Source organism: Streptomyces yaizuensis, from assembly GCF_034961445.1.
Lineage (GTDB): Bacteria > Actinomycetota > Actinomycetes > Streptomycetales > Streptomycetaceae > Streptomyces > Streptomyces yaizuensis.
Window position 1 is genome coordinate 55,204 of sequence record NZ_BSBI01000010.1, and the last position, 110,885, is coordinate 166,088.

107 protein-coding genes, 1 pseudogene and 1 CRISPR repeat array (2 of these 109 only partly in view) are annotated in these 110,885 nt (G+C 71.8%); of the genes and pseudogenes, 54 read left to right on the top strand and 54 right to left on the bottom strand.

Annotation, left to right across the window (positions count from 1 at the left end):
* Positions 1 to 1,811, bottom strand: partial view of a heavy metal translocating P-type ATPase gene (locus SYYSPA8_RS22980; protein WP_323449173.1) — the 5' portion only. It extends 457 nt beyond the left edge of the window; 1,811 of the gene's 2,268 nt are visible here — the first part of the coding sequence; it begins with the start codon at positions 1,809 to 1,811; its stop codon lies off the left edge, out of view.
* Positions 1,812 to 2,078: 267 nt separating this feature from the next.
* Here SYYSPA8_RS22980 and SYYSPA8_RS22985 point away from each other — a divergent pair, with 267 nt between their 5' ends.
* The gene (locus SYYSPA8_RS22985; protein ID WP_323449174.1) at positions 2,079 to 2,777 is read left to right on the top strand and encodes a copper homeostasis protein CutC; all 699 of its coding nucleotides are present in this window, start codon (positions 2,079 to 2,081) and stop codon (positions 2,775 to 2,777) included.
* A 144-nt stretch (positions 2,778 to 2,921) separates the two neighbouring features.
* On the opposite strand, the gene SYYSPA8_RS22990 is transcribed toward SYYSPA8_RS22985, so the two are convergent.
* The 3 genes from SYYSPA8_RS22990 to SYYSPA8_RS23000 are packed head-to-tail and all read right to left on the bottom strand — an operon-like array spanning position 2,922 to position 4,792.
* Complete coding sequence (locus SYYSPA8_RS22990; protein WP_323449175.1) at positions 2,922 to 3,779, bottom strand: hypothetical protein; 858 nt, start codon at positions 3,777 to 3,779, stop codon at positions 2,922 to 2,924.
* 45 nt (positions 3,780 to 3,824) lie between these two features.
* Entirely contained in the window at positions 3,825 to 4,421 is a 597-nt protein-coding gene (locus SYYSPA8_RS22995) for an HAAS signaling domain-containing protein (RefSeq protein ID WP_323449176.1), read from the bottom strand.
* Complete coding sequence (locus tag SYYSPA8_RS23000) at positions 4,418 to 4,792, bottom strand: PadR family transcriptional regulator (protein ID WP_323449177.1); 375 nt, start codon at positions 4,790 to 4,792, stop codon at positions 4,418 to 4,420. Before SYYSPA8_RS23000 ends, SYYSPA8_RS22995 begins: the two co-directional genes overlap by 4 nt.
* A gap of 143 nt (positions 4,793 to 4,935) precedes the next feature.
* Here SYYSPA8_RS23000 and SYYSPA8_RS23005 point away from each other — a divergent pair, with 143 nt between their 5' ends.
* Together SYYSPA8_RS23005 and SYYSPA8_RS23010 are read left to right on the top strand one after the other, a co-directional pair.
* Positions 4,936 to 5,334 carry an AraC family transcriptional regulator gene (locus SYYSPA8_RS23005; RefSeq protein ID WP_323449178.1) on the top strand — a complete coding sequence of 133 codons (399 nt, stop codon included), beginning with the start codon at positions 4,936 to 4,938 and terminating at the stop codon, positions 5,332 to 5,334.
* 48 nt (positions 5,335 to 5,382) lie between these two features.
* The gene (locus SYYSPA8_RS23010; protein ID WP_323449179.1) at positions 5,383 to 5,793 is read left to right on the top strand and encodes a VOC family protein; all 411 of its coding nucleotides are present in this window, start codon (positions 5,383 to 5,385) and stop codon (positions 5,791 to 5,793) included.
* 105 nt (positions 5,794 to 5,898) lie between these two features.
* On the opposite strand, the gene SYYSPA8_RS23015 is transcribed toward SYYSPA8_RS23010, so the two are convergent.
* Together SYYSPA8_RS23015 and SYYSPA8_RS23020 are read right to left on the bottom strand one after the other, a co-directional pair.
* On the bottom strand, positions 5,899 to 8,034 hold the full coding sequence (locus SYYSPA8_RS23015) for a tetratricopeptide repeat protein (RefSeq protein ID WP_323449180.1): 2,136 nt from the start codon (positions 8,032 to 8,034) through the stop codon (positions 5,899 to 5,901).
* Between the two features lie 8 nt (positions 8,035 to 8,042).
* On the bottom strand, positions 8,043 to 8,465 hold the full coding sequence (locus SYYSPA8_RS23020) for a hypothetical protein (protein WP_323449181.1): 423 nt from the start codon (positions 8,463 to 8,465) through the stop codon (positions 8,043 to 8,045).
* Between the two features lie 275 nt (positions 8,466 to 8,740).
* Between SYYSPA8_RS23020 and SYYSPA8_RS23025 the strand changes: the two genes are divergently transcribed.
* The 7 genes and pseudogenes from SYYSPA8_RS23025 to SYYSPA8_RS23055 all read left to right on the top strand — a co-directional run bounded on the left by SYYSPA8_RS23025 (position 8,741) and on the right by SYYSPA8_RS23055 (position 13,332).
* On the top strand, positions 8,741 to 9,010 hold the full coding sequence (locus SYYSPA8_RS23025; RefSeq protein ID WP_323449182.1) for a hypothetical protein: 270 nt from the start codon (positions 8,741 to 8,743) through the stop codon (positions 9,008 to 9,010).
* Complete coding sequence (locus tag SYYSPA8_RS23030; protein WP_323449183.1) at positions 9,003 to 9,614, top strand: DUF6879 family protein; 612 nt, start codon at positions 9,003 to 9,005, stop codon at positions 9,612 to 9,614. The genes SYYSPA8_RS23025 and SYYSPA8_RS23030 overlap by 8 nt, the downstream gene beginning before the upstream one ends.
* Positions 9,615 to 9,919: 305 nt before the next feature.
* Positions 9,920 to 10,099: pseudogene (locus tag SYYSPA8_RS23035) on the top strand (DUF397 domain-containing protein); the annotation flags it as partial.
* A 340-nt stretch (positions 10,100 to 10,439) separates the two neighbouring features.
* Entirely contained in the window at positions 10,440 to 11,111 is a 672-nt protein-coding gene (locus tag SYYSPA8_RS23040) for a hypothetical protein (RefSeq protein ID WP_323449184.1), read from the top strand.
* 13 nt (positions 11,112 to 11,124) lie between these two features.
* Complete coding sequence (locus SYYSPA8_RS23045) at positions 11,125 to 11,904, top strand: hypothetical protein (protein ID WP_323449185.1); 780 nt, start codon at positions 11,125 to 11,127, stop codon at positions 11,902 to 11,904.
* Positions 11,905 to 12,031: 127 nt separating this feature from the next.
* Positions 12,032 to 12,580 (top strand): RNA polymerase sigma factor, encoded by a 549-nt coding sequence (locus SYYSPA8_RS23050; protein WP_323449186.1) that lies wholly within the window; start codon positions 12,032 to 12,034, stop codon positions 12,578 to 12,580.
* Complete coding sequence (locus tag SYYSPA8_RS23055) at positions 12,577 to 13,332, top strand: hypothetical protein (RefSeq protein ID WP_323449187.1); 756 nt, start codon at positions 12,577 to 12,579, stop codon at positions 13,330 to 13,332. Before SYYSPA8_RS23050 ends, SYYSPA8_RS23055 begins: the two co-directional genes overlap by 4 nt.
* A gap of 10 nt (positions 13,333 to 13,342) precedes the next feature.
* On the opposite strand, the gene SYYSPA8_RS23060 is transcribed toward SYYSPA8_RS23055, so the two are convergent.
* On the bottom strand, positions 13,343 to 15,382 hold the full coding sequence (locus tag SYYSPA8_RS23060) for a HelD family protein (protein ID WP_407706071.1): 2,040 nt from the start codon (positions 15,380 to 15,382) through the stop codon (positions 13,343 to 13,345).
* A 371-nt stretch (positions 15,383 to 15,753) separates the two neighbouring features.
* On the opposite strand from SYYSPA8_RS23060, the gene SYYSPA8_RS23065 reads away from it, so the two are divergent.
* Positions 15,754 to 15,930, top strand: coding sequence for a hypothetical protein (locus tag SYYSPA8_RS23065; protein ID WP_323449189.1), 177 nt, complete (start codon positions 15,754 to 15,756; stop codon positions 15,928 to 15,930).
* 29 nt (positions 15,931 to 15,959) lie between these two features.
* On the opposite strand, the gene SYYSPA8_RS23070 is transcribed toward SYYSPA8_RS23065, so the two are convergent.
* Genes SYYSPA8_RS23070 through SYYSPA8_RS23080 form a run of 3 tightly spaced genes read right to left on the bottom strand, consistent with a single transcriptional unit; the run spans position 15,960 to position 21,732 of the window.
* Positions 15,960 to 17,597: a DNA repair helicase XPB gene (locus SYYSPA8_RS23070; RefSeq protein ID WP_323449190.1), complete on the bottom strand. Its 1,638-nt coding sequence runs from the start codon at positions 17,595 to 17,597 to the stop codon at positions 15,960 to 15,962.
* A gap of 53 nt (positions 17,598 to 17,650) precedes the next feature.
* A complete protein-coding gene (locus SYYSPA8_RS23075; protein WP_323449191.1) occupies positions 17,651 to 20,038 on the bottom strand; it encodes a tetratricopeptide repeat protein in 2,388 nt (795 codons plus the stop codon).
* On the bottom strand, positions 20,035 to 21,732 hold the full coding sequence (locus SYYSPA8_RS23080; RefSeq protein ID WP_323449192.1) for a hypothetical protein: 1,698 nt from the start codon (positions 21,730 to 21,732) through the stop codon (positions 20,035 to 20,037). The genes SYYSPA8_RS23075 and SYYSPA8_RS23080 overlap by 4 nt, the downstream gene beginning before the upstream one ends.
* 330 nt (positions 21,733 to 22,062) lie before the next feature.
* Between SYYSPA8_RS23080 and SYYSPA8_RS23085 the strand changes: the two genes are divergently transcribed.
* The 3 genes from SYYSPA8_RS23085 (at position 22,063) to SYYSPA8_RS23095 (ending at position 24,570) form a co-directional block, all read left to right on the top strand.
* Positions 22,063 to 23,361: an AAA family ATPase gene (locus SYYSPA8_RS23085; RefSeq protein WP_323449193.1), complete on the top strand. Its 1,299-nt coding sequence runs from the start codon at positions 22,063 to 22,065 to the stop codon at positions 23,359 to 23,361.
* A complete protein-coding gene (locus tag SYYSPA8_RS23090; protein WP_323449194.1) occupies positions 23,362 to 24,006 on the top strand; it encodes an RloB family protein in 645 nt (214 codons plus the stop codon).
* A gap of 288 nt (positions 24,007 to 24,294) precedes the next feature.
* A complete protein-coding gene (locus SYYSPA8_RS23095; RefSeq protein WP_323449195.1) occupies positions 24,295 to 24,570 on the top strand; it encodes a hypothetical protein in 276 nt (91 codons plus the stop codon).
* Positions 24,571 to 24,585: 15 nt separating this feature from the next.
* Here SYYSPA8_RS23095 and SYYSPA8_RS23100 read toward each other — a convergent pair whose 3' ends face one another.
* Together SYYSPA8_RS23100 and SYYSPA8_RS23105 are read right to left on the bottom strand one after the other, a co-directional pair.
* Positions 24,586 to 25,134: a hypothetical protein gene (locus SYYSPA8_RS23100; protein ID WP_323449196.1), complete on the bottom strand. Its 549-nt coding sequence runs from the start codon at positions 25,132 to 25,134 to the stop codon at positions 24,586 to 24,588.
* 63 nt (positions 25,135 to 25,197) lie between these two features.
* Positions 25,198 to 27,729, bottom strand: a complete 2,532-nt coding sequence (locus SYYSPA8_RS23105; RefSeq protein WP_323449197.1) for a helicase C-terminal domain-containing protein — start codon at positions 27,727 to 27,729, stop codon at positions 25,198 to 25,200.
* Between the two features lie 112 nt (positions 27,730 to 27,841).
* Here SYYSPA8_RS23105 and SYYSPA8_RS23110 point away from each other — a divergent pair, with 112 nt between their 5' ends.
* Both SYYSPA8_RS23110 and SYYSPA8_RS23115 read left to right on the top strand, forming a co-directional pair.
* Positions 27,842 to 29,104, top strand: a complete 1,263-nt coding sequence (locus SYYSPA8_RS23110; RefSeq protein WP_323449198.1) for a hypothetical protein — start codon at positions 27,842 to 27,844, stop codon at positions 29,102 to 29,104.
* Positions 29,105 to 29,941: 837 nt separating this feature from the next.
* Positions 29,942 to 30,262 carry a hydrophobin family protein gene (locus SYYSPA8_RS23115; RefSeq protein ID WP_323449199.1) on the top strand — a complete coding sequence of 107 codons (321 nt, stop codon included), beginning with the start codon at positions 29,942 to 29,944 and terminating at the stop codon, positions 30,260 to 30,262.
* Between the two features lie 54 nt (positions 30,263 to 30,316).
* Here SYYSPA8_RS23115 and SYYSPA8_RS23120 read toward each other — a convergent pair whose 3' ends face one another.
* Genes SYYSPA8_RS23120 through SYYSPA8_RS23130 form a run of 3 tightly spaced genes read right to left on the bottom strand, consistent with a single transcriptional unit; the run spans position 30,317 to position 33,242 of the window.
* Positions 30,317 to 31,141: an ABC transporter ATP-binding protein gene (locus SYYSPA8_RS23120; protein WP_323449200.1), complete on the bottom strand. Its 825-nt coding sequence runs from the start codon at positions 31,139 to 31,141 to the stop codon at positions 30,317 to 30,319.
* Positions 31,138 to 32,226 (bottom strand): FecCD family ABC transporter permease, encoded by a 1,089-nt coding sequence (locus SYYSPA8_RS23125; protein WP_407706072.1) that lies wholly within the window; start codon positions 32,224 to 32,226, stop codon positions 31,138 to 31,140. The genes SYYSPA8_RS23120 and SYYSPA8_RS23125 overlap by 4 nt, the downstream gene beginning before the upstream one ends.
* A gap of 5 nt (positions 32,227 to 32,231) precedes the next feature.
* A complete protein-coding gene (locus SYYSPA8_RS23130; protein ID WP_323449202.1) occupies positions 32,232 to 33,242 on the bottom strand; it encodes a FecCD family ABC transporter permease in 1,011 nt (336 codons plus the stop codon).
* Positions 33,243 to 33,403: 161 nt separating this feature from the next.
* On the opposite strand from SYYSPA8_RS23130, the gene SYYSPA8_RS23135 reads away from it, so the two are divergent.
* Positions 33,404 to 34,078 carry an HAD family hydrolase gene (locus SYYSPA8_RS23135; RefSeq protein WP_323449203.1) on the top strand — a complete coding sequence of 225 codons (675 nt, stop codon included), beginning with the start codon at positions 33,404 to 33,406 and terminating at the stop codon, positions 34,076 to 34,078.
* Between the two features lie 3 nt (positions 34,079 to 34,081).
* On the opposite strand, the gene SYYSPA8_RS23140 is transcribed toward SYYSPA8_RS23135, so the two are convergent.
* Positions 34,082 to 34,318 carry a hypothetical protein gene (locus SYYSPA8_RS23140; RefSeq protein WP_323449204.1) on the bottom strand — a complete coding sequence of 79 codons (237 nt, stop codon included), beginning with the start codon at positions 34,316 to 34,318 and terminating at the stop codon, positions 34,082 to 34,084.
* Positions 34,319 to 34,517: 199 nt separating this feature from the next.
* Here SYYSPA8_RS23140 and SYYSPA8_RS23145 point away from each other — a divergent pair, with 199 nt between their 5' ends.
* A complete protein-coding gene (locus SYYSPA8_RS23145; protein WP_323449412.1) occupies positions 34,518 to 34,901 on the top strand; it encodes a cold-shock protein in 384 nt (127 codons plus the stop codon).
* A gap of 140 nt (positions 34,902 to 35,041) precedes the next feature.
* Here the strand turns inward: SYYSPA8_RS23145 and SYYSPA8_RS23150 are convergent, their stop codons facing one another.
* From SYYSPA8_RS23150 to SYYSPA8_RS23165, 4 genes are all read right to left on the bottom strand, one after another.
* Entirely contained in the window at positions 35,042 to 35,881 is an 840-nt protein-coding gene (locus tag SYYSPA8_RS23150; protein WP_323449205.1) for a 1,4-dihydroxy-6-naphthoate synthase, read from the bottom strand.
* Positions 35,878 to 36,609 (bottom strand): futalosine hydrolase, encoded by a 732-nt coding sequence (locus tag SYYSPA8_RS23155; RefSeq protein WP_323449206.1) that lies wholly within the window; start codon positions 36,607 to 36,609, stop codon positions 35,878 to 35,880. The genes SYYSPA8_RS23150 and SYYSPA8_RS23155 overlap by 4 nt, the downstream gene beginning before the upstream one ends.
* A 23-nt stretch (positions 36,610 to 36,632) precedes the next feature.
* Entirely contained in the window at positions 36,633 to 37,109 is a 477-nt protein-coding gene (locus tag SYYSPA8_RS23160) for a DUF2771 domain-containing protein (RefSeq protein ID WP_323449207.1), read from the bottom strand.
* A gap of 158 nt (positions 37,110 to 37,267) precedes the next feature.
* Positions 37,268 to 38,617 carry an MFS transporter gene (locus SYYSPA8_RS23165; protein WP_323449208.1) on the bottom strand — a complete coding sequence of 450 codons (1,350 nt, stop codon included), beginning with the start codon at positions 38,615 to 38,617 and terminating at the stop codon, positions 37,268 to 37,270.
* Between the two features lie 315 nt (positions 38,618 to 38,932).
* On the opposite strand from SYYSPA8_RS23165, the gene SYYSPA8_RS23170 reads away from it, so the two are divergent.
* Positions 38,933 to 39,826, top strand: a complete 894-nt coding sequence (locus tag SYYSPA8_RS23170) for a DUF3027 domain-containing protein (protein ID WP_323449209.1) — start codon at positions 38,933 to 38,935, stop codon at positions 39,824 to 39,826.
* A gap of 1,196 nt (positions 39,827 to 41,022) precedes the next feature.
* Entirely contained in the window at positions 41,023 to 44,181 is a 3,159-nt protein-coding gene (locus tag SYYSPA8_RS23175; RefSeq protein ID WP_323449210.1) for a sacsin N-terminal ATP-binding-like domain-containing protein, read from the top strand.
* 105 nt (positions 44,182 to 44,286) lie between these two features.
* Here SYYSPA8_RS23175 and SYYSPA8_RS23180 read toward each other — a convergent pair whose 3' ends face one another.
* The 3 genes from SYYSPA8_RS23180 to SYYSPA8_RS23190 form a co-directional block, all read right to left on the bottom strand.
* Positions 44,287 to 46,848: a hypothetical protein gene (locus tag SYYSPA8_RS23180; protein WP_323449211.1), complete on the bottom strand. Its 2,562-nt coding sequence runs from the start codon at positions 46,846 to 46,848 to the stop codon at positions 44,287 to 44,289.
* A gap of 131 nt (positions 46,849 to 46,979) precedes the next feature.
* Entirely contained in the window at positions 46,980 to 49,652 is a 2,673-nt protein-coding gene (locus SYYSPA8_RS23185; RefSeq protein ID WP_407706064.1) for an HAD-IC family P-type ATPase, read from the bottom strand.
* 100 nt (positions 49,653 to 49,752) lie between these two features.
* On the bottom strand, positions 49,753 to 50,034 hold the full coding sequence (locus SYYSPA8_RS23190; RefSeq protein ID WP_323449212.1) for a DUF2530 domain-containing protein: 282 nt from the start codon (positions 50,032 to 50,034) through the stop codon (positions 49,753 to 49,755).
* A gap of 261 nt (positions 50,035 to 50,295) precedes the next feature.
* Here SYYSPA8_RS23190 and SYYSPA8_RS23195 point away from each other — a divergent pair, with 261 nt between their 5' ends.
* Positions 50,296 to 51,744: an NCS2 family permease gene (locus SYYSPA8_RS23195; protein ID WP_323449213.1), complete on the top strand. Its 1,449-nt coding sequence runs from the start codon at positions 50,296 to 50,298 to the stop codon at positions 51,742 to 51,744.
* A 166-nt stretch (positions 51,745 to 51,910) separates the two neighbouring features.
* Here SYYSPA8_RS23195 and SYYSPA8_RS23200 read toward each other — a convergent pair whose 3' ends face one another.
* Positions 51,911 to 52,102 (bottom strand): ribbon-helix-helix protein, CopG family, encoded by a 192-nt coding sequence (locus SYYSPA8_RS23200; RefSeq protein WP_323449214.1) that lies wholly within the window; start codon positions 52,100 to 52,102, stop codon positions 51,911 to 51,913.
* Between the two features lie 148 nt (positions 52,103 to 52,250).
* On the opposite strand from SYYSPA8_RS23200, the gene SYYSPA8_RS23205 reads away from it, so the two are divergent.
* The 4 genes from SYYSPA8_RS23205 to thpR all read left to right on the top strand — a co-directional run bounded on the left by SYYSPA8_RS23205 (position 52,251) and on the right by thpR (position 55,339).
* Positions 52,251 to 52,718 (top strand): MarR family winged helix-turn-helix transcriptional regulator, encoded by a 468-nt coding sequence (locus tag SYYSPA8_RS23205; RefSeq protein WP_323449215.1) that lies wholly within the window; start codon positions 52,251 to 52,253, stop codon positions 52,716 to 52,718.
* Positions 52,719 to 52,745: 27 nt separating this feature from the next.
* Positions 52,746 to 54,071, top strand: a complete 1,326-nt coding sequence (locus SYYSPA8_RS23210; RefSeq protein ID WP_323449216.1) for an MFS transporter — start codon at positions 52,746 to 52,748, stop codon at positions 54,069 to 54,071.
* Positions 54,072 to 54,341: 270 nt separating this feature from the next.
* Positions 54,342 to 54,632 (top strand): hypothetical protein, encoded by a 291-nt coding sequence (locus tag SYYSPA8_RS23215; RefSeq protein WP_323449217.1) that lies wholly within the window; start codon positions 54,342 to 54,344, stop codon positions 54,630 to 54,632.
* Between the two features lie 122 nt (positions 54,633 to 54,754).
* Entirely contained in the window at positions 54,755 to 55,339 is a 585-nt protein-coding gene (gene thpR / locus SYYSPA8_RS23220) for an RNA 2',3'-cyclic phosphodiesterase (protein WP_323449218.1), read from the top strand.
* Between the two features lie 229 nt (positions 55,340 to 55,568).
* Here the strand turns inward: thpR and SYYSPA8_RS23225 are convergent, their stop codons facing one another.
* Positions 55,569 to 56,558, bottom strand: a complete 990-nt coding sequence (locus SYYSPA8_RS23225) for an aldo/keto reductase (RefSeq protein WP_323449414.1) — start codon at positions 56,556 to 56,558, stop codon at positions 55,569 to 55,571.
* A 130-nt stretch (positions 56,559 to 56,688) separates the two neighbouring features.
* Between SYYSPA8_RS23225 and SYYSPA8_RS23230 the strand changes: the two genes are divergently transcribed.
* From SYYSPA8_RS23230 to SYYSPA8_RS23250, 5 genes are all read left to right on the top strand, one after another.
* Complete coding sequence (locus SYYSPA8_RS23230; protein ID WP_323449415.1) at positions 56,689 to 56,958, top strand: hypothetical protein; 270 nt, start codon at positions 56,689 to 56,691, stop codon at positions 56,956 to 56,958.
* A 115-nt stretch (positions 56,959 to 57,073) separates the two neighbouring features.
* The gene (locus SYYSPA8_RS23235) at positions 57,074 to 58,249 is read left to right on the top strand and encodes a cyanobactin maturation protease PatG family protein (protein ID WP_323449219.1); all 1,176 of its coding nucleotides are present in this window, start codon (positions 57,074 to 57,076) and stop codon (positions 58,247 to 58,249) included.
* Between the two features lie 39 nt (positions 58,250 to 58,288).
* Complete coding sequence (locus SYYSPA8_RS23240; RefSeq protein WP_323449220.1) at positions 58,289 to 58,522, top strand: hypothetical protein; 234 nt, start codon at positions 58,289 to 58,291, stop codon at positions 58,520 to 58,522.
* Positions 58,523 to 58,606: 84 nt separating this feature from the next.
* Positions 58,607 to 59,467 (top strand): S8 family serine peptidase, encoded by an 861-nt coding sequence (locus SYYSPA8_RS23245; RefSeq protein ID WP_323449221.1) that lies wholly within the window; start codon positions 58,607 to 58,609, stop codon positions 59,465 to 59,467.
* Positions 59,468 to 59,608: 141 nt separating this feature from the next.
* Positions 59,609 to 60,475, top strand: a complete 867-nt coding sequence (locus tag SYYSPA8_RS23250; protein ID WP_323449222.1) for a hypothetical protein — start codon at positions 59,609 to 59,611, stop codon at positions 60,473 to 60,475.
* Positions 60,476 to 60,534: 59 nt separating this feature from the next.
* Here SYYSPA8_RS23250 and SYYSPA8_RS23255 read toward each other — a convergent pair whose 3' ends face one another.
* The 3 genes from SYYSPA8_RS23255 to SYYSPA8_RS23265 are packed head-to-tail and all read right to left on the bottom strand — an operon-like array spanning position 60,535 to position 61,744.
* Positions 60,535 to 60,717: a DUF397 domain-containing protein gene (locus tag SYYSPA8_RS23255; RefSeq protein WP_323449223.1), complete on the bottom strand. Its 183-nt coding sequence runs from the start codon at positions 60,715 to 60,717 to the stop codon at positions 60,535 to 60,537.
* Positions 60,718 to 60,729: 12 nt separating this feature from the next.
* A complete protein-coding gene (locus SYYSPA8_RS23260) occupies positions 60,730 to 60,927 on the bottom strand; it encodes a DUF397 domain-containing protein (protein WP_323449224.1) in 198 nt (65 codons plus the stop codon).
* Positions 60,917 to 61,744, bottom strand: coding sequence for a helix-turn-helix domain-containing protein (locus tag SYYSPA8_RS23265; protein WP_323449225.1), 828 nt, complete (start codon positions 61,742 to 61,744; stop codon positions 60,917 to 60,919). The genes SYYSPA8_RS23260 and SYYSPA8_RS23265 overlap by 11 nt, the downstream gene beginning before the upstream one ends.
* A 123-nt stretch (positions 61,745 to 61,867) precedes the next feature.
* Between SYYSPA8_RS23265 and SYYSPA8_RS23270 the strand changes: the two genes are divergently transcribed.
* Positions 61,868 to 62,188 (top strand): hypothetical protein, encoded by a 321-nt coding sequence (locus SYYSPA8_RS23270; protein ID WP_323449226.1) that lies wholly within the window; start codon positions 61,868 to 61,870, stop codon positions 62,186 to 62,188.
* Positions 62,185 to 62,328 (top strand): hypothetical protein, encoded by a 144-nt coding sequence (locus SYYSPA8_RS23275; RefSeq protein WP_323449227.1) that lies wholly within the window; start codon positions 62,185 to 62,187, stop codon positions 62,326 to 62,328. The genes SYYSPA8_RS23270 and SYYSPA8_RS23275 overlap by 4 nt, the downstream gene beginning before the upstream one ends.
* A 94-nt stretch (positions 62,329 to 62,422) precedes the next feature.
* Here SYYSPA8_RS23275 and SYYSPA8_RS23280 read toward each other — a convergent pair whose 3' ends face one another.
* Entirely contained in the window at positions 62,423 to 63,961 is a 1,539-nt protein-coding gene (locus SYYSPA8_RS23280) for a serine/threonine protein kinase (protein ID WP_323449228.1), read from the bottom strand.
* 754 nt (positions 63,962 to 64,715) lie between these two features.
* Positions 64,716 to 65,366: a hypothetical protein gene (locus tag SYYSPA8_RS23285; protein ID WP_323449229.1), complete on the bottom strand. Its 651-nt coding sequence runs from the start codon at positions 65,364 to 65,366 to the stop codon at positions 64,716 to 64,718.
* A gap of 414 nt (positions 65,367 to 65,780) precedes the next feature.
* On the opposite strand from SYYSPA8_RS23285, the gene SYYSPA8_RS23290 reads away from it, so the two are divergent.
* The 3 genes from SYYSPA8_RS23290 (at position 65,781) to SYYSPA8_RS23300 (ending at position 68,793) form a co-directional block, all read left to right on the top strand.
* The gene (locus SYYSPA8_RS23290) at positions 65,781 to 66,182 is read left to right on the top strand and encodes a hypothetical protein (protein WP_323449230.1); all 402 of its coding nucleotides are present in this window, start codon (positions 65,781 to 65,783) and stop codon (positions 66,180 to 66,182) included.
* A gap of 6 nt (positions 66,183 to 66,188) precedes the next feature.
* Positions 66,189 to 66,836: a hypothetical protein gene (locus SYYSPA8_RS23295; RefSeq protein ID WP_323449231.1), complete on the top strand. Its 648-nt coding sequence runs from the start codon at positions 66,189 to 66,191 to the stop codon at positions 66,834 to 66,836.
* A gap of 261 nt (positions 66,837 to 67,097) precedes the next feature.
* Positions 67,098 to 67,798: a CRISPR direct-repeat array (repeat unit 29 nt; unit sequence CTGCTCCCCGCCCGCGCGGGGATGGTCCC).
* A gap of 173 nt (positions 67,799 to 67,971) precedes the next feature.
* Positions 67,972 to 68,793: an APH(3'') family aminoglycoside O-phosphotransferase gene (locus SYYSPA8_RS23300; RefSeq protein ID WP_323449232.1), complete on the top strand. Its 822-nt coding sequence runs from the start codon at positions 67,972 to 67,974 to the stop codon at positions 68,791 to 68,793.
* 15 nt (positions 68,794 to 68,808) lie between these two features.
* Here the strand turns inward: SYYSPA8_RS23300 and SYYSPA8_RS23305 are convergent, their stop codons facing one another.
* Positions 68,809 to 69,393 carry a Uma2 family endonuclease gene (locus SYYSPA8_RS23305; RefSeq protein WP_323449233.1) on the bottom strand — a complete coding sequence of 195 codons (585 nt, stop codon included), beginning with the start codon at positions 69,391 to 69,393 and terminating at the stop codon, positions 68,809 to 68,811.
* 144 nt (positions 69,394 to 69,537) lie between these two features.
* On the opposite strand from SYYSPA8_RS23305, the gene SYYSPA8_RS23310 reads away from it, so the two are divergent.
* The 4 genes from SYYSPA8_RS23310 (at position 69,538) to SYYSPA8_RS23325 (ending at position 74,034) form a co-directional block, all read left to right on the top strand.
* Positions 69,538 to 70,185, top strand: a complete 648-nt coding sequence (locus SYYSPA8_RS23310) for an RNA polymerase sigma factor (protein ID WP_407706065.1) — start codon at positions 69,538 to 69,540, stop codon at positions 70,183 to 70,185.
* On the top strand, positions 70,173 to 71,258 hold the full coding sequence (locus SYYSPA8_RS23315) for a CU044_5270 family protein (RefSeq protein ID WP_323449235.1): 1,086 nt from the start codon (positions 70,173 to 70,175) through the stop codon (positions 71,256 to 71,258). The genes SYYSPA8_RS23310 and SYYSPA8_RS23315 overlap by 13 nt, the downstream gene beginning before the upstream one ends.
* Before the next feature lie 144 nt (positions 71,259 to 71,402).
* Entirely contained in the window at positions 71,403 to 72,533 is a 1,131-nt protein-coding gene (locus SYYSPA8_RS23320; RefSeq protein ID WP_323449236.1) for a glycosyltransferase family 2 protein, read from the top strand.
* A gap of 4 nt (positions 72,534 to 72,537) precedes the next feature.
* Positions 72,538 to 74,034, top strand: coding sequence for a DUF6056 family protein (locus SYYSPA8_RS23325; RefSeq protein WP_323449237.1), 1,497 nt, complete (start codon positions 72,538 to 72,540; stop codon positions 74,032 to 74,034).
* 140 nt (positions 74,035 to 74,174) lie between these two features.
* On the opposite strand, the gene SYYSPA8_RS23330 is transcribed toward SYYSPA8_RS23325, so the two are convergent.
* Both SYYSPA8_RS23330 and SYYSPA8_RS23335 read right to left on the bottom strand, forming a co-directional pair.
* Entirely contained in the window at positions 74,175 to 75,233 is a 1,059-nt protein-coding gene (locus SYYSPA8_RS23330) for an alpha/beta fold hydrolase (protein ID WP_323449238.1), read from the bottom strand.
* Positions 75,234 to 75,371: 138 nt separating this feature from the next.
* Entirely contained in the window at positions 75,372 to 76,064 is a 693-nt protein-coding gene (locus SYYSPA8_RS23335) for a GDSL-type esterase/lipase family protein (RefSeq protein WP_323449239.1), read from the bottom strand.
* Positions 76,065 to 76,070: 6 nt separating this feature from the next.
* On the opposite strand from SYYSPA8_RS23335, the gene SYYSPA8_RS23340 reads away from it, so the two are divergent.
* Entirely contained in the window at positions 76,071 to 76,919 is an 849-nt protein-coding gene (locus SYYSPA8_RS23340; protein WP_323449240.1) for an N-acyl homoserine lactonase family protein, read from the top strand.
* Positions 76,920 to 76,989: 70 nt separating this feature from the next.
* Entirely contained in the window at positions 76,990 to 77,967 is a 978-nt protein-coding gene (locus tag SYYSPA8_RS23345; protein WP_323449241.1) for a TolB-like translocation protein, read from the top strand.
* A gap of 65 nt (positions 77,968 to 78,032) precedes the next feature.
* Here the strand turns inward: SYYSPA8_RS23345 and SYYSPA8_RS23350 are convergent, their stop codons facing one another.
* On the bottom strand, positions 78,033 to 78,851 hold the full coding sequence (locus SYYSPA8_RS23350; protein ID WP_323449242.1) for a TetR/AcrR family transcriptional regulator: 819 nt from the start codon (positions 78,849 to 78,851) through the stop codon (positions 78,033 to 78,035).
* 172 nt (positions 78,852 to 79,023) lie between these two features.
* Between SYYSPA8_RS23350 and SYYSPA8_RS23355 the strand changes: the two genes are divergently transcribed.
* On the top strand, positions 79,024 to 80,001 hold the full coding sequence (locus tag SYYSPA8_RS23355; protein WP_323449243.1) for an ATP-binding cassette domain-containing protein: 978 nt from the start codon (positions 79,024 to 79,026) through the stop codon (positions 79,999 to 80,001).
* Entirely contained in the window at positions 79,998 to 80,885 is an 888-nt protein-coding gene (locus tag SYYSPA8_RS23360) for an ABC transporter permease (RefSeq protein ID WP_323449244.1), read from the top strand. The genes SYYSPA8_RS23355 and SYYSPA8_RS23360 overlap by 4 nt, the downstream gene beginning before the upstream one ends.
* A 53-nt stretch (positions 80,886 to 80,938) precedes the next feature.
* Here the strand turns inward: SYYSPA8_RS23360 and SYYSPA8_RS23365 are convergent, their stop codons facing one another.
* The 3 genes from SYYSPA8_RS23365 to SYYSPA8_RS23375 all read right to left on the bottom strand — a co-directional run bounded on the left by SYYSPA8_RS23365 (position 80,939) and on the right by SYYSPA8_RS23375 (position 83,539).
* Complete coding sequence (locus SYYSPA8_RS23365) at positions 80,939 to 81,556, bottom strand: Uma2 family endonuclease (protein ID WP_323449245.1); 618 nt, start codon at positions 81,554 to 81,556, stop codon at positions 80,939 to 80,941.
* Positions 81,557 to 81,701: 145 nt separating this feature from the next.
* The gene (serC, locus tag SYYSPA8_RS23370) at positions 81,702 to 82,820 is read right to left on the bottom strand and encodes a phosphoserine transaminase (RefSeq protein WP_323449246.1); all 1,119 of its coding nucleotides are present in this window, start codon (positions 82,818 to 82,820) and stop codon (positions 81,702 to 81,704) included.
* A 104-nt stretch (positions 82,821 to 82,924) separates the two neighbouring features.
* The gene (locus SYYSPA8_RS23375) at positions 82,925 to 83,539 is read right to left on the bottom strand and encodes a GTP-binding protein (RefSeq protein ID WP_323449247.1); all 615 of its coding nucleotides are present in this window, start codon (positions 83,537 to 83,539) and stop codon (positions 82,925 to 82,927) included.
* A 219-nt stretch (positions 83,540 to 83,758) separates the two neighbouring features.
* On the opposite strand from SYYSPA8_RS23375, the gene SYYSPA8_RS23380 reads away from it, so the two are divergent.
* From SYYSPA8_RS23380 to SYYSPA8_RS23395, 4 genes are all read left to right on the top strand, one after another.
* Positions 83,759 to 86,656 (top strand): FAD-binding and (Fe-S)-binding domain-containing protein, encoded by a 2,898-nt coding sequence (locus SYYSPA8_RS23380; protein WP_323449248.1) that lies wholly within the window; start codon positions 83,759 to 83,761, stop codon positions 86,654 to 86,656.
* Between the two features lie 467 nt (positions 86,657 to 87,123).
* Positions 87,124 to 87,495 (top strand): SH3 domain-containing protein, encoded by a 372-nt coding sequence (locus tag SYYSPA8_RS23385; protein WP_323449249.1) that lies wholly within the window; start codon positions 87,124 to 87,126, stop codon positions 87,493 to 87,495.
* Between the two features lie 152 nt (positions 87,496 to 87,647).
* Positions 87,648 to 88,349: a response regulator transcription factor gene (locus SYYSPA8_RS23390; RefSeq protein ID WP_323449250.1), complete on the top strand. Its 702-nt coding sequence runs from the start codon at positions 87,648 to 87,650 to the stop codon at positions 88,347 to 88,349.
* Positions 88,346 to 89,962 (top strand): sensor histidine kinase, encoded by a 1,617-nt coding sequence (locus SYYSPA8_RS23395; RefSeq protein ID WP_323449251.1) that lies wholly within the window; start codon positions 88,346 to 88,348, stop codon positions 89,960 to 89,962. The genes SYYSPA8_RS23390 and SYYSPA8_RS23395 overlap by 4 nt, the downstream gene beginning before the upstream one ends.
* A gap of 115 nt (positions 89,963 to 90,077) precedes the next feature.
* Here SYYSPA8_RS23395 and SYYSPA8_RS23400 read toward each other — a convergent pair whose 3' ends face one another.
* From SYYSPA8_RS23400 to SYYSPA8_RS23425, 6 genes are all read right to left on the bottom strand, one after another.
* Positions 90,078 to 91,289, bottom strand: coding sequence for an ABC transporter permease (locus tag SYYSPA8_RS23400; RefSeq protein WP_323449252.1), 1,212 nt, complete (start codon positions 91,287 to 91,289; stop codon positions 90,078 to 90,080).
* Complete coding sequence (locus SYYSPA8_RS23405; RefSeq protein WP_323449253.1) at positions 91,286 to 92,008, bottom strand: ABC transporter ATP-binding protein; 723 nt, start codon at positions 92,006 to 92,008, stop codon at positions 91,286 to 91,288. The genes SYYSPA8_RS23400 and SYYSPA8_RS23405 overlap by 4 nt, the downstream gene beginning before the upstream one ends.
* Entirely contained in the window at positions 92,005 to 93,510 is a 1,506-nt protein-coding gene (locus tag SYYSPA8_RS23410; protein ID WP_323449254.1) for a peptidoglycan-binding domain-containing protein, read from the bottom strand. The genes SYYSPA8_RS23405 and SYYSPA8_RS23410 overlap by 4 nt, the downstream gene beginning before the upstream one ends.
* Before the next feature lie 27 nt (positions 93,511 to 93,537).
* On the bottom strand, positions 93,538 to 94,143 hold the full coding sequence (locus tag SYYSPA8_RS23415; protein WP_323449255.1) for a hypothetical protein: 606 nt from the start codon (positions 94,141 to 94,143) through the stop codon (positions 93,538 to 93,540).
* Positions 94,144 to 94,298: 155 nt separating this feature from the next.
* Entirely contained in the window at positions 94,299 to 95,132 is an 834-nt protein-coding gene (locus SYYSPA8_RS23420; protein WP_323449256.1) for an NAD(P)-dependent oxidoreductase, read from the bottom strand.
* Between the two features lie 107 nt (positions 95,133 to 95,239).
* Entirely contained in the window at positions 95,240 to 96,616 is a 1,377-nt protein-coding gene (locus SYYSPA8_RS23425; RefSeq protein WP_323449257.1) for a hypothetical protein, read from the bottom strand.
* 609 nt (positions 96,617 to 97,225) lie between these two features.
* On the opposite strand from SYYSPA8_RS23425, the gene SYYSPA8_RS23430 reads away from it, so the two are divergent.
* The gene (locus tag SYYSPA8_RS23430) at positions 97,226 to 97,879 is read left to right on the top strand and encodes a hypothetical protein (protein ID WP_323449258.1); all 654 of its coding nucleotides are present in this window, start codon (positions 97,226 to 97,228) and stop codon (positions 97,877 to 97,879) included.
* Positions 97,864 to 98,346, top strand: coding sequence for a hypothetical protein (locus tag SYYSPA8_RS23435; RefSeq protein ID WP_323449259.1), 483 nt, complete (start codon positions 97,864 to 97,866; stop codon positions 98,344 to 98,346). The genes SYYSPA8_RS23430 and SYYSPA8_RS23435 overlap by 16 nt, the downstream gene beginning before the upstream one ends.
* A 16-nt stretch (positions 98,347 to 98,362) precedes the next feature.
* On the opposite strand, the gene SYYSPA8_RS23440 is transcribed toward SYYSPA8_RS23435, so the two are convergent.
* Entirely contained in the window at positions 98,363 to 99,229 is an 867-nt protein-coding gene (locus SYYSPA8_RS23440; RefSeq protein WP_323449260.1) for a LysR family transcriptional regulator, read from the bottom strand.
* A gap of 186 nt (positions 99,230 to 99,415) precedes the next feature.
* Here SYYSPA8_RS23440 and SYYSPA8_RS23445 point away from each other — a divergent pair, with 186 nt between their 5' ends.
* Positions 99,416 to 100,357, top strand: coding sequence for an EamA family transporter (locus tag SYYSPA8_RS23445; RefSeq protein ID WP_323449261.1), 942 nt, complete (start codon positions 99,416 to 99,418; stop codon positions 100,355 to 100,357).
* Between the two features lie 857 nt (positions 100,358 to 101,214).
* Here SYYSPA8_RS23445 and SYYSPA8_RS23450 read toward each other — a convergent pair.
* From SYYSPA8_RS23450 to SYYSPA8_RS23460, 3 genes are all read right to left on the bottom strand, one after another.
* On the bottom strand, positions 101,215 to 101,712 hold the full coding sequence (locus tag SYYSPA8_RS23450) for an NUDIX domain-containing protein (RefSeq protein WP_323449262.1): 498 nt from the start codon (positions 101,710 to 101,712) through the stop codon (positions 101,215 to 101,217).
* A gap of 78 nt (positions 101,713 to 101,790) precedes the next feature.
* Positions 101,791 to 102,030: a hypothetical protein gene (locus tag SYYSPA8_RS23455; protein ID WP_323449263.1), complete on the bottom strand. Its 240-nt coding sequence runs from the start codon at positions 102,028 to 102,030 to the stop codon at positions 101,791 to 101,793.
* Between the two features lie 325 nt (positions 102,031 to 102,355).
* Positions 102,356 to 102,580, bottom strand: coding sequence for a hypothetical protein (locus SYYSPA8_RS23460; protein ID WP_323449264.1), 225 nt, complete (start codon positions 102,578 to 102,580; stop codon positions 102,356 to 102,358).
* A gap of 282 nt (positions 102,581 to 102,862) precedes the next feature.
* Here SYYSPA8_RS23460 and SYYSPA8_RS23465 point away from each other — a divergent pair, with 282 nt between their 5' ends.
* The 3 genes from SYYSPA8_RS23465 (at position 102,863) to SYYSPA8_RS23475 (ending at position 104,710) form a co-directional block, all read left to right on the top strand.
* A complete protein-coding gene (locus SYYSPA8_RS23465) occupies positions 102,863 to 103,687 on the top strand; it encodes a helix-turn-helix domain-containing protein (protein ID WP_323449265.1) in 825 nt (274 codons plus the stop codon).
* Positions 103,684 to 103,893 carry a DUF397 domain-containing protein gene (locus SYYSPA8_RS23470; RefSeq protein ID WP_323449266.1) on the top strand — a complete coding sequence of 70 codons (210 nt, stop codon included), beginning with the start codon at positions 103,684 to 103,686 and terminating at the stop codon, positions 103,891 to 103,893. Before SYYSPA8_RS23465 ends, SYYSPA8_RS23470 begins: the two co-directional genes overlap by 4 nt.
* 151 nt (positions 103,894 to 104,044) lie before the next feature.
* On the top strand, positions 104,045 to 104,710 hold the full coding sequence (locus SYYSPA8_RS23475; RefSeq protein WP_323449267.1) for a flavin reductase family protein: 666 nt from the start codon (positions 104,045 to 104,047) through the stop codon (positions 104,708 to 104,710).
* 107 nt (positions 104,711 to 104,817) lie between these two features.
* Here SYYSPA8_RS23475 and SYYSPA8_RS23480 read toward each other — a convergent pair whose 3' ends face one another.
* From SYYSPA8_RS23480 to SYYSPA8_RS23505, 6 genes are all read right to left on the bottom strand, one after another.
* The gene (locus tag SYYSPA8_RS23480) at positions 104,818 to 105,300 is read right to left on the bottom strand and encodes a hypothetical protein (RefSeq protein ID WP_323449268.1); all 483 of its coding nucleotides are present in this window, start codon (positions 105,298 to 105,300) and stop codon (positions 104,818 to 104,820) included.
* A 93-nt stretch (positions 105,301 to 105,393) separates the two neighbouring features.
* Complete coding sequence (locus tag SYYSPA8_RS23485; protein ID WP_323449416.1) at positions 105,394 to 105,624, bottom strand: DUF397 domain-containing protein; 231 nt, start codon at positions 105,622 to 105,624, stop codon at positions 105,394 to 105,396.
* A gap of 221 nt (positions 105,625 to 105,845) precedes the next feature.
* Complete coding sequence (locus SYYSPA8_RS23490; RefSeq protein ID WP_323449269.1) at positions 105,846 to 106,694, bottom strand: helix-turn-helix domain-containing protein; 849 nt, start codon at positions 106,692 to 106,694, stop codon at positions 105,846 to 105,848.
* Entirely contained in the window at positions 106,684 to 107,208 is a 525-nt protein-coding gene (locus SYYSPA8_RS23495; RefSeq protein ID WP_323449270.1) for a DUF6879 family protein, read from the bottom strand. The genes SYYSPA8_RS23490 and SYYSPA8_RS23495 overlap by 11 nt, the downstream gene beginning before the upstream one ends.
* Positions 107,192 to 107,398: a hypothetical protein gene (locus SYYSPA8_RS23500; protein ID WP_323449271.1), complete on the bottom strand. Its 207-nt coding sequence runs from the start codon at positions 107,396 to 107,398 to the stop codon at positions 107,192 to 107,194. The genes SYYSPA8_RS23495 and SYYSPA8_RS23500 overlap by 17 nt, the downstream gene beginning before the upstream one ends.
* 162 nt (positions 107,399 to 107,560) lie before the next feature.
* Entirely contained in the window at positions 107,561 to 108,895 is a 1,335-nt protein-coding gene (locus tag SYYSPA8_RS23505; RefSeq protein ID WP_323449272.1) for an NHL repeat-containing protein, read from the bottom strand.
* 173 nt (positions 108,896 to 109,068) lie between these two features.
* Here SYYSPA8_RS23505 and SYYSPA8_RS23510 point away from each other — a divergent pair, with 173 nt between their 5' ends.
* Complete coding sequence (locus tag SYYSPA8_RS23510; protein ID WP_323449273.1) at positions 109,069 to 110,586, top strand: RICIN domain-containing protein; 1,518 nt, start codon at positions 109,069 to 109,071, stop codon at positions 110,584 to 110,586.
* Positions 110,587 to 110,650: 64 nt separating this feature from the next.
* Here the strand turns inward: SYYSPA8_RS23510 and SYYSPA8_RS23515 are convergent, their stop codons facing one another.
* A protein-coding gene (locus SYYSPA8_RS23515) for an MFS transporter (protein ID WP_323449417.1) crosses the window boundary here: on the bottom strand, positions 110,651 to 110,885 show its end. Its footprint extends 1,094 nt past the window's final position; only the last 235 of its 1,329 coding nucleotides appear in the window; the start codon falls outside the window, past its right edge; its stop codon occupies positions 110,651 to 110,653.

Below are 110,885 nucleotides of genomic sequence, written 5' to 3' on the forward strand. Positions count from 1 at the left end.
TTGTCGCCGGTCAGCAGGATGGGGGTGAGCCCGAGGGCCCGCAGCCGCTTGATCGCCTCGGCGCTGGTGTCCTTGACCGCGTCGGCGACCTCCAGGACCGCGCGGGCCTCGCCGTCCCAGGCCACCGCGATGGCGGTGCGCCCGCCGGCCTCGGCCTCCCGCTTCGCCGTGAGCAGCGACTCGGGCAGGTGGATCTCCCACTCCGCGAGCAGCTTCTCGCGGCCGACGAGCACGGCGTGTCCTTCGACGATGCCCTGGACGCCGAGTCCGGGGACGTTCGCGAAGTCCTCGGGGGTGGGCAGCGCCGAACCGGTGCGCTCCCGGGCTCCGGCGGCGACGGCCTGGGCGATGGGGTGCTCGGAGGCGTTCTCCAGGGCGCCGGCGATGCGCAGCACCTCGTTCTCGGTGGTGCCGGTGACGGTGTGCACGCCGAGCAGGGTCATCTTTCCGGTGGTGACGGTGCCGGTCTTGTCCAGGACGACGGTGTCGACCCTGCGGGTGGACTCCAGGACCTCGGGGCCCTTGATCAGGATGCCGAGCTGGGCGCCGCGGCCGGTGCCGACCATGAGAGCGGTGGGCGTGGCCAGGCCGAGGGCGCAGGGGCAGGCGATGATCAGTACGGCGACCGCCGCGGTGAAGGCGGCGGCCCAGCCCTCGCCGGTGGCGAGCCAGACGCCCAGGGTGCCGAGGGCGAGCAGGATCACGATCGGGACGAAGATGCCGGAGATCTTGTCGGCGAGCCGCTGGGCGGCGGCCTTGCCGTTCTGGGCGTCCTCGACCAGCTTGGCCATGCGGGAGAGCTGGGTGTCGGCGCCGACGCGGGTGGCTTCGACCACCAGGCGGCCGCCGGCGTTCAGGGTGGCGCCGGTGACGGCGTCGCCGGGGGCGACCTCGACGGGCACGGACTCGCCGGTGAGCATGGAGGCGTCCACGGCGGAGGAGCCCTCGACCACGACACCGTCGGTGGCGATCTTCTCGCCGGGGCGGACCAGGAAGTGGTCGCCGACCTTCAGTTCGGCGGTCGGGATCCGGACCTCCTGGCCGTCGCGCAGGACGGTGACCTCCTTGGCGCCCAGCTCCATCAGGGCGCGGAGCGCGGCCCCGGCCTTCCGCTTGGAGCGGGCCTCGAAGTACCGGCCGGCGAGGATGAACGCGGTGACTCCGGCCGCGGCCTCCAGATAGATGTTGGACGCGCCGTCGGAGCGGGAGATCGTCAGCTCGAAGGGGTGGGTCATGCCGGGCATTCCGGCGTGGCCCCAGAAGAGCGCGTACAGGGACCAGGCGAACGCCGCCGACGTGCCCACCGACACCAGGGTGTCCATGGTGGCCGCGCCGTGCTTGAGGTTGGTCCACGCGGCCTTGTGGAAGGGCCAGCCCGCGTAGACGACGACCGGGGCGGCGAGGGTCAGGGAGAGCCACTGCCAGTACTGGAACTGGAGCGCCGGGATCATCGCCATCGCAATGACCGGGACGGAGAGGACCACGGCGGTGATCATGCGCTCGCGCAGGGTCCGCAGCTCGTGGTCGTCCTCCTCCGGCTCCCCGTCCGCCGCCTCGCCGGGCGCGGCGGGGGCGGGCGTCCTCGGCTTGGGCGGGGCGGCGCTGTAGCCGGTCTTCTCGACGGTCCCTATGAGGTCCTGGACGGAGACGCCCTCGGCGAAGCTGACCTTGGCCTTCTCGGTGGCGTAGTTGACCGTGGCCTCCACGCCCTCCATGCGGTTGAGCTTCTTCTCGATGCGCGCCGCGCAGGAGGCGCACGTCATCCCGCCGATGGCGAGTTCTACTTCCTGGTGGGTGGCTGCGTGCGCCACGGTTCCTCCCCGGTCCGGCCTTCATACCCCTAGGGGGTATCCCTGTCTGAACTCATGTATACCCCCTCTAGGTATGGAACGCAAGTGTCGCACCCCATTCCCCCGGCCCGGGCGCCCGTGCGCGGGGAACCCGTCCGGATCATCCCGCTTCTTCCCCGGCGCGGTGATGCGCTCGCCGTGCGTGCGCACTAGGGTTGGCATTGGACTAGACCTGTACGTCGACCTGTGCATCGCAGCACTTCGTTTTCCAGGAGGAATGGGGTTCCCATGAGCAATCGTGCGGTCCTGGAGGTGATCGCCCTGGATGCGGCGGACGCCATCGCGGCGCAGTCCGGCGGAGCGGACCGGCTGGAGCTGGTCACGGACATGGCGGCCGACGGCCTGACGCCCTCCCGCGAGACCTTCGGGCGCATCCGCGCGGCCGTGGACATCCCGCTGCGGGTCATGCTGCGACTCACCGACGGCTTCTCCGCCGGGTCGCACGACGACGTGGAGAAGCTGGTGCGCGCGGCACGCGAGCTGCGCGCGGAGGGCGCGGACGCGTTCGTGCTCGGCTTCCTGGACCGGGACGGCAACCCCGACCTGGTCACCGTGGAGCGGCTGATCGCCGAGATCAACGGCTGCTCCTGGACCTTCCACCGGGCGATCGACCGCGCGGCGGACCGGGACGGGCTCCGCAAGCTCCTCGCCGACCTGCCCGGCCTGGACACCTATCTGACCGCCGGCGCGGCGGCCGGGGTGGACGCGGGCCTGCCCACGCTCCTCGCCGAGGCCGCCCGCCAGGGCGAGCCGGGCTACCGCGCCCACATCCTCGTCGGCGGCGGCCTCCGGCTCGACCACCTCCCCGAACTCCTGGCGGCCGGCATCGACGGCTTCCACATCGGCGGCGCGGCCCGCCCGCAGGGCTGGTCGGGCCCGGTGGACGCGGCGGCGGTCCGCGAGTGGCGCGAGACGCTGGACGCCTGAGGGTCCGAGCGGCGCCGAAAGGTTCCTGCGCCGGGCGGGCCGAGACCCCCGGGGGGGTATCGGCCCGACCGTTTCCCGTTCAGGAGTCGCGGCGTCCCGGCATCCCAACGTCCCAACGTCCCGGCGTCCCGGCGTCCCGAAGTATCAGAGTTCGTACGGTGTGAAGTAGTGGCCGGCGAGGCGGCTCGTGGGAAAACCGAAGGTCTCATCCGTGAGCATGCGCACCAGGAACTCGCCCGTGCCGCAGTCGAACCGCTGCCACTCGTCGTAGGAGTGCACGTACACCGGCCAGTCGTCGGGGTCCTCCGCTCCCGTCCGCCACACGAAGTCGATCTCCTGCTCGGACGCCCCCCAGGGCAGCAGCCCGCCCGGCGCCGGGTGGACGCTGTACGGCTGCCACAGATCCGGGTGCCTCGCGTAGCTCCTGACCCAGCCCACCAGCCCCAGATGCGGATCGCCGGGAACGATCAGATCGACGTACTCGTCGAAGGAGCCCTCCCCGAAGAGGTCGGCGATCTCCTTGTAGTCGCCCGGCAGCGCGGTGCCCAGCTCGGCCTCGACGGCGTCCCAGTCGACCGTCGGCGGCCCCATCGGCTCCCAGCCGGTGACGGCACGCAGCTTCCCCGCCCACGAGGCGTCCGCCGGGACCCCGGCCGCCGCGGGATCCTCCCGCCGGGCGACCACGAGGACCACCCGCGCCCCCGGGGGCCGGGCCACCAGACCGCACCCGAACCAGTGCGCCCTGCGGGCCCACCCCCGCAGCTCCAGCAGCTCGTCCCCGAACGCCTCGGTGAGCGGCAGCCCGGTGCGCCCGGTGAGCGACGGATCGGTGAATCCGTCCCTGGCGATGTCCCGCGGCCGCCCCGCCAGCCGGCCGACCTCGGCGACCAGCTCCGCCAGGCTCGTACCCTCCGGAGCCTCGTACACCTTCGGCGCTCCCCGGGCGGGCGGGTCCTGGGCGAGCGACTTCCATAAGCGGTCGGCGAATGCGGAGATCTCCATGTCACCAGTCAACCGCCCGCCACTGACAGTCCCCGGCGGCCCGGCTCAGGCGCGGCGGACCCGCCAGAGCCACACCGCCGTGCCGGCGATCAGGACGAGCGATCCCAGGTTGCCCAGGAGGGCCGGGACCGGTTCCGCCTGGTGGCCCGAGATCAGGTTCCAGGTGACGAAGACGGTGGTCGGCAGGATGAGGGTGAGCAGCACGCCGACGGTCTTCTGAAGGGCGGTCCAGTACACCGAGGTGCACAGAAGCACCGCGCCGGTGAGGCGGACCAGGACCGCGAGCAGGGAGCTGGGGTGCTCGGACAGGAGCATGATCGCGGGCGGCGAGAGCGTGGTCATCAGGATCGGGACCAGGGGGTGCACCTTGCCGCGCCGCGCGGGCGCGCCCATGCCGCCCCGCCCCGGGTCCCCGGCGGGCCCGTTCTCCATCTCGGCCAGGGCCGTCGCCGCGATCGTACGGGGGTCTCCCAGCGCCGTCAGGACCTCGTTGACCGCGGTGCCGGGGCGTTCGGCGCGCGTCACCTCTATGTGTTCGGCGAGGTCGGCCAGGAGTTCCTGGCGGCGGTCGGCGGGGAGCGCGGAGGCCTCGCGCTCGACGGCGGAGAGGTAGTCGTGTACGGCGTCGGCAGAGGTCTTCATGCGGGGTCTCCGGTGGCGGGGTGCGGGGTGGTCAGGAAGGCGTCGACGGCGTCGCGGAAGCCGGGCCAGACGCGGGTGAACTCGTCGAGCGCGGCCCGGCCGCTGTCGGTGAGCGCGTAGTAGCGGCGGGGCGGGCCGGAGACGGACTCCTGCCAGGTGGTGGTGACCAGGTCGTCGCGGCGGAGCCGGGACAGCAGGGGGTAGACCGTGCCCTGGCTGGTGGCCAGCGCGCCGGATTCCTCCAGGGCGTGGAGGAGTTCCACGCCGTAGCGGGGCCGGTCCCGCATCAGGGCGAGTACGCAGTACTCCAGGACCCCTTTGCGCAGCTGGGCGGCGGCCCGGGCCTGCTTGGTCGAATCACCTGGTTCCATGCAATGCAAGATACCTGGTGGGGCAAGTACATGGAAAGGGGGGACCGCCGCAGGACGAACGGGCTATGACGAGCGGGGCAGGACGAGCGGGCCATGACGAACGGGGCACCGCGTCACACGGCGATCCGTGGTGGGATGACGGCGTGAGCCGCGCCACCGAGGACAGCAACCGCCGGATGCTCCGGGCCCGGGACGCCATGGACCGGGCCTACGCCGACCCGCTGGACATCCCCGCCCTGGCCCGGATCGCCCATGTCTCCGAGGCCCACTTCAACCGCACCTTCCGGGCCACCTTCGGCGAGACCCCCCACCGCTATCTCCAGCGCCGCCGCGTCGAGCGCGCGATGTCCCTGCTCCGCGACAGCGACCGCAGTATCACGGACATCTGCTTCGCGGTCGGCTTCGGCAGTACGGGCACTTTCAGCCGCACCTTTCGCGACATCGTCGGCCACTCGCCCCGCGAGTACCGCAAGCGGACGGCAGCGGCACGCGCGGCCGTGCCGACCTGCTTCACGATGGCGTGGACCCGGCCCGCCAACTGATCAGTTCTGGATAAGTTTTCGCCCGTCGCGCTCACTACCGTAAGAGTCATGTTCAACGCGATCACACACTCCGCCGTCTACGTCCTGGACCAGGACGAAGCCCTCGACTTCTACGTCGGCAAGCTGGGCCTTGAGGTCAACACCGACCTCGACATGGGCTTCATGCGCTGGCTGACCGTCCACGTCCCCGGCCACCCCGAGCGCCAGATCCTGCTGGAGAAGCCCGGCGCCCCGGCCATGTCCGACGAGACGGCGGAGCAGGTCCGCGACCTCGTCACCAAGGGAGCGATGGGCGGCTGGCTCATCCTCGCCACGGATGACTGCCGGAAGACGTACGAGACGCTGCTCGCCCAGGGTGTCGAGTTCACCGAGCCCCCCACGGAGCGCCCCTACGGCATCGACTGCGGACTCCGCGACCCGTTCGGCAACCGGATCCGTTTCACCCAGCCGAAGGGGTGACCGCCGGCCGGAACCGCCCGTACCCACCGCGCACCGGGGGTCGGGCGGTTCCGCGTCCCCCGTTCGCTCGGAGGGCCGCCCGCCCCAGGTCCCCGGGCCGAGGCCCTACCCGGCGGTACGCGGCCCGCCCGCCCCGAACTCCGCCAGCTGCCTCCTGCCCGCCACCGTGAACGGATGATCCGGCCCCAGCCCGGCCTCCCGCCGCGCCACGACGTCCCGCATCAGCTCGACAGCCGCGTCCGTCCGCCCCCGCTGGTGCTCGATACGGGCGAGGAGCTGCCGCGCCGCCAGAGCAATCGGGTAGTCGGGGCCGAAGCGGCGGTCGTACTCCGTGATCACCGACCGGATCCCGGCGTCCGCCTCGTCGTGCCGCCCGAGGACGGTCAGGGCCCGCGCGTGGTTGTGCCGCGCGCCCAGGGTGACGGTGTGCTCGGGACCGAGCCGCCGCGCGCACTCCGACGGCAGGTCGAGCAGGGCTCCGCCCTCCTCGTCGGCCAACTCGTCGGCGCCCAGCGCCGCGAGCATGCTGGACCGGGACCGGAGCGTCAGCGGATGCCCGGCCCCCAGCGCCGCCCGCCGCCCCTCGACCGTGTCCCGCAGGAGCGCGAGACTCTCCTCCCGCCTGCCGAGATTCCCGGTGACGAGCTGGAGCCCGTGCCCACTGTCCAGGGTGTCCGGATCCCCGCCCCCGAACAGCCGCTCCTGTACGGCCCGCACCCGCCGCAACACCGCCTCGGCCTCCTCGTACCGCCCCAGCCGGAACAGCGCCCGCCCGGCCCGCGAGTGCGCGGCCAGCACGAGCCGGTGCTCGCTGCCGAGAGTCCGCTCGGCGAGAGCCGCTGCCGTACGGGAGGTCTCCCACGCGGCGGGATAGTCCCCGGTCCGGTGCAGCGCGACGGCCAGCCGGGTCGCCACGGCCAGGACATCGCCCGTGGTCCCGGGCTCCCGGGACTGCCGCAGCAGCGCGAGCGCGTGGGGCGCGTACAGCCGAAGCCGGGGGTCGTACGGCCCGGCGTCGGGCACCGCCGGGACCGCCGCGTCGAGCAGCCGGGCTGCTGTCGTGTCGAGGACGGCGACCTTCTCCGGCGGCGTCGCGGCGGCGACACTGTCGAGCAGCACCCCATGGCTCTGGACGCACCGCGTGCCCGCGTCGATCAGCTCGGTCAGCGACTGGTCGAGCAGCGCGCGCAGCGCGGTCTCGGTGCGTGTCTGCGGCAGGACGGCACTGATCTCGGGACGGTTCAACAGGGAAAGCGGCAGTGGCTCGGGTGCGAGCCGCGCCAGCAGCCTCAGCAACGCGACCGCCTCGGGCAGTCCACGTGCCTCGAACGCGTCAAGGGTCAGCTGCCAGGTCCGGCCGACCAAGTGGCGCGGGTTCTCCTCGGACAAGACATCAGCTCCCTGGTCGATGAGTCGAACGCGCTCCCCCTCTTCGAGGTGGCGTCCGTAGGCGTCCATCGTCCAGGGATCGAGCACCTGGTGGGAGAGGAAGCCGCCCGCGAGAGTGAGGGCGAGGGGCAGCCGGCCGAGCCGGTCCGCGACCTCGGCCGCCTGTTCCCTCGTGCCGCTCTCCGGCGCCAGATCGCAGAGAACCTGGGCGGCGTCCTCGCGCGGCAGGACTCCGATGTGCGCCAGCTCGGCCCCCGGCCACCAGCGGGCCGCCGCCCGGCGTGTGGTGACCACGACCACTCCGCGCGGGCTGCTGCGGAGCCAGCTGCCGTCCCGGAGGATCTGCGGATCGTCCGCGTTGTCGAGGACGAGCAGCCAGGGCTCGGCGGACCGGTCGAGCCGTTCCCAGACGAGGTCGGCGGCCGGCCGTAAACCGTTCCGCGCGGCCAGCAGTTCAGCGTCATGGGCGCCGCGATCGGCGGCGACGGCGAGCATGCCGGCACGGAGGCTCGCCCGGTCGGAGGCGGTGACCCAGAGACCGATCCGGCCCTGTGCCCCGGTCACGGACTGGAAGAACGCGTGGGCGACGGCTGTCTTGCCGCAGCCGCCCATGCCATGGAGGACAAGGACCTCACCACCTCCGGCCGTGACACTCGCCGTCAGGCGTTCCAGCACTTCGGAGCGGTCGCGCAGCACCACGGGCGTTCGGCCGATCGCCGGACGGCGCACAGAGTCGGGGCCCGCCGGCGCGGGGGCCGCCTCACCGGCGCCGTAGTGATGGTGGTGTTCGCTGATGTGCTGGTCGCCCTGGGCCTGGTAGACTCGGCCGTCGCCCTCGGCACGGCCGTCCATCGGCCCTCTCATCGCTCGTGGATGTGCTGGTCGCCCCCGGCCTGGTAGATCCGGGCGCTGCCGGACGCGGTGGCGCGCTGGGTGATCGCCGACGGGGCTCCGGCCTCCTCGGCGCCCTCGGGGCGCAGCTCGTCCAGCAGATCGCGGAGGGCCTCGACCGCCTCGGGCTGATCGGCGAGCAGCCGTCGCAGCCGCCCCTGCCATTGCAGGCGGAGTTCGTTCAGCGTCTCCTCGTCGTCGGCCGTGTCGGCCCGTACGACGTCCTCCTGGCTCGCGTCCAATTCGGCCGCGACGAGTTCGGCCCGGTGGGGCTGCACTCGCCGCCACAACCGGACGATTCCCTCACGTGACCGCTCCCAGGCGTCCGTTGTCATCAACGTGATCACCGTGGCCCCAGCTGTCTGGGCGAGCAAGGTTAACTCCGGATCCACGCGTTCCCCCAACCGAATTTTCCCGCCATTTTCACGTGCAGATGCATCGGATAATGCTCCCACATCGGGAGTTGATGTGATCACTCCATTGTGACCGGACGAGTATAGTCGCATCGTCGGGTCGAGCGGGCAACAAAACGATTCAGCGGTCTTCAACGTCTGGCATATGCCAGAAGCATGTCGATTTTCTGCCGTGATTTGATGTCCGGCCTGGTCACGCCCACTGTCGGCTTGCTAGCGTTGCTGACGTTCTATGCCGCAAGGGAGGGAGCGCTATGGCCAGGCCGTGGGAAGCGGATCCGACGACAGGATTCAAGAAGCGTCTTGGTAAATCACCCCAGGAATTGGGAGCCACCACCGATGGGCCCGACTGCCCCGATATCTGGGAGCTGGAGAACGGGGACGTCGCCGTCATCGGCCGGGATCTGACGGAATCCCTCGGGAAGTCCCTGCCGCCGGGTGTCTCGGTGGGTTCGGACGAGCGTCTCGTCGTCATTCCGCGCCGCATGATGGTCGCCGCGAAGCCGGACATCCCCAGTGTTTGATTCGTTCCATCGGAGTGAATCCGAACGACTGGCCCGTCCCGACTACCATGCGGACTTCTACCGGGTCCACGGCAGCGGTATCACCGACATGCGCAAGCTGGAGCGCGGACAGCATTTTCAGGAGCGGGGATTCGCGAGCTGGGAAGCCTTCGCCGAAGGAAGGTGGGACGAGGCCCTCTCGCTGATCGAGGAGAAGCGCCCCGTCTACACCGAGCAGTTCCGGAAGACCGGCGAACTCGGTGTCCTGACCCGGCGGCTGCGCGTCGTGGAGTTCCCCGTCACTCCCTATGTCCAGTGGGAACTGCACGTGCTCCGGCTCCAGGTGGAGCTGGGGAACGAGATCCGGGTGATGGACGCCCGGAACATCGCGGACCTTGAGAAGGAACATCCCGTACCCGAGGTCGTGATCCTCGGCGACGAAGTCATGTTCGGGGTCGTCTACGACGACGAGGGCAACGCCGCCGGAGCGAATCGGTACACGGACCGGACGGCTATCGAGGAGACCGCCACCGGATTCGACGTCCTCTACGAGCGTGGCGAGGACTTCATGACATTCTTCGACCGCGAGATCGCGCCGCTCCCCGCGCCGGCCGTCGTTTCCTGAGCGGCCACCGGGTGTGAAGGCCACCCTGTGCGTGCAGAGAAATCATGCGCGCACAGGGTGGCCTTCGAGTTTTTCGCGGAGAATTCGGCGTAACCGTGGCCGGGGCGACCTCAGTTCGCCCCGGCCACAAATACACCGTACCCCTGCCTTTCGGACTCGGCCATTGTTGTGCCCTCCGGCCGAAGAGAGGCAGGTCGGGCCCCGGCCGCAGGTGCGGGGATAGGCGGCCGGGGCCCGGGATCCCCGGCCCTGGGCAGGAAGGGCGGGCCGGGGGAGCCGCCCGCCGCGCTGCACCCGGGTGCGGGGTCAAGTCCTCGTACAGCACCAATGGCGGCGGCAACTGTGTGGAGTGGGCCCCGGCTCACGCTCACTCCCAGGGTGTCGTCCCGGTTCGGGACAGCAAGTGCCCCACCGGCCCGGTCCTGATGCTCTCCGCCACTGCCTTCACCGGCCTCGTGACCCTCGCCCGCGAGGCCGCCCTGTAGCCCGCCGGCGCCGCCAGATACCCACAGCCCCGCCAGGACAATCATCCCGGCGGGGCTGTTCTGTGACCACATGTAATCACCGTGTCATCACTGCGTGATCACATCACGGGTAACTTCTGGCCCTCGCGCACGCTCCGTCGCGAAGCGCCCCCGCCAACTGGGCGCGATCATGACAAAGAGTCGATCGCCTCCCGTGATTGCCTCCGGGCAGTGAGCAAAAGGGAGTTGACCCGTTCCGCTTCCCAGGAAGTCACAGGAGACTCACAGACTCGGACCTGCCTACGATCCCGCTCGACCTTGGGGCCGTAGCCACTGCCCCGTGGAGAACTGGAGGAGTCCGTTGCTTGAGGCGAAGACGGAAAAGCGGGCCAGCAGGCGCCGCCGGGTCCTGGCTCCGGTGGCTCTCGCCGCGTCGGTGCTGACGCTGGGGATCGGTTCGGGAGTGGCCTACGCGGCCGTGACCGACAACATCGTCCCGACCGCCAACTACAGCCCGCGCTGTATAGACGAGGGCAGCGAGCCCGACGCGAACGGCGGGCTCTGTCTGACCGACAACACCGATGTGACCTACTACGGTGACAGCTCCGGCGACAACATGCTGGAGGCCGGCGACAAGGCCACGGTCAACAGTGTGATGGCGAACGAGTACAACCCGACGCAGCTGAACACGAGTTACGACTCGTCGCCCAGCTTCTCCGGCAGCGCTGAGACGGACATCATCTACCAGGAGGGCACGCGCAACCTCGGGTCGAACGTGCTGGGCATGGCCTGGTGCAACGACGCGGTGACCTCGTCCAAGTGCGACCAGGCGTACATCCGGATCCGTCCCGGCAACTACAGCTACGGGATCTCCTGCCACGAGACGGGCCACGCGGTGGGCTTGACCCACGGCGCGCAGGCCGCTCCCCGGCTGCGGCAGAACGACAGCCGGCTCGGCTGCATGCAGACTCCGGTTCCGTCCGGTGCCGGCCTCGGGGCCAACAACCGCGACAACATCAACGCCGCATACTGATCGAGGGGGACCCATGCAACGCCGTACCTACCTGGCAGCCGGCGGCGCGACGATCGCCGTGGCCGCGCTGACCGCGACTCTGCTCACGGGCACGAACGCCCTGTCCAGCTCCGAGGACCGCACCATCGACGCGAGCGGGCCCATCGAGGTCCACGGCATCGACCGTCTGCCCAGTGAGACCGCCGAGGAGTGGGTGGCGTACGCGGACCACGTCGTCTCGGTCACCGCCACGTCCGCGACGGAGGTCCCCGCGACCCCCGAGGAGATCGCCCGTGGTGAGGGCGTCATCGGCCGGAACGTGAACCTGTCCGTGAACAACGTGCTGTGGTCCCGGACCGGGGTCGCCCAGCCCGCCCCCACATCCTGGCAGTACTCGGCCGCCGGCTGGCAGTTCAAGAACGGTGACCTGGTGAACCGCCGGGAGATGGCGATCCACGGCCAGCCGCGCGTCGAGCCCGGACACACCTACATCATGGCCATCGCCTGGCAGGCAGCGCAGTGCGGGGAGGACGGCACCACCCCCGCCGGCTGGATCGGGCTCGGCGGCGGCTCCGAGGTCGCGTTCGAAGGCGGCATCATCGGCAACGGTGAGAATGAGGGCACCGTCACGCCCGCGCAGCCGGTCACCGGAGCGGCCGCCAAGGCGCTGCCCATCGTTCCGCCCATCCAGGAACGGCCGCTGAAGGACTTCATGAAGGGCAAGAGTTCGACCGCCCTGGTGACCGTGCTGAACAGCGTCACGCCCGGTCCGGTGGCCCGCAAGTTCACCCAGCAGAACACGAACTGCCCCTGAGCCTGAGCCCCCTGAGGCCACCCCATGGGCCTGAGGTCCGTCCAGCGATGAACGAAGCCGCCCCCGAAAACGTCAGTGAACGTTTTCGGGGGCGGCTCCGTCGTAGGGGAAACGGGAAGGGCGAAGGATGCGCGGACTACGCGGCACCCGGTCGAGGGCGGCCGGACCGACGGCTCCGGAGGAGACCGAGGACACCGGCCGGCTTCGTGCCGTGCTGCTGATGAGCGGGCTCCCCTGGAATGAGCTGGACGACGGCGTACAGCAGGTACGGCTCAAGCTCCTGGAGGAGCGCGCCCGCAAGGGTGGCGACGGCGGGATCAGGGATGAACGTGCCTGGTCGGCCGTGGTCGCCTCGCGGGTGGCGATGGACTGGCACCGGGAGCGCCGCCGGGAGTCCGGGCTGCGGGAGCGGCTCGCGGCCCGGTGGTCCGTGCGGCCGCCGGTCGAGCACCCGCAGGAGCACCGGACACTGGCGCTCTCGGTCGCCGACGCCCTGGCGCGGCTGACCGCGAACCAGCGGCAGGCGCTCGTTCTGCGCTACTACGCGGACCTGCCCGTACGGGAGATCGCACGGCTGCTGGCCCTCCCCGAGGGCACGGTGAAGAGCCGGTTGCACAAGGCGTGCGCCGCGCTCCGTACCGTACTGACGGCCGGGATGGAGGAGGAGACGGCATGAGCGGACATTCGGGATCGGACGAACTCTCTGAGCAGCAGCTGGAACGGCTGCGGCTGGCGCTCGGGATGATCGGGGACGAGGCGGCGCGCAAGGACCTGGGGTCGGTCTTCGAACTGACCCCGGTGGTACCGCCGGCGCCGGTGGTGTCGCTGGACGCGCGCAGGCGGTCGCGGCGGCGCGGGATGTTCTTCGGCGGCGGCGTGGTCGCGGCGGCCGCCGCGCTGGTGATCGGTCTGGTGGCCTACAACGGATCCGGACCGGGAGACGGGGCCGGTGGCCAGGCGAAGGCCGCCGGGGACTCCTCGGCGGCGCGTGAGGACAAAGGGGCGGCCGGCAGCATGAGCCAGAGCGACGCGGAGGGCGTCGCCTGTGCCCGTCTCATCGCCGAGGGCGACATCGTCTCCGTGCGCGACGCCCCCGAGAAGGGGCGGATCCTGCTCACCCTGGACATCACCAAGTGGATCAAGCCGGACGGGGGGAAGCAGCGGGTCGAGCTGGATCTGGTCGACCCCGCGATCACCGAGGGGCGCCAGGACTACGGTGCCGGGGACAACGTCCTGATCACCGTGCCGACCCGGCGCGACCTGGCGCCGGGCATCTACGCCGAGGGCGGCAAGGAGCGGAAGTTCTTCCAGGACGTCATCTACGGGGTGCTCATGCAGTCGAAGACCACCACCTGCCGGCCGTACTGGAAGAACCCCCCGGGCCCGGATGCCGGTGAGCCGGGGGCGGAGACCGACCCCCGGCACTGACCGGCCCGCGCTAACCCAGCTGCTCCGGCAGCGGCTCCGCGTGCACCACCGTAAGACCGGAAACGGCCCTGGTCAGGGCCACGTACAAGCGTCGCAGCCCCGTCCGCTCGTCCGGTTCGCCCGCGACCACGGCGGCGGGTTCGGCAAGGACCACGTAGTCGTACTCCAGACCCTTCGCCAGGGACACCGGCACCAGGGTCAGCCGGGAGTCGGCGGTGGTCTCCTCGCCGGGGGCGATCGGGGAGTGACCGGCGGCGGCCAGGGCCTTCGCCAGCTCCGGGATGCGGTCGTCGGCGGCGATCAGGCCGATCGAGCCCTCGTGCCGCAGGGACTCCTCGCAGGCGGCGACGACCGCCGTGACCTGGGCGTCCGCGTCGGCGATGTGCTGGATCTCCAGGGAACCGGGGGACTCCCGGACCGAGCTGACCTCGGTCAGCCCGGGGGACATGTGCGGCAGCAGCCGGGAGGCGTACGCGATCACTTCGCGCGGTACGCGGAAGCCGGCCGTCAACTCTTCCACCAGCGCTTCCGGCTTGCCGAGATGGCTCAGGGCCTCGGCCCAGCTGCCGGTGGCCCACGGCGTGGTGCCCTGGGCCAGGTCGCCGAGGACGGTGGCGGAGCCGGTGGAGCAGCGGCGGCCGACAGCCCGGTACTGCATGGGGGAGAGGTCCTGGGCCTCGTCCAGGACGACATGGCCCAGTGAGTGCGTACGTTCCACCAGGTCACGGGCCTCGTCGATGAGGACGGCGTCGGCCCGTGACCACTTCGCGGAACGAGGGCTCCGGGCGGGCTTCGCCCACAGGACGGAGCGCTGTTCGTCTGCCGTGAGCACGCCGTCGGCGTGTTCGGCGAGGAAGTCGGCGTCGGAGAGGAGGCGGAGCACCAGTTTGGCGGGGTCGACGGGCGGCCAGATCGTCTTGACGGCGGCCTTCACGGCGGGGTTGCGGGCGACGGCGTCCTGGACGCGGTCGTCGGGGGCCTCGCCGGACTCCTCCATGCGGACGAGGACGGCGTGCGCGATCCGCTGCGGCAGGGCCTCGCGGGCGGCCCCGTACCGCATGTCCCGGCCCTGCAACTCTTCCACGATCTCGGCGAGTTCGTACGCGGGGATCCGCCACCGCCGGGAGCCCCGGACCACGACGACGGGCTCGGTGGGGGCGGTGACATGGGAGCGGAGGGCGCGGCGGAGCACGGTCGCCATGCGGGCGTCGCCCTTGACGACGGCGGCGGTCGCGTCGTCGGTGCCGCGTACGTCGACGTGGGCGACGAGATCGTCCACGGTGGCCTGCTGGACGGCGAGTTCGCCCAGCGCGGGCAGAACCTGCTCGATGTAGTGGAGGAAGGAGCGGTTGGGGCCGATGACGAGGGTGCCGGTGCGGGCGAGGCGCTCGCGGTGGGCGTAGAGGAGGTAGGCGACCCGGTGCAGGCCGACGGCGGTCTTCCCGGTGCCGGGGCCGCCCTGGACGCAGACCGTCCCGGCGAGTCCCGACCGTACGATCTCGTCCTGCTCGGGCTGGATCGTGGCGACGATGTCGCGCATGGGGCCCACGCGGGGGCGTTCGATCTCGGCCTGGAGCAGCCGGCTGGTGCGGTCGTGCTCCATGGGGTCGGTGAGGTTCTCGTCCTCGTACGCGGTCAACTCGCCGCCGGTGTAGCCGAACCGGCGGCGCAGATCGACGCCCTGCGGGTCCTTGCGGGAGGCGCGGTAGAAGGGCTGGGAGACGGGGGCACGCCAGTCGATCACCATGGGGTCGCCGTCGGCGTCGTGGACATGGCGGCGGCCGATGTAGAAGCGATGGCCCTCGTCGTCCCCGTCCCCGTCCCCGCCGGCGTCCGTGGCCGTGGCGGTGTCCGCGTCCGGGCCCAGGGGGTCCTGGTCGCCGTCGCGGCGGGCGCCGGGCAGGTAGTCCAGGCGGCCGAAGAAGAGGGGCGTGTGGGTGAGGTCCGCCAGCTCCTTGATGCGGTTCTCGATCTGCGACTCAAGTACCGCCGCGTTGACCCAGTTGGCGGTGACGTCGGCGAGGTTGAGGGCGGCGACCTGTTCCCGCATGGTGCGCAGCGCGGAACGGGACGCGGCCAGATGGCCACGCTCCCGGCTCAGCGGATCGTTTGTGCTGGTCAGAGGGGTGGGATCGAGCGCGGACACGGATCGGCCTCCAAGCTGGTGCACGGGCGTGGGGGGCCGGCCGGTTTCCGTCCGGGCGGCGGCGCTCCTCGAACAGGAGGCGGGCAAGACCGGCGATTCTAGCCAGGGGACGGGATCTCGTGCCACGCGGTTGTCGGCGGGAGGGAGGATGCGGGCCTCATCCTCAGGTGCCGCCCCCCGGGAGGAACCCCTATGCCTGTGGTCGTAGAGGCAGGGAGAGCCGTTTCCGTCCGTGGGCCGATGTTTCCCGGGGGCCGGAAAACGACGATGGATACATGACCACAGCGACCTTCAGCCCCAGCGTCCACACCACCCAGCGCACCGACGCGGACAACCACACGCCCAACCGGGCGAGCGGCCCGTTCCAGGCGGTCAAGGTGTTCATGGGCACCCTGTTCAGCGTGGCCGTCCTCGGTGAGTACGCGGAGGACGCGGGCGTCCGGCGCCGCTGACGACGCCCCGGACGCCCCTGCCCGTATCCCTACGTCAACAGCTCGTCCGCGTCCATGATCCGGTACGCGTATCCCTGCTCCGCCAGGAACCGCTGGCGGTGCGCCGCGAAGTCCTGGTCGATCGTGTCCCGCGCGACGACCGAGTAGAAGCGGGCCTCGTGCCCGTCGGCCTTGGGGCGGAGCACCCGCCCGAGCCGCTGCGCCTCCTCCTGCCGGGAGCCGAAGGTGCCCGAGACCTGGATGGCGACCGTCGCCTCCGGAAGGTCGATGGAGAAGTTCGCGACCTTCGAGACCACGAGTACCGAGATCTCCCCCTGCCGGAACGCCTCGAACAGCTTCTCCCGCTGGGCGTTGGACGTCTCACCCTTGATCACGGGCGCGTCCAGATGCTCACCCAGCTCGTCCAGCTGGTCGATGTACTGCCCGATGACCAGCGTCTGCTCGCCCCGATGCTTGGCGACCAGCGCCTCCGTGACCTTCCGCTTGCTCGCCGTGGTGGCGCAGAAGCGGTACTTCTCCTCGCTCTCGGCGGTCGCGTACGCGAGCCGCTCCGACTCGGTGAGATTGACGCGTACCTCGACACAGTCCGCCGGCGCGATATAGCCCTGCGCCTCGATCTCCTTCCAGGGCGCGTCGAAGCGCTTCGGCCCGATCAGCGAGAAGACGTCGGACTCCCGGCCGTCCTCCCGCACCAGGGTGGCGGTCAGACCGAGCCGCCGCCGCGCCTGGAGATCGGCGGTGAACTTGAACACCGGCGCGGGCAGCAGATGCACCTCGTCGTAGACGACCAGGCCCCAGTCGCGGGAGTCGAACAGCTCCAGATGGGGGTAGATCCCCTTCCGCCGGGTCGTCAGCACCTGGTAGGTGGCGATGGTGACCGGGCGGATCTCCTTCTTCGTACCGCTGTACTCGCCGATCTCGTCCTCGGTGAGCGAGGTCCGCTTCACCAGCTCGTGCTTCCACTGGCGGGCGGAGACGGTGTTGGTGACGAGGATCAGGGTCGTGGCCTTGGCCTCGGCCATCGCACCGGCTCCGACCAGCGTCTTTCCGGCGCCACAGGGGAGGACGACCACCCCGGAGCCACCATGCCAGAAGCCCTCGACGGCCTGCCGCTGATAGGGGCGGAGCGCCCAGCCGTCCTCGGCCAGCTCGATGGGGTGGGCCTCGCCGTCGACATACCCGGCGTGGTCCTCGGCGGGCCACCCCAGCTTGAGCAGCGCCTGCTTGATCTGGCCGCGCTCGGAGGGGTGCACGGCCACGGTGTCGTCGTCGATCCGGGTGCCCACCAGGGGCTGGATCTTCTTGGACCGGAGGATCTCCTCCAGTACAGGGCGGTCGGTCGACGTCAGCACGAGCCCGTGGACGGGGTGCTTGCTGAGCGTGAGCCGGCCGTAGCGGGCCATGGTCTCCGCGACGTCGACCAGCAGCGCGTGCGGCACGGGGTAGCGGCTGTACTCCACGAGCGCGTCCACGACCTGCTCGGCGTCGTGCCCGGCGGCCCGCGCGTTCCACAGGCCGAGGGGGGTCACCCGGTAGGTGTGGATGTGCTCGGGGGCGCGCTCCAGCTCGGCGAAGGGCGCGATGGCCCGACGGCAGGCGTCGGCCTGCTCGTGGTCGACCTCCAGGAGGAGGGTTTTGTCGCTTTGAACGATGAGCGGTCCGGTCACGCCTGCGCCCTTTCCGATAAGCCAAACCTCCAGTGTGCCTCATCCGCGAGCGATCACCTCGGGCTCTCGGCGGGTCGCCTGCCTGCTCCTATCCGCCTTCGTAGCCGGTTGGCGTAGTCGATCGTGTCGGCGGCGCTCTTCGTGTCACCCGTCTGCTGGTAGAGGCCGGCGGCGAGCTCCAGGTTTTCCAGGGCCTCGGTGTTGTGGCCCTGCTGGAGAAGGGTGGCCGCGAGGCTCCTGAGTTCGTGGGCCAGGTTGTGATCGTCCTTGCTTTCGAGAAACGCCTCCAGGGCGAGGGTGTGCAGCGCGACGGCCTTCTTCGGCTTGCCCTGCCGCTGGCGTACGAGAGCCATGTTGCCCAAGGTCATGGCTTCACCGCGGCGGTCTCCCAGGCGCCGGAAGACGTCCAGGGCCTCCTGCTGCGCGGTGAGTGCCGCTTCGAACTCTCCGGTAGTGGTCAGCGTGTCGGCAAAGTTGGACAGTCCGATCGCTCTCTCGTGGGGGATGAGCAGGCCGTCGGTTATGTCGAGCGCGCGTTTGTGCAGTTCCAAGGCCTGCTCTGCCTTCCCCTCGTTGCGCGTCGCCTTGGCGAGGCCGCCCAGGGCCTGGGCGTAGCAACGGAGGTCGCCCTGATTTCGGAAGACCTTCATCGCCTTACGGAAGGTTCGGGAAGCCTCCTGCACACGGCCCAGCTCGATCAGTGTCTCGCCGGTGTTGCTCAGGGCACGCGCCACTCCGAGCCGGTCGTCGACGCGCTTGAACAGGTGTGCGGCTTCGGTGTGGGCGGCCACGGCCTCCTCGAACTTGCGCTGCTCGTGGAGCGAGAGACCTAGATTGTTCAGCGCACCGGCCAGGGCGCGGCGTTTTTTGAGCCGTCGGCAGATCCTGATGGCTCTGTGGTGCGTACGGACGGATTTACGCAGCTTGCGCATGTCCCGGAGCACCAGGCCGAGGGAGCTGAGCAGAGCAGCCTGGCGAGAACTGTCCTGCCGCTTTCGGCTCGACCGGATACCTGCGGTCAGCACCCACCTGGCGTCGCCCAGGTAATGCGTCTCCATCAGGAAATTCGCGGTGGGAACCGCAAGAGCCACACACATCAGATGGTCACCGACCCGGTGTGCCCAGAAAACAGCGGCGACCAGAGTGTGCCGTTCGCTCTCCAGCCACTTCAGCGCCGCTGCCCGATCGGCGAAGTGGGGGTCCGGTACAGATCGCGGATGTGTGGGGTGGAAGAGTGTCTCACAGGCGAGCGTGGTCATTTCGTGGAGATAGGCGAGCAGACGCATGAGGCCCTCGCCCCAGGAATCGTCGCCGGACATGAGCTGATTTCGTGAGTAGAGGCGTACGAGACTGTGCTGCTGCCAGCGACCGAACGGCTCTCGTGACTCGACCAGGTGCCGACGGTCCAGGTCCAGCAGAAGCCGTTCGGTTTCCTCGATGCTTCCGCCGTACAACTGGGCCGTAGCCTCGGTGGAGAAGTTCGCTCCGGGGTGCAGGGATATCAGCCGGAAAAGCCTGGCCTGATCTTCGGTGAGTCTGGGATAGGACAGTTCGAAGGCCGCGGTCACGGCACGTTCTTCCCGGCTCAGCAAGGAGAGTCTGGAGTGCGCGTTCTCGAGACTTCGGCGGAGGTGGGACAGCGGCCGGGGCGGCACGTCCACCAGCAGGGACGCCAGGATACGCAGGGCCAGCGGCAGGCCACCGCACAGCGCGACGAGCCGCTCGGCCTCGCCTGCCTCGTCCGCCACCCGCGTGTCCTCGGGCAGAGCTGTACGGACGGCATCGCTCAGCAGCTCCCGCCCCTCGTCGGCGGGCAGTTCCCGCAAGGTCAGCGTCAGCGCGTCCAGTTCCGCGAGGGAGTGCCGCGAGGACACGAGCGTCGCCGTGCTCCCGTCGCTCGGCAGAAGGTGGTGGACCTTGTCGCTGGCGGGTACGTCGTCCAGGACGACCAGAACCCGTCGTCCGGCAGCGGCGAGCGCGGCGAGCGCGGAACGGTACACGGACGTGCGCTCATCGATCCCGGGGGGAATGTGTTCCGGGGGTATTCCGAGTGCTCTCAGCAGGGTGCCGAGTGCCCGCTTCGGCGACACGGTGCGCTCGGCGTCGTAGCCGTGCAGATCGGCGAAGAGGACTCCACCGGGGAACCAGTCCTCTTCCCGGAGCGCCCTATGGGCGGCCTGGAGCACGAGCTCGGTCTTGCCCGTACCCGCCAGTCCGGCCACCATGACCGTGCCGGCCGTCCCGCCCGGCGCCGGCGGCGCCAGGGCTGAGAGAGTCTGTTCCAGCTGGGCGTGGCGCCCCGCGAAGGTCGGCGACCGCCGGGGAAGTCCGGCGAGCGCGGGATCCGGGCGGTCCGGCAGCGTGAGGTTGACAGTCCGTCCCTGGACGACGAAACCGAAGAAGACACCTCCGCTGATGTGGTTCTCGGTTCTGTCCGTCATTTCCCCGCCTGCCAGTGTCGGGCGACGGCTCTGCTGAAAGCGAGCACCTCAGCGGTGGTGAAGGTGCTCCGGTTCTGCTCGGTGACCACATAGCCCAGCTCGCGCCAGGCGTGGAGAAACGCGGGTTCGATACCCATCTCGGCCGCGCGTTCCGTCATGTCCAGCAGCATGTTGTCGATGTACTCCCAGGTAAGACGGGTGGGCTCGTCGGCGTCGGGGTCAAAGAACAACGGGTCGCCCGGCCCTGGGTCGCGTCCGAATTTCTCCCGGAAGGCAACCCGCTGGCCTGCCAGGGCTTCCTTCAGTTCTTGTCCATGTGGGGAATCCGTCGATATCCGCACCACGGAACTGCCATCTGCGTTCCAGATGCGCTCGACGGGACGGTCGAATCGGCGGAGCGAGGGTGTGGCCCCGCCGGACTTCTTGCGGATCTTCTCCCGCACTGTGTCGCGCACGGCTTCGCGCCGCTTCGCCCAGCGGTCGTCCGACTCCTGCGGTGTGCTGTCCGAGCCGTCGGCGCTTTCGGTGTCCTCAAGATCGTCGGACTGTCCGCGAGCGACGGCGCTCAGATGCATCCGGGTTCGCATCCCCACCCAGTCCAGCAGGTCCGGAGTGATCACGCCGTCCAGGGCGGACACCTGAGGAATGCCCAGCTCGAAGGCGAGTCGCGGCAGGGCGAGACCGGGCGAACTGGTCCAGAGCAGGGCTTCCGACGGGATCGGCTCGGTGAAGGCGGGTACGGCGAAGAGGCGCCCGAGGGTCTCGGAGACGGACATCTCCAGCTCGGGAGCGACAATAAGGATGTCGAGGACCGGCACCAGCGGCGATGCCTCGTCCAGGGAGGAAGCCCACGCCGAGGCATGTTCGCCCATGTCCTCCAGAAGCTCGCCGGGCTTCGTCAGGAGTGCCGCGTACAAGGCCGCCAGCAGTAGTCCGGATTCCTCCCTCACCGGCAGCTCGTCGTCATGGAACCGGTGCAGCCCGTCGCGGAGAACGGCCTGCGGTGTGTCATCGGCCCACCGTTTGTCGTCCCGGCCCTTCCAGAAGCGCTTGACCCGCTGCTTCGCATCAACCGGCGGGTCGGGGAGCGGCAGATCCGGTGACGGCCCGAAGACCGCACGGCAGTCCTGGAGGGCCGGACCGGGCAGCAGTCGGCGAGGCAGGCGGCGCTGGTCGAGTCCGGCCGTTTCCAGCCGGCCGATGAGCGCCAGCATCAGCCTCCCGTCGTCCACCGGGAGCCCCAGATCCTCGCTCGCCGCGACGGCCTCGCGGAAGAAGCGCAGGATGCCCTTCCCGTGCACGGTGCCGCGCAGCAGGCGAAGCCAGGCGTCACGCGCGTTGGCGAACTCGAACTCGTCACTGAACGATTTGGGCCAGACCGTTCCCAGGAACAGCGTGTCCAACGGGTCCATCTCCTGGTACCAGTACGGAGTGGTCCCCTCCTGTTGGGCGATACCCAGCGCTCCGTAGCCGAAAGCGTAGGCGCCGGCCAGGCTGAGCTTCCCTGGTTCGTTCGAGCGCAGCAGCCGTCCGAGTGCCGCGTCGCCAAGGGCCTGTGGGCCATCGCCGGCCGCCGCTTCGGCTGAGACGGCTCTCGCCGCTCCCTGCGCCCGCTGTTTCCGCTTCTTCCTCGATGCCTTCCCCATATCGCCCTCCCAGGCGCGAGGAGGACGCGCCGAACCGGGTCCGGTCACGTTGTCCAGGAAACCTCGACACATGGAACAACGAATCCGTTGTGTGGGAGCGGGGGTGTGTCGGGCGGGTCTCATCGGAGGGCGTCCCGCGCTCGGGCGGGTGCATTCCGGCTTGACCGCAGGAACGATGAGCGGTCCGGTCGCGGCTGCGCCCTTTCCGGTAAGACGATCAGTGTGCCGCACGGGTGTCCGTCTCCGCAGGCGATCCCTGGCGACCAGTACTCGTGAGGGTGAACGCCACTGGTTGTTGCGCCAAAGGGGCGGTACCGTCAAAGTCTGACGGAAAACACCGCTCAACGACAGCTTGCAGCGCTTGAGGAGGAGGTTGCCGTGCTCTTGCGGTTCCAGGTGACCAATCACGCGTCGTTGCGGGACGAGCAGGAGTTGTCGCTGATCGCCTCCGACCGCCATCCGGGACGCGCCGAACGCGAGCTGGCCAATGGCGAGCACAGCGTCGTCCCCGTCGTGGCGGTCTACGGTCAGAACGCCTCCGGGAAGTCCAATGTCATCGACGCGATCGAGTGGATGCGCGGGGCCGTGCTCTCGTCCTTCCGGAGCTGGGATCCGACGGTCGGTGTCCCCCGGCGGCCCTTCGCGCTGCGCCAGGACGCCGGCGCGTGGCCGAGCACGTTCAGTATGGATTTCGCCCTGGACGGGGTGCACTACGAATTCGGGTTCACCGTCGACGACGACCGTGTGACCGAGGAATGGCTGTACTTCCATCCGGACCGCAAGGCCAATCGCCTGTACGAGCGCACGGGCGACTCCGTGGTCTTCGGACGTTCCCTGACCGGGCGGAAGAAGGCCATCGCCGAACTGCTCCGGCCGAACAGCCTGTATCTCTCGGTCGCCGCCGCACATGGTCACCCCCGGCTCAGCGAGGTCTACCGGTGGTTCCAGCACGGGCTGCGGCTGGCGACCGACCGGAACTTCCGGGGGCGGCTGGACCACACCGTACGACTGCTGCTCGACACGCGGGACAAGAACGACTCCGCAGTGGTCGATCTGCTGCGCTTCGCGGATCTTGGGGTCTCCGGTCTGGAGATCGAGGAACCGGACGAGAGCGTGCTGGACGAGTACCGCCGCATCACGCAGGCGATGCGGGATGTCCTCGGCGACAAGGTGCGGGTCGAGATGCCGGGCCCGCGTTCGGTGCGGGTGAATCACCGTACGGGTGAGGGGGTCTTTCCCCTGGATCTCGCGGACGAGTCGAGCGGAACCCGGACCTGGATCGGGATTCTGGGACCGGTGGTGAGTGCCCTGGCCGAGGGAACCGTCCTGTGCGTGGACGAACTCGACGCCCGGTTGCACCCCCATCTGGTGGACGCGCTCGTCGGCATCTTCCAGTCGCCCCATCTAAACCCGTCCGGAGCGCAGCTGCTGTTCAGCACTCATGAGGCGGCGCTGCTGGGGAAGAACGTCCGGACCGAGCTGTACCGGGACCAGGTCTGGTTCACCGAGAAGGATCCCGAATCCCTCGCGACCCGGCTCTTCCCGATGACGGAATTCCATGTGCGCGATTCGGTCGAGAACCTGGAGAAGCGTTATCTCGCGGGCCGTTACGGTGCGGTTCCGCATCTGGACGACGATGTGCTGAGGGGTATTTCCCTGGCGGTCGGAGGGGCTTGAGTGGGACGTCGGGGGAAGCCGCTGAAGCGGCCAGGCAGTTTACGGCCGGAGCAGCTGAGGTTTCTGATCTACTGCGAGGGCGAGTGCACGGAGGACCAGTACTTCAAGGGGCTGCGCAGCGAACTCCGGTCCCTGCCGGTGACGATCTGCCTCGGCGGGACCCACGGAGAACCGAAGTCGCTGGTCCGGGCCGCGATCAAACACAAGGAGCGGGCGTCGGCGTCGGCCGATGACCGCTTCACGGCGTACGACGAGGTGTGGTGCGTCGTGGATGTCGAGGCGCCGAAGCAGCACGCGTCGCTCACGGAGGCCCTGGCCCTGGCGGAGAAGGCGGATGTCAGGGTCGCGCTGACCAACCCCTGCTTCGAGTTGTGGATCCTGCTGCATTTCCGGGACGTCGCCGGCTTCCACACGTCCGACGACATGCAGCGGGCCCTGGAGCGGGCGGCCGACTGCGGATACCGGGTCGGCCGGAAGCATCTCGACTACCGCGAGGTGGCCGGGCCGGAAGGCCGGAACCACCTGGTCGCCGGGGAACGGGCGCGAGGGCTGCGGTCGCGCAGCGCGGACGGCTACCGGGCGAACCCCTGGACGGACGTGGACCGGCTGGTGGATCTGCTGCGTCAGGCGCGGGCGCGGGGCTGAGTATCCCGGCAGGTGCGGATGAGTACGCGTACGGTGCCCGCGCGGCGGGTCGGCAGGTTGGCTGGGGGCATGACGTACGGATACGGGCCGCAGGGTCCCCAAGGACCGCAGCAGGGACCTCAGGGACCTCAGGGGCCGCATGGGTACGGACCCCAGGGGCCGCAGGGGCCCCACGGGTACGGGCCCCAGGGCTTCGGAGCGCCGTCCGCGCCCGGGTTCGGGCCCGGGCCCGGGGCGGTTCCCGGGCCCGTGCCGGGGGCGGGAAACCCGGCGGATCGGCGGTGGTGGGTGGCGCCCGCCGCCGGGTCGGTCGCCGCGCCCCTGCTCGCGTACGCCGACTACACCGGTTTCGGCGAGCGGATCCCCCTCGCCCTGGCGCTCGCCTATCTGGTGCCCCTGTTCTTCGTGGCGCTGAGCTGGTTCGGCGAGCGGACCCTGCGGACGCGGACGCGGCGGATCGCCCTCGCGATCGGGGGGAGCGGGCTCGCGTTCGTGCTCATGGACGCCGTGATGGGGCTGCTGGCGGTGGGGTGGCTGGTGTCGAACGTCGTCAAGGCGTTCTAGGGACGTCCATGCAGGTCAGGCCAGTGTGATCGTCCAGTCGACCAGGCAGTCGATCATGATCAGGCCCGGGCCCGGCAGCGAGACCGGGCCCCGGAACGGGCCGGGGCCGAAGCGGACCCTCCTGGCGTTTCCGCCGTCGAACGCGAGATGGTCGACGTTCGCGTAGCCCTCGCCCGTCTCCAGCCGGATCCGGGTCTCCGGGCCGGTGTGGCGGAGTACGGCGGGCCGCTTGCCCGAGGCCGTGCGCAGTTCGGGCAGGGTGGCGGAGTTCCCGAACCCCAGCCGCCAGCGCGGGAGCACCGAACCCCCCGATACCGGCTTCACGATCCTGACGTGCGTGTACTTCCTCGGCACCACGGTCCGGCCGGGCGTCCCGCCGTACGTCTGGGTGAACAGCAGGGCGCCCCGCTCCAGCCGGTCCGGGGTGTCGATCACTCCGTAGACGTAGAAGGACGACAGCGGGCCGCCCTTGACCTCCATCAGCGTGGCCAGGCCCGTCCGGGCGTGCCGCACCGGAACCGTGGAGCCGCCCCAGCCCCGGTGGGACAGGTCTATGAGATCCATGGGGCGAGTGTGGCATTCACCCGCCCCCCGGGTCATCCGACGTGTCCTCAAGGTGCCGGCGGGTCAGGACAGTTCGTCCGCCAGGTCCGCGACACCCGTGATCCGGTGCAGCGGATACGTGCGCACCTCGTCCGCCGTGTGGTCGTACGCCGTCACGAAGCCGCCCTCGACCCGCACCGGGGCGATCACGCGCTGGCTCGCCGCCCCCTCCGCGTTGACGTAGCCGATCCACAGGGCCGAGCCCGTCATCACCGCCGCCTGCACGGTGGCCAGGGTCTCCGCCGCCGACGAACGCGGGAGGGCGCCCGGCCGGCGCGCGGTGGCCGGGCCCGGCTCGGTGCGCGGGGCCACCGTCGCCGCCAGGTCGCCCGCCCGGATGGCGCGGACCGCCATGCGCAGCAGTGGGGCATCCGGGACCGGGGGACCCTCGGGGACCGGGGCCGGAGGGGTACGCGGCGGAGTGCGCCGGGCGTGGGCGCGGGCGATCACCACATCGCCGTCCGCCGACTCGGCCGCCGGGGCGTACCCCATCGACCGCAGCCCTCCGATCACCGTGCCCGGGTCGGCCTGCGCCGCCACCACCGTCGGCGCGAGTCGGCGCAGCCCCAGGCCCAGGGAGCGCTTGTCGGCCAGGATCTCGTCCAGCATGGCGTCGTCGTCGCAGCGCAGATACGCCGACGCCGCGCCGATCCGCAGCCGGCCGTGGCGGCGGGCCACGTCGTCGATGAGATAGCTGAGCGGCTGCGGTACCGGTGTACGCGAATGGGCCGCCAGGAAGGTGTGCAGGTCGACCGCCGTGCGGCCCGCGTCCAGCGCCCTGCGGACCGAGCCGGGCGTGAAGCGGTACACCGTCGCCCCGCCCTTGGACTCGACGTCCGCGAGCACCGCCAGCGTCTCCGCCAGCGGCCGTTCCAGCGGGCCGGGCGCGACGGCCGTCAGGTCCGCCTGGAGCAGGATGTGATCGAGCGGCACGATCAGCAGCGGCGCCAGGGCGAGCGCGGCGGCGGCCTGGGCCGCGCCCCGCTCGACCGTGGTCAGCGGAACGGCCTCCGGCGCGGGCCCCGGCGCCTGGTCCGGCGGACCGAGCAGAGCGCGGCCGTGGACGGAGAGCGCACCGCGCCCGGTGACACCCAGCGCCTCCGCCTCGCTCAGCGTCCACGCGGCCATCCGGGCCCGCGGGTCCACCAGCGGATCCCCGGCGGCACCGGCCCGTACCGGGCGTTCCCAGCGCAGCCGGGCGAGCACGCTCTCCGCCTCGGCGGCCGTCCCCGGGGGCAGCTCCGCGAGCAGCGCCAGCACCCGCTGCCGTACCTCGGGGGCCGCCGAGCGGTCCAGGCCGGGGCCGAGCGCCGACAGCGGGCGGCCCTTGGCGTCCTGGCCGCCCACCAGGCCCGGGACCCGGGTGGCGGTCAGCCAGGCGTCCGCGAGCAGGGCCCACCGCTCCCCGGCGGGCCGGTCCAGCCACTCGTCGTACACCGGCGTCGGCGCGTACCGCTCGTCCGCCTCGCCGTCCGCCGCGAGCAGCCCCGCCGCGTAGGCCACTTCCAGCCAGAACGCGGCCATCGGCTCGCCGACGTCCAGCGCGGCGGCGGTCCGCTTGAGGTCCCGGACCGCGAGACCGCCCGCGCGGAGCACCGGTGGCCCGCCCTCGTGCCAGTCGCGCAGCAGTTCCTCGACCATCCCCAGCGCGGCGAACGCCTGGCCCGCCGCCGCACTGTCCACAACCTGTGGACGGCCGGTGCCGACCGTCGCCGCCGGCACCAGGGCCGGCGGCACCGGCTCCGGCGTCCGGTGCGCGCGGCCCGCCCGCAGATGCAGCGCCGCCTCACGCGGCAGCACCAGCGTCCGCGGCGACGTGGGCAACAGCAGCCCCCGGTCCCGCAGCCAGCGCACCGGCGGTGTCGGTTCGGCCGTGACCTCCCCGTACGGCGGGCCCCACACCAGCCGGTCCAGGACCGCCAGCGCGCCGGATGGGGCGGTGTCCAGAAGGTCCGCCATCCGGGTCCGGTCGGTGAACAGGGCCGTCAACGCGACGACCGCCGACACCGGATCGTGGGTGCTGGGCAGCCCGGCGGCATGGAGGATCTCCTGGATCCGGCCCGGGGACATGCCCGACGTGGCCTCGGCCACCGTCGGCCCCAGACCGGTCGGCGAGGGCCGGCCCGGCGCCGGGGCCAGCAGCTCCCGCGCGGTGCGGACCAGCCGCAGCCGGCCGTCACCGCCCCACACGAGCGCCCGGTCGCGCAGCGCCGCCACCGCGCCCGGCAGCGCGGCTTCGACCTCCGGATCGCCGTCGTCGCCGGTCAGAAGGGTGAGAAGAGCCGGATAAGGGGCCGCGTCGGGCGCGATGGCCAGCGCCTCCGCGACCTGGAGGGTGAACCGGTCGAGCCGTTCCAAGGCCCGCAGGACGGAGGCACGGGTGCCCGCCCGGGTGGCCAGCTGGGTCAGATCGGCGGGTACGGGGTTGAGCAGATCGGGCCGGGCGCGCAGCAGCGCGGCCAGCTCCTCGTCGCCTCGGCCGCGCAGGGCTTCGGCGAGGGTGCGCGGGCCGCTGCCTGCGTCGGTGTCCACGGGTGCTTCGGGCGTTGTCCCCATCCGCCCCACGGTAGTCGCTGGCGAGCGCCGCGACAGTCCCCCGAGCCCGTGGGGCGCGCTACGGTCGGCGGGAGGCAGTGGGCAATGTCGGGCAGCGTCAAGGGGAACGGCCGTGGGGATCGAGAGCGACCAGCTCGTCTACGACTATCTGAGCCGGGTCGGGGATCTGGCCCATCAGCGCCAGTTGCCGTCGGGCGCGCGCAGGGAACTGGTCGCGGGACTGCGGGGGGAGATCGACCGGCAGCGGGCGGCGGCGGGGCCCGACAGCCCGGCGGCGGTACGCAGGATCCTGGGGCGGCTCGGTACGCCGGACGAGGTGGTGACGGCGGCCGGCGACGGCTCGGGGTCCGTTCCCCGTCCCGGCCCCACCGTCCCGGATGCCGCTTCCGCTTCCGGTTCCGGTTCCGGCGGGCGGGGGTTGCGGCGCTGGATCCCCGGCCCGCGCCCGGAGACGGCCGCCACCGAGCCGTCCGCTTCGGGGCCGGTACCGGGCTCCGATACGGGTACGGGGTCGGGTACGGGATCTGGGCCGGGTACGGGTACGAGGCCGGGCACGCGCGGCGTTCGGCGCTGGATCCCCGGCCCGCGCACCTCCGCCAACGGCGCCCCCGCCCCTGAGGCGCCCGCCCCCGCCACGCCCGGGCCCGCCCTCGGCGGCACGCCGCCCCACCTCGCGGGCCTGGACGAACGCGGCAGCGGCGGCCAGGACACCGACTGGTGGGACATCGCCCCCCGCCCGTTCGGACCGGGGGAGCACGTCGCCGGATTCACCGGCGGGGTCGAGATCCCCGAGATACTGGCGCCGCCGCGCCGGGACGACGAGGAGGCCCCCGACGCTCCCGCCCCCGGCCTCCCGGACGCCCCGGCGACCGGCGGCCCGGTCGACCTCACCAAGGAAGCGGCCCCGGCCTCCGACGAGGAGGGCGACGCACCGCCCCGCCGGCCCGTGCGCCGGCTGCTCGCCCGGCTGCGGCGGCGTCCCGTGGCCCCGGCGGACGACGACGGCGCGGCCCCCGACACCACCGCCGCCGCGCCCGGATTCCACCCCGGCGGCGTGGTCCCGGTGCTCGCCGCCGCCCTGCTGGTCGCGGGCGCGGTCCTCGCCTCCTGGGTCGCGCTCGGCATCGGCTGGCTGCTGGCCTGGGGCTTCTGCCGGCTCTCCGACCGGGAGCGGAAGTTCGCCGTCCTGGGGATCCCGGGAGTGGCGGCCGCCGTCGGACTTCTGTGGATCTGGGGCCGGGAGGACGGCCGCTGGGGCGAGCCCGTCCCGGCGGACGGGATGGGGGACGCGCTCTCCGCCGCCGCGCCCTGGCTCATCAAGGGCGCCGCCGTGGCCTCCGCGCTCTTCGTCCTCTGGCGCGCCCGCCGCCGCTGACGGCCGGTCCCGGAGGGCCCCGGGGCGAACTGTGTTCCAGCTTCTCGCCTTTTTGCGAACGGCTGCGGGGTCGCGGAAGCGCTGGGTACGGTGTCGTACTGTGCCTCGAACTGACGGAAAGTCTGCAATGTCGGAATCTGCGGAAGTGGGTAAAAACGCTGCCCTGCCGCGATAGAGCCCCAGGTCGCGAAGGGCGCTCCCCGCGTGTGCGGGGATGGTCCCCGGCGACTTGGCCACATGGACGGGGGGATTGGGCGCTCCCCGCGTGTGCGGGGATGGTCCCGGCACGTCGCTCAAGGAGGCGTTGGACTTGATGCGCTCCCCGCGTGTGCGGGGATGGTCCCGAGCGGGTGAAGGAGGCGCGGCAGATGCCGGAGTGCTCCCCGCGCACGCGGGGATGGCCCCTCGGCGGCCTCGGAGTCGAAGTGGTTGCCCCGGGTGCTCCCCGCGCGCGGGGATGGTCCCGAGCTTGGACCGCTCCTTCACCAGGTCCGCGAGTGCTCCCCGCGTCTGCGGGGATGGTCCCGACCAGATGGTGTACGACCTGGTCCTCGGTGGGTGCTCCCCGCGCATGCGGGGGATCTCCCGCCCACGCGCCATCAACCGTGCCCCCACCTCCCCCCAGCCGCTCGCCGCACCCCCGCACGGCCGTCGCCCCGATGCCGCGATCGGGTGGTTTTCCGCCCGTCCGGCCCGTGAATCAAGGAACGGGGCGCAGAGTTGTCGCCGACCGGCCCGGCCGGACCCTTCGGATGTACGACCCGCATACCGCCGGCGCATGCCCGTCTGCCTCGTACACCCGTACAAGGGACGGTTTTTCGAGAAGAGGACAGCGCCATGCAGAACACCGCCCACCGGCTGGCCGCCCCGACGGCCGCCGCCGTGCTCGCCCTGGGAGCCGCCCTCGCGGGCGCCGTGCCCGCGCACGCCGCCGGCCCCACGCCCCTGCGGTGCGAACGGGTCGGCTCGCCCGCCGACGACCCCGCCATCGGGGCCCTGGCCGCGCTCCTGGGCATCACCGTCCAGGACATCAGCGGCCCCGTGGGCCTCGACTGCACCGAGGTCCCGGGCGGCGACGGCCGGGTGAACTTCTGCGCCACCCAGAACTACGGCGTCCTCGCCGTCGGCGACCGCCCCAGCGGCCGCACCTGCCGCTGAGCGCCGAGGAGCGCCGAGGAGCGCAGAGGAGCGCCGAGGAGCGCCGAGGAGCCGCTACTCCTTCGACAGCTGAGGCGGCACCGGCACCGGCACCGACCCGTACGGCGCCCCCGGCACCACCAGCGGCGAGCCCGTCACCGGATCCGGCACCACGACCGCCGCCAGGCCGAAGACCTCGCGTACCAGCTCCTCCGTGACGACCTCCCCAGGCGGGCCCTCGGCCACGATCCGGCCCCCCTTCATCGCGATGAGGTGGTCCGCGTACCGGGCGGCCTGGTTGAGGTCGTGCAGGACGGCCACGACCGTGCGGCCCCGCTCCCGGTTGAGCCGGCGCACCAGGTCCAGCACCTCGACCTGGTGGGAGATGTCGAGGAACGTCGTCGGCTCGTCCAGCAGCAGGACATCCGTCTCCTGCGCCAGCGCCATCGCGATCCACACCCGCTGCCGCTGCCCGCCGGACAGCTCGTCCACGGACCGGTCGGCCAGCGCGCCCACGTCCGTACGCTCCATCGCGTCCGTGACGGCCCGCTCGTCCTCCTCGGACCACTGCCGCCACCACGCCTGGTGCGGCTGGCGGCCCCGCGACACCAGATCGGCCACGGTGATCGCCTCGGGCGCCACCGGCGACTGCGGCAGCAGCCCGACCGACTGGGCGATCCGCTTCGTCGGCAGCTTCGCCAGCTCCGTGCCGTCCAGCAGGACCGCCCCGCCGCGCGGCTTCAGTAGCCGGCCCAGCGCGCGCAGCGTGGTCGACTTGCCGCAGGCGTTGGGGCCGACGATGACGGTGACCTTCCCGTCGGGGACGGCCAGGTCCAGGTCCTCGACGACGACGCGGTCCTCGTAGGCGAGCGTCAGCTCGCGCGCGGTGAGCCTGCTCACGATGTCGATGTCCTTCCCGAGGTGCGGCCGCGCACGAGCAGCCAGATCAGATAGGGGGCCCCGACGGCGGCCGTCAGCACGCCGACGGGCAGTTCGGAGGGGGCGAGGAGCCTGCGGGCGAGCAGATCCCCGAGGACGACGATCACCGCGCCCAGCAGCGCCGACGAGACCAGCGGGATCTGCGCGGTACGGGTGAGTCTGCGGGCGACCTGCGGGGCGAGCAGCGCGACGAAGTCGATCGGCCCCGCCGCGCCCGTCGTCACGGACGCGAGGACGACACCGACGACGACCAGTCCGGTACGGGTGCGGTCCAGCCGGACCCCCAGCGCGGTGGCGGTGTCGTCGTCCAGGGACACGTTCCGCTGCGCGCGGGCCGCCCACAGCACGGCGGGCAGCAGGAGCAGCAGCGTCCAGTACAGCGGCGTGGCCTCCTCCCAGCCGCGCCCGTTGAGGGAGCCGGTCATCCAGATCTGCGCCTGCGCAGCGACGACGTGGTCGGTCTTGGTGAGCAGCAGCATGGTGACGGACCGCAGGGCGACCGCGAAGCCGATGCCGATGAGGACGAACCGGGTGGCGTGCAGTCCGCCGCGCCAGGCGAAGAGATAGATCAGGGCGGCGGCGAGGAGTCCGCCGGCGATCGAGAAGTACGGCAGCAGGGTGTGGGAGGCGACGCCGAGGGTGAGACCGGCGACGGTGACGGCGGTGGCGCCCTGGCTGATGCCGATGATGTCGGGGCTGGCGAGCGGGTTGCGGGCGACGGTCTGGATCAGCGCTCCGGCGACGCCGAACGCGAGCCCGACGAGGAGCCCCACCGTCATCCGGGGCAGCCGCAGCTCCCCGACGACGAGTTCGTGGGGGGTCTCCTGGCCGGTGAGGACCTTCACGACCTCGGCGGGGGCGATGAACGTCTCGCCGACGGAGAGGTACGCGACGCAGACGGCGGCCAGGACGGCGGCCAGGGCGCCGGCGGTGACGGCGGACCGCCGGTGCAGCAGGAACGCGGCACGCCCGGCCCGTACGACCGTGTATCCGGCGGGGCGGATCCCGGCGGCGCTCCGGGGGCGCTTTTCGAGCCGAGTCGGCACGATGCTCACGCGGGGACCGCCTTCCGCCGGACCAGGGCCACCAGGAAGGGCACCCCGATCAGGGCCGTTGTCACTCCGGCGGGTATCTCGCCGGGCGGGAGGACCACACGGCCGACCACATCGGCCACCAGCAGCATCGTGGGCCCCAGCAGCGCGGCGAGCGGCAGCACCCAGCGGTGGTCGGTGCCGACGAGGGCGCGGGCGATATGGGGAACGGCCAGGCCGATGAAGGCGATCGGCCCGGCGGCCGCGACCCCGGCGCCCGTGAGGACGGTCGCGCCGATGCCGCCGGTGATGCGGATCGCGGCGACGTTCTGGCCGAGGCCGGTGGCCATGTCGTCGCCGAGTGCGAGGGCGTCCAGGCCCCGGGCGGCCATGGCGACCAGCACCACGCCCACCACCATGAACGGCCAGACCTGGGAGACGATCTCGGCGTCCCGGCCCGCGACCGAACCCACCTGCCAGAAGCGGAACTCGTCCAGCGTCGCGGCCTTCACGGAGAGGATGCCGGTCGTGACGGCCGCGAGCAGGGCGTTGATGGCGGCGCCGCCGAGGGCGAGTTTCACCGGGGTCGCGCCGCCCCGGCCCCGGGAGGCGATCGCGTACACGGCGACGGAGGCGAGCGCCGCGCCCACGAAGCCGAACCAGATGTAGCCGCCGAGGGTGTGCGTTCCGGCGAAGGCGATGGCGATGACGACGCCGACCGAGGCGCCCTGGCTGATGCCGAGGATGGCGGGGTCGGCGATCGGGTTGCGGGTGATGCCCTGGGTGACGGTGCCGGCCAGCGCGAGGGCCGCGCCGACCATCACGGCGATGAGCGTGCGAGGCACCCGCATCTCCGTGACGACGCGGGCGTCGTCCGATGTGCCGCCGTTCAGGAGGGCGTCGAAGACGGCGGACGGCGCGATCGAGCGGGCCCCGACCGCGAAGCTGAGCAGAGCCGCGACCAGGAGGGCCACGACGGCTGCCGCCGTCCACCCGATGCGGCGGACCGCGAGCGCGCGTCTGGCTGACATGGAACCCCATCGGTGGTGCGGATGAGTAAGGTTTGGTAAGGCTTGGCTCACTATAAAGGGCGGGTGTATGGGGCACGGATGGGCACAATGGGCCTGTGACCTCGCAGACTCCGCACCCCGCCCCGCATCCCGCCCCCCGCCCGGCCTCGTCCGTTGGCTCCATGGCCGCTGACTCCACGGCCCTGGACTCCATAGCCGGCGCGGACGACCGGCCCGCCCCGGCGTTCACCGTCGGCTTCGACCTCGACATGACGCTGATCGACTCCCGGCCGGGCATCGCGGCGGCCTACCGGGCGCTCTCGGCGGAGACAGGGGTGTGGATCGACGCGGACCTCGCAGTCACCCGGCTGGGCCCGCCGCTGGAACAGGAGCTGGCCCACTGGTTCCCCGATGATCAGATTCAGGCCATGGGCGATCGTTACCGCGCGTTGTACCCGGCGTACGCGATCGAGCCGAGCACCGCGCTGCCCGGCGCGCGGGAGGCCGTCGCCGCCGTGCGCGCGGCGGGCGGGCGCGCGATCGTCGTCACCGCCAAGCACGAGCCGAACGCCCGGCTCCATCTGGAGCACCTGGGCATCGTCCCCGACGCGGTCGTCGGCTGGCTCTGGGCGGAGGCCAAGGCCGAGGCGCTGCGCGCGTACGGAGCGCGGGTGTACGTGGGCGACCACCTCGGCGATGTGCGCGGGGCACACACCGCCGACGCCCTGTCAGTCGCCGTCCCCACCGGCCCCTGCACCGCCGATGAGCTGCGGAAAGCCGGCGCGGATGCGGTACTGGCCGATCTCACCGAGTTCCCCGCGTGGCTGCGGGGGCATCTGGCCCGGCACGGTTCCTGAACGCTAGGAGACCGCTTTGGCGGCCCGTCGCTGGGCGGCGATCGAGCGCATGACACCCGCGCCGGAGATGGCGAACCCGACGCCCATCAGCATGCACACGGCCCAGGCGATCGGGGGGAACGGGTCGGTGCCGAGGAACAGTGGTGCCATAGTGGCGAGAGTGGCCACAGCGCCGACGATGAAGACGATGCCGCCGATACGGACCAGCCGGTCACCCGGGGCGTCAGGAGTAGCAGTCATCCAGCCAGGGTAGTTCCCCACGGGGAGGAACCGATCGGCGACGTCTTGTCAGCGGCCCCTGGACCATTAGCCTTGGGTTGGGCGGGTCAGACGACCCGCTGTGGTGCTTCCAGGGCTGGTATTCGGCGATGCGGCGAGTCGGCGAGTCGGCTTCCGGTGGCTCCCATCGCCCCAACGAGTACGAATGACGAGGACAGACGTGCCTACCGGCAAGGTCAAGTGGTTCAACAGTGAGAAGGGCTTCGGCTTTCTCTCCCGTGACGACGGCGGCGACGTCTTCGTCCACTCGTCAGTGCTGCCCGACGGGGTCGACTCCCTCAAGCCCGGTCAGCGTGTCGAGTTCGGCGTGGTCGCCGGCCAGCGCGGTGACCAGGCACTGTCCGTGACGGTTCTGGAGCCCACCCCCTCGGTGGCGGCCGCCCAGCGGCGCAAGCCCGACGAGCTGGCGTCCATCGTGCAGGACCTCACGACCCTCCTGGAGAACGTGACACAGCAGCTGGAGCGCGGCCGGTACCCGGACAAGGCGCACGGCTCGAAGATCGCCGACATGCTCCGGGCGGTGGCGGACCAGCTGGACGTCTGAGCGGCGCGGCAGGCGCGGCAGAAGCGACAGGCGCGCCGGGCGCGGCAGACGCGCCGGGAAGCGGGAAGTGCGGGGACGGACCGATGGCCGTCCCCGATGGTGTACCGGGGGTCGTCCCCGGTGGTGTACCGGGGGCCCGGTCAGACGAAGTCGAGGGCCCCCGGCGCCGGCGCGGGCACCAGACCCTCCGCCGCGGCCCGGGTGAGCAGCCCCCGTACCGCCGCGTAACCGTCCTCCCCGAGGCCCGCCGTGAACTCGTTCACGTACAGACCGATGTGCTGATCGGCGACGGCGGGATCCATCTCCTGCGCATGGGCGCGGACATAGGGCCGGGACGCCTCCGGGTCGTCCCAGGCCATCCGCACGGACGTACGGATCGACTCGGCGAGCGCGCGCAGCCTCTCCGTGCCCAGCGACCGGCGGGCGATGATCGCGCCGAGCGGGATGGGCAGGCCGGTGCCGCTCTCCCAGTGCTCGCCCAGGTCGGCGAGGCGGCGCAGCCCGTACCCCTGATAGGTGAACCGGGCCTCGTGGATCACCAGACCGGCGTCCACCCGGCCGTCGCGGACCGCCGGCATGATCTCGTGGAACGGGAGGACGACGACCTCACCGACCCCGCCGGGCACCTGCTCGGCGGCCCAGAGCCGGAAGAGGAGATACGCGGTCGACCGCTCGCTGGGGACGGCGACGGTGCGGCCCGTGAGATCGAGGCCCGGCTCCCGGGAGAGCACCAGCGGCCCGCAGCCCCGGCCCAGGGCGCCGCCGCAGGGCAGCAGGGCGTACTCGTCCAGGACCCACGGCAGCACCGCGTAGGACACCTTCAGGACATCGCCCTCGCCGCGCTCGGCCATGCCGTTGGTGATGTCGATGTCCGCGAAGGTCACATCCAGCGCGGGGGCGCCCGGGACCCGGCCATGGGCGAGGGCGTCGAAGACGAAAGTGTCGTTGGGGCACGGAGAGTAGGCGATGCTCAGGGTCACGGCTGCTCCTCGGGCTCTTCGGACTCTTCGGGCTCTTCGCGGGCCGGCAGGAACTCTGCCGTCGTGAGCAGGTCGGGGGCCAGGTCGTGGAACCCGGTCACCAGCGCCGCCAGGGCGTCCCCGATCCGCCAGGCGGCACGGTCGCGCGGGCCCACCGCGTTCGAGACCGCCCGGATCTCCAGCACCGGCACACCCTGCCCGGCGGCGGCCTCGGCGACCCCGAACCCCTCCATCGCCTCGGCGGCGGCCCGGGGGTGACGCGCGCTCAGGGCAGCGGCGCGGGCGGCCGTCCCGGTGACCGTGGAGACCGTCAGCACGGGCGCGCACACGGCCCCGGTCACCCGGGCGGCCCGCGCGGCCAGCGCGGCGGGCGGCAGATGCGTGGTCCGGCCGAAGCCCAGCTCGTCCACGGTCAGAAAGCCGTCGGGGGTCTCGGCCCCGAGGTCGGCGGCGGTGATCGCGTCGGCGACCACCAGCGAGCCGACGGGGGCCCACCGGGGGAAACCGCCGCCGATGCCCGCCGACACGACCAGGCCGTACGGGGTGCCCGCGGCGGCGGCCAGCGCCAGCTCCCGGGCGGTCGACGCGGCCGCGGCGGCCGGTCCGACCCCGCCCGCCAGCGTCCGCAACAGCCCTCCGTCGCCGACGTCGGCGGCGCCGGACATGCCGATACCGGTGGCGACCGCCTCGGCCTCCGCCGCCACCGCCGTCACCACCAGGACGCGCACGGGGCGCCCCGCCCGGCCGGCCGTCACTTCTTTTCGAGCGTGAAGGTCCAGATGCCGATGAGCTTCTTGCCGTTGGTCTCCACGATGCTGATCTTCGTCTTGCTCGGGGCCTGGCCCGTCTGCGAGGTGAAGAACGCGCTCGCCGGGATGGACCGGTACGTCTTCTTGTACGGCTCCTGCTCGGCCGGCTGGCCGCCGATGAAGAGGGTCCAGCCGTTCTCGGCGATCTCCGGGTCCACGCCGAAGCGGATCTTGTCGTCGAGCGCGACCTTCACGGTCTTGCCCGGCTTGTCGTTCAGGCAGCCCTGGACCAGGGACTCCTTGATGGCGCTGCCGTCGTTGTAGCAGGCGGCCTCGGAGTTCACGGACTCCGTCCCGACCGTCACGGTCGCGAGCGGCGTCGGCTTCTCGCACGCCGAGAGGGTGAGGAGCCCGGCCGCGACGACGGCGGTGATGGCGGCGGCCCGACGGCACTTGCCGGAGATGAACGCAACGGTCATGGCCAGAAGGCTATCGGTCCCGCCCCGCCAACCCGCGCGGGGGTCCGGCGTGCCGCCGGGCTCACACCGCCGCCCGTGGGCGGCTTGGGGGTGTTCGCGCCGATTGGGCATTACGCCGTACGGGTCTTTCGCGCCGTACGTTCGCGCCGTCCGGACGGCTACGCCACCCGGGGGCGGGCCCGGCCGCCGTGCCGGGCCGCCGCGAGCAGCCCCCGCACCGAGACCGCCGCGCCCGCGCAGACGATCCCCGCCGCCACCGCCATGCCCAGCACCCCGTTCAGCGGCAGCACGATCCCGATCGCGCCACCCACCACCCACGACATCTGCAACAGCGTCTCGGAACGGGCGAACGCCGACGTCCGCACCTCCTCCGGGACATCACGCTGGATCAGCGCGTCCAGGGACAGCTTCGCCAGCGCCTGGCAGAAACCCGCCGTCGCCGCGAGGACCGCGACCATCCCCGCCCCGAAGAACACCCCCGCCAGCACCGCCGCCGTCAGCACCACACCGAGCACCGTCGCGATGATCGCCTCCGGACCCCGGTCCCGCAGCCAGGCCCCGACCGTCGTCCCGCACGCATTGCCGAGCCCCGCCGCGACCCCCGCCATCGCCAGCGACACCGCCGCGCTCTGACCGGCCAGCGGATGCTCCCTGAGCAGGAACGCCAGAAAGAAGATGAGAAACCCGGAGAGCATCCGGAACGAGGAATTCGCCTGGAGGCCGTGCAACACCGACGGGCCCACCGTCCGCAGCCCCGGCCGGCGCCGGCCCGGCGGCAGGATCAGCGCCTTGCGCTCACCCTTCGCGGAATCCACCTTCGGCGGCAGCCGCAACGCCCAGAACGTCCCCAGCGCGAACAGCGCGCACGCCCCGTACAGCGGCCACTGCGGGCCGATCCGGTGCAGCCCCGCACCGACCGGGGCCGCCAGGCCCGTCGCCAGCAGCCCCGCGAGCGTCACCCGCGAATTCGCCCGCACCAGCGAGAACCGGGGCGGCAGCAGCCGGGGCACCACCGCGCTGCGGATCACCCCGTACGCCTTCGACGAGACCAGCACCCCCAGCGCCGCCGGATACAACTCAAGCCCACCGGTCGCGACCGCCCCCGACAGCCCCAGCGCCAGCAGCGCCCGCGCCAGCATCGCCCCCGCCATCGCGGCCCGCCGGCCATGCGGGATCCGGTCCAGCAGCGGGCCGATCACCGGCGCCAGCAGCGCGAACGGAGCGAGGGTGATCGCGAGGTACAGGGTCACCCGGCCGCGTGCCTCGTCCGTGGGTACGGAGAAGAAGACCGTGGACGCCAGCGCCACCGTGATCATGACATCGCCGGCGCCGTTCACCGCGTGCAGCTCGATCAGCCGCCCGAGCCCCGACTCGCCCGCGCCCTGGGCGTGCGTCGCCCGCCGAATACCCCGCGCCGGGCCCGTGAACGGCAGCCGCAGCGCACGTCCCACCGCCCGGCACGCTCTCCCGAACGGTCCGGGCCCCTCGGACGACCTGGCGGCGGCCACCCCGCCATACTGCCCCAAGGACCCGCCCGAGGAGGCGCGATACGGTCCGCCGGACCGTCGGATGCCCCCTGGTCGGTGCATGCAGGTGGGCTCCGAGCTGCGAACGGGGTAGCGTGCGTAGCGCGCCACCGGCGACTGTGCCCGGCCGCGCGCCTCTTCGGCATCCCGCAGAATGGATGACGTGAGGTGCGCCCGGGACCGGCCCGGTCCGGGCGTGGACGTCGATGCGGCCCCCTGGTCCGCTCCGCCCGCCGCCCGGACCACCACGACTCGGCAGCGCACCCTTGAGACGGCGTAGGAGAGAAGCGAGACCCTGTGAGTGCTGCGACGCGAAGCCGAACCCCCGACCGTCTGTGCGCCGAGGCGGTGGACCTCGCCCGGTCGGCGGCCGAGGAGGCCGCGGCACCGGGGAAGGTGGGCGAGCATGTGTCCCTGGTGTCCGAAGGAGACCGGGTCGTCACGCACTTCTTCGGCTGCGAGGAGCCCGGCTACCGGGGCTGGCGCTGGGCGGTGACCGTCGCACGCGCCTCCCGCGCGAAGAACGTCACCATCGACGAAACCGTCCTCCTGCCCGGGCCCGACGCGCTGCTCGCGCCCGAGTGGGTGCCCTGGAGCGAGCGGCTGCGCCCCGGCGACATGGGCCCCGGCGATCTCCTCCCCACCGCCGCCGACGACGCCCGCCTCGAACCCGGCTACACCGGCGAGGACACCCCCCCGCCCAACTCCGTCCTGGAACGGACCAGCCACGACCTGGCCGAACGCGTCGACGCCGAGGACGCGGAACTCACCGACCGCACCCCCGCGGACGCCGCGTCCAACGGCCGCGCGGAGATCGCCGCCCTCGCCGAGGAACTGGGCCTGCGCAGGGCCCGCGTCCTCTCCCGCTACGGCCTGCGCATCGCCGCCGACCGCTGGGACGAGGCCTTCGGCGCCCGCACCGCCATGGCACAGGCCGCCCCCGCGTCCTGCGCCACCTGCGGATTCCTGGTGCCCGTCGCCGGGTCGCTGCGGCAGTCGTTCGGGATCTGCGCCAACGAGTTCGCACCGGCGGACGGGCGGATCGTGTCCCTGTCGTACGGATGCGGGGGGCACTCGGAGGCGGCCGTGATGCCGGCGACGCCGAAGCCGGCGCCGCCGGTGCTGGACTCGCTGGAGCCGGACGAGTTTCCGCTGTATGCGGGGGCGGAGGAGGGGTCGGGGCGCGCCTGACGGTGCGGGTTGCCGCGGGGCGGGTGGGTGCGCGGGTTCTCCCGCACCGTGCGGGTCTGTTGTCGGGGACCAGTCCCCGAGCCCCTGCGCCTCAAGCGCCGGCGGGGCTGGTTTTTGTGCGGGCTCTTGTCGGGGGCCAGCCCCCGAGGCCCCCGCGCCTCAAACGCCGGCGAGGCTGGATTTTGCCGGGTGATCGTCGGCGAGGCGGGTTTGTGCGGGTCGACGTTGACGGGGCGGGTTTGTGCGGGTCGGCCCGGCCTCGGGTGGTGGTGCGGGTTGGCGGGGCCTCCGGGCTCACCTCCTCGGGGTCGGCGAGCGTGTTCACGGGGTTGTGTGCGGGTCGGCCTCCGCCGATCCCCTGCGGGGGCGACCCTGCACCCCCGCCCACGGACCAGGTACGGGGCGGCCGGTACCCCAGCTGGGGGGAAAAGGGTGCGGGCTCCGGTTTCGTCTCGGGTCGGTCCGGGTGGGCTTCGGACGAGGGTCGGTCCCGCACCTCGCCCTTCGTGGGGGCCGGGGATGTCGTGGCTGGGCCGGGGTGCTGGGCCTGGCCCATGTCCTTCCCCCCCCCGTTCGGGCCGATGACACTGTGTGCGGTGAGCTGGTGGGTGTTCCTGGGGTGTGTGGGTGGGGGGTGCAGGGTCGCCCCCGCAGGGGATCGGCGGGAAGTCCGGCTTGCGCTGGACGGAGGACCCGTAGTCCGCCGACCCCGAGGAGGTGAGCCCGGAGGCCCCCGCCAACCCGCCACCGGACAACCACCCGCACCCCACCCCCGAAGGCACCGGCAACCCGCACAAAACCAGCTCCGCTGGCGACCACCCGGCAAAATTCAGCCTCGCCGGCGATTGAGGCGCGGGGGCCTCGGGGGCTGGCCCCCGACAAGAGCCCGCACAAAAACCAGCCCCCTGGGGGCACCGGCAACCCGAGCAAAAACCAGCCCCGCCGGCGTTTGAGGCGCAGGGGCTCGGGGACTGGTCCCCGACGATCACCCGCACAAATCAAGCCCGTCCGGCGTTTGAGGACGGACCCGTACCCCGCCCGGGGTGACCGACACAACCGACCCGCATGGCTGCCCACGGACCCGCACCCCGTCTGGGGTGACCGACCACAACCGCCCCGCACCCCATCGCAAGGTACCTTCGGCCCCCCGAGCCCGCGAGGCTCGCAGGTCTGACCCCCAGAGAGCGGAGCACACCGTGAGCGTCACGACGACAGAGCCGGCCGACCCCTTCGGGACGGCGCGTCTGCGCCGCAGAGTGCTCGACTCGTGGGGCGCGGGCCCCGCGCGGTTCCGGGAGGACGCGAATGCCGAGGAGGATCTCGTCCTCGGCGGCTACCGTGACCGTCTCGTCGTCGAACTCGCCCAGAACGCCGCCGACGCAGCCGCCCGCGCCGGCGTCCCGGGCCGTCTGCGGCTCACGCTGAAGCCCACCGAGGGCGACTCCCCGGCGGTGCTCGCGGCGGCCAATACGGGTGCTCCTCTGGACGCGGCGGGTGTCGAGTCCCTGAGCACGCTGCGCGCGTCCGCCAAGCGGGACGCGCAGGACCGTAGTGTGGGCCGTTTCGGTGTCGGGTTCGCCGCCGTGCTCGCGGTGAGTGACGAACCGGCCGTCACCGGCCGTCACGGTGGTGTCCGCTGGTCGCTCGTGGAGGCCCGGGAGCTGACGGCCGGTGCGGCGGCCCACAGCCCGGGTCTGGGCGAGGAGCTGCGCCGCAGGGACGGGCATGTGCCGCTGCTGCGGCTGCCGCTGCCCGCCGAGGGCACCGCTCCGGACGGCTACGACACGGTCGTGGTCCTCCCGTTGCGTGACGGTGCCGCCGTCGATGTGGTGGAGCGGCTGCTGGACGGCGCCGACGATGCTCTCCTGCTGGCGCTCCCCGGCCTGGCGGAGATCGTCGTGGAGACCCCGGCGGGCGTCCGGAGGCTGCTCAGGCAGGCGGACACGCCGGGTCTCACCGGCATCGAGGACAGCGAACGCGGCACCACGCTCTGGCGCACCGTCACGCACACCGGCCCCATCGACGCGGACCTCCTGCGCGACCGCCCCCGCGAGGAGCGGCTGCGTCCGCACTGGACGGTCACGTGGGCCGTCCCGGTGGACGCCGACGGCACCCCCGCCCACCCCCGTACCGCGCCGGTGGTCCACGCCCCCACCCCCACCGACGAGCCGCTCGGCCTCCCCGCGCTGCTGATCGCGTCGCTGCCGCTGGACACGACCCGCCGCCACCCCGCACCCGGCCCGCTGACGGACTTCCTGGTGGCGCGCGCGGCCGAGGCGTACGCGGAACTCGTCGGCGGCTGGCAGCCGGTGAGCACCGGCACCATCGACCTGGTGCCGGGCCCGCTCGGCAGGGGCGGTCTGGACGGCGCGCTGCGGGCGGCCGTCCTGGAGCTGCTGCCCCGTACGGCCTTCCTGGCGCCGGCCGTCCCGACCACCGATGAAGGGGACGACGGCGGGAGCGGGCTGCCCGCGCGCCCCCGCCCGCCCGCGCTGCGCCCCATCGAGGCCGAGGTGGTCGAGGGCGCGGGCGCCGAGACCGTGCGGGTGCTCGCGGAGGTGCTGCCGAGTCTGCTGCCCGCCGGTCTGGAGCGCCGTTCGGAGCTGCGGACGCTCGGTGTCGCCCGGGTCCCGCTGACCGAGGCGATCGACCGGCTGGCCGGTCTGGAGCGCGGACCGGCCTGGTGGCGGGCGCTGTACGACAGCCTCGCGGGCGTCGACCCGGACCGGCTGACGGGTCTGCCCGTCCCGCTCACCGACGGCCGGACCGTCATCGGCCCCCGCCAGGTGCTGCTGCCGCTGGCCGAGACCCCGCCGCACCTCACCCGCCTCGGCCTGAAGGTCGCCCACCCGGACGCCGCCCACCCCCTGCTGGAGAAGCTGGGCGCGCTCCCCGCGACCCCCCGGGCCGTGCTGACGACCCCCCAGATCCGGGCCGCCGTCGCGGCCTCCCTCGACGCGGACGACATCTGGGACGAGGACGCCGACACTCCGGACGCCGCCGAACTCGCCGAGACCGTCCTCACCCTCGTCCGCGACGCCGGCCTGGAGCCCGGTGACGAGCCCTGGCTCGGCGCCCTCGCCCTCCCCGACGAGGACGGCGAGCCCACCCCGGCGGGCGAGCTGGTGCTGCCCGGCAGCCCGTTCGCCCAGGTGATGCGCGCGGACGAACTCGCCCTGGTCGACGCGGACCTCGCCGGACGCTGGGGCGAGCAGCCGCTCGCCGCCTGCGGGGTCCTCGCGACGTTCGCCCTCGTCCGCGCCACCGACGTGGTGCTCGACCCCGACGAGCTGGAGCCCCGGGACGCCGACTACGCGGAGCCCGACGACGCCGGTCTCCTCGACGCCGTCGACGTCTGGTGCGAGGACGTCCTCGACCGGCTCCCTGAGACGCCCGTACCGCCGGTGGCGACCGAGATCACCGCCGTCCGCGATCTCGACCTCGTGGACGACGACCACTGGCCCCAGGCCCTCGCGATGCTCGCCCTCCCGCCGCTGCGGGACGCGCTCACCGAGCCCGTGCGGGTGCTGCTCCCGGACGGTACGACCGAGACCGTACGCCCGTACACGGCCTGGTGGCTGCGCGATCACCCGGTGCTCGGCGGCCGCCGCCCCGCCGGTCTGCGGGCCGCCGGCGGCGATCCCCTCCTCGCGGGCCTGTACGAGGCCGTGGACGCCTCCGGCTTCGACGACGCGCTCGTCCTGCGCGCGCTGGGGGTGCGCACCTCGGTCGCGGCGCTCCTGGACGAGCCCGGGGGCGCGGCGGAGCTGCTGGGCCGGCTCGCCGACCCGGAGCTGCCCGTACGCGCGGCGCAGCTCCACGGTCTGCACACGGCCCTCGCCGATCTGGACCCGGAGCAGGTGACCCTCCCCGACGACCTCCGCGCGGTCGTGGACGGCGAGGTCCGGGTCGTGGACGCGGCCGACGCGCTCGTCGCGGACGCCCCCGATCTGCTGCCGCTGGCGGCCGGCCGCGCGCTGCTGCCGGTGGCGCCGGAGCGCGCCGCCGATCTGGCGGAGCTGTTCCAGGTGCGCCGGCTGAGCGAGGCGGTTCAGGCGCCGGTGGATCCGGCGGGGGAGGAACACCCGGTGCCCGACCCGGTACGGGTGCTGCTGGGTCCGGCGACCCCGGATTCGTACGTCGAGCACGAGGAGATCGTCGTGGACGGGGTGGAGCTGGACTGGCGCCGCACTCCCGACGGCGTGGTGCACGCGGCGACGGTGGAGGGCGTGGCCGCCGGTCTGGCGTGGGCGGCGGGGCAGTGGCCGCGCCGCTTCGAGGTGGCGGCGCTGCTGGAGGACCCGTCGCGGACGGAGGAACTGGCCCGGGACCGCTGGTTCGACCCGCGCCCGTAACCGACCGCGCGCCGAGCACGGGCCACGACCGCACCGAGCACGGGGCCCCGCCGCACCCAACAGGGCCGCCGCCGGGGCCCCGGCCGGAACCGGGGCCCCACCCCCTCAGCGCACGTCGACGTAGACCCCCGCCGACACCTTCGCCGCCGTCGTCGTGCTCGCGGGCACCGACCACCGCCAGTACCCGTCCGTGTCCGCCCTGGGCGCCGCCTTCAGCCGCCCCTTGGCGTCCGTGGTCGCCTCCCCGGCCCGTACGTACGTGTCGGTGCCCTTCTTGCGGAACTCCAGCCGCACGGACCGCTTCGGCAGCGCCGCCCACTGCCCCGTCGCCCAGTCGGCGGCCTGGGCGGCGCCGGTCACGGTGAACGCCCGGCCCCGGGTCACCCTCCCGTCGGGCCCGTCGGCGGTCGTGTTCCCGAGCCGCAGGATCCGGGTGGTGGCGGCGCCGCCGCGGCTGCTGTGGCCGGTGCCGGTGGCACGGGCGTACGCGGACACCCGCCACTCGCCCGCGAACGCGTCGCGCCCCAGGTCGGTGTGGGCATTGAGGGCGAACCAGGCCGTGCACGCCGATGTGCTCGCGTTCTTGCGCACGCACTGCGGGCTGCTCGTCGTCAGGACCGCGGCGGGCTTGGTGAACGAGCCCCGGTACAGCCGTACGCCGCTGCCCTCGATCCCCGTGGGGTGGTGGACGGTGTACTTCACCGCGTACGTCCGCCCCGGGTTGTCCCACAGGTCCGGCACCACCGGCTTCCCGCCGTGCACGGACACCTGCGAGATCCGGATCGGCCCGGCGTGCTCGTCCGACACCGCCGCCGGACCGCCGAAGGCCCGGACGAGGGTACGGGTCAGGGTGGTCCCGTCCGCGCCGCGCACGCCCGCCCGCAGCGAGACGTACCGGGCCCCGGGCGGCACGGTGAAGGTCGCGTTCTTCCGGTACGTGAGCGGCCCGTTCAGCGTCAGCGGCGTCCAGGTGGAGCCGTCGTCGGTGGAGTACGCGAGCGAGGTGGGCACCGCCGCGAGCCGGGCGACCCGCGAGGAGGCCGTGACGGTGACGGTGACGGGCGCGCTCCCGGCGGTGTTCCGGAGGTCGAGCCCGGAGACCCGCAGATGCGCGTCGGTCAGCGGCAGCTCACCGGGGCGGACGTGCGGCCCGCCGGGGGTGAAGGTCCACGCGCTGGTCTGGCTGCGCGTGTACCGCCGGGGGCTGTCGGTGTGCCGCACGGTCTGCGTCAGGGTGTGCGGGACACCCCCCTCCCGCAGGTCGACCCGCCAGGGCGTGCCGAGCGCCCGGCCCCGGCCCTCCGCGAGGACCGTCCCGCCGGTGGTGAGCAGCAGATCCTCCACGGCGTCGGGGTCGGTTCCCTGGCTGTTCCAGGCGTCGCCGAAGGCGCACGGCTCGGCGAAGACCAGCCGGGTGCCGTCGAGTTCGCTCCGGGGGAATTCGCAGGCCGTCACCCCGTACGGGGCCGCCCCGATGATCCGTCCCGGGTTCTGGCCGGGGACGAGGACGTCCTCGTACAGCCGCAGGTCGGGCCCGTCGGGGGAGTCCAGGGAACGGGAGATGCGCGCGCGGGGGGTCGCGTACTCGGTGATCGTCGCCGGCAGCCGGACGGGGGTGGTGACGACGGATCCGGTGTTCATGCCCAGCCGCAGGCCCGTCGACAGCCAGCCGACGGTGTCCGTACCGGGGGACCGCAGCGTCAGGACGGTCCGCGACAGGTCGGCCTTGCGGACGGTGGCCCGGGGCGTGGCCGGGATCCGGTCCTTGAAGACCTTGACCAGGTCGTACCGGTAGGGGCTGGGGACGTTGGCCGACGAACCCTTCTTCTCCAGCACGTCGTGGATCCGCAGCTCCATCCCCTTCAGCGCGAAGGGGGTGACGTACACCCGGTGGGCGCCGCCGCCCATGAAGCCGACGACCTCGCCGTTCGGCAGCAGGATCGATACGGCGGAACTGGCCCGGCGGGCGCTCGTGTCGTCGGCGGTGACGGCCGTCTCGCGGGCCGCCTTCCCGTCCATGGTGACGGTCAGGGCCCGGTCCTTGACGGTGAAGGTGCGGGAGAGGAGGTGGTCGGGCGCGAGCATCCGGCTGTACATGCCGATGACGAGATAGTCGCCGGGGGGCAGCGACACCGTGCCGTCGGTGCCGTGCTGGTCCTCGCGGACCTCGTGGTACTGCCAGGTCTTGCGGTTCCAGACCTGGATGACCGGCCCGGCGGCGGTCGCGCCCGTCAGCGTGATCCGCACTTTGTGGCGGCCCGCGCGGGCCGCCGGGGCACTGCGCGCCGCCGGGTCGGTGACCAGCGTGGACGCGGGCAGCGCCCGGTCCTGCCCGGCCGGGCTCAGCGTCAGTTCGCCGCCGCGCCGGACGAAGGCGTACCGCCCGGCCGTGTCCTGTCCGGTCCGGGGTACGAGCCGTACGGCCCGCTCCCCGCCCCCATCGGCGCCCCCGTCGGCGGGGGCGAGCGCCGCCCGGTCGCCGGTGGCCAGCGCGACGCTGCCGCTGCCGCTGCCGCTGCCGGACTTCGGTGTGACGGAGGCCGGCTCAGGTGCCGCGGTCGCCGGTCCACCGGGTACGAGCAGCGCGGCGGCGAGGGCGGCCGCCACGGCGCCCCCGGTGGCCGCCCTGGCTCTCCTGTCGTGGGCGTCGTGCCTGTAGTGCCGCATACGTCGGCGGTCTCCCCTCCATACCCCTGGCGCTGCGCACTTCCCGGGGCCGGCGCGGCCGACGGAGGGAGCGCCCCCTGATCCGGAGGGCACAGTACCGCCCACCCGTGTGCATCCGTACCGTCAGGCGGTCAGGCGGGGAAGCGGCGGTCCACCCACCGCCAGGCGATCTCCACCAGGGCGGCGGCGACCACAGCGATCGCGACCGCCGTCCACGGCAGCACCGTCCCCACCAGCTTCAGCGCGAAGAACTCCTGCAACCAGGGCACGGTCAGCACCAGCAGAAAGCCCAGTCCCATCGTCGCCACGAGCGCGATCCGCCACCAGGTGTAGGGCCGGGCGATGATCGCGAGCACCCACATCGCGATGAGGAACAGCGTCAGCGTCGCCGCGCTGGTCTCCGCGTCCAGCGCGCCGGGCCCGCTGTAGTGGGAACGGGCCAGCAGATACGTGGTGAAGGTGCCCGCCGCCGCGATGATCCCGGCCGGGATCGAGTACCGCATCACCCGCCGGACGAAGTGCGGCTTCGCCCGCTCCCGGTTGGGCGCGAGGGCGAGGAAGAAGGCGGGGACACCGATGGTCAGCGTGGACAGCAGCGCCAGATGCCGGGGCAGGAAGGGGTATTCGACCTGGCTGCACACCACCAGGATCGCCAGCAGCACCGAGTACACCGTCTTGGTCAGGAAGAGGGTGGCGACCCGGGTGATGTTGCCGATCACCCGCCGCCCCTCGGCGACCACGGACGGGAGGGTGGCGAAGCTGTTGTTCAGCAGCACGATCTGGGCGACCGCCCGGGTGGCCTCGGAGCCGGAGCCCATGGCGACCCCGATGTCGGCGTCCTTCAGCGCGAGGACGTCGTTGACGCCGTCGCCGGTCATGGCGACGGTGTGGCCCCGGGCCTGGAGCGCGCCGACCATGTCCCGCTTCTGCCGTGGGGTGACCCGGCCGAAGACCGTGTGGGCGTCGAGGGCCGCGCCGAGGGCGTCCCGTCCTTCGGGCAGGGTCCGCGCGTCCACGGTGTCCGCAGCGCCCGGCAGCCCCAGCTGTCCGGCCACCGCGCCGACGGAGACGGCGTTGTCCCCGGAAATGATCTTCGTATGGACGTCCTGCTCGGCGAAGTAGCCCAGGGTGGCGGAGGCGTCGGGGCGCAGCCGCTGTTCCAGGACGACCAGGGCGGTCGGGGTCAGGTTCTGTGCAATGCCGACGTCATCGAACGGGTTGCCGGTCCGGCCGTCGGTCCGGGCCAGGAGCAGCACCCGCAGCCCCCGCTCGTTGAGCCGCGTGGTCTCGGTGAGCGCCGGTGACCCGTCCGGGAGGAGGATGTCGGGGGCGCCCAGCAGCCAGGTGGACTCGGTGCCTTGGGGCTCGCGCAGCCGGGCCCCGCTGTACTTGCGGGCCGAGGAGAAGGGCAGGGCGTCGGCGGTGCTCCAGCCGGGCTCCGCCGGGAAGGCGGCCACGACGGCCGCGAGCGAGGCATTGGGCCGGGGGTCGGAGGCGCCGAACGCGCCCAGCACGGCCCGGACATACGTGGGTTCCGCCCCGTCCAGGGGGCGGACCTCGCCGACATCCATCCCGCCCTCGGTCAGTGTGCCGGTCTTGTCCAGGCAGACGACGTCCACCCGGGCCAGCCCCTCGATCGCGGGCAGCTCCTGCACCAGGCACTGCCGGCGCCCCAGCCGGATGACGCCGACGGCGAAGGCGATGGAGGTCAGCAGCACCAGACCCTCGGGGATCATCGGCACGATCCCGCCGACGGTCCGGGCGACGGAGTCCTGGAAGTCGTTGTTCTTCACCACCAGCTGGCTGATGACCAGTCCGGTCGCGGTCGGGACCAGCATCCAGGTCACGTACTTCAGGATGAGGCTGATGCCGTTGCGCAGCTCGGAGTTGACGAGGGTGAAGCGGGACGCCTCCTCCGCGAGCTGGGCCGCGTACGCCTCCCGGCCGACGCGGGTCGCGGTGAACGCGCCGCCGCCCGCGACCACGAAGCTGCCGGACATCACCGGGTCGCCGGGCCGCTTGACCACCGGGTCCGCCTCGCCGGTGAGGAGGGACTCGTCGATCTCCAGGGCGTCCGCCTCGACCACCTCGCCGTCGACCACGACCTTGTCGCCGGGACCCAGCTCCACCAGGTCTCCGAGGACGATCGCGGACGTGGACACCTCGGCCGGCACGCCGTCGCGGCGGACCGTGGGCCGGGCCTCGCCGATGACCGCGAGCCCGTCCAGGGTCTTCTTGGCGCGCAGCTCCTGCACGATGCCGATGCCGGTGTTGGCGATGATGATCCAGCCGAACAGGCTGTCCTGGAACGGGGCGACCACGAGCATGATCGCCCAGAGCACGCCGATCAGGGCGTTGAACCGGGTGAGGACGTTGGCCCGGACGATGTCGGCGACGGAGCGGGAGGAGCGGACGGGTACGTCGTTGACCTCGCCGCGCGCGATCCGCCCGGCGACCTCGGCGGCGGTCAGCCCGCTCGCCCGCTCGCCCGTCCCCGTCTCCCCCTTCTCCACGGCCGCGTCTCGTGCCGCCGGGCAGCGCATCGGGTGGACGGGGTCCAGTTCGGAGCCGGCGTCGATGCCGTGCCGGGGCGGCTTCATGGGGTGGACGGGGTCGAGTTCCGGTCCCGCGTCGATGAGGCCCCGCCGGGGTGCCGCCGGGTCCCGGGGGCCCGGGTCCCGGGGCCGGGCCGTCCGGGGGCCGGTGTCCCGCCCGCCCCTGCCCTGCGGCTGCCCGCTGCCACCGGATGCCGGACCGTCCGGTTCACGGTCGCCGTCCGTGTCGATCCCTGCCCGCTCGGTCATGATTCGTACGGTACGGGCGCGCGGGTCCGCTCACCCCCTGGACTGGCCTGAAACGGGTGGTGAACGGGTGGTGCCGGAGGACGACCCGGGAGGCCGTGGCTCAGCGGGCCGGCGGGTGCTCCGCCTCGGCCAGGGCCTCGGCCGCCGCCCGCTTGATCGCGGCGTCGCGCCTGCGGACGTACCAGATGCCGATGAGCCCGAGGCCGGCCCCGGCCAGACAGGTCCAGACCCACCACAGCAGATCGCGTTCCTCGAACCAGCCGTAGAACGGGATCTGCACCAGGAAGAGGACGAACCAGATGATCGTGCCACCGGTGATGGTGGCGACGACGGGCCCCTCCAGGGGCTCGGGCGCCTCGTGCTTGGGGGTCCACTTCGCCATGCCCACAGTCTAGGCACCCGGCCGATCCGGCCTCCGGCCCCGGCGAGAGCCCGGCCGAACCCCACTCTTTGCCCCGTCGGAGGCCAAGCGCCCCATGGGTCTACGCGCGAAGATGGCGATCTTTCCCTTATATGTTCATACTGAAACAGTTTGCTTCTGACCTGTTTCATTCGTAGAAACACACAAAGGTCGCCCTCGCTCCACCTTCTGCTCCACCCCCTGTTCCACCCCCGCCGGACCCAAGCCGCAAATGAGGACGGAATGACCCCGACGGCCTCCGCCGCCGCCCCCGAGCATCAGCCGAAGGGCCCTTCCAGCGGCCTGGACCGCTATTTCAAGATCTCCGAGCGTGGTTCGACGGTCGCCCGCGAAGTGCGGGGCGGATTCGCCACCTTCTTCGCGATGGCGTACATCATCGTGCTGAACCCGATCATCCTCGGCAGCGCCGTGGACATGAACGGCGCCCGGCTCGACAACGCCCAGCTGGTCACCGCGACCGTGCTGACCGCCGCGTTCTCCACGCTCCTCATGGGCGTCATCGGCAACGTCCCCATCGCGCTCGCCGCCGGCCTCGGCGTGAACACCGTCGTCGCCCTCCAGCTCGCCCCCCGGATGACCTGGCCCGACGCCATGGGCATGGTGGTCCTCGCGGGCTTCGTGGTGATGCTGCTCGTCGCCACGGGCCTGCGGGAGCGGGTGATGAGCGCCGTACCCGGCAGCCTCCGCAAGGGCATCGCCATCGGTATCGGCCTCTTCATCATGCTGATCGGCCTGGTCGACGCGGGCTTCGTCTCCCGGATCCCGGACGCCGCCCAGACCACCGTCCCGCTCACCCTCGGCCACGGCGGCCACCTGGTGGGCTGGCCGGTCCTGGTCTTCGTCCTCGGCGCGCTGCTCACCCTCGTACTGATCATCCGCAAGGTCCAGGGCGCGATCCTGATCTCCATCGTGGTGATGACCGTCGTCGCCATCGTCATCGAGGCCGTGGCGGAGCTGCCGAAGGGCAGCTGGGGCCTGACCACCCCGCAGTGGCCGGGCAACCCGGTCTCCTCGCCCGACTTCGGTCTGGTCGGCGAGGTCAGCCTGTTCGGCGGCTTCGAGAAGGTCGGCATCCTCACCGGCTCGCTCTTCGTCTTCACCGTCCTGCTCTCCTGCTTCTTCGACGCGATGGGCACGATCCTCGGCGTCGGCGACGAGGCGAAGCTGCTGGACAAGGACGGCAATCTGCCGGGCATCAACAAGGTGCTGATCGTGGACGGCATCGCCGTCGCCTCCGGCGGCGCCACCTCCTCCTCCGCGACCACCTGCTTCGTGGAGTCCACGGCGGGCGTCGGCGAGGGCGCCCGCACGGGTCTGGCCTCGGTGGTCACCGGCGCGCTGTTCTCCGTGGCGCTCTTCCTGACCCCGCTGGCGACGATGGTCCCCTCCCAGGCCGCCACCCCCGCCCTGCTGGCGGTCGGCTTCCTGATCCTGGCCGGGTCGATCCGGGACATCGACTGGAGCGACTGGACGCTCGCCGTCCCCGCGTTCCTGGCGATGGTGATGATGCCGTTCACCTACTCGATCACCAACGGCATCGGGATCGGCTTCATCACCTTCTGTGTGCTGCGGCTGGCCGTCGGCCGGGGCCGTGAGGTGCCGGCCGCGATGTACGCGGTGTCGGCGGTCTTCGTCTTCTACTACGCGATGCCGGCGCTGGGCCTGACGTAAGGCCCGCGCGCCGCCCGGCGACGTGCCGCGCCCGGGGTGCCGGGGTCCCTGTGACCTCCGGCGCCCCGGGCGCTCGTCGTTCCGCTACCGCGCTTCACCCTGGTCCTGTCGGGCCGTGGAAGCGGCCTGTCCGCCGCAGCCCTGTCCGGCCGTGGACGCGGTCCGTTCACCGGGGTCCTGTCCGGCCGTAGAAGCGGTCCGTCTCCTCCACGGCCGTCTTGAAGCGTTCGTCGAAGTCGTTCCGCTTGAGCGTGGCGATCACATAGTCCTGGACGCTCATACGGCGTTTCGCCGCGTGCTCCCGGATGCGTTCCAGCAGCTCACCGTCTATCCGCAGGCTGAGCACAGTCGATCCCATCCGCCCAGGGTCCCCCGCCCCACCGGTGCCGGGCTGATTTCCCTACGCATCTCACCCGTATGGGTGAAAACAGCTGCGGTGGCCCGGGCGATCTGCTGCGGCGGCCCCGAGTGGTCTTTAGAGAGAGTAATGAGTTATGCTAACAAACATGTCTGACCAAGCCCACGGCGGCGCCGATCACGCCGCCCGCGCGGAGGCCGAGAACGCCGCCGCGATCAGCGCTCTGCGCTCGGCCGTGATGCGGCTCGGCCGCCGGCTGAAGCACCAGCGCGTCGATGAATCGCTGAGCCCCACCGAGATGTCGGTGCTCGGCACCCTCGCCCGCTGCGGCTCCGCCACGCCGGGCGAGCTGGCCCGCAAGGAGCACGTCCAGCCGCCGTCCATGACCAGGATCGTGGCGCTGCTGGAGGCCAAGGGACTGGTCCGGCTCGACCCCCACCCCGAGGACCGCCGGCAGAAGGTCGTCAGGCAGACCGAGCAGGCCGAGGCCATGCTCGAAGAGAGCCGCCGCAAGCGGAACGTCTGGCTGGCGAAGCTCGCCGAGGGCCTGGACGAGGACGAATGGGCCACGCTCCGTGCCGCCGCCCCGATCCTGGAGAAGCTCGCACACCTGTAGAAACCACCGTCGAGGAGGCGAACACTTTTGCGTACGGGACCCGGAGCAGACTCCGCACCCGCACCCGCCCCTACCACCATGTTCAGCTCATTGAAGATCCGGAACTATCGGCTCTTCGCCGCAGGCGCCCTCATATCCAACACCGGCACCTGGATGCAGCGCATCGCCCAGGACTGGCTGGTGCTCACCCTCACCGGGTCCGCCTCCGCCGTCGGTATCACCGTCGCGCTCCAGTTCCTGCCGATGCTGCTGTTCGGCCTGTACGGAGGGGTACTGGCGGACCGGCTGCCGAAGCGACCCCTGCTGCTGGGCACCCAGTCCGCGATGGCGCTGACTGGTCTCGCGCTCGCCGTGCTCACCCTCAGCGGCCAGGTCCAGGTCTGGCACGTCTATCTGACCGCCTTCCTCCTCGGCCTCGTCACCGTCGTCGACAACCCGGCCCGGCAGACTTTCGTCTCCGAGATGGTCGGCCCCGACCAGCTCGCCAACGCGGTCAGCCTCAACTCCGCCAACTTCCAGTCCGCCCGCCTGGTCGGACCCGCCGTCGCCGGTGTGCTGATCACCGCCGTCGGCAGTGGTTACGCCTTCCTCTTCAACGGGCTCTCCTTCCTCGCGCCCATCGCGGCGCTGCTCCTGATGCGCACCGCCGACCTGCACGGTTCCGTGCGCACACCGCGCGGCAAGGGGCAGTTGCGGGAGGGCCTGCGCTATGTCTCCGCCCACCCCGAGCTGATCTGGCCCATCGTCCTCGTCGGCTTCGTCGGCACCTTCGGTTTCAACTTCCCGATCTGGCTGACCGCGTTCGTGCACGAGGAGTTCCACGCGGGCGCCGAGGCGTACGGGCTGCTCAACAGCCTGATGGCCGTCGGGTCGCTCGCGGGCGCGCTGCTCGCGGCCCGGCGCGGCGCCTCCCGGCTGCGGATCATGGTCGGGGCGGCGCTGCTCTTCGGCGCGCTGGAGGCCCTGGCCGCCTTCGCGCCCGGCTTCTGGCTCTTCGCCCTGCTGATGGTGCTGGTCGGCATGTTCGGTCTGACGGTCAACGTCACGGCCAACTCCAGCATCCAGACCGCGACGGACCCGGCCGTCCGGGGCCGGGTGATGAGCCTGTTCATGATGGTCTTCGTCGGCGGTACGCCCATCGGCGGCCCGCTCTTCGGCTGGCTCACCGATGTCTACGGCCCCCGGGTCAGCCTCGCGATCGGCGGGCTGATCTCGCTGGTGGCGGCGGTCGCGGTGGGCCTGCTGCTGGCCCGTGCGGGCAATCTGCGGCTCAAGGTCGACCTTCGCAGGGGGCGGAAACATCTCGCCTTCGTCCCGAGACAGCAAAAGGAGCGGCTCACGGCGGCGGCGTGAGCCGTGAACGGGTGTCCGGGTCCGGGCGTCCGGGTGTCCGGGTGTCCGGGTGTCCGGGTCCGGGCGTCCGGGCCTGAGTCGGGGCCGAGGCGGGGCGAGCGGTGGGACCGAGGCCCGTACCGGGACCGGCCCGGACCTGGGTCATTGCGGAGCCCCGGATTCCATGCGTACGGAGAAGCGACGCAGGGCACGCGCCTGGCTACGTTGGGTGCTCGACGGGAGGGGTCGCCACCCCTCCGCACCCCCTTCATGCGTCACCGGGAGCCTTCGATGCGTCGTCTCGCCGTCACCCTCGCCACGCTCGCCGCAGCCGCCACACTGACCGTCGCCGTCCCCACGTCCGCCCACGCGGCCAACGGCGTCCTGGTCGTCAACGAGCAGGTGGTACCGCAGCCCAGCGGCTGTTACGCCAGCGAGTGGGCCCCGCTGTTCGTGAGCAACTACACCGACGAACCTGTCTTCATCCTGTCCGGCCCCGACTGCGACGGGGAGCTGATCGACGTCGTCTGGCCCGGCGACTCGACCATCTCGGAGTTCGGCGGCAGCGTCTACGTCAACTGACGGGAACCCGGCGACCGGGCAGCGGCCGGCCGGGACCCCCGCCGCCCGCTTCCCGGCGCCTCCCTGGCCGATACGGGACGACTCCCCGCTACGGGCCCACCCCCGTGGGACAGACTCGGGACATGAGACTCTTCGCCGCCGTCCTGCCCCCGCCCGGCGCCGCCACCGAGCTGGAGCCGGTCATCGACCGGCTGAGAGCCCTCCCCGGCGCGGACCGGCTGCGCTGGACCGGCCGCCCCGGATGGCACTTCACCCTCGCCTTCATGGGCGAGGTCGACACGGCCGTCCTGCCCGAACTGCGCACCCGCCTCGGCCGCGCCGCCCACCGCACGGACCCCTTCCCGCTCCGGTTCCACGGCGGCGGCGAGTTCGGCGGCCGCGTGCTGTGGGCCGGGGCCGCCGGCGGCATCGACGGGCTGCGGCTGCTCGCGGAACGCTCGTACGCGGCGGCCGCCCGCTCGGGCGTCCCGTTGGAGGAGCACCGCCGCTACCGCGCCCACCTCACCATCGCCCGCAGCCGGGTCACCACCGACCTGGGCGCCTTCCTGGCGGCGCTGGCCCCCTTCGAGGGGACCCCCTGGGAGGTGACCCGGCTGGCGCTGGTCCGCAGCAATCTGCCGACCGGCGGCACCCCCGGTGAGCAGCCCCGCTACGAGACGGTCGACAGCTGGCCCCTGGGCGCGGGCCCGGTCCTGCCCCCGGGTTAACCTCGTTCGGTGAACTCCAAGACCCGTAACAAGATCATGGCTGCTGTGCTCGTGCTGATGTTCGTGGTGGTGGCCGTCGCCGCCGCCTTCGGAGGCTGACGGCCCCGCGCGGCGGCCGCCGGCACCGCGACCGCGCCCCCTCCCGGCGCCGTGCCGGGAGGGATACGCGTACCCGCGCGTGCCGCGTGGACCGGCGGGCCGTGCGCCGCCCCGGTCCGGCCGGCCCGGTCTACCAGGCGAACGCCTCCGGCGACGGCCCCGGCCCCGGGAAGATCTCGTCCAGGCCGTCCAGCAGCTCCTGCCCCAGTTCGAGATCGACGGCCCGCAGCGCGCTGTCCAGCTGCTCCGCCGTCCTCGGCCCGACGATCGGCCCGGTGACCCCGGGCCGGGTCAGCAGCCACGCGAGGGCGGCCTCGCCGGGTGCGAGCCCGTGCTTGTCGAGCAGGTCCTCGTACGCCTGGACCTTCTCGCGGACCTCCGGCTTCTTCAGCTCGTCGGCGGCCCGCCCGGTGGCGCGCCGCCCGCCCGCCTCCTGCTTCTTGATCACCCCGCCCAGCAGTCCGCCGTGCAGCGGCGACCAGGGGATGACCCCGAGCCCGTACTCCTGAGCGGCCGGGACGATCTCCATCTCGGCCCGCCGCTCCATGAGGTTGTACAGGCACTGCTCGCTGACCAGCCCGTACGAGCCCCGCCGCCGGGCCTCCTCGTTCGCCTGGGCGATCCGCCAGCCCGGGAAGTTGGACGAGCCCGCGTAGAGGATCTTGCCCTGCTGGACCAGGGTGTCGACCGCCTGCCAGACCTCCTCCACCGGGGTCAGCCGGTCGATGTGGTGGAACTGGTAGAGATCGATGTGGTCCGTGCCGAGCCGCTTCAGGCTGGCGTCGACGGCCCGCCGGATGTTCAGCGCGGAGAGCCGGTCGAAGTTGGGCCACGGCGCGCCCTCGGGGCTCATGTCCCCGTACCCCTTGGTCGCGAGCACGACCTTCTCGCGCCGCCCGCCGCCCTGCGCCAGCCAGCTCCCGATGATCTCCTCGGTGCGGCCCTTGTTCTCGCCCCACCCGTACACGTTCGCGGTGTCGAAGAAGTTGATGCCCGCGCCGAGCGCGGCGTCCATGATCGCGTGGCTGTCGCCCTCGTCCGTGAGGGGGCCGAAGTTCATCGTCCCCAGAACGATCCGGCTGACCTTGAGTCCCGTGCGTCCGAGCTGTGTGTACTCCATGGACATCAAGCCAACGCCTTGGAGCGCACTCGATGCAAGGGCATTCGGAACGCGTCCACCGGGGCTGGGGTGCGGCCCGCCTCCCTGCGGAGGACGATGGGAAGGGGCGGGAACACCGGATGTGAGCGCGATGGTTGAGGGCTCAAAGACAGGCGCGACCGGGACGGGCGCGACCGGTTCGACGGCCGGCTCGAAGACCCGGCGGGGCAAGTCCGCCGGGCAGCCCCGGCACCGTGTGCGGATCCCCGGGTTCGCCCGGGACGGCGGCGAGGTCGGCCTCGGTGATGTCGTCACCCGGATGACCACGGCCGTCGGCGTGCGCCCCTGCGGGGGCTGCGGACGCAGGGCCGACGCCCTGAACCGGTGGATGGCCGTCGGCGGCCGCCGCGCGCCGCGCTAGCGCCGGTCCCGTGTTTTCAGAGCGCTCCCGGTTTTCAGAGCGTTCCCGCCCGGCAGCGCGAGGCAGTGGCTGTGCGAGCAGTGACCGCGCGAGACAGTGACCGGAGGAGTGAGCGATGCAGTCCGAACCGTCGGAACCGCCGGCACCGTCGGCACCGGCCGAACCGATCCAGAGCGCGACGACCCCCCTCGCCGGTGCGGAGGTGCGCCCGCCGCCCGCCGAGGACGGCCCGGCCGGCCCCGGGAGCGCCGTCACCCAGGCGGGCTGCGGCTGCGGCGACCCAGCCGACACCGCCGACGAGGCGGGCTGCGGCTGCCATCCCCACGGCCCCCACGGGCAGCACGGCCCCCATGGTCACCACGGCCATCACGGTCACCACGGCTGTGGCGGCCACCACGAGCATCACGGCTGCCACGATCACCACGGCGACGGCCACGGCCACGGCCACGATCACCACGGCCACCACTGCGGCCATCACGGCGGCCATGACCACCACGGGTACGGGCCTGGCGACCCGCAGTTCGTCTACGTCCTCGGCCGCGTCCACGCCGTCTTCCCCGACATCTCCGTCCAGCACGAGTTCCTCCAGGTCGCGGCGGAGACCGAGGACCACGGGGCCCCCGACCGCACCGACGCCGAAGCCGTCTACCGGGTCCTCTCCGACCCCGCCAACCGCTACCTCGCCCGCCAGGTCTGCTACGTCCTCTCCGTCCAGGGAGTCGACACGTACATCCTGGAAGCGGCCGACCCCGTCGAGCTGGACGAACTCGTCGAAGCCCTGCGCCCCGTCCGTGACCAGCGCGACCTGGCCGTCGTCGTCGGCGTCCTCGGCCCCGTCGCCCACCCCTCCCGCTGCCAGGGCCTCGCCGTGCCCGTCGTCGACGTCGCCAAGATCTGGGCGTTCGACCGCAAGGACCTGATCAAGGCGATCGAGCCCCCGGCCGGCACCCCGCGCAAACAGTTCCGGAAGTCGGCCCGCGCGCTCCTCGACCGTCTGCTCCAACTCGCCGACAACGCCGGCACGAGCCCCGCCGACCGGGCGCTGACCTATGTCACCGTCCGCGACGAGGAGATCTACCAGCGGACCAACGAGGCGTACGCCGAGGGCTACACGCTCTCGGCGGTCGACACCGTGCCCTCCCGGCTCTCCGGCCCCCAGACCGTGATCACCGTGATCTTCTCCTTCACCCACCGCAGCACCAATGTCACCGAGAAATGCTCGGTCCGGGTCGGAGTCGAGGGACTGTTCCCGTACTTGGTGACCCCGCTCCAGAGCTACTACGACCGCTGAAAGAGAAGAAGCCGGCAGAGAAGAAGAAGGCGAACGGACATGACCCTCCCCGGATTCGCCGCCACCCGGGCGGCCCCCGGCGGCCCGCACCACGGCGGCAGCGCACGAGCCCGCCCGGCGGACCGTGCCGATCGCGTACTGCTCCAGCAGTTCACCTGTGAGGAGGAAATGGGCCCGCCCTGCTACAACTCGGTCTGCAAGAGATACGCGCACGACCCCGAGAGCATGCGCCACTGCATGGAGAAGTGCGTCCACGACCGGTGCGCCGTCTGAGACGGCGAACGTGTCCCGCCGGGCCCGGCCCGTGCGGGGCACCCCCGTGACCGAACAGCCCGAACAGCCCCCGGACGGCCGCTCGTGGAACCCCTGGACCAAGTCGGACTCACCCGCCTGCGGGAGCGGACGACGGGCCGCCCCTCGGTGGTCGTCGCCCTGATCGACGGCCGCGTCGACCCGGCCGCCGCGCGGGCGACCGTACGCGAACTCCGCCCCGGCACCCGCCCCGGCGCCCCGGACGCCTGCGGCCGCGACGACGTCTGCTGCGCCCACGGCACGTTCGTCGCCGCCCTGCTGGCCGCCGCCCCCGGCGGCATCTGCCCCGGCTGCACCCTGCTCGTACGCCCCCTCTTCACCGACCAGGCCGCTTCCGGGCGCCCGGGGACCTGTCTCACCGGCGTACGAACCGGCGAACTCGCCACCGCCATCACCGAGGCCGTCGACGCGGGCGCGCACGTCCTCAACCTGAGCCTCGCCCAGCCCGCCCCCTCCCCCTCCGGCGCCCGTGACGGCGCCCTCGAAACGGCTCTCGACCACGCCGCCGACCGGGGCACGATCGTCGTGGTGGCCGCCGGCAACCAGGGCCGGGTGGGCGCGACGGTCCTCACCGCCCACCCGTGGACGATCCCGGTCGTGGCGTACGACCGCACCGGCCGCCCCCTGCCCCAGTCCAACCTGGGCCGCTCCATCGGCCGCGACGGCATCGGCGCCCCCGGCGACCGGATCACCGCCCCGGGCAGCCGCGCCTGCCTGAGCGGTACGAGCGCGGCCGCGCCCTTCGTCACGGGCACGGCCGCGCTGCTGCTCTCCGCCGTCCCGGGGGCGACCCCGGCGGCCGTCCGGTACGCGCTGACCCACACCCCGGGCCGCCGCACCTCGGTCGTGCCGCCGCTGCTGGACGCGTGGACCGCCCGCACACTGCTGAGTACGGTCAGCAGGTGACGCGAACACCGCCGTGACGATTCGGGCGGGAGGGAGTTGGAGCAGGGAAGGCGCCTGCGACCCGTACAGCGGCCTGTACGGCGGATCGACGCAGGCGGCACGGCCCGGACAGACGTTGGGCAGGCAGGGGGGCCATTCCACATGACCGTGTTGATCCTCACCGGCCGGGACGACGTGACCACCGACCTGGTGGTCCGGCGGCTCGCCGAGAAGCACCGGACGGTGCACCGGCTCACTTTCGACGACGACGTGATCCTCAGCGGCACTCCGGGCCAGATCACGATCAAGGACGCTCACCGCGTCACGACCAACCCCAGGAGCGTGTACTGGCGCAGCCCCGGACCCGTCCAGTCCGAGCGGGCCAAGGCGCTGGTCGGCCTGTTGCGGACCCTTCCCGACCTGGTGTGGGTCAACCACCCCGACAACAACGAGCGGGCGCGGCACAAACCGGGACAGCTCACCGTCGCGGAGGAGTGCGGCTTCCTCGTACCCGACACGCTGATCTCCAACGACCCGGACGAGATCCGCGTCTTCCACCGAAACCACCCGGATCACATCGCCAAGCCGCTGCACCAGGGCGAGGTGTTCATCCCGTTGGGGAACGGCATGGTCCACCAGCGCCGGATCTTCAAGAGGTACGACATCCGGGTCACGGTGGTCGGGGGACGGCTCTTCCCGTGCCGGATCCGGTCCGGCCTGCTGGACTGGCGGGAGGACCCGGAGGCCGTGTACGAGCCGGCGGCGGCGCCGCGCGAGATCGTGAAGGCGATCTACCGTTTCATGGAGTGGTACGGGCTGTACTACGCGGCGTTCGACTTCGCTGTATCGGCGGCGGGTCCGTGGTACTTCCTGGAGTGCAATCCGGACGGCCAGTTCGGCTGGCTGGAGCGGAGGACGGGGCTGTCGATCTCGTCGGCGCTGGCGACGCTGCTGGCGGAGGAGCCGGACATCCAGAGCGATCTGAACTCGCGGGTGGGGGAGCACCGGCGTTCCAGCGGCCAGGGATAAGGGGAAGGGGAAGGGCCCCGGGCGCGGGATCACGCGTCCGGGGCCCTTCGGCTGTGCGTTTACGCGGTCAGTTCACGGACGAACGCGGTCCAGGTGTCCGCACGGAAGACGAGCGGGGTGCCGTGGGGGACCTTGCTGTCGCGGACGGGGACGAGGCCGGGGAGGTCGTCGCTGACCTCCAGGCATTCACCGCCGCTGCCGCCGCTGTGACTGGACTTGCGCCAGCGCAGTTCACTGATCATGTGCGGTGCTCCTCACGTGGTCAGTTCATTGAGGAAAGAGTCCCAAGAGGAGGTGCGGAAGACGAGGGTGGGACCGGCCACGACCTTGCTGTCGCGGACGGGGACGAGCCCGGGGAAGTCGGCGGAGACCTCCACGCAGTCGCCGCCGCTGCCGCCGCTGTAGCTGGACTTCGTCCACCGGGCCTGGCGAAGCCGGTGCTCACTGATCACTTTCGAACTCCTTTGCCACGTGCTCAAGCAGGGCCAGCGACGACGCCATGGGCAGCGCGTCCCCCAGGGCGAGATCGTAGGACGAGTCGATGTCGCGCACGATGGCCGGATGGTCGTGAATGCGCCCAGTTTTCAGCCCCTCGACATAGGCCACCGGGGGCGCGTCCTCGAAGCGAAGGAGCCACACCATGCTCTCCAACAGGGCGTGTGCACCGATCTCCATGGGGAGGATGTGCAGCCGGATCCGGCCCTGGCGGGCGAGGTCCGCGATGTGCCGTAACTGTTCGGCCATGACGGCGCGACCGCCGACCGGGCGACGGATGGCGGCCTCGTCCAGGAGCACCCAGAACTCGCGGTCGGGGTCCTTGAGCAGGGCGGATCGCTCCATCCGGATCCCTACGCTACGGTCTATGCCCTCTTTGGTGTAGTTGGCGTGGAAGGCTTCAAACACTGCCCGGGCGTAATCGGGGGTCTGGAGGATCCCGGGGATCAGGGCGGCTCCGTAGTACTTGAGCACGCGGGCGAGGGCCTCCAGCTCGGCGGCCGTGGCGAAGTGGTCCGGAAATCGACCCTCGTCCATTGACTTCCGCCAGCGGTGGAAGAAGCCGTCCGTCCCGAGGATCTGATCCAGCCGCTTCGCGTCGTCGGGCCGGGGGCGCCGTCGCCCCGCCTCGAAGTGGGCGATCATCTGCGGCGAGATCACGCACTGCTCACCCAGCTGCGCCTGGGTCAGCCCCGCCTTGTTCCTGCGTCGGGCCAGCTCATCGCCGTAGAACTCCTGCGGCGACCGATGCCGGCTGTCGTCTTTGTCAGCCATGCCGACCAACACCCTTCTCTCCATTGAGGCTTGGAGGGGTCTCACGTCTTCCGCAGGCTAGCGCCCAGGGGCGACGATGTATGCACGTTCCGCAACAACACACCCCGAAAGAGGTGAAGTTTCGTGTTTCCCCCGAAAAACCGCGCGCACGGGACCGAGCCGCCGCACCGGCAGCCGCTCCGCCACGAGTCCGAGGCCGCGTGGACGGTGACCCGTACGCTCGGCGGCCGGGTCGATCTGGTGGACTTCCACGACGGTGACGCCGCGCAGGTCTACATCCCGCTGACGGTGTCGGACGGCGCCATGGGCCGGGCGACGGGCCTGTACCTGGCCCCGTACGAGGCGGAGGTGCTGGCGGCCGAGCTGATCGCGGCCCTGCGCGCGGCGAATGAGATGCGCAGGCCCCAGCCGTTCCGCCGAAATCAGGCCGGGGGGCCGGAATGAGTCTTAGGCGCCCTCTGCGGCGTCGGCTGCGTCGCTGCATAGCCACGCTCTACGTGCTGGTCTACCTGGGCTCGGTCGCGCTGTTACTGACCAGCGTGCTGCGCCCGCGCCTGTACGACTCGTTCGTCCAGGCACTCTGAAAAGCCCCCGGTCCGCCCCTGCCCCTGAGGCGGCCCGGGTCCCCGCCCCGGCCGGGCCCACGCCTCCCCGGCCGGGGCACTTCTGTGCGGTCCGTCAGTTGTTCCGGTTTTTCCGGTTCAGGACGGCCACTTCGGCGGTGGCGGATTTTCCGTTCCGGAGGAACCGCAGATGGAGTTCGTCGTCCACGAGATCCAGGGTGACGGTGAGGCTCTCCAGGGGGGAGGGAGGGCCGGGGGTGTCCGTTTCCAGTACGGCGGCGCAGGCGGCGTTGTCGTTGGTGGCGCTGTCGGCGGTGGCCCGCCGGCCGTCGAGGGACTGGAACCGGAGGTCCCCGTCGCAGAGGATCCGCCCGTCGGCGGGGTCGCGGGCGTACCAGGCACCCATGGAGGCGCCGGGCTCGGCGGTCATGCTGATGTCGGCTTCCAGGGCCCCTGGCCGGGAGTTCTCGACGTCCTGGTGGAAGGCGGTCATGCCCTGCCATGTGCCGTTGAAGTCGGAGCTGCGGGTGTTCGGTCTGTTCGGTTTGTTCGCGGGCTCGTCCCTGAAGTAGTAGGGCAGGAACTGGTCGGCGGCCCAGGTGCAGATCAGGGCGAGGAGGAGGGGGAGCAGCAGCCGGTAGGGGTGCCTTTTGGCGGGGCTCGGTGTCCGCGTCCGGGTCGGTGTCCGTGCGGGTGGGTCGTCGGGTTCGGTGCGGGGGCCGGTGACCTGTTCCGGGGTGTGCGGCTTCGGTATCTCCTGGGGCTCCAGATTCAGCAGGGCGACGGCCGCCCGGGAGACCTCTTCGACCACGGCAGGGGGGAGCCACCCCGTACCCACCGGGGCGGTTGTGCCGTCCGGGGTGAGAGAGTCGAGGATTTCGGCGGGGGACGGGCGATCGGCGGGGTCCTTGGCCAGGCAGGCGGCCACGATGTCGCTGACGACCGGGTCCATGGGCCCGAGCAGGGGCTCGTCGTGGACCACTTGGTAGAGGAGCGCGTGGGCGGAGGTACCCGGGAACGGGGACCGGCCAGTGGCCGCGTAGGCGAGGACGGCGCCGAGGGCGAAGACGTCGGACGCGCCCGTGACCGTACCGCCGGAGACGGCCTCGGGGGAGATGTAGCCGGGCGTCCCGATGGGGCCGGCGGTGCTGAGGCTGGAGGTGGCGGTCTCCAGGGCGCGGACGATGCCGAAGTCGATGAGGAGGGGCCCGTCGAGGGTGAGCAGTACGTTGGCGGGTTTCACATCGCGATGCACGAGCCCGAGGGCATGCACGACCCCCAGCGCTTCGGCGAGCCCGGCCCCCAGCCCCCGGACGGATCGCGCGGGCAGGGGCCCATGGTCACTGACGGCCCGGGAGACGGAGGGCGCGGCGACGTACTCGGTGGCGACCCAGGGCGCTTCGGCACCGGGATCGGCGTCGAGGACGGGGGTGGTCCACCGCCCGCCGACCCGCCGCAGGGAGTCGACCTCGCGCCGGAAGCGCTCGCGGAACTCGCCGTCGAAGGCGATGTGCGGATGAACAACCTTGATGGCGACGGTCCGCCCCCCGACACTCCGCCCGAGATAGACCCGTCCCATCCCCCCGGCATCGAGCCGCCCGAGCAGCCGATACGGCCCGATGCGGCGCGGTGCGCTCGGCTCCAGCGGCTGCATCCATCCTCCTCACGACTGCGCCGCGCACGTCCGGCTTTCGGCTTCCGGAAAGCTAGCGCACCCGCGTTGCTCCCAGGGAGAGTTCGGGGGAAACCGGCGAGGTGGCGCCGTACCCCACGTAACTCTTCCAGGCCGCAGCCGAACGTTTCGATGTCCTCGGGGGATCATCATGCTTTGCGCCTGGCGGCCTTGGGGCCTGGCTGGGGGTGAACGGCTGCGTTGTGGGGGGCTGGGGTGGGTACTGTGGCCTCGGTCGTGCCTGGGCCGACGGAAAGTCCGTGATGCCGGTATCTGCGGAAGTGGTCAAAAACGCTGGGGCGCGCCGATAAAGCCCCAGGTCGCGAGCGGTGGTCCCCGCGCACGCGGGGATGGTCCCTCCTGGCACACGCACATTCACGCGGTCGTGTGGTGGTCCCCGCGCACGCGGGGATGGTCCCGGGACCGTCGACCTTCGCACGGGCCGACTCCGGTGGTCCCCGCGCACGCGGGGATGGTCCCCCTTCGGGCGACTACGGGTGGCCGGTACGGCCGTGGTCCCCGCACACGCGGGGGATGGTCCCTGTGGCGGCACACTCGCCGTTGATCGAGAAGTGTGGTCCCCGCGCACGCGGGGATGGTTTCTAGGTTCAACATCTCAGCAGACGGCAATGGTCGGAGTTGGTCAGCGATCTTGCGCGGAAGTCCTCACGGAAGATCACTCGTTCGGGGATCCTCCGTGAGGACTTGCTTCCGGCGGCGGAGCGTCCCGGCCTCGCTATCGCCCAGGGCTGACCAACTCGGCGAGGAAGGCGGCGTTGGTATCGGTGTCGTGCCCGAGAGTGATGCCGTGGCGGGGCAGGCCGGACAAGCGCTGGGCGAGGTCGTGGTGTTGGGCCTTACCGTCGTTGTCCAGGGTTGGGAGGAGACTGAACACATCCGGGTAGCGGTCTTCCGTTCCTTCGGTGAAGAAGTCGACGGTGGTCAGCTCCCGGCCGTCATCGACCGCCGCCGGACCGGTGCCGGGGCTGATGCGAGGGAAGAGAAGCCGGGCGGCCAGGCCCTTGGTTGCCAGGGGCATTCCGAGCCAGGTGGCGAGTTGGTCGGGGAAGAACTGGGGCTTGAGTTCCTTGCCGTTCTCGTTCCGCAGTGGCTCGCGGGAGCCTGTGGTGAGGGCGTCGGTGACGCGTTGGTGCTGGGTGGGGTGCAGGCACTGGCCCGACAAGGCCCGGTGGCGGACGCCGTCGTAGAGGCCGAGCGCGTCGAGAAGCCCGAGCCCGATGCCGGCGGCCGCCGGCCAGGGCAGCACCCGCAGACGCCCGTCCTCGGTGTCGGGGCGGATGAAGACGCGGTCGTTGGCCAGCAGGCGCCAGCCCCGCGCGGGCGAGCAGCAGGCCCGTGGTGGTCTTCCCGGCGCCCTTCCCGCCAAGGGTGAGAACCATGCCGTCATCCTTGACGGCGGCGGAGGCGTGGAGGATCAGCGCGGATCTTGTGGTCCGTGTCTGCGAGAAGGCGTTGCTCGGCGAGGTCGAGTCAGGGAACGACCACAGTGGGAGCGGCCTTGGACTGGGCTGCCCCGTACAACGGCCGCTGGTGCGCTACCGCGCGCGGGTTCGTTCCCAATGAGCCCCTTGCGCTTCTATGGCATGCAGCATGCTCCGATCTCGGCGGTGTCCGTACACGAATTACCGGTACGGTTCGGCTCAGACGCGATGTTCGAAAGCCTGCTCCGGGCGCTGGGGAGGCGTTCACTGCGCAGAGTCCGCGACGGACAGCCGCACCTGTATTGGAGGGCTGAGCCTTGAGGGGTGTATCTAGGTTATTTGCAGGGGCTTTTGGGATCTTGGTCATTCTGGCTTCCTCAAGCTCTGCTCACGCTGCGCCGCCACCGCAGTGGAACAAGAACAAGAAGTGTCAGCAGGAGGACTTGGAAGGTCGTGTCGTTCTCACTCGCCACGGGAACGGCGAACTAGGATGGCGCCATTTCTCGGGCAGGCACAACATCAAGAAGTGCAGAGTTGTCAACGGGCCGATCAACGGCAAGCCGGACAAGGTGACCGGTGCCCGCCTGGAGTACTGGGGCTACGCCATCAACGGATCACGGCAGGTGAAGATCGTCGTCATCGCTCAGCACTCGCGTAAAACCGCCGATGGGAGGTATGACGCCGGGCGCGGCCAGAAGATCGGTGTCATTACTGCCTACTGCAAGGGCATGAACAGATGCCCGGACTGGGTTAATGAGTGAGATTGAATGTATGAGGAAAGCGCTGAGCAGCAGGCGGAGATCACCAGTCTGCTGCTCTACTACATCCAGGCACCTTTTGTTGGGGTCAGCTGCGTGAGGGGGGTTCTCCCTTCTCCGGTGGCAGCGGACTCGGTACGCATTGTTACCGGCGAGGCGAATGCCTATGCCTTCACCCACCCTGGCGATCTGCGAGTCTACGAAATCCCGCTTCACGTAAATGGGGAACTCCTCACAGGATATGGCGTTGTTGAAATCCTGCGAGCTTTGCACACTGGTACACACATCGTTCCGAGCGTCCGTCTCGGCAGAGTCATGGGCATGCCTCTGATCCAGGTCGACGCGGCAGCCGCCAGGGCCAGGGCTGCGGAATCGGATGACAGAGCCCTCGTCATCCTCCGCACTCTCGTGCACCCGGTCACCGAGGCGGAGCCTGATCCGCGTTTGCTCGGATTCCTCTGCCAAGAGCCGGATCGGTTGCGGCTTTACCTCGACACGGAGGAAAGCCCTGTTGTGCTTGCGGCCGACGTCCGGCCGTCCGGCGCTCTGACTGCCCTGCTCGCGGCTCTGCCATCTCTGATCACTGAGGAGGAGAGGATGACGGCCAGCGAGATGGACCCGCACGCCGCGCACGAGATCGACCTCACCTACTGGTAGCTGGGGTGGCACGCTCAGCCTGTTACCCCGGCGCGAGCCTGGCGGCGGACGACTCTGCGGGCCTCCGCGTGATGCCCCCGCGCTACCCCGCAGCCTGCTTGCCTCTGGTTTTGCGTTCCGTTGGAACGGCTGTGTTGTCGCTGTTGGGGTGGGTACGGTGGCCTCGGTTGCTCTCGAACCTGTGGAAGGTCCGTAATGTCGCGATCTTTGGAAGTGGTAAAAAACGCTGCGGTGCCGCGATAAAGCCCCAGGTCGCGTGCTCTGCTCCCCGCCCGCGCGGGGATGGTCCCCCCAGAAGCGTGGAGAGCGTGGTGCTGTGCAGCTGCTCCCCGCCCGCGCGGGGATGGTCCCTTCGGTCGACAGCTGAGTTCCGTCTTCCGGCCCTGCTCCCCGCCCGCGCGGGGATGGTCCCCCTGACGCCCCCCCGCAAAGGCCCTGGCGTCCCCTGCTCCCCGCCCGCGCGGGGATGGTCCCTTCGGCGTGCTCGTGCAGGGCGAGGGTCAGGCCTGCTCCCCGCCCGCGCGGGGATGGTCCCGGCGAGCACCTTCTCATCGGCGGACGGCTCGCCTGCTCCCCGCCCGCGCGGGGATGGTCCCAGCGCCGTGAGAGCGTCGCCGTCGCCGGTCGGCTGCTCCCCGCCCGCGCGGGGATGGTCCCAACGCCCGCCGAATCCCGGCTCGTGGCGGCCGCTGCTCCCCGCCCGCGCGGGGATGGTCCCGTCGAGGAAGACGCCTGGGACGTCCTGCGGATCTGCTCCCCGCACGCGCGGGGATGGTCCCCCGAAGCCCTCGCCCAGGCGGAGCAGTGCGCCCTGCTCCCTGCACGCGCGGGGATGGTCCCGGTCGCGACCAGGCCTCCCCCGGTGACCGGGGCTGCTCCCTGCACGCGCGGGGATGGTCCCCCGGCCTCCTTCTGGAAGACCTCCATGGCGGCCTGCTCCCCGCACGCGCGGGGATGGCCCCGCTCACGCGCTCGTGGCGTTCACCCGGGGCACGTGCTCCCCGCCCGCGCGGGGTCTCCCCACAAGCAGGGCGCACACGACCACTCGCCCCCAACCTGCAACCACACCAACTCAACTCCCCCAGAAGGCATCTGGCACACAGCACCACCCGCATCCACTGGCTACGCTGCCCACATGATCGACGCGCCCCGCACGTACCACGACCTGCTGCCCGGCGGCCCCTCCCAAGGCTGGGAGCCCGTCACCGGAGGCGAATCCGGAGCCGCCGTGTTCCGGTCCGCCGACGGGTCCCGGTACGCCAAGTGCGTCCCCGCCGACCCGGCCGCGCTGCGCGAGTTGGAGGCTGAGCGGGACCGGGTCGCCTGGCTCGCCGGGCAGGGGGTGCCGGGGCCCCGGGCTGTCGACTGGCGGGTGCGTGGCTTCGCAGCATGTCTGGTGACCAGCGCGGTGCCAGGTGTGCCCGCCGACCGACTGTCGGCGGATCGGCTCGCGGCGGCCTGGGGGCGGATCGCCGATGCCGTACGGAAGTTGCACGCGCTGCCCGTCTCCGAGTGCCCCTTCGAGCGCGGACTCGGGCGGATGTTCGAGCTGGCGCGGGATGTCGTCGCGCGAGGTGCCGTCGAGGCGGACTTTCTGCCCGAGGAGCAGCGGGACATGCCCCCCGCCGAACTGCTCGCGCGGCTCGTGCCGCAGCTCGATCAGCGGATCGCGCAGGAAGCCGCCACGGCCGTGGTCTGTCACGGGGACCTGTGCCTGCCGAACATCGTCCTGGACCCGGAGACCCTGGACGTGAACGGCTTCATCGACCTCGGCCGGCTCGGGCGGGCCGACCCGTACGCGGATATCTCGCTTCTCCTCGCCAACGCGCGCGAGACCTGGCCCGACGAGGAGCGGGCGCGGGCCGCCGACGAGGAGTTCGCCGAGCGGTACGGGGTGGTCCTCGACCGGGAACGGCAGCGGTTCTATCTCCATCTCGACCCGCTGACCTGGGGGTGAGCCGGGACGCCCCGGTCAGTCTCGGGGGAATCCGTCGGTCGCCAGCGTCAGCCCCACCGCCGTGCCCGTGAGGTCGACGGGGTCACCGAAGTCGACCCGCCTCTCCATCGTGTACTCCCCGTCCTTGGGGTTCGTGGAGAGCAGGCACCGGCCGGTGTACGGGTCGATGATCAGATAGGCGGGGACCTCCGCCACCGCGTACGCGTCCCGCTTGGGGCCGTAGTCGTTCACGCCGGTGCTCTCGGAGATGACCTCGGCGACGAACTCGACGTCCTCGTAACGCCACCGGCCGTCCTCATCGGGCTTCGAGCCGTCCCGCAGCTTCGCCACATCGGGGCAGAAGCCGTTCAAGTGGCCGGGGAAGTCGATTCGTACGTCCGACAGGGCGATTACATCCATGCCGAACTCGTCCTCAAGAGCCCTGACGACTCTCCGGATGATCTGCCAGTGCGTGTTGCGCTGTGGCGACATGAAGACGGCTCCCCTGACGATCTCGACCCTGTATCCGTCGGGGATGGGTTCGAGCTGCTGGAAAAGCCTGTCCAGCCTGCTCGCGTCGGTGTTGCCGGCCATGTCGATCCTGTCCTCAACGACGGTCACGTGGCACTCCCTCCCCGCTGCCGCCTCGAACGCAGGCAGTCGCCTCGTACAACGATACGCACGCCCCAAGGTCACGCTCCGGTGACTTTCCGGCCCGGCCCGTCCCTGCCGTGAACCAATCGGAACGCTGCGGTCAACAGCAGGATGACAGGCTTGCCCTTGACCCGTGGAGCTGATGTGACCGGACCGCCGGCCGTCCCCGAGCCGGATGACGCCGAGGTGGTCGCCCGATCGTGGGAGCTGCCCGACGCGTTCGCGGTGCTCTACGACCGTCACGCACCCGATATTCACCGGTATGCCGTGCGGCGGCTGGGGGAGAGCGTGGCCGAGGACATCATGGCCGAGACCTTTCTCATCGCGTTCCGGAGCCGGCGGCGGTACGACCTGTCCCGGCGGAGTGCGCGGCCGTGGCTGTACGGGATCGCGGCGAAGCTGATCGGGGGGCACCGGCGCAGGGAGGAGCGGGCGCTGCGGGCCATGGCCCGGACGGGTGAGGATCCGCTCGCGGAGGCGTGGAGCGACCGGGCCGACGAGCGGATCGCCGAGCGGATCGCCGTGCAGGCGCCGCTCGCCGGGGCGCTGGCCGGGCTCTCGCCCGGGGACCGGCATGTTCTGCTGCTCGTGGCCTGGGCCGATCTCAGTTATCAGGATGTCGCCGAGGCGCTGCGGATTCCGCTGGGTACCGTACGGTCCCGGCTCAACCGGGCGCGGCGCAAGGTGCGGGCCGCGCTCATCGCCGATCCCGCTTTTCTTCTCGACGGCACGGAGCTGACCCCGGCATGGACGAGCTGAACCGCGTGCGCGGGCTGCGCGCGCACCCCCCGGCTCCCGATCACGCGGTGATCGCGGCGGGTCGGCGCCAGCTCGCCGACGCCATCGCGGAGGACCGGCGTACCCGGGCCGGGGGCCGCTACCGGCGGCGGCTGCGGCGGCTCGCCGGCGACTGGCGGGTCACCGCACTGGGCGCCGCCACCGCCGTGGCCCTCGCCGCCGTCCTCGCCACACAGATCACCAGCGAGACGACGGGACAGCCCGAGTTGCCGGCAGCGGGCGGGTCCGGCGGGACCGCCGGAGTGCTGGAGCGCGCCGCCGAAGTCGTCGCGCGGCAGCCTGATCCCCCCGTACCGGCCGCCGGTCAGTGGATCTACACCCGGAGTGTCCAGTCCGATCAGCCCGCCCGGCAGCGGCCCGGCACCACTTACCAGCAGTCCCTGACCATGCCCGGCGACGGCCACGGCGAGCCCGAGCACTGGATTCCGTTCACCCTCGGGGACGGCGACACCCGCCCCGGCACCACCGGCGCTCTCTCCCCGTACGCCCTGTACGAGGCCGTCGCCGCGCTCCCCGAGGAACCGCTGCTCGTCGTCCGCGAGGCCCGCGAGATCTTCCCCGCGCTGCGGAAACCCGGGGACGAGCCCGGCGGGCAGTTCGCCGAGAGCCCCGACGAACACGCGTTCCGGGCACTCGGCGAGGTCGTCGCGTCGTACCCGCTGCCCACCGCGTCACTCGCACGGGTCTACCGCGCGCTCGCGACCGTGCCCGGTGTCGTCGTCCACGAGGACTTCGTGGTAGACGCGGCGGGCCGCCGGGCCATCGCCATCACCCGGGCCGACCGGGCCGACCGGGCCGCGACCCTCCGCAGCGAGATCCTGATCGATCCCCGCGACTACCGCTATCTGGGTCAGCGGACCGTCGCCGGACGGGATGCCGGCCAGGACGGCGACGGAAGCGCCGACAGGAACGGCGGCAGGCACGCCGACGGCAACGGCGGCCCGGAAACGGAACGCATCTCGGAAGGAGACGTCCTCTACAGCGAGGCCCGAATCGCGGTGGCGGTGGTGGACCGGGAGGGTCAACGACCATGACCCCGGGGGATGAGCCGCGTCAAGGCGGCGCGGTGTCCCCGGTTCCCCAGCCGTCTGCCCGCGCACTATGTAGCTCTCACGTCACAGCGGGGGCGGTGCGCCCGAGTCATCGGGGCACAGCGACCCAGAGCTAGGAAAGCAGCGATGTCACAGATTTCGATTGTCGTTCCGTGCTTCAACGAGAGTGAGGTGATCGAAACCTTCCACACCACCCTCGTCGGTGTGCTGGAACCGACCGGGCGGGAGTACGAGATCTGCTACGTCGACGACGGCAGCAGCGACCACACCCGCGCCCATCTCCAGGAACTCGCGTCCGCCGACCGACGGACGCGGTACACCTCCTTCAGCCGCAACTTCGGCAAGGAGTCGGCGATGCTCGCGGGGCTGCGGATGTCCCGGGGGGAAGCCGTCGTCCTCATGGACGCGGACCTCCAGCACCCGCCCGGCCTCATCCCCCGGATGCTCGAACTCCAGGGCCACGGCTACGACCAGGTCGTCGCCCAGCGGGACCGCTCCGGCGACGGGATGGTCCGGACCATGCTGAGCCAGGCGTACTACCGGCTGGTCCGGCGCTTCATGGACGTCGAGGTCGTCGACGGCGCCGGTGATTTCCGGCTGCTGTCGCGGCGGGCCGTCAACGCCCTGCTGTCGCTCCCGGAGAGCAATCGGTTCTCCAAGGGGATGTTCTCCTGGATCGGGTTCGACACGGTCACCTTCCAGTACGAGAACGTGCAGCGCGCCGCCGGCCAGTCCAAGTGGGGCGGCCGCCGGCTCCTCAACTACGGCATCGACGGGCTGCTCTCCTTCAACAGCCGCCCGCTGCGGATGGCGATCCACGGCGGGCTGTGGCTCTTCCTCTCCGCCCTCGCCTACGCGCTCTGGATCATCGTGAACGTCCTCGTGGACGGGGTCGACACCCCCGGCTACGCCACCCTCGTCGCCGTCATCATCGGGATGAGCGGGGTGCAGATCGCGACCCTGGGGATCATCGGCGAGTATGTGGGTCGCATCTATCACGAGGCCAAACGCCGGCCCCACTACGTGGTCCGCGAGACCAGCGGGGCCGGTGGGGCAGGCGGGACCGGCGGGAACGGTGACCTCGGCGAGGACGGCAGGACCGGAGGGGCGGCGGCCGACGACCGCCTCCCCACCGGCACCACCGGCGCCACCAGCCCCGGCACCGCCGGCCCCGGCACCGGCGATCAGCAGCTCGCTCTGCCGGACAGCGCGCTCGCCGGGCCGCCCGGCCGCCGTACCGGCAAAGGACAGTGGTGAACCCATGGCCATAGGAACGACCGAGACCGCCTCCGCCGCCGCGCCCGACCCGGCCGGCGGCGGCCCCGGGGGAGGGGACCGCCGCCCCTCCTGGCCGTTCGCGCTCGCGCTCCTGCCGGTGGGGCTGTTCCTCCTCGCCTCCTGGTACGGGCGCCATGTGCGGCCCAGCGCCGACGAGTGGTGCTTCCTGCCGCACGTGCGCGACGAGGGCGTTCTCGGACTGATCGACAAGTTCTGGACCCTCGACAACGGCCGCCTCGGCAACGGCCTCCTCGTCGGCCTGTACGCGGAATTCCCCGTCGCCGGACACCAGTGGTACGGGCCCGTCAGCGTCGCCGTGATGCTCCTGCTGCTCTGGGGGGTCACCGCCGCGCTGCTGCGCCGGGCCGTGGTGACCGTCCCGCGCGGGGTGCCGCTGCTGGTGGCCGGGATGGTCGCCACCGTCTTCCTCTTCGCGACGCCCAACACGTACAAGACGTTCTACTGGCCCGCCGCCTCCGTCTCGCACACCCTGGCGCCGGTGCTCTGCGTCGCCGCCGCGATCCCGCTGCTGCGCGGGCGCGGCCGCCGGGGCCGGATCACCGCGCTCGCGGTCGCCGCCGGGGCGGGCGTGTTCATGGGCACCCTCTCCGAGGAGGCGTCCGTCGTCTCGCTCGTCGTCCTCGGCGGGGTCGTCCTCTTCGCGCCGCTGCTCCTCGCCGAACGGGTCCGCCGCACCGCGCGGATCTGGGCCGTCACCGGCGGCGTGGGCATCCTGGTGGGGACGCTGATCCTCTACACCTCGCCCGGCTCCCGCAACCGCCGGGAGCGGTTCGACGCCGAGCGCATGTCGATGCTCTCCCCGGAGGCCCTGGGCGGCTCGCTGCGGGGCTTCCTGGAGATCCTCGCCATCACCGTCACGAATTGGCAGTACGTGGGTGCCGTGGCCGCGGGTGTGCTCCTCGGGCTGCTCGCGCGAGGCGGAAGCGGTGCCGGCGGCGGGGTGCTGCTGCCGCTGCGCGCCCGCGTCGTGCTGCCGCTGATGGCCGCCGCGTTCCTGGTCTCCGGCTACCTGTGCACCGTGATCACATACCCCGTCTTCCAGGAGCGGGTGGTCACCACCGAGCGCACCTGGAACGACTATCTGCTCGTCTGGGTGGTCCTGCTGGTCGCCGCCGGAGGCTTCCTCGGCCGGTGGCTGCGGGGCCGGGGGAGCGCGGTCGTACCGGCCGCCCTCGCGGGCGCGGCCCTGGCGTGCGTCGCGAGCGTGGTGGGGGTGGCCGTGCCGCTGGTGGACCTCGCGGACCGGATGGAGGTCCGGGCCGAGCGCTGGGACCGGCAGGACGCCCATCTGCGGGCGGCGGCCGCGCGGGGCGAGACGGTCATGCCGTACACCCCGACCAAGGTGGGGAAGATGCTGGAGCCCTTCTCGCAGAACGGGAAGCGGAAGTGGCCGGCGCAGTGCGTCGCCGACTACTACGACCTGGAGAAGGTGGTGTACGCGCCCGAGCCGCGCTGGTGAGGTGACCGGTCTTCGGACATCGGCGTACGGCCCGGGCCCGCGACCCTGCACCAGGTCGCGGGCCCGGGCCGTACGCGGGGCCGTACGCGGGGCCGTACGCGGGGCCGTACGCGGGGCCGTACGCGGGGCCGTACGCGGGGTCAGCCGCGCAGGAAGGACAGCACCTCGCGCTCGAACCGGTCCGCCGCCTCCCACTGCGGCAGATGCCCGACGCCCGCCAGCTCCACCAGCCGCGAGCCGGGGATCGCGGCGGCCGCCCGCCGCCCGAGGACGGGGAAGTTCCCCAACTTGGCCCGGTTCTCGGGAGTCGCGTACGACTTGCCCACCGCCGCCCGGTCCTCCTGCCCGATGACCAGCAGCACCGGCAGCCGCAGCCGGGGCAGGTCCGCGACGACGGGCTGGTGGTAGGCCATCTGGTACGTGTGGGCCGAGGCCAGCGCCCAGCGCGGGTACTCGCCCCCGAGGGTCACCCGGTACCGCAGCTCCACATGGCGCTCGTACGCCCGCCGCCAGTGCACCACGTACGAGCGGTAGAAGGCCCGGATGCCGGCGAGGTCCGTGTTGGCCAGCTCGTCGGCGAAGAGGCGCTCGGTGGTGTGGGCGGGGACCAGCTCGCGGTAGTCCTCCAGGCCCACCGGGTTGGCGAGGACCAGCCGCCCGGTGCGGTCCGGGTGCTCCAGGGCGAAGCGGACGCCGAGCATGCCGCCCAGGGAGTGGCCGATCACATCGGCGCGGGCGATGCCCAGGTGGTCGAGGAGGGCGGCCGTGTTCGCCGCCAGCAGCTCGAAGCCGTAGTCCAGCGCGGGCTTGGCGGAGCGGCCGAAACCGACCTGGTCGGGGACGACGACCCGGTGCCCGGCGGCGGCGAGCGCGCGGGCGGTGGGCTCCCAGGCGCCGCCGTCGAAGTTCTTGCCGTGGAGGAGGAGCACGGTCCGGCCGGTGGCGGGCGCGGGGCCGGTGGGTGCGAGATCCGTGTACGCCATGTTCACGGTCTCGCCCTGGTTGACGAGGCGGAGGAAACGCACCGGGAAGGCGGAGGGGTAGCCCTCCATCGCGATGCCGAGAGGGATGTCGTAGGCGGGGGTCGTACGGGCTGTGGCCTGTGCGGCCTGTGCGGCCTGTGCGGCGTGCGCGGTGCCGAGCGCGGCGGCGGCGCCCGCGCCCACGCCCACGGTCAGAAAGGAGCGGCGGGTGTTCATGGGGATCCCTCCAGCGGTCCAAGGTGCTGCCGGGGAGGAGGAGTTGAATGTGCCACCCGGGGTTCCCGCGCCCGGGGTTCCCGCGCCCCCTGTTCCCGTATGGCCGCGCCCGGGTTCCCCCCGGCCCCCGACCCGCGTTCAGAGGCCGGTGTACGGGCCGCCCAGCCCCCACGCCTGATGCATCGCCGTCGCGTACGCGGCTGCCAGCCGGTGCTCCCCGTACGGGCTCGGGTGCGTCCCGTCGTACGTGTCCGGGCGCCCGGGATCGGCGTCCCACCCCTCGGGCGGGGACGCGAGCAGCAGCGGCGACGACGGCGAGTCCAGGTCCGCGACCGTCTTCGCCAGCAGCTCGTTGAAACGCTCGCACTCCGCCGCGAACGGCGCGTCACCACGGGCCCGGACATTGGGGAGTACCGGCAGCAGCACCATGCGGACGTGCGGCTCCGCCGCGCGCGCCCCGGCGACGAAGGCCCGTACATTCGCGGCGGTCTGCTCGCTGTTGGTGTAGAAACCCAGGTCGATCAGGCCCAGCGAGACCAGCAGCACCTGGGCGCGGTGCGCGGCCACCGCCTCCCCGATCACCGGGGCCATGTGCAGCCAGCCCTCGCCCCAGCCCGCGAGATGGCGGCGGGCGCCGGCCGGGAAGCCGTCGTCGGCGTACGCGGTGGAGACGGCCGCGTCCGCCCCGGCGTCGTACAGCTCCGTGCGCGGCCCGGTGATCGCGTACCGCCCGGGTAGCGTCGATTCGAGGTGCTGCCACATCCGGTGGCGCCAGGTGAAGTCGCCGGCGTGCCCGATGGTCATGCTGTCGCCGACGAAGAGAAAACGCATGGGGGCATGATGACCGATTCCTCCGCACGCCCGCGATGTGAGACCGGCCACGGGCCTACCGGCCACCCCGCACCCCCGATCGCCTCGATCACCCAGCTCGACCTGGGGTATTTCATCCGTCCCGCGAGCGAGGCGGGCGGCGGGCACCCCCGGGCCGAACCCGCGTACGCCTATCTGGTGCGGCGGCCCGAGGGACTGCTGCTCTTCGACAGCGGCATCGGCACGGGCGACGCCGGGGCCGATGCCCACTACCGGCCGCGCCGCCGCCCGCTGGTCGCGGCGCTGGCCGCCGCCGGGGTGCGGCCCGGGGACATCGCGCTCGTCGTCAACTGCCATCTCCACTTCGACCACTGCGGCGGCAACCCGCTCTTCCCCGGGGTCCCGATCGCCGTGCAGCGCACGGAACTGGCCACCGCCCGGCGGGGCGAGTACACCATCGACGCCCTGATCGACTTTCCCGGCGCGGTGTACGAGGAGGTGGACGGCGAGGCGGAGTTGTGGCCGGGGGTCCGGCTCGTGCCCACGCCCGGCCACACCGACGGGCACCAGTCGCTGATCGTCCTACCGGCCGAGGCAACCGGGGAGGGCGGGGGAGCGGTGGTGCTCGCGGGGCAGGCGTACGACTTCGCGTCCGAGTACACCGTGGCCGAGTTGGCGCGTATCGCCGTCGCGGACGGCCTGGAACCGCCGCTTCCGCCGTACCGGCCGTGGCTGGAACGGCTCGCGGAGTTCGCACCGCGACGGGTGTGGTTCGCCCACGACGCGGCGGTGTGGGAGCCGGCGGGCCGACCTGGGCTCCCGGGGGTGCGCACCTGCGGGCTCCCGGGGGTGCGCACGGAGGCTCCCGAGGCGTGAGCGGGGGCGCATGGGCACTGCTCACAGACCGCTCACATCGAGTCGACGGCGGGGATGGCAGTCTGGGGGCATGCGTTCGTATCCGTACGTCACCGGTGCCGCCACCCTGCTGCTCGTGGCCGGTTCCGCCGCCGCGCCCGCCACCGCCGCCGACCACTCCGGCTTCACCCTCAAGGACTCCAGGATCACCGAGTCCAGCGGCCTCGCCGCGAGCCGCGCCCACCCGGGGGTGTACTGGACGCACAACGACCAGGACGCGGCGCGGATCTTCGCTGTCGACGGCAGGAGCGGGAAGACGGTCGCGACGCTCACCTTCACCGGCGTCGGCAAGCCCCGGGACATGGAGGCCATCTCGGTCGGCCCCGACGGGCAGATCTACATCGGCGACATCGGCGACAACCTCAACGGCAGCTGGGACCATGTCTGGATCTACTCGCTGCCTGAGCCCAAGACCCTGCGGAACGCGACCGTCCAGGCCAAGCAGTACACCGTGCGGTACGAGGACGGCGCGCGCGACGCCGAGGCGCTGATGATCCACCCGAAGACCGGCCGGGCCTACATCGCCTCCAAGAACCAGAACGGCGGCAAGCTCTACGAGGGCCCCGCGAAGCTCTCCACCTCCGGGAACAACATCTTCCGCGAGGTCCAGGACGATCTGCCGTGGGTCACGGACGGCGCCTTCTCGCCGGACGGCAAGCAGCTGGTGCTGCGCTCGTACTTCAGCGCCCGGGGATACGTGTGGAAGGACGGCCGCCTCGGCGCCGACCACCGGGTCAAGGTCCCGATCCAGGGGCAGTCGGAGTCCGTCACGTACACCGCGGACGGGTCGGCGCTGCTGTTCGGCTCCGAGGGGCAGGGCAGCGAGGTCGAGCGGATCGAGGTCGAGGGCGGCGACGGCGGGGGCAAGGGGTCCGGCGGAGGCTCGGGGTCCGGCGGGGAGGGCGACGGCGAGGGCCTGGTCGAGCGGAACGGCTTCACCAACGCGGTGCTCGGTCTGGGGCTGCTGGTGCTGCTCTACTTCGGCGGGCGGAAGCTGCTGAGCAAGTAGGCCGGCCGGCCGAGGGGGGCGGCCCCCGGCGCGGGCGGGCGGGCCGGAGGACCCGTTCCGTCCCTCTAGGCGCCCCCGCCCCTCTCCCCGCCCCTCCCCTTGTCCCGCTCCTCGGCCCGCTCCTCGATCAGTACCGCGATGCCGTCCACGATCCGCTTCAGCCCGAACTCGAAATGGTCGAAGTCACGGCTGAAGGTCTCCTCGCTCAGCGTGGCCGAGACGGGGTACTCCCCGGACCGCATCGCCCGCTCCAGATAGGGCGCCTGCTGCGCCCAGAACTCCTCCTCCGACTGGCCGGTGGCCTCCCGGGCCTCCGCCGCCTCGATCTCCGTGCGCGCGATGCCCGTGACGAAGCCCTGCACCATGATGACGACGGAGATCAGCTCGGGGTCCCGCAGACCGGTGGACCGGAGGCCGCTCAGCGCCGTCTCCAGCGCCCGCAGTGAGCTGGGGCCGAGGACGGCGCGCGCCTGGCTGATCTTGAGCAGCCAGGGGTGGGCCCGGTAGAGCTGGAGATGGCCACGGGCCATGGCGTCGACGGTGCTCCGCCAGACGCACCCCTCACCGCCCTGGCCCCCGGCTCCGCCGTCGTCGGCCGTGGGCGCGAGGTCGGGGTCGCTGACGTGGTTCAGCATCAGATCGAGGAGTTCGGCCTTGCCGGGGACGTACCGGTACAGGCTCATCGTGCCGGTGCCCAGCTCGGTGGCGATCCGGCGCATCGAGACCGCGCCGATCCCCTCGGCGTCGGCGACGGCGACGGCGGTGGCCACGATCCGGTTGAGGGCCAGCGCCGGCTTGGGCCCCCGGGTCGGCCGGTCGGCCGTTCCCCACAGCAGCCCCAGAGTGCGGTCGAGGTCGCCGCTGCCGCTCGTCTCGGTGGTCATGGCCTCACTTTAAAGCGCGCCGGACTCCTCGCGGGGACCGCCCCGGATTAAAACTGGGTACGCCGTACTCGATGGGGGTACGCTGTACCCAGTTACTTCGGGGGGGACACCGTGCGATGCCGTGGCTCCTCCCTGCCCGCCGCCCTGACCTGCGTCGACACCAGGAGGATCCATGACCGACCACGCCGTGCACGCCGAAGCGCTGGAGAAGCGGTACGGCGAGAAGCGCGCCCTGGACGGCTTCGACCTGGCCGTGCGGCCGGGCACGGTCCACGGGCTGCTCGGGCCGAACGGCGCGGGCAAGACCACCGCCGTCCGGGCCCTGGCCACGCTGCTGAGGTTCGACGGCGGACGGGCCCGGGTCGCCGGTATCGACGTGGCGAAGGAGCCCCGCCGGGTGCGCGGCCGGATCGGCGTCACCGGCCAGTACGCGGCTGTGGACGAACTGCTGACGGGCCGCCAGAACCTGGAGATGTTCGGCCGCCTCTTCCACCTGGGCGGCCGTCGGGCCGCCCGCCGCGCCACCGAACTGCTGGAACGGTTCGACCTGCTGGAGGCGGCGGACCTGAGCGCGGGCGGCTACAGCGGCGGCATGCGCCGCCGGCTGGACCTGGCCGCGTCCATGATCCTCGCCCCGGACGTGCTCTTCCTCGACGAGCCGACCACCGGGCTCGATCCGCGCGGCCGGGGCGAGGTGTGGGAGGCCGTGCGCAGCCTGGTCGAGGGCGGCACCACGGTCCTGCTGACCACGCAGTACCTGGAGGAGGCGGACCGGCTCGCCTCCCGGATCACCGTGATCGACCGGGGCCGGGCCATCGCCGACGACACCCCGGACCGGCTCAAAGGCAGGGTCGGCGGGGACCGGATCGAGGTCGTCGTCACCGACCCGGCCGATCTGGAGCGGGCGACGGCCGTGGTCGCGCGGGTCGCGGACAGCGTCCCGGAGACGGACCCCTTTGAACGCCGGGTGCACGCCCCGGTGACCGACCGGGTCGCGGCCCTGACCGAGGTGGCCCGCACCCTTCAGGACCAGCTGATCGCCGTGGAGGACATCGGGCTGCGCAGGCCCAGCCTGGACGACGTCTTCATGCGGCTCACCGGACACCGTACGGAGGACCGTACGGCGAGCGAGAAGGAGACCGCGGCATGACCGGGACCCTGCACACCTCCGCCACCCCCGCCCCGCCGAAGGCCGCCACCGCCGTCGCCGGGCCGGTCGACCTGACCGTCCCGGGACCGGGCGAACGCCGGCTCTACTGGACGGCCGTGGACTGCTGGAACGTGATCCGCCGGGGCCTCACCCACTACCGGCGCCAGCCCGTCTTCGCGGTCTGGCAGCTCGGCTTCCCGATCATGTCGGTGCTGCTGTACGCGTATGTCTTCGGCGGCGCGATGAAGTCCCCCGGCGGCGGGGACTACCAGGACTTCCTGATGCCGGGGATGTTCGTGATGACGATGGCGTTCGGCTTCATGAGCACGGCCATGGCCGTGGTGAACGACATCACGAAGGGCGTCGTCGACCGCTTCCGCTCGATGCCGATGGCCCCGTCGGCGGTGGTCGCCGGACGCGGCGGCAACGACCTGATCGTCGCGGTCGCCGAACTGGCGATCCTCGCGGCGACGGCCGTCCTCACCGGCTGGCGCACGGACGGCGGCTTCCTGGCCACGCTCGCGGCCTTCGGGCTGCTGCTGTGGCTGCGCTTCTGCCTGATCTGGGTCGGCGTCTGGCTGGGCCTGCTGGTCCCGAACCCGGAGGCGGCGGGCGGCCTCTACGCCGTCGTCTTCCCGCTGACGATGATCTCCAGCATCTTCGTCCCGCCGTCCTCGATGCCCGACTGGCTGGGCACGGTCGCCGCCTGGAACCCCATCTCCTCGACGGCCGCCGCCACCCGGGACCTCTTCGGCAACCCGGTCGCGAGCGACGGCAGCTGGATCCAGGAGAACGCGCTGCTCATGGCGGCCGTCTGGCCGCTGGCGATCACGGCGGTCTTCCTGCCGCTGGCGGTCCGCCGCTTCCAGCGCCTGAGCCGCTGAGCCGCTGGATCTCTGGGCCCGGGCCCGGTCGTTCGGGCCGGGGCCCGGCGCCTTCAGCTCTGACGCCTCGCACCTGCTTTGAGCAGGGCTTCGACGTCGAGCTTGACCTCGGCGCCGATGGATTCGGGGAGGGTGACGTGCTCGCCGGGGGCGTGGATCTGGTGGTGGGTGTAGTCGGCGCCCTCGGGGTCGGTGAGGACGTGGAGGCGCTGGTGTTTGCGGTCCACGATCACGTAGACGGGGATGCCGGCCTCGGCGTAGGCATTGACCTTCTGGCGCAGGTCCGTGTGGTAGTTGCTGGAGGTGACCTCCAGCACGAGGCGGAAGACGGCGGGGTCGTAGCAGTTGGCCTTGATGTGGTGTGCGTCGGCGTCGGCGTCGACCACGGCGAGATCCGGAATGGCGTAGTCGTCCGAGCCGGTCGGCAGCCAGACCGCTATGCCCTGGATGACCTCTGTCTCTCCGCCATCGAGCCCTGCCGTCATGAAAGGACTCATCAGCTTGGTGAGCGCCCGGCCGTGGGCGAAGTCCGGACTGGGAGCCACGGTGAGGATGCCTCCAATGATCTCGACGCGCCAACCGGGATGCGCCTGGCTGAGGCTGTCCGCCATGGCCAGCAGGTCGACTCTCGGCTGGTCGTCCCAGGGGTGCTCGACTGCTGCTGCAGACATAAGGGCCTCCTGAGGGCTGGTGTCGAGACCATCATGGTAGGCAGATCCGCTTGCCCGTGTCCCGTAACCGATCGCTCACCCGTACGAGTGAGGGCCCCCGCGGACGCATCCGCCGGGGCCCTCACCCTCGTACCGTCTCAGCAGGTCACAGCTGTTCGATCACATAGTCCACGCACGCCGTGAGCGCCTGGACGTCGGCCGGGTCGATCGCCGGGAACATCGCGATCCGCAGCTGGTTGCGGCCCAGCTTGCGGTAGGGCTCCGTGTCCACGATGCCGTTGGCGCGCAGCACCTTGGCGACGGCGGCGGCGTCGATGTCGTTCTCGAAGTCGATCGTGCCGATGACCTGGGAGCGCTTGGCCGGGTCCGTGACGAACGGGGTCGCGTGCTTCGACTGCTCCGCCCAGCCGTACAGCGCCCGCGCGGAGGCGGCGGTGCGCTCCACGGCCCAGTCCAGGCCGCCCTGGCCGTTGATCCACTTCAGCTGCTCGTTGAGCAGGAAGAGGGTGGAGAGCGCGGGCGTGTTGTACGTCTGGTTCTTCAGCGAGTTGTCGATCGCGGTCGGCAGGCTGAAGAACTCCGGGATGTGCCGGCCGGAGGCGTGGATACGGGCCGCGCGCTCCAGGGCCGCCGGGGAGAAGACGCCGAGCCACAGGCCGCCGTCGGCGGCGAAGGACTTCTGCGGGGCGAAGTAGTAGACGTCGCTCTGGGCGATGTCCACGGGCAGGCCGCCCGCGCCCGAGGTGGCGTCGACCAGGACGAGGGCGCCCTCGTCGGCGCCCGTGACGCGCTGGATCGGCGCGGCGACGCCGGTCGAGGTCTCGTTGTGGGTCAGCGCGTACACGTCGGTGCCGGACTCGGCCACCGGCTCCGGGTGGGTGCCCGGGTCGGAGGAGACGACGGTCGGGTCGGCCAGCCACGGGGCCAGCTTCGCGGCCTTCGCGAACTTGGAGGAGAACTCGCCGAACGTCAGGTGCTGGGACTTGTTCTCGATCAGGCCGTGGGTCGCGATGTCCCAGAAGGCGGTGGAGCCGCCGTTGCCGAGGATCACCTCGTAACCCTCGGGCAGCGAGAACAGGTCACGTACCCCGTCGCGGACCTCTCCGACCAGGTTCTTCACCGGGGCCTGCCGGTGAGAGGTGCCGAGGAGGGAGGAGCCGGTGGCGGCGAGGGCGTCCAGCGCCTCCGTGCGCACCTTGGAGGGGCCCGCGCCGAAACGGCCGTCGGCGGGCTTGATGTCAGCGGGAATCTGGATATCAGCCACGAACGGGAGCGTATCCGGTCCCCGGGGCGCGCCGTCGCACGGTCCGTCGGCTGAGACGCCGCGTCCACGAGACGACCCACGGGGCCGGGCGGCGGCCGGCCCCGTCAGCTCTTCTGGTGCAGCGACAGCGCGTGCAGATGTTCCACCAGGGCGATCAGGACGAACTTGCTGGACGAGTGGTCCCGCGCGTCGAACTCCACCAGCGGCACGTCCGCGTCCAGCGCCAGCGCCTGCCGGATGTGCTCGTCGCTGTGGAGCGGGCCGCCGAAGTCGTTGACCGCCACGATGTACGGCATCCCGTGGTGGTCCAGCCGGTCCAGCGCGTACCAGGCCTCGGTCAGCCGGCGGGTGTCCACCAGCACCACCGCCCCGATCGTCCCCGACAGCAGCCGCTCCCACAGGAACCAGAACCGCTCCTGCCCCGGCGCGCCGAAGAGATAGAGGATGCTCCGGTGGTCGATCGTGATCCGGCCGAAGTCGAAGGCGACCGTGGTGGCGTTCTTCGCGGCGATCCGGCTCACGTCGTCCACGCTGCGGCCGACGCGGCTCATCACCTCCTCGGTGTGCAGCGGCCGTATCTCGCTGACCGAGCGCACCATGGTCGTCTTGCCGACGCCGAAGCCGCCGACAACGGCGATCTTCAAGGCGTAGTCCGCCTGCCCGGGAGGGAGTACCGGGCAGTGCTCGGCCGCGGGGGCCGCTCGCGTGTCGCGGGTCATCGCTGGTGGGCGGTGCCGGTCATCGAGTGTTGCCTTCCGAGGGGTGGCGGGGGCATAACTGGAGCCGCTTGTTCCTGATCAAGTGTTCGTCACTATAGGAGAGTTGGCGATCACTTTGGGCGCCACCCCCTTGCTTTGCCAAGAGCCGTACCGGCACAAGGATCGCGGCCACCGTGTTTCGGCGCCGTAAGGCCGCCCCCGGCGGGCATGCTGATCACCATGGCCGAACTTCCCCCGGCGCCCGAACTGGCTGACGCGCTCCGGCGCGCGCTCCGGGGCGAAACCGACTTCTCCGTCACCGCCCGTGCTCTGACCACGATGGACGCGTCCAACTACCGGCGGGTCCCGCTCGGCGTCGTCGCCCCGCGCGACGCCGACGACGTGGCGGCGGCCCTCGCGGTCTGCCGGCGGTACGGCGTGCCCGTCGTGGCGCGCGGCGGTGGTACGTCGATCGCGGGCCAGGCCACTGGTACCGGCGTCGTGCTCGACTTCACCCGCCACATGAACGCCGTGGTTGACGTGGATCCAGCCACCCGGACCGCCGTGGTCCAGCCAGGTCTGGTCCTGGACACCCTTCAGGCCGCCGTCCGCCCCCACGGGCTCGCCTTCGGCCCCGACCCCTCCACCCACTCCCGCTGCACCCTCGGCGGAATGATCGGCAACAACGCCTGCGGGGCCCACTCCGTCGCCTGGGGCACCACCGCCGACAACGTCCGCTCCCTCTCCGTGATCACCTACCGGGGCGACACCCACCGGCTGGAACGCGCCACCTCCGACCCTTCCGCCATCTCCGACCCTTCCGCCGCCGCTGCCCCTTCCGCCGCCGTGGGGCCCGCCGGTGTGCGCGACCTCGTCGACGGCAACCTCGCCGCCCTCCGCACCGGCTACCCGCCCGGACTGCCCCGCCGGATCTCCGGCTACGCCCTGGACGCGCTGCTCCCGGAGCGCGGCCCCGACCCGGCGCGGGCCTACTGCGGCAGCGAGGGCACCCTCGCCGTCCTCACCGAGGCCGTGGTCCACCTCGTGGAGCCGCCCGCCGCACGGGCGCTCGCCGTCCTCGGGTACGCGGACGAGAGCGCGGCGGCGGACGCGGCCCCCGCGCTGCTGCCGCTGGGGCCGCTCACCGTCGAGGGCATGGCCGACGATCTGGTCCCCGCCCTTTCCGGAGGTTCCGGATCGCTGCCGCGCGGCCGGGCGTGGCTCTTCGTGGAGACCGGCGGCGAGACGGCGGCCGAGGCCCGCTCCCGGGCGGAGGCGATCGTCCGCGCGGGCTCCCCGCTCGCCGGGGCCGTGGTCGGTGACCCGGTCGGCATGCGGGCGCTGTGGCGGATCCGCGAGGACGCGGCCGGCACCGCCACCCGCACCCGGGACGGCCGGGAGGCCTGGCCCGGCTGGGAGGACTGCGCGGTGCCGCCCGCCCGCCTCGGCGCCTATCTGCGGGACTTCCGTACGCTGCTGACCTCGTACGGACTGCGCGGCACGCCCTTCGGCCACTTCGGCGAGGGCTGCGTCCACGTCCGGATCGACTTCGACCTGACGAGCGAGAACGGCGTCCGCCGCTTCCGCGCCTTCTCCGAGGAGATCGCCGCCCTGGTCGTCTCCCACGGCGGCTCGCTCTCCGGCGAACATGGCGACGGACAAGCCCGCGCGGAGCTGCTGCCGAAGATGTACGGCGACGAACTCGTCGGCCTCTTCGGCCGGTTCAAGGACCTCTGGGACCCCGACGGCGGTCTCAACCCGGGCGTGCTCGTCCGCCCGGCGCCCCTCGACCGGAACCTCCGTTTCGCCGTACTGCCGCGCCGGCCCGTCGATGTCATCCTCGGCTACCGGGACGACGGCGGCGACTTCGCGGGCGCGGTCCGGCGGTGCGTCGGCGTCGCCAAGTGCCGTACGGAGCAACCGGACCCGTCGTCCGTGATGTGCCCCTCGTACCGGGTCACCCGCGAGGAGGCCCACTCCACCCGGGGCCGCGCCCGCCTGCTGCACGAGATGCTGGCGGGGGAGCTGGTACGGGACGGCTGGCGCTCCCGCGAGGTCCGGGACGCGCTCGATCTCTGTCTGGCGTGCAAGGGGTGCCGCAGCGACTGCCCGGTCGGCGTCGACATGGCCCTGTACAAAGCGGAGTTCCTGCACCACCACTACGCGGGACGGCTGCGGCCCCGGGCCCACTACGCGCTGGGCCGGCTCCCGTTCTGGCTGCGGCTCGCCTCGCCCCTCGCGGCCGTGCTCAACCCCCTGGGCCGCACCCGGCTCGCCGCCCTCGCACTGCGGGCGGCCGGGCTCACCCCCCAGCGCCCGCTGCCACCGCTGGCCCGGACCCCCTTCCGGCGCTCCCTGCGGGGGGCCGGCGCGCTCCCCGCGCCGGGGGCCGGGCCGCGCGTACTGCTCTGGCCGGACACCTTCACCGAGTACCTGTCCCCTCAGGTCGGGCACGCGGCCCTGCGGGTGCTGGGCGCGGCCGGTGTGGGCGTGGCGCTGCCCCCGGGCCGGGTCTGCTGCGGGCTCACCTACCTCTCCACCGGGCAGCTCGACCGGGCCCGGCGGGTGCTGCGCCGGACACTTCAGGTGGTCGACCCTGTGCTGCGGGACGGCACCACCGTCACCGTGCTGGAGCCGAGTTGCGCGGCGGCCCTCCGCACGGACCTGCCGGAACTGCTGCCCGACGACCCCCGCGCGACGCGCCTCGCGGGCGCGGTCCGCACCTTCGCCCAGACCCTGGCGGAGCGTACCCCGCAGTGGACCCCGCCCCGCCTGGACCGCCCGGTCGCCGGCCAGACCCACTGCCACCAGCACGCGGTCCTCGGCGACACGGCGGAGCGCGCCCTGCGCGACCGGGCCGGCCTGACCGGTGACCTCAGCGGCGGCTGCTGCGGCCTGGCGGGCAACTTCGGCTTCGAGAAGGGCCACTTCGCGATCTCGTCCGCCTGCGCGGAGGAACAGCTGCTGCCGTCGGTCCGCTCGGCGCCGCCGGGCGCGGTGCTGCTGGCCGACGGCTATTCGTGCCGTACACAGCTGGAGCAGCTGGGCGGGGTGCGGGCGCGGCACCTGGCGGAGGTGCTGGCGGACGCGCTGGGGGAGGGGCTGACAGTGGGTCGGGCGGCGGGGCAGGAGCGCTGAGCGGGGAATTTCCTGGATTTACGCCGTGATAGGCGTGCGGCTTCGGTTCCCTGGCGGTTGTCCTGTAGAATTCTCTGCTTTTCCTGGAGTGTGATGATGAATTCTTCACGCGATGGGGTTCACGATGGCGATCCAGGTGGCGGCGGTGGCGTGATGGAGCGCCTGGTGCGGCCTTGATGGAATGTGAAGCTCCTGTTTCCTATCACTGTGCGATGGCCCAGGCCAGCAGCTTCATAGTTGAGTGATTGTCGCTCGGAAGAAGAAATTCCGCCATATGTGAAGGGTTCTTTTCTTGCGGATCGGAATGAGCCAGACGGCGCTGAACAACTTCTTTTGACGGCTGGGATAGAGCATCGTCATCGGTGTCGCCGTGTCACTGGGGTGCGGTGATCGCCAACTCCATAACGCCCGACGCAGGTCCGGTGTATGGAATGGGGTTCCCTTCGCGATTGAATCTGGGGAAAAAATTGAAGCGTCAACTCACAGCTCTTCTGCCCGCCGTCGCCGCTGTCGCCCTGACCGTTCCGATCGGGCTCGCGACGGCGACGCCGGCGGCCGCGGCGGCGCCGTGCGGCACTGTCGTCTCGGACCGGGACGGCAGCTCCTGGGTTTCCGGCGTCGACGGCGTGAACATGCGCAGCGGCTCCAGCACCAGCTGCGCCATCCCGGGTGTCATCTACGCGCACCACAGCCTCGACTACCACTGTTACACCGCCCAGTCGGGCGCCACCTGGACATTCATACGCAACGACACCACGGACAGGCAGGGGTGGGTGCGTGACGACCTGTTGCCGGTGCGGGACGGCGTCCGGGGCAGCAGGGTGAGCTGCAACATCTGACGGAAGGGGCGGTGCCCTGACCGTATTGGCCTCCGGCGATCGGGTAAAGCACCCCCGCTCGCCGGAGGCCATCAACCATTCCTGTGCATGAGTGCGATCGACGGCCGTAGAGTCATCCTCATATCCGGGGGATGAACTGCCGAAGGAGACTCGTGAGCCCGCGCATTCTGGTCGCTGAGGACGACATCAAACAGGCACAGTTGATTCGCATCTATTTGGAACGTGAGGGCAACGACGTTCAGATCGTCTCCGACGGACGCGCGGCCATCGACCGGGCCCGGGCCACCCGCCCTGATCTCATCGTGCTGGACGTGATGATGCCGCACGTGGACGGGCTCGACGTCTGCCGGATCCTGCGGGCGGAATCCCAGGTCCCGATTCTGCTGCTCACCGCACGCACCACCGAGGAGGACATGCTCCTCGGCCTCGATCTCGGCGCTGACGACTACATGAACAAGCCCTACAGTCCACGGGAGCTGACCGCCCGGGTCCGGGCTCTGTTACGGCGGGCACGGGCGGCCGGGCCCACCGGCCCGACCATGATCGTGGTCGGCTGTCTGGAGATCGACCCCGTCCGCTACGAGGTCCGGGTCGAAGGGCAGCCGATCGCGCTGACCGGCAAGGAGTTCGCCATCCTGCAACTGCTCGCCCAGGAGCCGGAGCGGGTGTTCACCCGGAGCCAGATCATCGACCAGGTCTTCGGCTTCGACCAGAACGTGCTGGAGCGGACCGTTGACGCCCATGTGATGAATCTGCGGCGGAAGCTGGAGAGCCGGGACCGTCGGCCCCGGATGGTGGAGACCGTCTACGGGCGCGGCTACCGGCTCTCCGTCCCCCAGGACCACGGCCGATGAGCTTCCGGCTACGGGTCGTCGGACTGCTGGTGTTCGTCGCCGTCGCCGCGACGGCAGCCACCGCCTGGCTGACCTGGCGTCAGGCCACCGGGGCCGTCGAGCGGACCGTCACCGCGAGCCAGGAGGAGACCGCCCGGATCGCGGCCCGGCTCCGGGAGTACGGATACGCCCACGGCACCTGGGACCGGGTGTCACCCCTGGTGGGCGAGTTGGCACGGGAGACGGGACAGCGCATCCGGATCACCGCGCAGAACGATGCGCTCATCGCGGACTCGGACACACTCGCCGGAAGGGCACCGCGCCCCGTCAGCGGTCGACCACCGGTCCTGGTGGACCCGTCGCCCCGGGTGGTTCTGCCGGCCGACGGGCTGCCGTTCGCCCTGGTCAAGCTCACGGCTACCGCTGTCCACGACTATCGGGGCACCCTACGTCACACGGCCTGTCTGACCCGCGCCGGCGTCACGCCCACCGTGCGTCCGGACGAACTCGGCGTCCCCCGGGTCGAGAACGGCGGCGGAACGGCCTCCTGCCGTCGGCCGGATACCGGAGTCCCGCCGGCCGGGGACATGCGGGCCGTCCTCACCTGCGAGCGGGAAAAGCTGATCCACGCCTGCCTCCAGCGGGTGTTCCGGGAGCGCGTGCAGCAGATCGCCCCGCCCCGTCTCGCACTCCATCTCGGCGTACGGGACGAGTCCCCGCCCGCGCTCGCCGCCGCCCCCACCGTCGGGGTCGCCGCGGGCGTGGCATTCGCCGTCGCCCTCGCCGCGCTGCTGCTCAGCCGGACCGTGCTGCGGCCCGTCCGCGCGCTGACCGTCGCCACCCGTTCGCTCGGCGAGGGCGACCTCGCCCGGCGGGTCCCCGCCGGCGGCCGGGACGAGATCGCCGAACTCGGCCGCGCCTTCAACCGCATGGCCGACTCCATCCAGGCCGGTGAGGAGCGCCAGCGCCGGCTGACCGGGGACATCGCCCACGAGCTGCGCACCCCGCTGGCGAACCTCCGGGGCTATGTCGAAGCGCTCCAGGACGGCTATGTGGAGGCCACCCCCGACCTGCTGGAGTCCCTGCACGAGGAGGTCATGCTCCAGCAGCGGATCGTGGACGACCTCCAGGACCTGGCGCTCGCCGAGGCCGGGGCGCTCACCTACCACCGGGCCCCCGTCGACCTGCGCGATCTGCTGGAGACCTGCCGCAGCGCCCACCGCGCCCGGGCCGAGGGCGCCGGTCTTGCGCTGGTCGTCGAGGCCCCTGTCGCGGATGTCCCGGTGCTGGTGAACGCGGACGCGGACCGGCTCCGCCAGGTCGTCGGCAACCTCGTCGGCAACGCGATCCGGGCCACCGACCGGGGCGGGTCCGTGACCCTGCTCCTCGTCCCCCACGGCGAGCTGGCGATCGTCTGCGTACGGGACACCGGCAGCGGGATACCGGCCGACGACCTGCCGCATCTCTTCGACCGCTTCTGGCGGGCCGACGCGGCACGCGGCCGGCAGACCGGGGGCAGCGGGCTCGGACTGTCCATCGTGCGGCAGATCGTGCGGGACCACGGGGGGACCGTGGACGTGGAGAGCACGGTGGGGGTCGGTACCACCTTCACCGTGACACTCGACCGGATCTGAACCCGGAACAAGAGGGAGGGCCCGGCAGGTGGGGGAAGGACCCGCCGGGCCCCGCTCTTCGCCGTGCCGCGCGCGGCCCCGCCCCGAACCGGGGCTGAACCCGGGCATGCAGCCATCAGGCGGCGGCCAGGGCCTCCGTCGGAGGGAGCCTGCCCGCACGGACCGCCGGGTAGAGACCGGCCAGCGCGCCGATCACCAGCGTCACCCCGACACCGACCCCGGCCGCCCACACGGGCACCTCCGTCGGCCAGCCCCGGAACGACGCGTACCCGGCCGTGATCAGCGTCCCCAGGACCGTCCCGCCCAGACCGCCGAGTACCGACAGCAGCAGAGACTCGGAGACGAACTGGCCCCGGATCTGCCCGCTGGTGGCCCCCAGCGCCCGCCGCAGCCCGATCTCCGGCCGCCGCTCCAGTACGGAGATCACCATGGTGTTGCCGACCCCCACGCCCCCCACCAGGAGAGCGACCCCGCCGAGGCCCAGGAGGAGCCCGGTCAGCGCGGACTCGGTGGCCTCCCGCGCCGCCAGCGCGTCGGAGGGCCGGGAGACCAGCACCTCCGACGGCCTCTGCGGGTTGGCGGTCGCGGCGAGGACGTTCCACACCGTCTTCACCCGGTCGTCGTGGGCCCGTACGTACACCGTGGACGGATGGCCGTCGAAGCCGAGATAGGTACGGGCAGCCTCCCACCCCACGAGCGCGGTGCTGTCGATCTCCGGGGCCAGCGGCACCGGCTTGAGCACGCCGACCAGGGCGAACCACTTCCCGCCGAGCCACAGCCGGGTGCCCGGCTCATGGGCGTCGAGCCGATTCGCGGCCTGCGCGCCCAGGACGACCGCCGGGTACTTCTCGGTCGCCGACTCCAGCCAGCGGCCGCTGTGCATCCCGGCGCCGATCGTCGCCAGCAGCCGGGGCCCGGCCGCCGCGACCTCCACACTGCTGGTCCGGCCCGTGGGGATGTACTGGTTCCGGTAGACCCCGGTCCCCTTGAGCGCCCCGACCGACGTCACCTGCCGCACCGGGCCGATCCGCTGGACCATGGGGACCGTCTCCCGGGGCAGCTTGGCGTCCTGGCCCGTGGCGTTCTCCCCGGGGGCGACCCGGAGCATGTTCGTCCCCAGATCGTCCAGGAGCCGGTCCACCTCGGCCCGGCTGGAGCTGGAGATCCCGATGACCGCGATCATCGCGGCGACCCCGATCGCGATGCCCAGGGCGGAGAGGAAGACCCGCATCGGACGGGTCCGCAGCCCCGTGCCGCCGAGCCGGATCAGATCGGCGGGGCCCAGCCGGGCCGGGCGGAGCACCGGGTCGGGTCGGCGGCGGCTCATCGCACCGCCTCCGTCCCGGTGACCCGGTGCGCGCTGTCGGCGACGATCCGGCCGTCGCTGATCTCCACCCGCCGGCCGAACCCGGCCGCCATCTCCCGGTCGTGGGTGATGACGACGACCGTCGTCCCGGCGGCGTGCAGTTCCCGCAGGAGTACGAGGACGGCGGCGCCGGAGGCCGAGTCGAGGTTTCCGGTGGGCTCGTCGGCGAGCAGCAGCGCGGGTTCGCCGATCACGGCCCGCGCCACCGCCGCCCGCTGCCGTTCGCCGCCGGAGAGCTGGTGCGGCAGATGATCGATCCGGTGGTCCAGACCGACCCGGCCGAGCGCGCGGGCCGCCCGGCGGCGGCGCTCCCGCAGCGGCACCCCCGCGTACAGCAGACCGTCGGCGACCGTGTCCAGCACCGGTACGCCGACCGCGAGATGGAACTGCTGGAAGACAAAGCCGATCCGCTGGGCCCGCAGCGCGGACACCTCACGGTCGGAGAGCCGGTCGATCCGGTGGCCGTCGATGGTGATCAGGCCCCGGGAGGGCCGGTCCAGGGTGCCCATCAGGTTGAGCAGGGTGGACTTGCCGGAACCGGACTGGCCGACGATGGCGACCAGCTCCCCGTACGCGATGGTCAGGTCGACCTCGCTGACGGCGGTCACCCGGCCGGGGTAGGTCTTCGACACACCCCGGAAGTCGATCACGGGGACCGCGGCCGGTGCCGTTGTCGTCACTTGGGGATCCTCACCTTCAGGCCCTCGCGGACACCGTCGCCGCTCACCTCGACCTTGCCGTCGGCGAAGAGTCCGGTCTTCACCGCGAGATAACGCGGTGCACCATCGGTGGCACCGCCGTCGGCGAGTTCCAGGGCGTGGCCGCCCTCGGCGAGGGCCACCAGGGCGGCGACGGGCACGGCCAGCACCCCGGGGCGCTCCTTGGCCGAGTAGCGGACGGTGACCGGCCCGCTCTCCAGCCGGCCCAGGGACCTCTGCGAGGCGAAGGTGATGACCACGGCGACCGTGGTATCACCGGCGGCCTGACCGCCTTCGCCGCCTTCGCCACCCCCGGCACCGGGGTCGGGAGCCGAGGCGTTCCTGCCGACACTGGCGATCGTGCCCTGGACCGCGCGCCCGTCGGGCAGGTCCACGGTGACCTCGGTGCCGCGCCGGGCCCAGCCGAGGTTGGAGGCCTTGGCGTTCACCGTGACCATGCGGGACGTACTGGTGTAGCTCACCGGGGTGCCCGAGACCTGGTCGCCGACCCGTGCCCCGGTGCCGGCGACCCGGACCTCTCCGGGGCCGTAGACGACATCGCCGATGCCGACCCGGCCGGTCTGGGGGACGCCGAGGTTCTTCTGCCACCTCCTGACTGCCTGCGCGGTCAGCTCGGTGAAGGACTCGTCCACGGTGAAGCCGGTGTAGCCGAGGGCGCTGAGGTTGGCCTCGAACTGCTTGACGTCCAGACCGCGCAGAGGGGTGACCCGGGACCGGGGGGCAGCGGGTGCCTCTGCGGCCGCTTCGGTGCCTCCCGCCTGTCCGCCGCCGGTGGACCCACTCGTCTTGCCGGTGGCCGATCCGCCGGTCGTGCTTCCGGTCGGGCCGCCGGTGCCGGCCGTGCCGCCGATGCCGGCCGTGCCGCTGGTGCCGGTGGCCCCTGTCGTTCCGGTCGTGCCCGTCGAGCCGGTGGTCGCGCTGCCGCCCTGGGCACCGGCGGGGCCGGCACCGGGGTCCGCGGGGGGCTCCGCCTCCCTGACCACCCCCAGCTCCCGGTACATCGGCAGAGTGCCGTAGAGCAGTACCACCGGACGGTCGTTCACCCGCAGCACCTCCCCGCCCCGCTTCACCTTGGCGGTGCTCTCGGGAAGCCAGGTCACGGTCCCCTCGGCCCGGATCGGGAAGGGCACCTCGGGGCCGAAGCCGAGGGCGCCGTCGATCTCGGTCTCCTCGACGAGGTCGGCCCTGGCGACCGTGACGGTGTCGGCGCTGCGGCCCGGCGCTTCGGGGCCGTCCTCCTCGCCTCCGCCGAGGCCCAGGGCCGCTACCGCGCTGACCCCGACGACCACGGCGATGGCGAGGCCCACCAGAAGCGTGCCGCGCCCCCGGCGGGGGGCCCGCCGGGAGCTGCGGCGGTCGGCCAGGTCATCGGCAGGGGCGGAGCCGGGCAGTTCTCCGCCGGGCGAGTCGGCCGGTGCGCCGGTCGGCCCGTGCCCGTCGTGGGGCTCATAGGGTTCGTTCACATCGTTCACGGTTCTCCCCGGCCCTGGTCAGCCCTTGGGCTGGACGGTGCCCGGGTCGGGGTCGCCGATGATCGAACGGCAGGCGGCGGTGGCCCGCTTGGCCCCCGCGGCCTCGGCGTCCCATGCCACTTCCTCGTAGTACCCCTCGTCATCGGCGTCCGGGAAGTCGGGTGCACCGTTCTCCTGCATGCACTTCGCGTACCGCTTCTTCTTGTCGATCTCTTCCTTGGAGGGCTTGGGCTGCATGGCCTTCTCGACGCTTTGCGGGACATCGACCCTCAGGCTGTCGCACTTCTCCGAGGCCCTGAGGTACTTCGCGTCGCCCTTGAGCGACTGGAAGTCACCCATGCGTGCGACGTCGATGTTGCCCTTCGCATCCGGGTCCGGCATGTCGATCCGGTTCTCCCGCATGCACGCCACCCACGTGCGCTGATCCTCGATGTACTGCTCCAGCTCGGTCTTCGCGTCTTTGGCCTGCTGCCCCGCGGCCTCCTTCTTGTCGACGGACGCGACTTCGTTGTTGCCGCCGCCGTCGCCCTTGTCGTCACCGCCGCCGCAGCCCGTCACCGTCATCACCACGGCCACGGCCACCCCTGCCAGCAACCGGCCCGTGCACCAACGACGCCCGTTCATCCCGAAGGCTCCTCATGGGACTCGACCCCCGCCCGGCGCGGTCGCGGCCGGGCTGTGAGGAGGACGGTAGGACGGTCACTTTGAAAAACCTGTGAAGGAGCCGTCAAGAACCGTTCCCGGGCGACCGGGCACGGGGATGCGTGCCCGGCGGGCCGTCACGGCTGCTGGTCGTGGAGGTGGGCCAGGACCGTGTCCAGGGGCAGTTCCCGGTCCTTGTCGTCCGACCAGCGGGCGAGGACGCGCCCCACCGCCTCGGCGGCGTCCGGGGGCAGGCGGGCCGCCCGCAGGGTGTCCGCTATCTCGTCCATCTCCGGGCCCCACCGCCAGGCGCGGGCCGCGACGCTCGGCAGATAGCCGGGGTCGGAGAGGATCGCCGACGCCGACGTGTGCGCCTCCTCCGTCAGCAGGTCGCCGACGCCGTGGTGGGCGGCGAGCGCGTGCGCCACCCCGGCGAGGGCGCGGGCCGACTTCTGGTAGCCGGCGAAGGCCATCTTCAGCGCGGAGGCCGCGCCGATCTCGGTGCCGGCCGTGCGGACGAGCACCCCCGTACCGTCGAACAGCTCCGCGACCGCCGCCGCGGGACCGGGTGCGCCCGCCAGATAGAGCCGGGCGGAGCGGCCGGCGGCCGGTGGCGGGCCGATGATCGAGCCGTCCACCACCGAGCACCCCGGCAGCAGTTGTGCGATGCGCTGGGCGCGCTGCGGGCTGATCGCGTTGGCCTCGGCGTAGACGCCGCGCCAGCCGAGGGCGGCGACGCTTCCCGCGACCTCCTCGGCGGCGTGCGGCGGACAGACGGAGAGGACCAGACCGCCCTGGGACAGGGCGTGTTCGAGGGAGTCGCACGGAATCAGCCCGGCGCGTTCGGCACGTCGGCGGGTGCGGGGCCCTCGGCCCTCGGCCACCCACAGCACGCGGTGGCCCAGCGCCACCGCGTGGCCCGCCAGTGGTGCGCCCATCGCGCCCGGGTGCAGCAGTATGACGGTCGTCATGGGTGCAGTATGCCGGTGGCCCTGTCCGTCGTACGTGCCGCATGTGCCGCACCGGGTGCTCACGCGGGTGCTCGCGCGGGTGCTCACGCGGGTGTTCATGCGGCCGGCTATGCGGCGTCCCCCGGCGGCAGTTCGAGGAAGAACCCCTCCTGGTGGGCCGCGAGCGCCGCCTGGAGCCCCACCGCCATCGGCGAACGCGCGCCCGGATGCCCGGCGAGGCGGCGCGCGAACTGGGCCAGCCGCTTGCGTACGCTCTCCGTGCCCCGGCGGGAGTTGACCACCATCACCTCGTGCACCTGCACCGCGGCGCCCTCCAGGTCGCCCCGGCCCAGGCGGGCCGTCGCCAGGTCCAGGCGGGCCAGCGACATCTCGCCGAGGCGCCGCTGCCCCGGGGCGGCCGCCTCGAACCCGCGCACCGCTTCGGCGGCGGCCCGCTCCGCCTCCGCCAGGTTCTGCCCGCCCCCGAGCCACAGATGGGCGCTGCTCACATAGAAGAGTTGCTTCTCCAGCGGGAACGCCATCATCCCGCCGGGCAGGTCGTCCTCCGAGCGGGGGCGATCCCGCAGCCGGTCGGCCGTCAGGAGGGCCGCGAGCGCGTCCGTGGTCTGCCGCAACTGTCCGTGCGCGCGGGCCTTGATGGCGGCGAGACGGATGGCGGCCGTGCCGCGTTCGGGGACGAAGTGCGCGCCCGCGTCGGCGAGGCGCACGGCGTCCTGGGGGCGGCCGTCCCAGTACGCGATCAGCGCCTGGAGCCCCCGGACCCAGGCCCGCAGCCCGTTGTGGCCGGCGGCCTCGCCGCAGAGGAAGGCCGTACGGGCCTGGGTGTCGGCGGCCTCGTAGCGGCCGAGGTCGAAGCTGGCGTTGGCGAGGACCCCGCAGAGGGTTCCGGCGGCGAGATAGAGATCGACGGTGTGGTGGGGCGGCTGCCGTCCCTCGATCAGTTCGAACGCGCGGTTGCGCAGCCGCCGGACCTCGGTGAAGAGCGGGCCCACCGGGCGGTGCGGATACGTGAGCATCATCCGCCGGATGTCGGCCTCCAGCTGGTCCAGTGTGGCCGGCCCCACATTGCTGCCGTCGACCTTGACGGCGAAGTCGGCGGACTCGTTGGCGGCGGCCATCACCACGTCCTCGGCCATGTCGTCACCGTCGTACTCCTTGCAGCCGAGGGCCGGTTCGCCGCCGTGGCGCCGGCCGGCGGCCGGGCTCGCGGCGCCCGGGGGGACGAACAGCCGGTCGACGCCGACCGGCCGGAAGAGATGGGCGAGGATGCGCCGGGCCTCCTTGCGCGGCTGCCCCTTGATCTCGCCCCGGGCCCAGCGGACGAACTGGCGCCGCTCGATCGTGGCGGTGGCCAGATTCCGCGGTCCCTCCAGGGCGGCCAGCTCCCGGGCCGCCTCCTGGTAGCGGCGGAGGAACACATCCGGATCCCGCCATCCGCGCTGGGTGATCAGTTGCTGGAAGAGAGTCGGGCTGGCAGGCTCCATGGCCGCCCCTTTCGGTCCGGTCCTGTTGGCACGCGTCACGCTAGACACCAACTCGCCCCGGAAGAACCCGTATTCACCGCTGTCACCTGTCCGGAGACGACACGGCACAGAGCTGACGCAACAGGACGTGACACGTCGCTTTCAGGACACTCGTCCCGACCGGAGGGCGGGGGGCAGTCTGCGTTTCCCGGTACGGCTGTGACAGCAGCAGCGGTGTCGGCGGTGGTGACAGCGGCAATGACGGTGGCTGTCACGGCCGCCGCGTGCGACCGCCCGCGCGGCGGCCGTACCGGGGTCAGGCGGATCGTTCATGCCGTGGGCCGGGTTCCCGGCCGGAGAGGAGGCCCGCCGCGAACCGCCCGGTCCCCGAGCAGCGCGGGACCGGGCCGGGTTCCCCCCACTCGCCGCACCGACCCGATGAGGAGCCATGAGTTCGTCGACCGCTTCCACCCCGCTGACGTTCCCGACCGCTTCCTACTCCCCCGTCTCCCGCGCGCCCTTTGTCTCCCCCGCCTGCGATCCCGGGCCGGCGGGCCGTCCGCCGCGCATAGGGCCGGACCGCACCTCCGCGCGGGCGCCGGGGCGCACGGCCGCGATCGGAGGGGTGCGGTGACACCCCGGGAGGACCGCGAGGAGGACCGCCGGGAGAGCCGGTGGGAGGACTGGTGGGAGGACCGCCGGGAGAGCCGGTGGGAAGGCCGGCGGGAGGGCCACGAGGAAGGCCACCAGGACGCCCTGCGGGAGGGCCTGGTGGTCCGGGACGCGGCGACCAGGGCGGTGGGCCGGGTGATGGGCCATGTCGGCGGCCGGGTGCAACTCCGTCCGCTGCGCGGTGGACGGGAGTGGGACGCCCTGCCGGAGGACCTGTCCCCGGTCGCCGAGGCGGCCGCCGACGGGCCCGGGGGTACGGAGCCGCCGGGCCGGGCCCCGGCCGGCCCCGCGCCCGCCGAACGCCGTGCCGTCCCCGTACCGCACACCGCCGCCCTCCCGCACACCGCCCTGCTGGACAGCGGTCCGCCACCGGACCGTCCGCCGGGCAGCGGGAACGGCGTGCCCGCGCTCCTCGGCGGCGTCACCGTCCACCCGGACGTGTGGGCCGCCTCCCGGGCGCGGGCCGGTGCCCGCCGCTCCCGTGACCGGGCCGAACGGCTGCGGCGCGGCATCCTGAGCGCGATCCGGGCCCTGCCGGGCCCGGAGGGCGCCGCGTCCGAAGAAACCGTTCTCCCCGCGACGGGAGCGGGTGAGCCATGTCCCGCCCCCTGACCCCCGGCGGCGGACCCGCCACCCCCGAGCGGTACGTCTGCGGCGCCGTCGCCGCCCTCCCGCTCCGGCTCGTCTCCCTCGCCCTGGAGATCACCCCCGGTGAGCGGGGCCACCCCCTCGATGTGGCGACCCGGCTGCGCTGCGTACTGGAACGGCACACCGACGGGCCGCACAGCGACCTCGTACGCGAAGTCGGCCGGAGCGCCGGCGAGGTCTGGACCCAGTGGGAGGACGGCGGCCCGCCCGAGTACGTGTGCCTGCTGCCGGACTGCCCCGCCGACAACGGCGAGCCGGGCGGCGCCAACGAGGCGTGCACCCTGTACGAGGGGCACTCCGGCGCGCACAGCTACCACTGCGCGGACGCCGCTTGCCCCGACGCCGCTTGCCCCGACGCCGCCTGTGCCGATCCCGCCTGTGCCGACGACGAGGACGCGCCCGGCACCCGTACCGAACCCGTCCCCCGCTGAACGCCCGGCGCGCCCTTCACCCGGCCTCCCGCGTCACCTCCCGGGCGACCGCCAGCAGCCGGGGCAGCGCCGGATGCGCCGCGCCCACCCGGTGGGCCAGCAGCACCGGCACCCGGGGCGCGTCGGGCAGCGGGCGGTAGACGACCCCCGGATGCGGATGGGTCTCGGCCGTCGACACGACCGAGACCCCCGCGCCCCGGCCCGCCGCGATCGCCGTCAGCCAGTCGTCGGTGGTGGTGACCGGCACCGTGACCACCGGCCGGGCCCCCTCCGGCCAGAGACCGGGCGTCGTCACCCCGGACACCTCGTTGACCACCACCGGCCCGTCCGCGAGATCCGCGAGGGTCAGCCGGTCACGGGCGGCCAGCGGGCCGTCGGCCGTCACCGCCGCCACCCGCTCCTCCCGGAACAGCTCCACCGCCACCAGCTCCGGCGCCGCCCCGGCCGCCTCGCCCCGCAGTACCGCCGCGTCGACCTCGCCCCGGGCCAGACCCGCCGTACGGTCGTCGATCCGCACCAGCTCCAGCGGGATGTCCGGCTGCTCCCGCGCCCAGCGCCGCAGCAGCGGAGTCGTGTACGCGCCCAGCGCCGACCAGGCGTGCCCCAGCCGCAGCGGCCGGTGCCCCAGCCGCCCCGGCGCCAGCGCCTCGTCGAACGCGGCCACGGCCGCCGCCGCCTTCTCCCGGAAGACCCGGCCCTCCTCGGTGAGACCGAGATGGTGGGTGGAACGGTCCACCAGCCGGGCACCGACATCGCGCTCCAGCGCCGCCAGGGTGCGGGAGACCGTCGGCTGACTGATCCCGAGCCGCTGCGCGGCCCTCGTGACGCTCGCCTCCTCGGCGACAGCCAGGAAGCAGCGGAGATGGCGCAGCTCGATGCTCATGGGCCCGGAGCATAGCCCGCGCTTATGCGGCTCATGCATAACCGCAGGCGTGGACGGCATTTCACACGGCGCGCGGCCGCCCGTAGCGTGGGAGAGCACGTGCGATGGTCCACTGATCCGCTGATCGGACCGGGCGCGCCCCGGCCTCCGCCGGACCCCTGACAAGACTTCTGCCGAGGAGACGGTGTGGACGAGGCCCGCAGTACGGCCGTGGGAGCCGCCGGCCCGGACGGGGCCGCGCCCGTCCCCGCACCCGGAGTCGGCGCCGACACTGCGGCCGGATCCCGGTTCGGCCCCGTCGGACTCGTCGTCGCCGGGGCGCTCTCCGTCCAGTTCGGCGCGGCCGTCGCCGTCCTCCTCATGCCGCGCGCCGGCGCCTTCGGCGTGGTCACCCTGCGGCTCGTCCTGGCCGCACTCGTCCTGCTGGTGATCTGCCGGCCCCGGCTGCGCGGCCACTCCCGCGCCGACTGGAGCACCGTCGTCGGCTTCGGCGCCGCCATGGGCGGCATGAACATCCTCTTCTACCAGGCCGTCGACCGGATCCCCCTCGGCGCGGCCGTGACCCTGGAAGTCCTGGGCCCCCTCGCCCTCTCCGTCATCGTGACCCGCCGACTCGTCAACGTGGTGTGGGCGGGCCTCGCCCTCGCCGGCGTCGTCCTCCTCAGCGGCGGCGGCTTCGACCGGCTCGACCCCGTCGGCGCGATATGCGCCCTCGCGGCAGGCGGCATGTGGGCCGCGTACATCGTCTTCGCCGCCCGCACCGGACAGCGCTTCCCCCAGGCCGACGGCCTGGCACTGGCACTCTGCGTGGGCGCGCTGATCAGCCTGCCGCTGGGGGTCGCCGAAGCGGGCACGACCCTCCTCGACCCCGAGGTGTTGGCGCTCGGGCTCGGGGTCGCGCTGCTGTCGTCCGTACTCCCGTACACGCTGGAACTCCTCGCGCTGCGCCGGCTGCCCGCGTCGACGTTCGCGGTCCTCATGAGCCTGGAGCCGGCGGTGGCGGCGGGGGCGGGGTTCCTGGTGCTGAGCCAGGCGCTGTCGGGGGTGGACGCGGTGGCGATGGCGCTGGTGATCGCGGCGAGTATGGGAGCGGTCCGCACGCGGTCGGCGCGCGCGGGCTCCCCCTGACCGGGCGCCCACCCGCCCCCGGTACGAGTCCGGCCTCGCGCTGCCCGACCCGCGTCGATGCGGATACGTCGCGCTCGTCCGGGGTCTCGGCTGTCCGGCCCGTGTCGGTACGGGGTCCCGCACCCGCGCGAGTCCGGCTTCGCGCTGCCGGACCCGTGTCGGTACGGGGTCCCGCACCCTTCTTTCCCCCGCCCGGGGGTACGGTCCGCCTCCGGCTGGTCCGTGGGTGGGGGTGCAGGGTCGCCCCCGCAGGGGATCGGCGGAGGCCGACCCGCACGGGACCTGGTGAGTACGCTCGCCGACCCCGAGGAGGTGAGCCCGGAGGCCCCGCCAACCCGCACCACACCCGGTCCCGGTCCGACCCGCACACAACCCGCCCCGTCAACGTTGGCCCGCACAAACCCGCCTCGCCGACGATCACCCGAGCAAAATTCAGCCCCGCCGGCGATTGAGGCGCAGGGGTTCGGGGACTGGTCCCCGACACAGGCCCGCACGCTGCGGGGCGTTTCGCCTGTGCGGCGGGGCAGGGTGCGGGGTCCGTCCTCAAGCGCCGGACGGGCTGGATTTGTTCGGGTGGTCCCGGGGCCGGGTGTGGTGCGGGTTGGCGGGGGCCTCCGGGCTCACCTCCTCGGGGTCGGCGGACCGAAGGCCCAACGTCAGCGCAAGCAGGACTTCCCGCCGATCCCCTGCGGGGGCGACCCTGCACCCCGCACCCACACAGCCAGCACAGCAGACCGGTACCCCAAGCCAGGGGGAGAAGGGTGCGGGACCCCGTACCGACACGGGCCGGACAGCCGGGGCCCCGGACGAGCGCCCCGCACACGTACCGACGCGGGTCGGGCAGCGCAAGCCCGGTGCTACACGACCGGCTCCCCGAGCAGGAGCAGAGGCAGGCAGTCCCCGCGTTCCCGGGCGTCGAGAGCGGCGCGGATACGCCGTTCCTGGTACGGCTGGGTGTACGTGTCGAGCTGGTCGAGCGGCACCCAGCGGAGATCCTCCAGCTCGGCACGTGCGGCCTCAGGGATGGCCACGACGGCGGCTTCCTCGGGGGTGAGGGTGCCACCAGCGAGCACGACGTTCAGCCCCTCGGCGGACCCGGTCTCGCCGTTCGCGGGGACCTGGTCCAGAACAAGGTAGTTGGTCGGCTTGAGCGCGAGCCCGGTTTCCTCGGCGAGTTCCCGCGCAGCGGCGTCCGCGATGGTCTCGCCCGCGTGCGCACCGCCGCCGGGGAGCACCCATCCCGGCTTGTAGTTCGGCTTCACCAGTAGGACATGCCCGTGTTCGTTCTGCACGAGGACCACGGCACCGATGCGGCGTCGAGGCGGGGTGGCGGGGTCGATGTCGGCGTGCGCCATCAATATCTCCTTCGGTCGGAGGGGCGTGGGTGTGGTGGTGTTGGTCAGGGGGGACGGTCGGTACGGGGTGCTTCCCGGTCAGTGGCCGGTGTCGTCGTCCGCTCCGGAGGTGCACCAGCGCACCAGCTCCATCGCAGCGGCCATCTCGTCCTCGGACGCCAGGAATTCGTCCAGGGTCCCGGCGCGGACCTCGTTCACGAACACGGTGAAGGCGACGCGGGGAACGACGATCCGGGTCTTCGGGATGACGCAGTTGTAGAGCCTGACCATGCGCAGCTCGAACGGGCCGTCCGGAGCGATGTCGACGTGAAGGGTCATGCGTGTCCCTCTGGGGGTGGGTGCCGGTTGGGTGGCCCCGGTCGCCGGTGCGGGGGAATGGAGTGGCGACCGGGGCCGGGAGCAAAAAGGTGCGGTCTTCGCTCCCCTTCCCCCGGGCCGGCGGGAAGGGCAGTCCCTTACCGGTCCGAGGGGTCCGCTCCCGGGCGATTTCCCGCAGCGCCGAGGCGGGCGCTGCCGCGCAGGAGCGGAGTCTGTGTGGGGGGTGCGGCTCAGAGCTGGTCGCGGGCGGCGGATATCAGCAGCCCGACGACGGAGAGGTAACCGGCTATGAGCACCGCCGTGGCGGCGCGCTCCTTGAGCTTCTTCACAGGATGCCTCCCGTGCTGCTGCGCGCGTTGGCCTCGGTCAGCACGGGCCTGATCCGGTCGGTGACAGTGGCGGGCCGGATGTCGGTGCGGGGCGCGTCCCACTCGCACCCGCCGTGCGGCGGACGCAGGTAGTAACGCGTCCCGTACTCCGCCATCACCACGCCTACGCGCCGGGTGATGGTGTCGTACGCGAGAGCACCGATCGTGAGAGCGTCGTTCACGTCTCTCCTGTGGTTTCGTGCGGGTGTTCGGCGACCCCCGTGAGGGCGATACGGAGTACCTCAGGTCGAAGCGGTGCCCATTCCTGCGGCGGGGTTTCCCAAGGGTGGAGCGATGTGGTTGCAGCTGCCGTGATCACGTGCTCGATCCCTTCACCCGGGTCGGTTTCGGCGGGGCACCAGAAGAGCACAACTACCGTTAGCATTAGGCGCTTTGAACGCCGCACTTCAAAATTCGCATCGACGTTCGACCGGGGTGCGGAAGCACCCAGGGAGGTCACGACCATGGACGAAGAAGCCCCTGCCGGGATTTTGAACCCTCTGGAAACGTTCGGAATAGACGTGCGGGAGATGCGCAAGGCCCGGCGGATGACCTTGGAGGGATTGGCGAACGCGACCAGCTACTCAGTGGCGTACGTCTCCAAGGTGGAGCGCGCGATCATCGTTCCGAGTGCGGCGTTCGCGGAAGGGTGCGACCGGGCGTTCGGCACCGGAACCGTGCTGGCACGACAGCGGCAGGCAGCCGTCGAAGGTGATCACCCGAGCTGGTTTGTGCCGTATCTTCAACACGAACGTCAGGCGACCCGGATCTTCGCCTACTCGACACTGTGCCCGAACGGGATCTTGCAGACCCCCGGGTACGCGCGAGGGTTGTACGAGATGAGCGTTCCACGTCTTTCAGAAGAGCAAGTGGAAACCAAGGTTCTTGCCCGTATGGCACGGCGGGAAATCCTGGACCGTATCGACCCTCCCCGCCCCGAGCTTTGGGTAGTTCTCCATGAGGCGTGCCTACGAGTTGAGGTAGGCGGACGGCGTGTGATGGCGGGGCAGCTCCAGAGCTTGTTGGATGACGCTCAGCGGCAGAACGTGAGCCTGCAACTCCTGCCCAACACGGTTGCACCAGTCACCAGTCGTCCGTTCACGGTGCTCGCCTTTGAGAGCGCACCCATGGTGCTCCATGCTGAGGGTCCGCAAGGCGGTCGGCCGCAAGAGGCACCCAAGATCACTGCTGCCGCCATGGCGGTCTACGATCGGCTCCGGGCAGAAGCCCTTGGCCGCGCCGAAACTATTAGCCGCGTTCGGAAAGTCCTTGAGGAGTACACACGATGACCCGAACCACTCTCCCGCCGCGATGGGTCAGGTCCAGCTATAGCGATTCCAACGGGGGTGACTGCGTCGAATGGGCCCCGGAACACGCCACTACCACCGGCATCGTCCCGGTCCGCGACAGCAAGTCCCCTGACGGACCGGTCCTCACCGTCTCCGCCACCGCCTTCGCCGGCCTGGTGACGCTCGCCCGGTCCGCCGCGCTGTAGCACCAACCGCACCACCCCGAGCCCCGCCGCTCCCCATTTCCCGGAACGGTGGGGCTCGGTCGCGCCACCGAGCGAGGCCGGACCCGGACAGGGCGCCAGCAACCCTCGTCCCCTTCCCCATTGACAAGTCGTCAGCTCTAATGGAGAGGTGATGGGACACGCCGCCATGGCCGAGACCGCCGTCCGCTTCCTCCGGTCCCGGGGGGATTCCGCTCCAGGGACCGCCACCCCGGAGGCGCCCGCCGGAGCCGTTCCGTACAACCGCTCCCGGCTGCGGGCCGTCGCCGCGCAGGAGCGGGCGCCCGTCGATCCGGTCGAGTTCCGACGGGTGCTGGGGTGCTTCCCCACCGGGGTGACCGTCGTGACCTCGCGGGACGCGGACGGGCCGGCCGGGTTCGCCTGTCAGTCGTTCTCGTCGCTGTCGCTGGATCCGCCTCTCGTGGTCTTCATGGTGGCGCGTACGTCGGCGACCTGGCCGAGGATCGCCCGTGCCGGAGTGTTCTGTGTGAACGTCCTCGGCGCGGAGCAGGACGTGCTCTGCCGGGGCTTCGCGATGAGCGGCGCGGGTGGGGCCGACAAGTTCGCGGGGGTCGACCACCGGCCCGCGCCGGTCACCGGGTCACCGTTGCTGGTGGGCGCGCGGGCCTGGGTGGACTGCACGGTGCACGCGGTGCATCCCGGGGGCGATCATCTGATCGTGGTCGGGCGGGTCGCCGCGCTCGGCACGCCCGAGGGGGAGGGCGACGGGCCGCTGGTCTTTCACCGGGGGGCCTTCCGCCGGCTGGCCGCCGCGTCCGAGCCGACCGGCCCCGCCTGACCCGCCTGGCCTGCTTCACATACCGCAGCACCGGGCGGGCCATTGTGCGCACCACCCTTTCATCACAGGTATGGGTGGTCGTGATCATCGGCGTGGACTGTGCATGGTCACCCCACTGGGCAAGGGGTGTCCGGCGCGACACGGTTCGGCGAGCACGTCACCAGGGCGACCGACAGGAATGAGGGGCGTTCCAGGTAGAAGCCATGTGACACGTCCCCACCCCGGCTGAGCCGCTCTGCCCCCGTGTTGACCAGCGTCGTCAGCCACGTACTGTCACGCTCCGACTCGGACAGGAACCGGGGCGCGTACTCGGTGAGCTGTTCCCCCAGCCAGGCCGCCGCGTCCTTCGGCTCCCGCCAGGTACCACGAACGAGCCGCCCGGGTTTCATCAGCCACAGGGCCGTTTCCATCAAGGGGAGATCACCTGTGCGGAACTCCGCGAAGGCTTCCTTGTACCGCTGGTTGAGCCTGAGGCCGTCCGTGTCGTCGTCCCCTGCCGGTGGGGGTGGCGGGGCGCCAGGGGGCCGCCTGTGGCCCTCCTTGTCGAACCGCTTCTTGTCGCCCGTCCAGAGGTAGCCGTGGTAGTGCAACTGCTGTTCCGTTCAACGCAGGAGCAAGAGAACGACGACCGATCCCCGCCTTCGGGGGAAGAGCCAGGACCAGTCGCCGAAGAGGGGCGGCCGTCAGGCCGACAGACCGAAGCGCGCCGGGTCGATACCGGCCGCGTCCAGCTCCGCCGTGGTGAAGCGCAGCGGGGCCAGGTCGGGGCGCTTGGTGTCGCCCAACGCCCAGGCATCAGAGCCGATCTTCGCCAGCGTTGCGCAGGACTCGCCGTCCGGGTGCGTGTTGCCTCCGCACGCCTTGAAGAAGGTGGCTCCCTCGATAGGCAGGCTGTACAGGTCGGTTCCGGGCATGGGTGTGCCTTCCTGTGAGGTCAATGAAGATGCGTACTCAGAGCCGGCATTGCTCCGTCTTCGGCACGTAGACAACGCCAGGGCCAAGAGCCGTCGCCGACTCCCGGAACAACTCGCGCAGATCGGGTTCATCCGCCAACCCTGCGGCGCCTTCTGACTGTCTCTCTTCGGTTCGGTCGGCATGGGTACATCCTCGGACTGTCGCCGAGGGACCTCCAGCGTTATTGGCGTTGTCGGGTAAAGTTCCCGGACCAGTCGCTGAGGAGTGACCGACAATCATCTCCGAACATGGCAAGTTCTTCGTATCTGTCGAAGTGCTCTCGTATTTCCGCGATGTCGCGATGGTCGCGCAACAAGACTGCACCAGTAGGCGTTTCTACGGTGGCTAGCCGATGGTCGTAAACCGTGAACACACTGAGTGGGTTTACCCCTACAGGACCGGCCAGCCCATTCGGAATGACGCCGATACGCACTGTGGGGATACGGGAGAGCGATACTAGGCGGTCCAGCTGCATGGCCATTTCGAGTGGAGAGACGATAGGCCACTTCACGGCCTGTTCCGTGAGGAGGAATGTGAACCGCTTGGACGAATCCATGAGGACTCGTTGTCGTTCCAGTTTCTTAGCAATGGTCTTGCTCATGTCGCCCGCATTGCGGGAGAGGCTGGCCCGCACATACTCGGGCGTGGCCAAGAGTCCCGTGATCATGGTGGGCAGGAAGAACCGGAACTCGACAGTGACCGCCTCAAGCCGCGATAGCTCGTTCTGCTTCTTATCGAGCCCCCGCCTCCGCGAGGACCAGTCGTCTTGCCACTCGGTGTTGGCCGACCGGGCAAGCGACAAAATGTCTCTCGCTAGCTTTCCATCAGCTTGAAGGGCTTCAAGGATTAGCTCTACGTCAACAATGGTAGGTGTGAGCTTACGGCTTTCAATATTGCTGATCTTGGTTTGAGACATGTTGCAGCGCCTGGCGAGCGCGGTCTGACTGAGACCGGCCCGCCGTCGCTCCGCGCGTAGTGCTTCGGCCAGGTCAGATCTGGACTGGCCCAGCCTTTCAGGCTCAAGCGTCAAGCGTCTTCACGTACTCCTCGAAAGTTACGGAGTTTTCGACGGCGATGCGTCGCCATTCCCGGTACGGGGTCAGATCCCCGTCGAACGTCTCACGGTTGATTTGCGTACCGTCCGGCCGAAAGTTCAGATGCACGACCTTCACGTCATCGAACATCCACCAGTCCTGACCCGTGAGAGGAAGACCGAAGTCTTCATGCGTTACGTCGAGAATCCTGATGTTCTCTCCGGCTGCAATGTTGCCGGGGATTCCCCATGCGAACTGGTAGCGCTGATAGCCCGTCAATGGCTGACGGACGATGCGCACACGGCCGATGGTCCGGCCGGTGGCTCTGTATGTGCGCACGTCTTCATGCCAGAGGGCATTGTGTTGCTCGGGCTTGGGTTCACCCCGGAGGAACCGTTCGACGTTCGCCCGCTCGGACGGCATCGAGTACGTGGGCTGTGCCTCGAACCGCCATGCGTCCTGAGTGAAGGAGTCGAAGTACCGGCCCCACTCGTCACCATCCAAGAGCACGGACAGCCTCCTTCAAGACGCTCTCGGGGATACGCACCAGGGCCTCACCGGCCGGGGGATGGAATGTGGCGTCGGTGTCCCCCTGGACCACAATGGAGCCGTCAATAGCCCGGTACACGTTGGGACAGTCTTTGTTGTCACAGTTACCGCTACCGCCGCCGGTAAGGCGGGTCAGGTCTTCACGAGCCATGGCGATACCCCCTCGTTCCGACCCCGCGCGGGCCGGTGAGAAGACGTTACGAGCCTGGGCAGTTGGACGTCTACGCGGGAACGTCACTATTCGCGTTGTCGCATAAAGAAGCCCCTCGGGCTCGACACCCCGTCCGGGCCGTCCGGCGCGCCCCGCTGACGTTCAGCCGTAGGCGGTGTCGAGGGTTCCGCCGGTGGTGTAGCGGAGTACCGCGATCTTCCGGTCGGTCGTGCCCGTGAGGAGGGCGCGGCCTCCCGTGTCGAGGACGACACCGGCGATGGTGTCGGTGTCGGTGTCGCCGCCCAGGGAGGTACGGGCGACGCCGTGGGAGCCGTAATGGGTGCCCGGTTTCCCGCTGTCGGTGTAGCGCAGCGCGACGGCCATGCCCTGGGGGGTGGTTCCCGCGATGGTGATCTCGGCGTTCCGTACGGTGATGGCGGTCGCGGTGCCCTCGGTCGCGGCGGTGGCGACGCCATCGGTGGCGAAGGTGCGGTCGACGGCGCCGGTCGCGGTGTAGCGGGCGACGGCGAAGCGGCCGTCGAGGGTCCCGGCGACCAGGATGCGTTCGCTGGAGTCGAGGACCATGACGGGACCGGTGCGGATGGCCTGCCGGTCGTCGGTGACGACTTTCCCGCCGGTGCCGAAGGCGTTGTCGAGGCCGCCCCGGGGGGTGAGGGCCGCCATGGCGAATCGGCTTCTGTCCTCGTCGGCCGGGCGGGTGGTGCCGATGATGTCGGCGCGGCCGTCGCTGCGGAGCGCCACGGCCGCACCGCTGTCGGTGCCGGCACCGGTGGTGAAGCGGAACCGGGCGGTGCCGTTCTTGCCGTACCGGTGGTCGACGGCCCCGGCCGCGCAGGTGGTGTCCGCGCCGGAGCAGTAGCGGACCACGGCGACGCCGCCGTCGCTGTTGGCCAGCAGATGGGGTTCGCCTGCCGCGCCGAGGGCGAGTCCGGTGGCGGTGTCATCGGTCCCGCCAAGGTCGGTGACCCGGTATCCGGTGGTGTTGAACGTGGTGTCGGGGCTCCCCCCGGCGGTCAGCCGGGCGACGACCACGTCACCACCGACGGTGCCGGCCACGACGACCTTGGTGCCGTTGACGCCGATCGCCGCCGCACCGGCCGTACCGGCCTTCTTGTCCAGCGGCACGGTGGCGATGCCGTTCCTGCCCCACCGGGGATCGAGCTTCCCGCCCGGGGTGTACTTCGCGACGATGATCCTGCCGTCGCTGGTGGCGACGACCACGGTCGAACCGTCGGGGAAGACATCGATCCCGGCGACGGACGCGCCTCCCTTGACCTCGGTCACCACCACGCCGCCCGCGGGCCGGGGTGCCGGTGCCGTCGGCGCGGCGGCCGTGAGCGCGGCGAGCAGGGGCAGCGCGGCCAGGGCGCGATGGCACCGGGTGCGCCGAGTGCGCCGCGTACGCCGGGACGGACCCGGCGGATGATCCGGGTCGACCGCGTCCCGCCGTGAGGTTTTCGCCAGATATTCACTCATCCGAGCACCAAACACCCTCTCCTGCTGTAATCACATGATTACGTCCGATAGCGTCTGCGGGCCGTGCCCCTGACGGCAGGGGCTCTCGATCCCTCAACGAGGCCGATGTGAAAAGAACACGATGCACCTGGGTCGCGGCCGGCGCGTCCTTGGTACTGGCGCTGGTATCAGGCGTGGTGGCCCTTCCCGCGGCGCACGCCGCCAAGCAGGATCCCCTGGTCGTGCTGGACGTCGGCGTGCCCGGCGAACGCAGTGGAGGCCGGCTGGAGTTCGACGGGTCCGCCGATGACGATCTGTCGGCCCACGGCGTCTACGGCATCGTCTACTCCAACAACAAGAGGCAGGCAGCCTGTACGGGCATCGACGGCCCGGACATCGATCCCTTTGAGGAGGCGACCCACAAGAAGTGGCGGCGCTCCCGGGACGAGTTCACCCCCACCGGCCCTGTCCAGAACCTGGAGCCGGGTGCCTCGGCGAACGTCAGGTCGGAGCAGTCCAGGACCAGCAGCTGGTCGGTGAGCATGGCCACGGAGGTCAGCAGCGGAGCGGAGTGGATCGCCAGCATCAAGGTCACCACCACGGCGACCTACGGCGAGGAACTGACCGTGGCCGAGGGGCAGGAGACCACCGCCGCCAATCCGACCTCCGACATGATCCAGCGGGTCGCGATGGGCATGATGCACGACGTGTGGGCCGTGCAGATCCAGCCCTGGCGGTACACCTGGCGCACGGCGGGCGACACGGTCTTGGTCGGTGACACCGCGAAGAACTTCGCCGAGCGCCACACCGTACCCAGGACCGGTTGCTACAAGACCGGCTACTTCCGCTCCCTGAAGGTCCCCGCGAGCGTCGGATTCGGCATCGTCGAGCAGTACCCCAAGGACCAGTCACGGCCGGACTGCCCCTTCCGGATCGAGGGTGACGACGTCTCCCTCTACCCGGGGCGCACGGTCATCGTCGACGGATCCGAGACCGTCGAACCCGACCTCGACGCCGACAAGGAGAAGTACGCCATCCCCGAGGGCACCTGCGTCCGCCGGTCCGACGGCACCGCGGACAAGGTCGTCGACGACACCGACAAGGACGGCCGCGTCACCGGCCGCAGCGCCTGGGTCGAGCTGGCCACCTGGGAACGGAAGGGCAAGAAGTGCCGCGGGCCCTTCAAGGAGAGCTGCGACGAGAACTTCTGGGTCAGCACCAACGACGTCGATGGCTTCGAGGTGGCACCGCTGCCCCTGGTCACCTGGGGCGACCAGGACACCTTCACCATCACGTCGTCCCTCGGGAGGGATGGGACCCTCACGGTGCCCGAGGCGGACGACAACTACTACGACAACGACGTCGCCTTCGCCTCCTTCCACGACGACACCTGGCAGACCATCCGCAAGGGTGAGGGGCTGTGGCAGCTCAAGGTGAAGAACACCCATCACACACGCAACGGTCAGTGTCTGCTCATCGGTGAACGCAACCGCCCCGGGCGCTTGTACGGGCAAGGCGGCAAGGTGGCCGAGTGCGGCGAGGGCACCGAACAACACTTCAGGATCCTTCACAACGGACGGGACGCCTTCTCCCTCCAGTCCCAGGACTCGCCCGGCACCTGCCTCGCCGTACAAGCCGGCCGGACGATCACCGTGACTTCCCCCTGCGACGCCACGGGCGACGGCCCGCTCTGGACCTTCGCCAAGCGCTGAACCACCATCGCGGGCGCCGGTGCGCGACCACCACCACGGGTACCGGCGCCCTCACCCGCCCCGCTCAACCCGCCTTCGCCGCACGCTCCCCGACCGGTGCCGGAGTGGGTGCCTCCGCCACAGGCACCGGCGGACGGGTCAGCACCAGCGCCATCAGCGCGGCCGCCGCGCACAACGCCCCGGACGCGAGGAAGACGACGTCGTACGAGCCGAAGACGTCCCGCGCCACCCCGCCCACGAAGGCCACGACCGCCGCGCCCACCTGGTGGGAGGCGAGGACCCAGCCGAAGACGATGGCG

What these genes read in the sequence shown, in the direction of transcription:
- SYYSPA8_RS23230 (WP_323449415.1), top strand. Translation starts at nt 56,689, where the DNA reads ATGGTTGAGGGCTCAAAGACAGGCGCGACCGGGACGGGCGCGACCGGT.
- SYYSPA8_RS23315 (WP_323449235.1), top strand. Translation starts at nt 70,173, where the DNA reads ATGGACGAGCTGAACCGCGTGCGCGGGCTGCGCGCGCACCCCCCGGCT.
- SYYSPA8_RS23205 (WP_323449215.1), top strand. Translation starts at nt 52,251, where the DNA reads ATGTCTGACCAAGCCCACGGCGGCGCCGATCACGCCGCCCGCGCGGAG.
- SYYSPA8_RS23065 (WP_323449189.1), top strand. Translation starts at nt 15,754, where the DNA reads ATGACCACAGCGACCTTCAGCCCCAGCGTCCACACCACCCAGCGCACC.
- SYYSPA8_RS23440 (WP_323449260.1), bottom strand. Translation starts at nt 99,229, where the DNA reads ATGAGCATCGAGCTGCGCCATCTCCGCTGCTTCCTGGCTGTCGCCGAG.
- SYYSPA8_RS23255 (WP_323449223.1), bottom strand. Translation starts at nt 60,717, where the DNA reads ATGATCAGTGAACTGCGCTGGCGCAAGTCCAGTCACAGCGGCGGCAGC.
- SYYSPA8_RS23350 (WP_323449242.1), bottom strand. Translation starts at nt 78,851, where the DNA reads ATGACCACCGAGACGAGCGGCAGCGGCGACCTCGACCGCACTCTGGGG.
- SYYSPA8_RS23420 (WP_323449256.1), bottom strand. Translation starts at nt 95,132, where the DNA reads ATGACGACCGTCATACTGCTGCACCCGGGCGCGATGGGCGCACCACTG.
- SYYSPA8_RS23500 (WP_323449271.1), bottom strand. Translation starts at nt 107,398, where the DNA reads ATGGCTCGTGAAGACCTGACCCGCCTTACCGGCGGCGGTAGCGGTAAC.
- SYYSPA8_RS23485 (WP_323449416.1), bottom strand. Translation starts at nt 105,624, where the DNA reads ATGCCCGGAACCGACCTGTACAGCCTGCCTATCGAGGGAGCCACCTTC.
- SYYSPA8_RS23190 (WP_323449212.1), bottom strand. Translation starts at nt 50,034, where the DNA reads ATGGCGAAGTGGACCCCCAAGCACGAGGCGCCCGAGCCCCTGGAGGGG.
- SYYSPA8_RS23140 (WP_323449204.1), bottom strand. Translation starts at nt 34,318, where the DNA reads ATGACTGCTACTCCTGACGCCCCGGGTGACCGGCTGGTCCGTATCGGC.
- SYYSPA8_RS23130 (WP_323449202.1), bottom strand. Translation starts at nt 33,242, where the DNA reads ATGTCAGCCAGACGCGCGCTCGCGGTCCGCCGCATCGGGTGGACGGCG.
- SYYSPA8_RS23345 (WP_323449241.1), top strand. Translation starts at nt 76,990, where the DNA reads ATGCGTTCGTATCCGTACGTCACCGGTGCCGCCACCCTGCTGCTCGTG.
- SYYSPA8_RS23185 (WP_407706064.1), bottom strand. Translation starts at nt 49,652, where the DNA reads ATGACCGAGCGGGCAGGGATCGACACGGACGGCGACCGTGAACCGGAC.
- SYYSPA8_RS23280 (WP_323449228.1), bottom strand. Translation starts at nt 63,961, where the DNA reads ATGCAGCCGCTGGAGCCGAGCGCACCGCGCCGCATCGGGCCGTATCGG.
- SYYSPA8_RS23060 (WP_407706071.1), bottom strand. Translation starts at nt 15,382, where the DNA reads ATGCGGGAACAGGTCGCCGCCCTCAACCTCGCCGACGTCACCGCCAAC.
- SYYSPA8_RS23200 (WP_323449214.1), bottom strand. Translation starts at nt 52,102, where the DNA reads ATGGGATCGACTGTGCTCAGCCTGCGGATAGACGGTGAGCTGCTGGAA.
- SYYSPA8_RS23195 (WP_323449213.1), top strand. Translation starts at nt 50,296, where the DNA reads ATGACCCCGACGGCCTCCGCCGCCGCCCCCGAGCATCAGCCGAAGGGC.
- SYYSPA8_RS23360 (WP_323449244.1), top strand. Translation starts at nt 79,998, where the DNA reads ATGACCGGGACCCTGCACACCTCCGCCACCCCCGCCCCGCCGAAGGCC.
- SYYSPA8_RS23000 (WP_323449177.1), bottom strand. Translation starts at nt 4,792, where the DNA reads ATGGAACCAGGTGATTCGACCAAGCAGGCCCGGGCCGCCGCCCAGCTG.
- SYYSPA8_RS23025 (WP_323449182.1), top strand. Translation starts at nt 8,741, where the DNA reads ATGGCCAGGCCGTGGGAAGCGGATCCGACGACAGGATTCAAGAAGCGT.
- SYYSPA8_RS23250 (WP_323449222.1), top strand. Translation starts at nt 59,609, where the DNA reads ATGACCGTGTTGATCCTCACCGGCCGGGACGACGTGACCACCGACCTG.
- SYYSPA8_RS23050 (WP_323449186.1), top strand. Translation starts at nt 12,032, where the DNA reads ATGCGCGGACTACGCGGCACCCGGTCGAGGGCGGCCGGACCGACGGCT.
- SYYSPA8_RS23435 (WP_323449259.1), top strand. Translation starts at nt 97,864, where the DNA reads ATGTCCCGCCCCCTGACCCCCGGCGGCGGACCCGCCACCCCCGAGCGG.
- SYYSPA8_RS23365 (WP_323449245.1), bottom strand. Translation starts at nt 81,556, where the DNA reads ATGTCTGCAGCAGCAGTCGAGCACCCCTGGGACGACCAGCCGAGAGTC.
- SYYSPA8_RS23240 (WP_323449220.1), top strand. Translation starts at nt 58,289, where the DNA reads ATGACCCTCCCCGGATTCGCCGCCACCCGGGCGGCCCCCGGCGGCCCG.
- SYYSPA8_RS23045 (WP_323449185.1), top strand. Translation starts at nt 11,125, where the DNA reads ATGCAACGCCGTACCTACCTGGCAGCCGGCGGCGCGACGATCGCCGTG.
- SYYSPA8_RS23275 (WP_323449227.1), top strand. Translation starts at nt 62,185, where the DNA reads ATGAGTCTTAGGCGCCCTCTGCGGCGTCGGCTGCGTCGCTGCATAGCC.
- SYYSPA8_RS23470 (WP_323449266.1), top strand. Translation starts at nt 103,684, where the DNA reads ATGACCCGAACCACTCTCCCGCCGCGATGGGTCAGGTCCAGCTATAGC.
- SYYSPA8_RS23300 (WP_323449232.1), top strand. Translation starts at nt 67,972, where the DNA reads ATGATCGACGCGCCCCGCACGTACCACGACCTGCTGCCCGGCGGCCCC.
- SYYSPA8_RS23100 (WP_323449196.1), bottom strand. Translation starts at nt 25,134, where the DNA reads ATGGATCTCATAGACCTGTCCCACCGGGGCTGGGGCGGCTCCACGGTT.
- SYYSPA8_RS23455 (WP_323449263.1), bottom strand. Translation starts at nt 102,030, where the DNA reads ATGACCCTTCACGTCGACATCGCTCCGGACGGCCCGTTCGAGCTGCGC.
- SYYSPA8_RS23450 (WP_323449262.1), bottom strand. Translation starts at nt 101,712, where the DNA reads ATGGCGCACGCCGACATCGACCCCGCCACCCCGCCTCGACGCCGCATC.
- SYYSPA8_RS23335 (WP_323449239.1), bottom strand. Translation starts at nt 76,064, where the DNA reads ATGCGTTTTCTCTTCGTCGGCGACAGCATGACCATCGGGCACGCCGGC.
- SYYSPA8_RS23105 (WP_323449197.1), bottom strand. Translation starts at nt 27,729, where the DNA reads ATGGGGACAACGCCCGAAGCACCCGTGGACACCGACGCAGGCAGCGGC.
- thpR (WP_323449218.1), top strand. Translation starts at nt 54,755, where the DNA reads ATGAGACTCTTCGCCGCCGTCCTGCCCCCGCCCGGCGCCGCCACCGAG.
- SYYSPA8_RS23055 (WP_323449187.1), top strand. Translation starts at nt 12,577, where the DNA reads ATGAGCGGACATTCGGGATCGGACGAACTCTCTGAGCAGCAGCTGGAA.
- SYYSPA8_RS23400 (WP_323449252.1), bottom strand. Translation starts at nt 91,289, where the DNA reads ATGAGCCGCCGCCGACCCGACCCGGTGCTCCGCCCGGCCCGGCTGGGC.
- SYYSPA8_RS22985 (WP_323449174.1), top strand. Translation starts at nt 2,079, where the DNA reads ATGAGCAATCGTGCGGTCCTGGAGGTGATCGCCCTGGATGCGGCGGAC.
- SYYSPA8_RS23015 (WP_323449180.1), bottom strand. Translation starts at nt 8,034, where the DNA reads ATGGACGGCCGTGCCGAGGGCGACGGCCGAGTCTACCAGGCCCAGGGC.
- SYYSPA8_RS23225 (WP_323449414.1), bottom strand. Translation starts at nt 56,558, where the DNA reads ATGGAGTACACACAGCTCGGACGCACGGGACTCAAGGTCAGCCGGATC.
- SYYSPA8_RS23310 (WP_407706065.1), top strand. Translation starts at nt 69,538, where the DNA reads ATGACAGGCTTGCCCTTGACCCGTGGAGCTGATGTGACCGGACCGCCG.
- SYYSPA8_RS23355 (WP_323449243.1), top strand. Translation starts at nt 79,024, where the DNA reads ATGACCGACCACGCCGTGCACGCCGAAGCGCTGGAGAAGCGGTACGGC.
- SYYSPA8_RS22995 (WP_323449176.1), bottom strand. Translation starts at nt 4,421, where the DNA reads ATGAAGACCTCTGCCGACGCCGTACACGACTACCTCTCCGCCGTCGAG.
- SYYSPA8_RS23505 (WP_323449272.1), bottom strand. Translation starts at nt 108,895, where the DNA reads ATGAGTGAATATCTGGCGAAAACCTCACGGCGGGACGCGGTCGACCCG.
- SYYSPA8_RS23475 (WP_323449267.1), top strand. Translation starts at nt 104,045, where the DNA reads ATGGGACACGCCGCCATGGCCGAGACCGCCGTCCGCTTCCTCCGGTCC.
- SYYSPA8_RS23235 (WP_323449219.1), top strand. Translation starts at nt 57,074, where the DNA reads ATGCAGTCCGAACCGTCGGAACCGCCGGCACCGTCGGCACCGGCCGAA.
- SYYSPA8_RS23395 (WP_323449251.1), top strand. Translation starts at nt 88,346, where the DNA reads ATGAGCTTCCGGCTACGGGTCGTCGGACTGCTGGTGTTCGTCGCCGTC.
- SYYSPA8_RS23465 (WP_323449265.1), top strand. Translation starts at nt 102,863, where the DNA reads ATGGACGAAGAAGCCCCTGCCGGGATTTTGAACCCTCTGGAAACGTTC.
- SYYSPA8_RS23415 (WP_323449255.1), bottom strand. Translation starts at nt 94,143, where the DNA reads ATGAACGGGCGTCGTTGGTGCACGGGCCGGTTGCTGGCAGGGGTGGCC.
- SYYSPA8_RS23295 (WP_323449231.1), top strand. Translation starts at nt 66,189, where the DNA reads ATGTATGAGGAAAGCGCTGAGCAGCAGGCGGAGATCACCAGTCTGCTG.
- SYYSPA8_RS23320 (WP_323449236.1), top strand. Translation starts at nt 71,403, where the DNA reads ATGTCACAGATTTCGATTGTCGTTCCGTGCTTCAACGAGAGTGAGGTG.
- SYYSPA8_RS23425 (WP_323449257.1), bottom strand. Translation starts at nt 96,616, where the DNA reads ATGGAGCCTGCCAGCCCGACTCTCTTCCAGCAACTGATCACCCAGCGC.
- SYYSPA8_RS23330 (WP_323449238.1), bottom strand. Translation starts at nt 75,233, where the DNA reads ATGAACACCCGCCGCTCCTTTCTGACCGTGGGCGTGGGCGCGGGCGCC.
- SYYSPA8_RS23160 (WP_323449207.1), bottom strand. Translation starts at nt 37,109, where the DNA reads ATGACCGTTGCGTTCATCTCCGGCAAGTGCCGTCGGGCCGCCGCCATC.
- SYYSPA8_RS23010 (WP_323449179.1), top strand. Translation starts at nt 5,383, where the DNA reads ATGTTCAACGCGATCACACACTCCGCCGTCTACGTCCTGGACCAGGAC.
- SYYSPA8_RS23325 (WP_323449237.1), top strand. Translation starts at nt 72,538, where the DNA reads ATGGCCATAGGAACGACCGAGACCGCCTCCGCCGCCGCGCCCGACCCG.
- SYYSPA8_RS23215 (WP_323449217.1), top strand. Translation starts at nt 54,342, where the DNA reads ATGCGTCGTCTCGCCGTCACCCTCGCCACGCTCGCCGCAGCCGCCACA.
- SYYSPA8_RS23375 (WP_323449247.1), bottom strand. Translation starts at nt 83,539, where the DNA reads ATGACCCGCGACACGCGAGCGGCCCCCGCGGCCGAGCACTGCCCGGTA.
- SYYSPA8_RS23265 (WP_323449225.1), bottom strand. Translation starts at nt 61,744, where the DNA reads ATGGCTGACAAAGACGACAGCCGGCATCGGTCGCCGCAGGAGTTCTAC.
- SYYSPA8_RS23135 (WP_323449203.1), top strand. Translation starts at nt 33,404, where the DNA reads ATGGCCGCTGACTCCACGGCCCTGGACTCCATAGCCGGCGCGGACGAC.
- SYYSPA8_RS23380 (WP_323449248.1), top strand. Translation starts at nt 83,759, where the DNA reads ATGGCCGAACTTCCCCCGGCGCCCGAACTGGCTGACGCGCTCCGGCGC.
- SYYSPA8_RS22990 (WP_323449175.1), bottom strand. Translation starts at nt 3,779, where the DNA reads ATGGAGATCTCCGCATTCGCCGACCGCTTATGGAAGTCGCTCGCCCAG.
- SYYSPA8_RS23075 (WP_323449191.1), bottom strand. Translation starts at nt 20,038, where the DNA reads ATGACGGACAGAACCGAGAACCACATCAGCGGAGGTGTCTTCTTCGGT.
- SYYSPA8_RS23180 (WP_323449211.1), bottom strand. Translation starts at nt 46,848, where the DNA reads ATGCGGCACTACAGGCACGACGCCCACGACAGGAGAGCCAGGGCGGCC.
- SYYSPA8_RS23115 (WP_323449199.1), top strand. Translation starts at nt 29,942, where the DNA reads ATGCAGAACACCGCCCACCGGCTGGCCGCCCCGACGGCCGCCGCCGTG.
- SYYSPA8_RS23340 (WP_323449240.1), top strand. Translation starts at nt 76,071, where the DNA reads ATGATGACCGATTCCTCCGCACGCCCGCGATGTGAGACCGGCCACGGG.